Source organism: Clostridium sp. HGF2 (genome assembly GCF_964240115.1).
GTDB classification, from domain to species: Bacteria; Bacillota_I; Bacilli_A; order Erysipelotrichales; family Erysipelotrichaceae; genus Clostridium_AQ; species Clostridium_AQ innocuum.
Map to the genome: position 1 here is coordinate 1 of NZ_CAXSSO010000014.1, position 85,963 is coordinate 85,963.

General features: G+C 45.5%; 84 protein-coding genes, 1 tRNA gene, 1 pseudogene and 2 riboswitches. Of the genes and pseudogenes, 69 read left to right on the forward strand and 17 right to left on the reverse strand.

Going from position 1 to position 85,963, the window contains the following annotated elements:
* Positions 1-173: 173 nt before the first annotated feature.
* The 5 genes from ACESPQ_RS18425 to ACESPQ_RS18445 all read left to right on the forward strand — a co-directional run bounded on the left by ACESPQ_RS18425 (position 174) and on the right by ACESPQ_RS18445 (position 4,494).
* The gene (locus tag ACESPQ_RS18425; protein WP_008817664.1) at positions 174-1,019 is read left to right on the forward strand and encodes a putative manganese transporter; all 846 of its coding nucleotides are present in this window, start codon (positions 174-176) and stop codon (positions 1,017-1,019) included.
* Between the two features lie 70 nt (positions 1,020-1,089).
* Positions 1,090-2,595 (forward strand): tetratricopeptide repeat protein, encoded by a 1,506-nt coding sequence (locus ACESPQ_RS18430; RefSeq protein WP_257328348.1) that lies wholly within the window; start codon positions 1,090-1,092, stop codon positions 2,593-2,595.
* A gap of 17 nt (positions 2,596-2,612) precedes the next feature.
* A complete protein-coding gene (locus tag ACESPQ_RS18435) occupies positions 2,613-3,221 on the forward strand; it encodes an SOS response-associated peptidase family protein (protein WP_109771691.1) in 609 nt (202 codons plus the stop codon).
* Positions 3,218-3,943, forward strand: coding sequence for an ABC transporter permease (locus tag ACESPQ_RS18440; RefSeq protein WP_002610038.1), 726 nt, complete (start codon positions 3,218-3,220; stop codon positions 3,941-3,943). Before ACESPQ_RS18435 ends, ACESPQ_RS18440 begins: the two co-directional genes overlap by 4 nt.
* Before the next feature lie 71 nt (positions 3,944-4,014).
* A complete protein-coding gene (locus tag ACESPQ_RS18445; protein ID WP_002610040.1) occupies positions 4,015-4,494 on the forward strand; it encodes a GNAT family N-acetyltransferase in 480 nt (159 codons plus the stop codon).
* A 108-nt stretch (positions 4,495-4,602) separates the two neighbouring features.
* Here ACESPQ_RS18445 and ACESPQ_RS18450 read toward each other — a convergent pair whose 3' ends face one another.
* Complete coding sequence (locus ACESPQ_RS18450) at positions 4,603-5,217, reverse strand: ECF transporter S component (protein ID WP_009271074.1); 615 nt, start codon at positions 5,215-5,217, stop codon at positions 4,603-4,605.
* Positions 5,218-5,300: 83 nt separating this feature from the next.
* A riboswitch (FMN riboswitch) is annotated at positions 5,301-5,415 on the reverse strand.
* A 361-nt stretch (positions 5,416-5,776) separates the two neighbouring features.
* On the opposite strand from ACESPQ_RS18450, the gene ACESPQ_RS18455 reads away from it, so the two are divergent.
* Positions 5,777-6,169, forward strand: a complete 393-nt coding sequence (locus ACESPQ_RS18455) for a hypothetical protein (protein WP_002610044.1) — start codon at positions 5,777-5,779, stop codon at positions 6,167-6,169.
* 457 nt (positions 6,170-6,626) lie between these two features.
* Here ACESPQ_RS18455 and typA read toward each other — a convergent pair whose 3' ends face one another.
* Positions 6,627-8,462: a translational GTPase TypA gene (gene typA, locus ACESPQ_RS18460; RefSeq protein ID WP_002610046.1), complete on the reverse strand. Its 1,836-nt coding sequence runs from the start codon at positions 8,460-8,462 to the stop codon at positions 6,627-6,629.
* Between the two features lie 127 nt (positions 8,463-8,589).
* Between typA and ACESPQ_RS18465 the strand changes: the two genes are divergently transcribed.
* The 15 genes and pseudogenes from ACESPQ_RS18465 to ACESPQ_RS18535 all read left to right on the forward strand — a co-directional run bounded on the left by ACESPQ_RS18465 (position 8,590) and on the right by ACESPQ_RS18535 (position 23,363).
* Positions 8,590-9,903 carry a polysaccharide deacetylase family protein gene (locus ACESPQ_RS18465; protein ID WP_002610049.1) on the forward strand — a complete coding sequence of 438 codons (1,314 nt, stop codon included), beginning with the start codon at positions 8,590-8,592 and terminating at the stop codon, positions 9,901-9,903.
* A 15-nt stretch (positions 9,904-9,918) separates the two neighbouring features.
* Positions 9,919-10,089 carry a hypothetical protein gene (locus tag ACESPQ_RS18470; RefSeq protein WP_156346971.1) on the forward strand — a complete coding sequence of 57 codons (171 nt, stop codon included), beginning with the start codon at positions 9,919-9,921 and terminating at the stop codon, positions 10,087-10,089.
* Positions 10,090-10,615: 526 nt separating this feature from the next.
* A complete protein-coding gene (locus tag ACESPQ_RS18475) occupies positions 10,616-11,143 on the forward strand; it encodes a hypothetical protein (RefSeq protein WP_233108988.1) in 528 nt (175 codons plus the stop codon).
* Positions 11,144-11,178: 35 nt separating this feature from the next.
* Positions 11,179-11,934, forward strand: a complete 756-nt coding sequence (locus ACESPQ_RS18480; RefSeq protein WP_008728746.1) for an esterase family protein — start codon at positions 11,179-11,181, stop codon at positions 11,932-11,934.
* A 225-nt stretch (positions 11,935-12,159) separates the two neighbouring features.
* The gene (locus ACESPQ_RS18485; protein ID WP_002610055.1) at positions 12,160-13,392 is read left to right on the forward strand and encodes an MFS transporter; all 1,233 of its coding nucleotides are present in this window, start codon (positions 12,160-12,162) and stop codon (positions 13,390-13,392) included.
* A gap of 19 nt (positions 13,393-13,411) precedes the next feature.
* The gene (locus ACESPQ_RS18490; protein ID WP_109771686.1) at positions 13,412-14,503 is read left to right on the forward strand and encodes an ArsR/SmtB family transcription factor; all 1,092 of its coding nucleotides are present in this window, start codon (positions 13,412-13,414) and stop codon (positions 14,501-14,503) included.
* Positions 14,504-14,800: 297 nt separating this feature from the next.
* On the forward strand, positions 14,801-15,211 hold the full coding sequence (locus tag ACESPQ_RS18495; protein ID WP_002610057.1) for a winged helix-turn-helix transcriptional regulator: 411 nt from the start codon (positions 14,801-14,803) through the stop codon (positions 15,209-15,211).
* Between the two features lie 72 nt (positions 15,212-15,283).
* Positions 15,284-15,574, forward strand: a complete 291-nt coding sequence (locus ACESPQ_RS18500; protein WP_008817652.1) for a hypothetical protein — start codon at positions 15,284-15,286, stop codon at positions 15,572-15,574.
* A 769-nt stretch (positions 15,575-16,343) separates the two neighbouring features.
* Complete coding sequence (locus ACESPQ_RS18505) at positions 16,344-16,877, forward strand: helix-turn-helix domain-containing protein (protein WP_002610059.1); 534 nt, start codon at positions 16,344-16,346, stop codon at positions 16,875-16,877.
* A gap of 13 nt (positions 16,878-16,890) precedes the next feature.
* Positions 16,891-17,958, forward strand: a pseudogene (locus ACESPQ_RS18510) (ABC transporter ATP-binding protein); the annotation flags it as partial.
* A gap of 511 nt (positions 17,959-18,469) precedes the next feature.
* Positions 18,470-19,318 carry an ABC transporter permease gene (locus ACESPQ_RS18515; RefSeq protein ID WP_002610062.1) on the forward strand — a complete coding sequence of 283 codons (849 nt, stop codon included), beginning with the start codon at positions 18,470-18,472 and terminating at the stop codon, positions 19,316-19,318.
* Positions 19,315-21,210, forward strand: coding sequence for an extracellular solute-binding protein (locus ACESPQ_RS18520; RefSeq protein WP_373144711.1), 1,896 nt, complete (start codon positions 19,315-19,317; stop codon positions 21,208-21,210). Before ACESPQ_RS18515 ends, ACESPQ_RS18520 begins: the two co-directional genes overlap by 4 nt.
* A gap of 603 nt (positions 21,211-21,813) precedes the next feature.
* Entirely contained in the window at positions 21,814-22,185 is a 372-nt protein-coding gene (locus tag ACESPQ_RS18525) for an AAA family ATPase (RefSeq protein ID WP_002610066.1), read from the forward strand.
* A gap of 32 nt (positions 22,186-22,217) precedes the next feature.
* On the forward strand, positions 22,218-22,496 hold the full coding sequence (locus tag ACESPQ_RS18530) for an AAA family ATPase (protein ID WP_254887986.1): 279 nt from the start codon (positions 22,218-22,220) through the stop codon (positions 22,494-22,496).
* Positions 22,497-22,778: 282 nt separating this feature from the next.
* On the forward strand, positions 22,779-23,363 hold the full coding sequence (locus tag ACESPQ_RS18535; protein ID WP_002610070.1) for a PD-(D/E)XK nuclease domain-containing protein: 585 nt from the start codon (positions 22,779-22,781) through the stop codon (positions 23,361-23,363).
* 372 nt (positions 23,364-23,735) lie between these two features.
* Here ACESPQ_RS18535 and ACESPQ_RS18540 read toward each other — a convergent pair whose 3' ends face one another.
* Positions 23,736-23,960 carry a hypothetical protein gene (locus tag ACESPQ_RS18540; protein ID WP_148558594.1) on the reverse strand — a complete coding sequence of 75 codons (225 nt, stop codon included), beginning with the start codon at positions 23,958-23,960 and terminating at the stop codon, positions 23,736-23,738.
* On the opposite strand from ACESPQ_RS18540, the gene ACESPQ_RS18545 reads away from it, so the two are divergent.
* Positions 23,961-25,007 carry an RNA-guided endonuclease InsQ/TnpB family protein gene (locus ACESPQ_RS18545; RefSeq protein ID WP_157419523.1) on the forward strand — a complete coding sequence of 349 codons (1,047 nt, stop codon included), beginning with the start codon at positions 23,961-23,963 and terminating at the stop codon, positions 25,005-25,007.
* 143 nt (positions 25,008-25,150) lie between these two features.
* Here ACESPQ_RS18545 and ACESPQ_RS18550 read toward each other — a convergent pair whose 3' ends face one another.
* Complete coding sequence (locus ACESPQ_RS18550; RefSeq protein ID WP_118002011.1) at positions 25,151-26,032, reverse strand: LysR family transcriptional regulator; 882 nt, start codon at positions 26,030-26,032, stop codon at positions 25,151-25,153.
* Positions 26,033-26,125: 93 nt separating this feature from the next.
* Between ACESPQ_RS18550 and ACESPQ_RS18555 the strand changes: the two genes are divergently transcribed.
* From ACESPQ_RS18555 to pepD, 3 genes are all read left to right on the forward strand, one after another.
* Positions 26,126-26,689: a chromate transporter gene (locus ACESPQ_RS18555; RefSeq protein ID WP_233105425.1), complete on the forward strand. Its 564-nt coding sequence runs from the start codon at positions 26,126-26,128 to the stop codon at positions 26,687-26,689.
* Complete coding sequence (locus ACESPQ_RS18560) at positions 26,686-27,237, forward strand: chromate transporter (protein ID WP_118002010.1); 552 nt, start codon at positions 26,686-26,688, stop codon at positions 27,235-27,237. The genes ACESPQ_RS18555 and ACESPQ_RS18560 overlap by 4 nt, the downstream gene beginning before the upstream one ends.
* Positions 27,238-27,349: 112 nt before the next feature.
* Positions 27,350-28,783, forward strand: a complete 1,434-nt coding sequence (gene pepD, locus ACESPQ_RS18565; protein ID WP_373144714.1) for a beta-Ala-His dipeptidase — start codon at positions 27,350-27,352, stop codon at positions 28,781-28,783.
* Between the two features lie 46 nt (positions 28,784-28,829).
* Here the strand turns inward: pepD and ACESPQ_RS18570 are convergent, their stop codons facing one another.
* Positions 28,830-29,000, reverse strand: a complete 171-nt coding sequence (locus ACESPQ_RS18570; protein WP_156346939.1) for a hypothetical protein — start codon at positions 28,998-29,000, stop codon at positions 28,830-28,832.
* Positions 29,001-29,077: 77 nt separating this feature from the next.
* Between ACESPQ_RS18570 and ACESPQ_RS18575 the strand changes: the two genes are divergently transcribed.
* From ACESPQ_RS18575 to ACESPQ_RS18600, 6 genes are all read left to right on the forward strand, one after another.
* Positions 29,078-29,902, forward strand: a complete 825-nt coding sequence (locus ACESPQ_RS18575) for a MerR family transcriptional regulator (RefSeq protein ID WP_257270248.1) — start codon at positions 29,078-29,080, stop codon at positions 29,900-29,902.
* 297 nt (positions 29,903-30,199) lie between these two features.
* Positions 30,200-31,579 (forward strand): UDP-N-acetylmuramoyl-tripeptide--D-alanyl-D-alanine ligase, encoded by a 1,380-nt coding sequence (murF, locus tag ACESPQ_RS18580; RefSeq protein ID WP_118002017.1) that lies wholly within the window; start codon positions 30,200-30,202, stop codon positions 31,577-31,579.
* Between the two features lie 13 nt (positions 31,580-31,592).
* Positions 31,593-32,660 carry a D-alanine--D-alanine ligase family protein gene (locus ACESPQ_RS18585; protein ID WP_257328338.1) on the forward strand — a complete coding sequence of 356 codons (1,068 nt, stop codon included), beginning with the start codon at positions 31,593-31,595 and terminating at the stop codon, positions 32,658-32,660.
* A gap of 14 nt (positions 32,661-32,674) precedes the next feature.
* Positions 32,675-33,823, forward strand: a complete 1,149-nt coding sequence (alr, locus tag ACESPQ_RS18590; RefSeq protein ID WP_373144715.1) for an alanine racemase — start codon at positions 32,675-32,677, stop codon at positions 33,821-33,823.
* 38 nt (positions 33,824-33,861) lie between these two features.
* Entirely contained in the window at positions 33,862-34,908 is a 1,047-nt protein-coding gene (locus ACESPQ_RS18595; protein WP_002610090.1) for an acyltransferase family protein, read from the forward strand.
* A gap of 14 nt (positions 34,909-34,922) precedes the next feature.
* Positions 34,923-36,530 carry an NAD(P)/FAD-dependent oxidoreductase gene (locus ACESPQ_RS18600; protein WP_002610092.1) on the forward strand — a complete coding sequence of 536 codons (1,608 nt, stop codon included), beginning with the start codon at positions 34,923-34,925 and terminating at the stop codon, positions 36,528-36,530.
* 105 nt (positions 36,531-36,635) lie between these two features.
* Here the strand turns inward: ACESPQ_RS18600 and ACESPQ_RS18605 are convergent, their stop codons facing one another.
* The 4 genes from ACESPQ_RS18605 to ACESPQ_RS18620 form a co-directional block, all read right to left on the reverse strand.
* On the reverse strand, positions 36,636-37,148 hold the full coding sequence (locus ACESPQ_RS18605) for a PD-(D/E)XK nuclease domain-containing protein (protein ID WP_109770723.1): 513 nt from the start codon (positions 37,146-37,148) through the stop codon (positions 36,636-36,638).
* 53 nt (positions 37,149-37,201) lie between these two features.
* Entirely contained in the window at positions 37,202-37,357 is a 156-nt protein-coding gene (locus ACESPQ_RS18610) for a hypothetical protein (RefSeq protein WP_233108989.1), read from the reverse strand.
* 163 nt (positions 37,358-37,520) lie between these two features.
* Positions 37,521-37,919: an AAA family ATPase gene (locus ACESPQ_RS18615; protein ID WP_002610096.1), complete on the reverse strand. Its 399-nt coding sequence runs from the start codon at positions 37,917-37,919 to the stop codon at positions 37,521-37,523.
* Between the two features lie 20 nt (positions 37,920-37,939).
* Positions 37,940-38,128, reverse strand: coding sequence for an AAA family ATPase (locus ACESPQ_RS18620; protein WP_002610097.1), 189 nt, complete (start codon positions 38,126-38,128; stop codon positions 37,940-37,942).
* A gap of 240 nt (positions 38,129-38,368) precedes the next feature.
* Here ACESPQ_RS18620 and ACESPQ_RS18625 point away from each other — a divergent pair, with 240 nt between their 5' ends.
* The 19 genes from ACESPQ_RS18625 (at position 38,369) to ACESPQ_RS18715 (ending at position 58,188) form a co-directional block, all read left to right on the forward strand.
* Positions 38,369-39,685 (forward strand): immunoglobulin-like domain-containing protein, encoded by a 1,317-nt coding sequence (locus ACESPQ_RS18625; RefSeq protein WP_373144717.1) that lies wholly within the window; start codon positions 38,369-38,371, stop codon positions 39,683-39,685.
* Between the two features lie 90 nt (positions 39,686-39,775).
* Positions 39,776-40,243, forward strand: coding sequence for a VanZ family protein (locus ACESPQ_RS18630; RefSeq protein ID WP_002610101.1), 468 nt, complete (start codon positions 39,776-39,778; stop codon positions 40,241-40,243).
* Positions 40,244-40,300: 57 nt separating this feature from the next.
* A riboswitch (Lysine riboswitch) is annotated at positions 40,301-40,466 on the forward strand.
* A 119-nt stretch (positions 40,467-40,585) separates the two neighbouring features.
* A complete protein-coding gene (locus ACESPQ_RS18635; protein WP_002610103.1) occupies positions 40,586-41,422 on the forward strand; it encodes a transporter substrate-binding domain-containing protein in 837 nt (278 codons plus the stop codon).
* Positions 41,423-41,444: 22 nt separating this feature from the next.
* Positions 41,445-42,227 carry an amino acid ABC transporter permease gene (locus tag ACESPQ_RS18640; protein ID WP_373144720.1) on the forward strand — a complete coding sequence of 261 codons (783 nt, stop codon included), beginning with the start codon at positions 41,445-41,447 and terminating at the stop codon, positions 42,225-42,227.
* Positions 42,220-42,966 (forward strand): amino acid ABC transporter ATP-binding protein, encoded by a 747-nt coding sequence (locus ACESPQ_RS18645; protein WP_002610107.1) that lies wholly within the window; start codon positions 42,220-42,222, stop codon positions 42,964-42,966. Before ACESPQ_RS18640 ends, ACESPQ_RS18645 begins: the two co-directional genes overlap by 8 nt.
* Before the next feature lie 520 nt (positions 42,967-43,486).
* Entirely contained in the window at positions 43,487-43,684 is a 198-nt protein-coding gene (locus ACESPQ_RS18650; RefSeq protein WP_373144721.1) for a hypothetical protein, read from the forward strand.
* A gap of 262 nt (positions 43,685-43,946) precedes the next feature.
* Positions 43,947-44,783: an inositol monophosphatase family protein gene (locus ACESPQ_RS18655; RefSeq protein ID WP_257337267.1), complete on the forward strand. Its 837-nt coding sequence runs from the start codon at positions 43,947-43,949 to the stop codon at positions 44,781-44,783.
* 59 nt (positions 44,784-44,842) lie between these two features.
* On the forward strand, positions 44,843-45,349 hold the full coding sequence (locus ACESPQ_RS18660) for an elastin (RefSeq protein ID WP_109770720.1): 507 nt from the start codon (positions 44,843-44,845) through the stop codon (positions 45,347-45,349).
* A gap of 102 nt (positions 45,350-45,451) precedes the next feature.
* Positions 45,452-46,504, forward strand: a complete 1,053-nt coding sequence (locus tag ACESPQ_RS18665; protein WP_373144723.1) for a glycosyltransferase family 4 protein — start codon at positions 45,452-45,454, stop codon at positions 46,502-46,504.
* Between the two features lie 45 nt (positions 46,505-46,549).
* Entirely contained in the window at positions 46,550-47,623 is a 1,074-nt protein-coding gene (locus ACESPQ_RS18670) for a lysylphosphatidylglycerol synthase transmembrane domain-containing protein (RefSeq protein ID WP_109770719.1), read from the forward strand.
* Positions 47,620-49,599 carry a glycosyltransferase gene (locus ACESPQ_RS18675; RefSeq protein ID WP_002610117.1) on the forward strand — a complete coding sequence of 660 codons (1,980 nt, stop codon included), beginning with the start codon at positions 47,620-47,622 and terminating at the stop codon, positions 49,597-49,599. Before ACESPQ_RS18670 ends, ACESPQ_RS18675 begins: the two co-directional genes overlap by 4 nt.
* A complete protein-coding gene (locus tag ACESPQ_RS18680; RefSeq protein ID WP_002610119.1) occupies positions 49,589-50,542 on the forward strand; it encodes a 3'-5' exoribonuclease YhaM family protein in 954 nt (317 codons plus the stop codon). The genes ACESPQ_RS18675 and ACESPQ_RS18680 overlap by 11 nt, the downstream gene beginning before the upstream one ends.
* Before the next feature lie 187 nt (positions 50,543-50,729).
* Positions 50,730-52,607 carry a BglG family transcription antiterminator gene (locus ACESPQ_RS18685; protein WP_373144725.1) on the forward strand — a complete coding sequence of 626 codons (1,878 nt, stop codon included), beginning with the start codon at positions 50,730-50,732 and terminating at the stop codon, positions 52,605-52,607.
* 12 nt (positions 52,608-52,619) lie between these two features.
* A complete protein-coding gene (gene ypdE / locus ACESPQ_RS18690; RefSeq protein ID WP_373144727.1) occupies positions 52,620-53,666 on the forward strand; it encodes an aminopeptidase in 1,047 nt (348 codons plus the stop codon).
* Position 53,667: 1 nt separating this feature from the next.
* The gene (locus ACESPQ_RS18695) at positions 53,668-53,991 is read left to right on the forward strand and encodes a PTS lactose/cellobiose transporter subunit IIA (protein ID WP_002610126.1); all 324 of its coding nucleotides are present in this window, start codon (positions 53,668-53,670) and stop codon (positions 53,989-53,991) included.
* Between the two features lies 1 nt (position 53,992).
* Positions 53,993-54,325 (forward strand): PTS sugar transporter subunit IIB, encoded by a 333-nt coding sequence (locus ACESPQ_RS18700; RefSeq protein ID WP_002610128.1) that lies wholly within the window; start codon positions 53,993-53,995, stop codon positions 54,323-54,325.
* 174 nt (positions 54,326-54,499) lie between these two features.
* Positions 54,500-55,834 (forward strand): PTS sugar transporter subunit IIC, encoded by a 1,335-nt coding sequence (locus ACESPQ_RS18705; protein ID WP_002610130.1) that lies wholly within the window; start codon positions 54,500-54,502, stop codon positions 55,832-55,834.
* A 100-nt stretch (positions 55,835-55,934) separates the two neighbouring features.
* Entirely contained in the window at positions 55,935-57,014 is a 1,080-nt protein-coding gene (locus tag ACESPQ_RS18710; protein ID WP_373144729.1) for an aminopeptidase P family protein, read from the forward strand.
* Positions 57,004-58,188: a MalY/PatB family protein gene (locus ACESPQ_RS18715; protein WP_002610133.1), complete on the forward strand. Its 1,185-nt coding sequence runs from the start codon at positions 57,004-57,006 to the stop codon at positions 58,186-58,188. The genes ACESPQ_RS18710 and ACESPQ_RS18715 overlap by 11 nt, the downstream gene beginning before the upstream one ends.
* 345 nt (positions 58,189-58,533) lie before the next feature.
* Here the strand turns inward: ACESPQ_RS18715 and ACESPQ_RS18720 are convergent, their stop codons facing one another.
* From ACESPQ_RS18720 to ACESPQ_RS18740, 5 genes are all read right to left on the reverse strand, one after another.
* Positions 58,534-58,989, reverse strand: a complete 456-nt coding sequence (locus tag ACESPQ_RS18720) for a DUF1307 domain-containing protein (protein WP_002610135.1) — start codon at positions 58,987-58,989, stop codon at positions 58,534-58,536.
* 55 nt (positions 58,990-59,044) lie between these two features.
* Positions 59,045-60,076, reverse strand: a complete 1,032-nt coding sequence (locus ACESPQ_RS18725; protein ID WP_002610137.1) for a GGDEF domain-containing protein — start codon at positions 60,074-60,076, stop codon at positions 59,045-59,047.
* Positions 60,077-60,549: 473 nt separating this feature from the next.
* Positions 60,550-61,014 (reverse strand): YehR family protein, encoded by a 465-nt coding sequence (locus ACESPQ_RS18730; RefSeq protein ID WP_002610139.1) that lies wholly within the window; start codon positions 61,012-61,014, stop codon positions 60,550-60,552.
* Between the two features lie 63 nt (positions 61,015-61,077).
* Complete coding sequence (locus tag ACESPQ_RS18735) at positions 61,078-61,518, reverse strand: DUF1307 domain-containing protein (protein WP_002610141.1); 441 nt, start codon at positions 61,516-61,518, stop codon at positions 61,078-61,080.
* A gap of 159 nt (positions 61,519-61,677) precedes the next feature.
* The gene (locus ACESPQ_RS18740) at positions 61,678-62,925 is read right to left on the reverse strand and encodes a hypothetical protein (protein ID WP_373144731.1); all 1,248 of its coding nucleotides are present in this window, start codon (positions 62,923-62,925) and stop codon (positions 61,678-61,680) included.
* Positions 62,926-63,075: 150 nt separating this feature from the next.
* Here ACESPQ_RS18740 and rimO point away from each other — a divergent pair, with 150 nt between their 5' ends.
* The 7 genes from rimO to ACESPQ_RS18775 all read left to right on the forward strand — a co-directional run bounded on the left by rimO (position 63,076) and on the right by ACESPQ_RS18775 (position 70,288).
* Positions 63,076-64,377: a 30S ribosomal protein S12 methylthiotransferase RimO gene (rimO, locus tag ACESPQ_RS18745; RefSeq protein ID WP_373144732.1), complete on the forward strand. Its 1,302-nt coding sequence runs from the start codon at positions 63,076-63,078 to the stop codon at positions 64,375-64,377.
* Complete coding sequence (locus ACESPQ_RS18750) at positions 64,371-64,859, forward strand: DNA-deoxyinosine glycosylase (RefSeq protein WP_009271049.1); 489 nt, start codon at positions 64,371-64,373, stop codon at positions 64,857-64,859. The genes rimO and ACESPQ_RS18750 overlap by 7 nt, the downstream gene beginning before the upstream one ends.
* A gap of 659 nt (positions 64,860-65,518) precedes the next feature.
* A complete protein-coding gene (locus ACESPQ_RS18755) occupies positions 65,519-66,022 on the forward strand; it encodes a GNAT family N-acetyltransferase (RefSeq protein ID WP_002610149.1) in 504 nt (167 codons plus the stop codon).
* Positions 66,023-66,183: 161 nt separating this feature from the next.
* Positions 66,184-68,115, forward strand: a complete 1,932-nt coding sequence (locus ACESPQ_RS18760) for an EAL domain-containing protein (protein WP_373144734.1) — start codon at positions 66,184-66,186, stop codon at positions 68,113-68,115.
* Positions 68,116-68,189: 74 nt separating this feature from the next.
* Complete coding sequence (locus ACESPQ_RS18765) at positions 68,190-69,080, forward strand: glycoside hydrolase family 25 protein (RefSeq protein ID WP_002610153.1); 891 nt, start codon at positions 68,190-68,192, stop codon at positions 69,078-69,080.
* Between the two features lie 596 nt (positions 69,081-69,676).
* Entirely contained in the window at positions 69,677-70,033 is a 357-nt protein-coding gene (locus ACESPQ_RS18770; RefSeq protein WP_109770712.1) for a sporulation initiation factor Spo0A C-terminal domain-containing protein, read from the forward strand.
* Between the two features lie 179 nt (positions 70,034-70,212).
* Positions 70,213-70,288, forward strand: a tRNA-Lys gene (locus ACESPQ_RS18775).
* Between the two features lie 428 nt (positions 70,289-70,716).
* On the opposite strand, the gene ACESPQ_RS18780 is transcribed toward ACESPQ_RS18775, so the two are convergent.
* Positions 70,717-71,100, reverse strand: a complete 384-nt coding sequence (locus ACESPQ_RS18780; protein ID WP_002610156.1) for a hypothetical protein — start codon at positions 71,098-71,100, stop codon at positions 70,717-70,719.
* Between the two features lie 413 nt (positions 71,101-71,513).
* Between ACESPQ_RS18780 and ACESPQ_RS18785 the strand changes: the two genes are divergently transcribed.
* The 6 genes from ACESPQ_RS18785 to ACESPQ_RS18810 all read left to right on the forward strand — a co-directional run bounded on the left by ACESPQ_RS18785 (position 71,514) and on the right by ACESPQ_RS18810 (position 75,954).
* Positions 71,514-72,662 (forward strand): DUF6348 family protein, encoded by a 1,149-nt coding sequence (locus ACESPQ_RS18785; RefSeq protein ID WP_002610158.1) that lies wholly within the window; start codon positions 71,514-71,516, stop codon positions 72,660-72,662.
* Between the two features lie 178 nt (positions 72,663-72,840).
* Positions 72,841-73,401 (forward strand): translation initiation factor IF-3, encoded by a 561-nt coding sequence (gene infC / locus ACESPQ_RS18790; protein WP_002610161.1) that lies wholly within the window; start codon positions 72,841-72,843, stop codon positions 73,399-73,401.
* A gap of 25 nt (positions 73,402-73,426) precedes the next feature.
* The gene (gene rpmI / locus ACESPQ_RS18795) at positions 73,427-73,621 is read left to right on the forward strand and encodes a 50S ribosomal protein L35 (RefSeq protein ID WP_002610163.1); all 195 of its coding nucleotides are present in this window, start codon (positions 73,427-73,429) and stop codon (positions 73,619-73,621) included.
* A gap of 17 nt (positions 73,622-73,638) precedes the next feature.
* Positions 73,639-74,001 carry a 50S ribosomal protein L20 gene (rplT, locus tag ACESPQ_RS18800; protein WP_002610165.1) on the forward strand — a complete coding sequence of 121 codons (363 nt, stop codon included), beginning with the start codon at positions 73,639-73,641 and terminating at the stop codon, positions 73,999-74,001.
* 13 nt (positions 74,002-74,014) lie between these two features.
* Entirely contained in the window at positions 74,015-74,452 is a 438-nt protein-coding gene (locus tag ACESPQ_RS18805; RefSeq protein WP_002610167.1) for a MarR family winged helix-turn-helix transcriptional regulator, read from the forward strand.
* A 194-nt stretch (positions 74,453-74,646) separates the two neighbouring features.
* A complete protein-coding gene (locus tag ACESPQ_RS18810) occupies positions 74,647-75,954 on the forward strand; it encodes a patatin-like phospholipase family protein (protein WP_002610169.1) in 1,308 nt (435 codons plus the stop codon).
* A 368-nt stretch (positions 75,955-76,322) separates the two neighbouring features.
* Here the strand turns inward: ACESPQ_RS18810 and ACESPQ_RS18815 are convergent, their stop codons facing one another.
* Positions 76,323-77,645 (reverse strand): class II D-tagatose-bisphosphate aldolase, non-catalytic subunit, encoded by a 1,323-nt coding sequence (locus ACESPQ_RS18815; RefSeq protein WP_002610171.1) that lies wholly within the window; start codon positions 77,643-77,645, stop codon positions 76,323-76,325.
* Positions 77,646-77,949: 304 nt separating this feature from the next.
* On the opposite strand from ACESPQ_RS18815, the gene ACESPQ_RS18820 reads away from it, so the two are divergent.
* The gene (locus tag ACESPQ_RS18820) at positions 77,950-79,269 is read left to right on the forward strand and encodes a sensor domain-containing diguanylate cyclase (protein WP_373144737.1); all 1,320 of its coding nucleotides are present in this window, start codon (positions 77,950-77,952) and stop codon (positions 79,267-79,269) included.
* A gap of 7 nt (positions 79,270-79,276) precedes the next feature.
* Here ACESPQ_RS18820 and ACESPQ_RS18825 read toward each other — a convergent pair whose 3' ends face one another.
* Positions 79,277-80,158: an RluA family pseudouridine synthase gene (locus tag ACESPQ_RS18825; protein ID WP_002610175.1), complete on the reverse strand. Its 882-nt coding sequence runs from the start codon at positions 80,156-80,158 to the stop codon at positions 79,277-79,279.
* A gap of 152 nt (positions 80,159-80,310) precedes the next feature.
* On the opposite strand from ACESPQ_RS18825, the gene ACESPQ_RS18830 reads away from it, so the two are divergent.
* The 5 genes from ACESPQ_RS18830 (at position 80,311) to ACESPQ_RS18850 (ending at position 85,817) form a co-directional block, all read left to right on the forward strand.
* Positions 80,311-80,691: a desulfoferrodoxin family protein gene (locus tag ACESPQ_RS18830; RefSeq protein WP_002610177.1), complete on the forward strand. Its 381-nt coding sequence runs from the start codon at positions 80,311-80,313 to the stop codon at positions 80,689-80,691.
* Positions 80,692-80,966: 275 nt separating this feature from the next.
* A complete protein-coding gene (locus ACESPQ_RS18835; protein ID WP_002610179.1) occupies positions 80,967-81,734 on the forward strand; it encodes a DeoR/GlpR family DNA-binding transcription regulator in 768 nt (255 codons plus the stop codon).
* Positions 81,735-81,864: 130 nt separating this feature from the next.
* Positions 81,865-84,210, forward strand: coding sequence for a glycyl radical protein (locus ACESPQ_RS18840; RefSeq protein WP_257271379.1), 2,346 nt, complete (start codon positions 81,865-81,867; stop codon positions 84,208-84,210).
* Positions 84,173-85,117, forward strand: coding sequence for a glycyl-radical enzyme activating protein (locus tag ACESPQ_RS18845; protein WP_002610183.1), 945 nt, complete (start codon positions 84,173-84,175; stop codon positions 85,115-85,117). The genes ACESPQ_RS18840 and ACESPQ_RS18845 overlap by 38 nt, the downstream gene beginning before the upstream one ends.
* Positions 85,118-85,139: 22 nt before the next feature.
* The gene (locus ACESPQ_RS18850; RefSeq protein WP_002610185.1) at positions 85,140-85,817 is read left to right on the forward strand and encodes a transaldolase family protein; all 678 of its coding nucleotides are present in this window, start codon (positions 85,140-85,142) and stop codon (positions 85,815-85,817) included.
* Positions 85,818-85,963 lie beyond the last annotated feature (146 nt).

Below are 85,963 nucleotides of genomic sequence, written 5' to 3' on the forward strand. Positions count from 1 at the left end.
TTAAGCATATCAGCGGCGACAATATCTGGACTGGCTCCAGTGAAGATAGCACGCTGCCAGGTAATCTGACTCATCTTTGGATGGGTCTTTTTTAATCGTTGACGAATGATTGTTTTGCTGGTATAAAATTCGAAAGAATGGTAAAATTCTCTAGTATGTGAAGGAGGAGTTTTATGCAGGATGTACTACAGGATGTATTCCATGATGCGTTACCAATGATACCGTTTTTATTTCTGACGTATCTACTTATGGAGTACCTGGAACATAAAAGCAATGACCGTTTCCAGAAGCGGCTGGAATCCGCAAGAGCTCTGGGACCGCTGATTGGTGGTATCTTAGGCATTGTGCCGCAATGCGGGTTTTCTGTGCTGGCAAGCGGTTTGTATATGAACCGTTCCATTTCACTTGGAACCTTACTGGCTGTTTTTATTTCAACCAGTGATGAGGCTATTCCGATTCTGGTCGCACAGCCGAAGCAAATCAATGTCCTATTCTCTGTTATCGCAGTAAAGCTTGTTATCGCAGTACTGGTTGGATATATTGTAGATTTGCTTGTACGCGGACACCGGTTAAAGGAAAACCATCCGCTGCATGATATTCATGCGGAGTGTGAGAAAGAAAGTGTGGAGGAACATCATTCCATCGTCTATATTGCTATGATTCGTACCATTAAAATCTTTATTTTTGTCTTTGCTGTAAATTTTGCATTGTCTGTTTTCATTTACTACATTGGGGAGGATACACTGCGTACCATATTGGCACAGGGCTCTTATCTGCAGCCAATGCTTGCGGCTCTGGCAGGATTTATTCCCAATTGTGCAGCCAGTGTGATTCTGGCACAGCTGTTTATGGACGGCGTGCTGTCCTTTGGGGCACTAACCGCCGGACTGATTACCAGTGCAGGACTTGGACTGCTGGTGCTGCTTCGTATGTATGACAACAAAAAGGATATCCTGCGCATCTTTGCCATTCTCTTTGTGACAGCAATCACAAGTGGGATTGTATTGCAGCTGTTTTAGGCCATGGAAGCATGGTCTTCTTTTTTTCAGCCCGAAAGTATAGTATAATAGGTGCAAAGGGGTGCAGACTATGGATTATAAGGAAGAATTTACACAGCTGATCGAGGAAAACAGGCTGGACGATGCACGTATACTGCTGGAGAAGCACAAGCTGTACGCGAGTGAGGAGCCTTTTTATTATGGGAATATGGGATGGATTCTGAACCATATGGAGCGCTATCAGGAAGCGGAGGTATTTCTGCGAAAAGGGCTTGTTTATTTCCCGGAGGATGGTTGGATATATTCTCAGCTGGGCTTTTCACTGGATCGGCAGAGGAATATCAGGGATGGACTGGATGCTTTGCTGAAGGCTTTGCAGCTTGGCTTTGATGAGCCCTGGCTGCATGGTGAGATTGGCTGGTGTTATAAGGAGCTGGGCAATCTGAAAGACGCAATTACATATTTTGAAAACGGCTTGCTGGATGATGAACGAAATGTCTGGCTGCTTTCGCAGGCTGCCGAGGCATATTACGGGCTTGGTGACAAGGAAACAGCTGAGGAATACTATGTGAGGAGCTACCGTATCCTGCCGGATGAGGATGCACGCTTTGATCTGGCGAGGTTTTACAAGGCCTGTGGGGAATATGACAAGGAGATTCAAATCCTGCAGGAGATTCAACATGAGCATTACCAGGACTGGAGGGAATTTGAGCTTGGATTTGCTTATTTCCAGAAGAATGAACCGCAGGAGGCACTTTTGCATCTTTTAAAGGCTTTGGAGCTTGGAAGAGATGATACAAGTGAGCGAACGCTGCTGGGAGATGTGTATCGTTCCCTGCAACGTATCAGGGAATCGGATGAGCAGTATAACACGGCTCTGGAGTACTTTGAAAAGGCATTGCAGAAGGAAACGGATACCTATTGGATCTATCAGGAAATGATCTGGATTGCGCATAAGCAGCAGGACTGGACAAAAAAGCTTCAATATCTGGAGCGTGCCAGTGAAGAAAAAAAGGATGATCTTTGGCTGATGTTTCATTATGCCCGATGCTACAGTGATCTGCATGACCATGTTAAGGCTATTGCAGCCTGTGAGTTCTGTCTGCAGCATGGAGAGGAAGGCAGGGAAATGCAGGATCTGTATGCGTGGAATCTGGGAAGAAGCTCTCAGGGGGAGAAAGCCATTGCTGTTTTGAAGAAGCGGATTGAGCGCTTCGGAGGTGAAGCCTGGAATTTCAGCGAGCTGGGCTGGAATTATACACAGCTGGAAGACTATAAAGAAGCGATTCGCTGCTTTAAGAAGGCCTATGATCTGGAACCGAAGAATCCGTTAAACTGTTCCATGCTGGGTTGGTGTAATCTGCGGCTGAATCAACTGGATGCGGCCTTATCGTTTCTTCTGGAAGCTCGTCAGCTGGGAAGGGATGACGGCTGGCTGCATTCCGCGTTTGGGGAGCTGTATACGGAAAAACAGAAATATGCGCAGGCTCTGGAGCATTATCAGAAAGCCCTGGAACAGGGCTATAATGAAAATTGGATAAAAAAAGAGATTACACAGCTTGAAGGACTGCTGGAGGAACGAAACGAAAAAGCATAAGGACAGGAGGCTTGCATATGTGCGGAAGATATTTTTTTGAATTACGAGAGCTGCCTGCATTCGCAAGGCTGAAGCATAAAATCGAGCAGCAGGCGCTGTTTGAGTTTGCCAGAGAGGAAGTATTTCCCGGCAATCAGGCGCTGGTACTCGTCAACGGACAGGAGGATTTTTCGCTGGATGTGATGAAATGGGGAATCGAGGGACCGTATGGTAAGCTGATCAATGCAAGAAGTGAAGGTATTGAAAAGAAAAAGACCTTTCGCTCCATGCTTTCTAAGAAATGTCTGATTCCCTGCAACGGATTTTATGAATGGGTGAAGGTAGGAAAGCAGAAGCAGAAAATACTGATCCAGCGCGAGGATGCCCCTCTGTTTTATCTGGCAGGAATTTATAATGAGCATAAGGAATTCGTGATTGTGACAGGGGAATCCGTAAGACAAATGAAGGATATCCATGATCGTACTCCCATTCTGATGCTTGAGGATCAGATTCCGCTGTATCTGCAGGACGAACTGGAATTTCAGGTAGATAACGAACGACTGACATTTACGGCAGTGGATAACAGGAAAGCACCTGTACCGGCTAAAAACAGCCAGCTGTCACTGTTTGATGAGGATGAGCGATGAGGCAGGCCAGAATTTTGTCATCGGCGTTTCTGCTGTTTCTTCTCTGGTGGCTGCTGGCTGTCTGGATGGATAATGATTTTATCATTCCCTATCCCCTCGATGTTTTGAAGCTGATGGGAGCGCAGCTGCAGTCTGCGGCATTTTATCAGAGTACACTGGTGACGCTGCTTCGCTCATGGGGCGGACTATTGGCGGCATTTGTATTGGCCGGGTGGTGTGCATTCCTATCCTACCGCATGCCTGCCTTCCATGATTTGTTTTATCCAATCCTGCTGCTGACCCGCAGTGTTCCCAATATTTCCTACATCATCGTTATCCTATTATGGTTCGGCTCGGAGAGCAGTGCGGCAATCGTCAGCTTTCTCATCATTTTCCCAACGATATACAGCAGTCTGTACAGTGGTCTGCAGCATATGGATGAAAACCTGAAGCGAGTCGTTCAGCTATATCCGGAGAGTCGCTGGTATTTGCTGCGCCGTGTCTATCTGCCGCTGCTTTCTTCTTCTATACAGGCATCGTTATCCAACGGGATTTCGCTGACCTTTAAGGTGGGTGTCATGTCGGAAATCATGGGGCAGGTACCGATGGGGATCGGACGGCAGATGAATTTATGCAGGCTGACCTCGGATATGACCGGTGTCTTTGCATGGACCGGATGGATTATACTGATCTTACTGCTTATGGATGCTCTGCTTCATTTCGCAGGCGGACAAAAGGTCTGAAGAATTGCTTTGAGAATACTTTTTTTAGGAATTGAAGCTATGCAATAATAAAAACGGGAAGGAGAAATATCATGAAGGATCACATTCATCTGCGGACTGCACGGCAGGAGGATGCGGCTGCATTACAGTGTTTGAATGCTGATGTGCTTGGCTATGACTGTTCGCTGTCAGATACACAAAAGCAGCTGCATCGTCTGTTACACATGCCGCAGCATCTCCTTGTGGTGGCTGAAAGAAAGCAGGAGCTTATCGGCTATGTGCATGCACAGGATTATGATATTCTGTATGCAGCGCCAATGATAGATATTTTGGGAATTGCAGTACATACGGATTACCAGCAGCAGGGAATTGGAAGCAGGCTGCTTGCGGAGGTAGAGCAATGGGCAGAAAATCAGAATGTCTGTATGATTCGTCTTGTTTCCGGCGAGTACGTACAGGGGCACATGCCTTTTATGAAGCAAGGGGCTATGTGCGTGAGAAGCGCCAGCTCAACTTCAAAAAGATCATCAAAAAGCATGAGGAGTAGGCCTTTGGTATGTTGGAAAGGATGAAGTAATCCCTTAATACATGAATCGATAGCAGCTGCTTTCCATCAGGATATGGCTTGCATAATAAAAAAAGCTTCCGCTTTATCTGAATTCAGACCGAGTGGAAGCTTGTTACTGTTTCTTTATAACCGGGGATACCTTTTTATAAGATAAGAAGACAACAATGCTGCACAGGACACCCTTTAACACATTGAATGGGGTGGTTGCCATCAGCACCAGTGCAAGCAATCCGTTAATGTTTGGATTTACTGCATGGCCAAATTCGATAATGCGATCCAGTGGCAGGTTCATAAAATAGGAATAAGCCGGCAGCATTACGAAATAATTCAGAAGTCCTCCCAGTATCGTCATACAGATCGTTCCTGCAATCAGACCGAACAGGGCATGCTTTCTCGTTTTATCCCTTTGATAGATGATTGTGGCCGGAAGTACAAAGGAAAGACCAATCAGAAAGTTGGTAAGCTCTCCGACGCCCATCGTAATGGTTCCTCCGATGAGCAGATTCAATGCGATTTTCAGAGCTTCAATGCAGACGGCTGCCCAGGGGCCAAGAGCAAATCCTCCAATCAATACGATAACCTCATCAAAGCCAAGCTTATAAAAATCAGGCGCAAAGGGAAGGGGGATTTCAAACATCATGACCAGAAAGGCCAGTGCTCCCAGAATACTGATTTTGGCGATGGTTTGTACACTCATCCTGCTTTTTGTTGAAACATATGCTGACATATACGATTCCTCCTGTCTGTGTCAGCCTTTTTTCAAAAGAAAAAAGGTTTTCAACAAAAACCTTTAGGGACATATCGAAAAAAACTTAACTTCTTTCATCCAGACTATACTGTCGCCACCGGAGTTTCACACGGTTCTGCCTTATGGCTTGCGGGGTATACCGCCGATTGGGAATTTCACCCGACCCTGAAGTTTTTTGTCGGGTATATCATAGCAGTCTTTTCTCATTCCGTCAACACAAACGCTCCATAAACTATATGTCAGTAATTTCGGTCTTACTGTTGTCAGCTTTTCATGAACCCTCAGTAAAAAAAGCAATTGAGAGAAAGACGGTTACATCCTGTGTTTTCATACATCTGTTTGCTTTTCACACTACACAATGCTGTATATCATCTTCCACACAGTGGTCTATAGGCGCAATCCTCGATTGCTGTGCAATTCCTGCGGGAAGCTGGTAAAACATGGGCTTTTTGTGTGATATTGTCGTAAAATTCCGACAGGCTGGAAATCGGAAAGGGAACGTGATATAATATGTCACAATCGAAGGGAGTTTTGAAATATGAAATGGTTTCAGAATTTTATGCGCGGAAGATACGGTGTGGATCAGCTGTCTTTTGCGTTATTGATTCTGTATTTTGTAATCACGATTCTGGGCACTGCTTTCCGTATCCCATATATCGGATATGTGGCGCTGCTGCTGATCGTATGGTGCTGGTTTCGTATTTTGAGCAGAAATACATATAAGCGCTCACAGGAAAATGCGAAATTTATGGGGTGGATCTACCCGATTCAGAATAAATGGAGAACAAAGAAACGCGAATTTCAGGATCGCAAGACACATAAGTATTACAACTGTCCCAACTGTAAGCAGCGTTTGCGTGTTCCGAAGGGGAGGGGTACTATTACGATTACCTGCCCGAAATGTAAAACAAAGTTTGACAAGCGTACGTAACAGTTACTGCCGAAGGAACATACTCACGGCAGTTTTTTTCATACAGGCAGATTCCCGAGGGAAGCTTCTTGTTCATGGGAGAAACAGCCATTTCTCTGCTTATTCACACCTGCGTGAATAGTCTGAGCTCTCTTCCAGCCTACCCTCGCGTCCCTCAACCTATGATAAAGCCTTTTTAGGGACATCAACAGAGTTTCCATGGTGCTTCCAATTCTATTCTTATTAGTGAACGCACAGGAAAAGCCTAGTAAGCCGGGGTCCATACCTATGATTCAGGCTTTATTTCCCATGACCAAGGAAGAACCGTGCAGCATTCCTCTGGTGGTATTCGCGTTCAGCAGCGCTGTTTCTCTTTCAGACTGTTCGGATTTGTATAAGGCTGGATGCATCGTCCGGTATTCGCAAGCCGCAGAAAGCATCATAAAAAAAACGCCAGATGCTGGCGTTTTCTGTTTGTTTATTTTACTTCATCGGATACTCTTTCACGATAATACTGACGGCGCTCATGCGGCTTCAGCCCCTTCTTGCGAAGACGGATGCTGTCCGGTGTGATTTCCACCAGTTCATCATCATTGATCCATTCCAGAGCTTCCTCCAGCGTCATGTCTCTTGGCGGCGTCAGACGCATTGCCTCATCATTCCCACTGGAACGAATCGCTGTCAGCTTTTTGTTTTTCAACGGATTGACATCCATGTCAACATTTCTAGCGGATTCGCCGATGATCATTCCCTCATAGACCTCGGTCTGCGGAGAAATAAACAGGGAACCGCGCTCCTGCAGATTCCAGAGGGCATAGGTCATAGCACCACCTGTTTCTGTGGAAATCATGGCACCGTTTGCACGCTGTGTGATTTCTCCCTTATAAGGCGTATATCCCTTAATACGGCGAACCAGGGTACCCTCTCCGCGTGTATCATTGATGAACTCACTGCGATATCCCAGAAGTCCTCTTGTCGGTGCCTCATAGGTAATACGGCAATAGCCGTTTTCTTCCACCATGTCCACCATGACACCCTTTCGCAGGTTCAGCTTATTGATGATTGTTCCGCTGTATTCTTCCGGAGCCAGTGCAACAACTTCCTCCACAGGCTCTACCGTCTTTCCGTTTTCATCCTTATGCAGAATAACCTCTGGCTTGCTTACGGCTACCTCATAGCCTTCCCGGCGCATCTGCTCCAGCAAAACAGAGATATGTAATTCTCCGCGGCCGCTGACCTTGAAGCAGTCTCCGCTGTCTGTCGGCTCCACCTTCAGTCCGACATTGACCTCCAGCTCCTTTTCCAGACGCTCCTTCAGATTACGTGAGGTTACATACTTCCCGCTCTTTCCGGCGAACGGAGATTTGTTGACGATAAAGTTCATGCTCAGGGTAGGCTCTTCCACGTGAATGCTTTCCAGCGGCATGACATGATCCTTTTCACACAGGGTTTCTCCGATCATGATATCCGGAATACCGGCTACCACAACGATATCACCGCTTCTCGCTTCTTTTACAGAAACACGGCTCAATCCACGGTATACAAAGATCTGTGAGGTGGTATTGGTACGCTCATGTCCAAACGAATCACAGATGACAACGCTTTGCTGTGCATTCAGCACACCCTGATAAATACGTCCGATGCCCAGACGCCCGATATACTCATCGTATGCCAGCGCACTGATCTGCATCTGCAAAGGCTCCTCATCCAAATCCGGATAGGCTTCACAATGCTTCAGAATCGTCTTGAACAGCGGTTCAATGGAATCACTTGGTGTATCCATATCATACTGAACGATTCCCTGCTTGGCCACACCGTATAAAATCGGGAAGTCAAGCTGTGCATCCGTTGCATTCAAATCCAAAAACAACTCATACACCTCATCCACAACCTCCTGTGGACGGGCATCCTTTTTGTCAATCTTGTTGATTAACAGAATCGGGCGAAGCCCCATCTCCAGAGACTTGCTTAATACAAAGCGCGTCTGCGGCATCGGGCCCTCACTGGAATCCACCAGCAGAATAACGGCATCAACGGTCTTAATGATACGCTCTACTTCACTGGAGAAATCCGCATGGCCCGGAGTATCTACAATATTGATTTTAACACCATCATGGATAACACTGCAGTTTTTGGAATAGATGGTGATACCACGTTCCCGTTCCAGATCATTGCTGTCCATAACACAGTCGACAACTTCTTCATTGCTGCGAAATACATCACTCTGACGAAGGAAGGCATCTACCAGAGTAGACTTTCCTGCATCGACGTGGGCAATGACCGCGATATTTATAATCTTTTCTTTTTCATTCATATTTAATTCCACCTTTTAGACCAACTATAATGATAATACGAAATCGCCTGAATTACAATTTTTTTCGCAGAATAATGCATTATTTTCGCCTGTTTTTCCATATACTTGAAGGAGCAGGTGATAATTCATGAATGTTAGACGTATTGTATGCCCTTTCCTTTGTCTGCTGCTGCTTTGCGGCTGCAGAAGTGAGGAGCTGGATGAGAATAAGAATCCGAATCAGGAAATCGGAACGACCGTGCAGGATATCCAATATAAGGATACCTATTTGGAAAGCATCATGTATCCGAAAACAGACATTGCAAAGCTGGACAAGAAAATCAAGGATACGGTGGATACCTATCAGAAGCATTTTCTGGAGGCGGTGAAGCCGTATAAGGAAAAGCGCAAGGCGGAATTCAATATAACCTGGCAATCCTTTTATAAGGATGATCGATATGTTTCGGTAAAGCTTGCGATCTATCAATGCATTTATCAGAAGCAGGAGTATGTGGAAACGATCGTATACGATACAAAGAAACAGGATTTTCTTCATCTATACGATATTTTTGACGCGGATAGGATACAGCTCCTTTCCGCAAAAGCATCTGACTATTTTCAGAAACGCTTTCCCAAGGAATGCGATAATGACCGTTTTCGCACCCATATTTCCGCAGTAGAGGATAACTTCGACCGTTTTGTATTGAAAAAGGACCGTATGGTATTCTACTTTCCACAAAAAACCCTGTTTGATGAGGCGGCCACGTTTGAATGCGGCTATGACAGCCTCGGGGATGCCGTGGATTTAAAGAATGAGGCACAGCAGACAATCGTCCCCTATGAGGATATTCTCAATGAGCCCATTAAGAATATCGATCCGAATAAACCGATGATCGCCCTCACCTTTGACGACGGACCGAGCAAGCGCTATACACCTGCGATTTTGGATGCTTTAAAGGAGTATGGTGCAAATGCGACCTTCTTTGTCCTTGGCAGCAATGCGGATAATTTTCCGGATATTCTGCAGCGCATGGTGCTGGAGGGGAATGAAATCGGAAATCATACGTATTCACACAAGCAGCTGACGACGCTGTCAAAGGAAAACATCGAGGAGGAAATCATTGCGACGCAGGAATCCATTTATGATATCACACATCGCTATCCGGATGTCATACGGCCGCCTTACGGCAGTAAGAATAAAACGGTTATGGAATGTGCAAAGGGAAAACGTATCGTCACCTGGTCACTGGATACGAGGGATTGGCATGATCGTGATGCAAAGGTTGTGGTGGAACGGGTTCTCAAGCAGGTACAGGACGGAGACATTATCCTGATGCATGATTTATACGCCTCTACAGCCTCTGCTGTGCAGGAGCTGGTGCCAAGGCTGCAGGAGCAGGGGTATCAGCTGGTGACCGTGTCTGATCTGTATACGTACAGCAGGCATATCCGCCATTCCTGAGGGCTGCAGAGAAATATGCATGGGCAGTATGATGACGGCGGTTATTTACGTAGACAGCTGGGCTGTAAAGAGAGGCACCGGCTACAGGCCGGAGGGAAATCAGGAAACCAGTATCCATATGCCGTTATGATGACAGGACTGTTACAGAAGTTACCAATGAGTGCCTGCGACAGTCCCTGTGTATAGGCGGATGCGATTTCTGTATCACCTTATCAGCAGGAGGCAGGAAGAAGATCAGAAAAAAGCTGACCTTCTTTTCATTCTGTTTCAGAAAGAAAAAAATACATGTCTTTCAAAATCGCTTTTTATATGGTATAATAATCAAAAGAGAAAGCTGGGAATGTATGAATTTTCTTATCCTATCCCCGCTATTTCCTGCGACAAACTGGAACTTTTGTGATCGATTGAAGCTGAACGGTATCAATACCCTGGGAATCGGTTATGAACCGTATGAGGAATTGCGGATCGAGGTCAGGCATGCGTTGCAGGACTACATACAAATACAACAATATCAATCCTATGATGCAGCATTGCGGGCAGCGGCGTTTTTCACATATCGCTATGGGTGGATAAACGGTATGGAATCCTTTCAGGAAGGAAGACTGTTTTTCGATGCACGGCTGCGTACGGATTTTCATGTAGAGAGCGGATGTACGGTTTCCAATGTTCAGCGATTCCTGGACAGCGGGACACGGCGTGCGTGGATCCGGGCATGTGGTGTACAGTCACTCCGGCAAGACGGGCGTTATCTCTTCCGCAGGCACAGGAGCTGTTATCTGCACAGAAGCATGGCGCACTGTATAACGTACAGAAGGAACAGCTGTATGCATACGAGGATGGCAAGAAGCTTGCGGATGCATGGAATGGATGTCAACAGCTGCGGGTGCCAAAGCTGGAGGGAAGTCTTTATATATGGGAGGCTTTGCTGGATCATACAGGTGCTTCACGCGCAACAGCCGCAGGGCGTCTTTCCGGGGGAAAACAGTATCGGATTTCGAAAGAGGAGGAAAAAGAGCTGACTGTGTTTGCGCAAGAGGCATGCGCAAAATTGTGTGCTAATGAGTGGAGCTGCGGCTTCCTGCATATGCTGATATGGAAGCGGCAGGGGCATTGGGAGCTTTTGGACATACGTAGCGGGGCAGATCGATGTGTATTGCTGAAGGAATACCCGGATATCTACCAGCTGTGGGCGGATGGAATGTGCGAAGAAATGGAGCGTGCGAGTGCTCAAAAAAAATGAAGTGATGATGGCGCAAGAAGAAGGAGGGTATCTTTATGAACGTGGAGTATTATAAGGAATTGAGTCATGAGCTGAATCGGGATATGGAATTTAAGGTGTATGGACACACAGGCATTCCCTGTCTGGTATTTCCTGCCCAGAACGGACGGTTTTATGATTTTGAAAACTTTGGTATGATTGATGCTGCACATGAGTATGTGGATGCCGGCAGAATTCAGTTTTTCTGCTGTGACAGCATTGATAATGAAACATGGAGCAATGTCGACGGAAATCCAAGAGAACGTATGGAGCAGCATGAGCGCTATTATCATTACATCATCGATGAACTGATCCCCCGCATTCAGGAAATCAGCACCTATGCGAACAGCGGAAAAGAGCCGCACGATATGATGACCTGCGGCTGCAGTCTGGGAGCCTTTCATGCATTGAACTTCTTCCTGCGAAGACCGGATTTATTCAATCGGGTGCTGGCAATGAGCGGCTTGTATCATGCCGATTATTTCTTTCATGATTATCATGACGAGCTGACCTATCGCAATTCACCGAGTGATTATCTGCCGAATATGCAGCAGGATCATCCGTATATGGAGCTGTATCGCAATTCGGAAATCGTCTTATGCTGCGGACAGGGGGCCTGGGAACAGGAAATGGAAAACAGCATGCATCAGATGGAGGCGATATTTGCTGACAAGCATATTGATGTCTGGATCGATTTCTGGGGATATGATGTATCCCATGACTGGTACTGGTGGAAAAAACAAATTGATTATTTTTTGCAGTTTATGGTATAGGGACCTGTTCATCAGGTCTTTTTTTTCGGAAGACTGCCGCAAATAGGAAGCCTAGCGCATCTACATCCGGATACCGCATATGTATATGGTTTATCTGCAAGTCTGGTTGTTGCAGAGCTCTCCTTGTAAATATTTATATATATTAGATATATATCTAATGTGCTGATTGACAATCGTCTATCTATATTGTATTATATATTCATCAAATAAAGGAGATAGATATATATGGAACAAGGTTATCGACAGATTTTCAAACAGAGAGAGTTTATGAAAATGACGGGAGCGAATTTTATCAACCGGTTTGGTGACTCCATCGATATGATTGCATTCACCTGGCTGATATTTGAACTCACAGGCTCCGCAAGCTGGTCTGCGATTATGCTGGGTGTGAATATGATACCAAATGTGCTCGTTCAGCCCTTCGCAGGAGCGATCGTGGAGCGTATGGAGAAAAAGAACATCATGATTGCTTGTGACATTTTACGGGGAATCCTTACAGCAGGCATTGCCGTATTGTATATGCTGTCAGCTCTGCAGCCGTGGATGCTGCTGCTGATCACGTTTTTGAACAACACACTGGAATCCTTTCGCAACCCGGCATCCACAGCCTTTACGCCACTGATTCTTGAACGTGAATATTATGATTTCGGTCTATCCTTTTCTCAATCCTCATCCCGAATCTGTGAACTCATCGGTACAGGGATGGGTGGTATCCTGATTGCGGCAATCGGTCTGTCGGGTGCAATACTGTTTGATGTGGCCTCCTTCTTCCTCTCTGCTCTCATCATCTGCTGTATTCACAGCAAGGAAATAACAGAGAAAGCAGAAGTGGATATCCACAAAAGTATATACCTGTTGAAGGAAGGCTTTCGTTATGTAAAGGGCATGCCGCTGTTAATCGTCATCTGCGCCTGTGCAATGCTGATGAATATGCTTCTGGTACCGTATAATTCCTTTCAGGCTCCTTATATCAGCGGAATTCTGCATCAGGGGGCGGATTTATTATCCGTATCCTCTTTGGCTCTTTCCGTCGGTATGGGCATCGGATCCTTCGTATATCCGTATCTGCACAAGCATATGCGCAACCGGCCGCTGCTGTTAACTGGCGGTGTTTCCACCGGATTTTATTATCTGGCGCTGACGCAGATTGCACATCTGCAGGGTACCGTGGTGATTTATTGCACAATGGCAGTAGCTGCCTTCCTGTTCGGGTTCTGTATCGCTATTCTGATGAACATCGTTACAATATCTTTTATGAAGCATGTGGAGCAGTGCTATCTAGCCAGAGTCAGTGCCATCTTTAATGCTTCGGCAACCATTGCTACTCCGCTGACCTCCTTTGCAATGAGCGTTGTCTGTCTGTATGTGTCTCTCCCTGTAATTTTCGCATCCTTTGCTTTGTTTACTTTCGTGGTGTTTACTGGTATGATATTCCTGAAACAGTTGAAAAATCTGTAATGTAAAGGAGTTGGCGAGAGTGAAAATCCTGTTTAAAAACCATTTTCAGCCTATGCTGGAATGCTGTGAGCTGCTGGAGGACTGCCTCAGAAAGGAACGCTATGAGGAGACCTTGCGGGGAGAGCATCTGCCGATTGAGGAGGAGAAACGTATCCAGTCTCATATCGACGTTTTGATCGATATTCGTTCCGAGGTGGATGCTGTATTTCTGCAGGACTATAAAGATTTGTCACTTTTATTTGAAGATAAGAAAAACGGGAAAGTCACTCCTTTTCGCAGCTTTTTCATCAGTTATCTGGATATGGAGGAAACAGACTGGAAGCTACAGCTGCAGAGGCTGCGCAGGGTCTGCGAGAAAGACCGCCTCTGTCTGATTCGTGCGTATATCAGCAATTTCGATGAAGATAAGGACTATAAAAATGTGGAGGATGCGGTTCTTCTGCAGGATCTCAATGCCACCTCTCTATCAGCTGAGGATAAATGGGAGCTGTTAATGAAGGCACAGGATATGACGGCCGTACTGGATCGATGGGAGGAGCTTTTTATTAAGCTGCTTGCAGTGCTGGACCGGTATCAGAAGGAATATGCTGAGGCAGCAAGGCAGTTTGAGGATATGATAGAGAATCATGAGGAACTGCTGAAAGAACTGAGTGAGTTTACTGGTATGAAGCTGGACGAGGTTCTGTTCAAATCCGAGGAGCTGTTGATCCTGCCAGCCTTTTCGGGTTTTCGTTCCCTGTCCTTTCTGACACAGGATCTGAATGAGCATGGAAAGGCAACCCTCATCTGGGGGCTGGATATACTGTCTCTTCTGAAATATAAGAAGGCGGGCATGTCTGTGGATACCATCTGCACCAGTCTGAAGCTGCTCAGTGATAAAAGCAAGTTTGAAATTTTGTGCTATGTATCCCGGCAATGTGCCTATGGGGCGCAGATTGCCAAGGAGCTGCAGCTCACAACCCCAACCATCAGCTATCATATGCAGGCTTTGATGAATGCCGGATTCATTAAATTCCGTAAGGAAAACAACCGCCTGTACTATTCTCTGAACCGGGAATATCTGGAGGAATTTCTGGAGATGACAAAGCAGAAGCTGCTGTCTAATTCCTAGTAAAATGCTTCACATATTTTCACGTATTTTAAACATTTTTTATCCAAATAAATATCATATACTATTACACGAGCAGGGAAGTTAACCTTGCTTGTATGTACTCATCATTCTCCCTAATGATAATTCATACAATTTTCTATCCCCTTAAATAACATAATTTTTGGAAAAGCCGGAACCCCTTAACCGGCTTTTTCCATTTTTTGTCTGTAAAGCCGTTTTTTCCTAAAAAGTGTCAAGTTGCAGAGGCATTGTTGCACAAACTGCATGTTTCTGATAGGATGTACGCAAGAGGTGTTGATGATGAAGGTAACTGCATATAAAGACCCGCTGACCCTGAGTGTGGATATCGCGCAGGAGCGGGAAAAGGCCTTGGTGCTTTGGGAAATGGAAAAACGCAAAAAACGGCTGGAGGAGCTGTGTAAAGCCATCCCCTCCATGCTGAAAAAAGAAATCATGGAGCAACTGGATGAGCTGATTGCCCTGGGACTTGTTTCCCGGATTGTCCATGTTCATAAAAAGCCGACCATGATTGAATATGCGCTGACAAACCGCGGAGCAATGCTTTTGAAGTGTCTGCGAAAAATGATGGATGTCGGTATCGGTATCATGATGGATTATCATATGGAGGAGATTCTGATACAGGAGGGCTATATCGAACGGGTGGAGGTAGCATCAGAATCCGATGCTGAAACGCTGCAGAATGCATAAAGCTCTGCAGTTTTTTTTATTGTGACATATATTATGTAACAATATAGTCTATACTAGCATTGAGGTGATTGTATGGCTTATCTGTCATTTCCGGATTTCATGGAAAAAAAACGGTATCGGTTTCAAAGCAGATTGTGGGAGGGGGATCCCATGTATCGCTCAAAAATCTGGAAGGCACATCGACAGGAATATGCGAGGGTCTGCCGGTTTGGGAAATATGCCAATGACCAAAAGCTTCTGGATGAGGAGGTTATGCAGTATGAGCGCCGCATTCTGGAGGCTAGAAGAAACAGCGGTATGCTCACTGAAAAGGAATTCAGACAGCTTCAGGATGAATTGCTTATGCAGTTTCCCTTATGGTGAAGTATCCGTACAGTGCCTTTGCCCTGCATGCAAAGCAGGATGCTCAACTCTTCCTTCATGAGATAAAAAAAGCCACCCATTGGTGGCATGCCGCAAAAATACTGCCTAGGTATCTTTCTTTACAGGCGGCAACAGTAACATTATAGAGGGAAGGCACCGTGTTGTAAAGCTCATAACCGCAGAAAAATCCAAGTTAATGAAAAGTTTATATTTGCATAAGCATGATACATGTTTTTAGGATGTAAGCGATTAACATAGCAGGTGATTCCCCTTTGCATATGAATTATGTGTTTGTATGAGGGAGGATATGTCTGCTGTATCGAAATGCGGTCTTTTCGTATAGAGAATGCCGCATAGCTTGTGATGAATAGAATGGCAATATGCCTTTATGCAAAGGCTGAAACAAGAAAAAAGGCGCTAGGGATACGCCTTTTTTCTTAATACAATAAATTATTAAGGGGATAGAATGTATAGAAAATAATTAGGGGAGTTATTTTCTATCTAGGCGAAGAATATCTTTGCCCACAGTTACTATAATAAAAAGATATAGTTAAAAGATATGTAAATTATGTGAAAATATGTGATTAAACCGGAATTTTTCCTGTTTACCAATGGAAACTTTTTGGTTTTGTTATTCTATTAAACAAAAAGTTTAAAATATTAAACTTTTTTCATACAGGGTATTGCATATGTCCGGTTTTATGATATAATCATCCTGTTTCAAATATCATACGGAAAGTTTAGTATTACTAAACAAAGGGAGGTATGTATGGATATCGGGCAGAAGATAAGGCAGTTGCGAACACAGAACAATCTTACTTTGGAGGAACTCGCGTCGCGGAGTGAATTAACGAAGGGCTTTTTATCGCAGGTTGAACGTAACCTTACCTCCCCTTCCGTTTCCACTCTGGAGGATATTTTAGAGGCGCTGGGTACCGACCTGGCGTCTTTTTTTAAAGACAGCAAGGAGAACAAGGTCGTCTTTAAAAAGGAGGATTATTTCGTGGATGAGCATGAGGAGTATTGTATCCACTGGATCGTACCGAATGCGCAGAAAAATGAAATGGAGCCGATTTTGCTGGAGCTGTCCCCACAGGGCAGCAGCAAGGAATTTGACCCGCATGACGGGGAGGAATTCGGCTACGTGCTGGAGGGCAGGATCACGCTGGTGAACGGCGATAAGGAATATCCTGTAAAAAAGGGGGAAACCTTTTATATTAACGGGAAATACCGGCATTATTTGAAAAACAACGGAAAGAATGAGGCGCGGGTATTGTGGATCACCACACCGCCGCTGTTTTAAGGAGGCGTAAGCAATGGAAGAGAAAAAGCTGATACAGTTTCAGAATATCGTAAAGGACTTTGACGGTACACTGGTGCTGAAGGGAATCAATCTCGATATTTATGAGAATGAATTTGTGACACTGCTGGGACCCAGCGGATGCGGGAAAACAACACTTTTGCGAATTCTCGGGGGATTTCTGAATCAAAGCGAGGGGCATGTGATTTTCGACGGGGAGGATATCACGGATGTGCCTCCTTATAAACGGGAGCTGAATACGGTATTTCAGAAATACGCACTGTTTCCGCATATGAATGTATATGACAATATTGCGTTCGGCTTGAAAATCAAGAAGATGAGTAAGGATGTCATTGAGCAGAAGGTGCTGAAGATGCTGAAGCTGATCGGTCTTGAGGGCTATGAGAAAAAGGATGTCACCTTGTTATCCGGGGGACAGCAGCAGCGTATCGCAATTGCGCGTGCGCTGGTGAATGAACCGAAGGTGCTGCTTCTGGATGAGCCGCTTGGTGCACTGGATCTGAAGCTGCGTAAGGAAATGCAGTACGAGCTGAAGAAGATTCAGCAGGAGGTTGGCATCACCTTTATCTATGTAACCCATGATCAGGAAGAGGCCTTGACGATGTCGGATAAAATCGTGGTCATGAAGGATGGCGAAATACAGCAGGTAGGAACACCGACGGATATTTACAATGAGCCGGAGAACCGCTATGTTGCGAATTTTATCGGGGAAAGCAATATCATACCGGGCGTTATGCTGGATGATTACAAGGTGATGTTTGATGATATCAGCTTTGACTGCGTGGATTTCGGCTTTAAGAAAAACGAAAAGGTGGATGTCGTCATACGTCCGGAGGATCTGGATATCGTGAAGGAAGAGGACGGCAAAATGACAGGTATCGTGAAAAGTGTGCTGTTTAAGGGCGTGCATTATGAAATCATGGTGGAAACCGTTCCGGGAACCACCGTTAGTGTCATGATGAATGTAACGGAGGAGCACGACGTTTCCAGCAGTGATGCCAAAGAGCGTATTTCCGCCAATGACTTCTATGTGGATATCGAGGATGTGAAGGAGCTCAACGATGCGGAAATCATCGCCCGTGCGGATGCACAGGCATGGAGCCCGCAGGATGATGAGTATATTTCCATCAATAAAATTGAATATGATATACCGGAGGAGATCGGTACGTATCCGGTTACCTTCTCCACAAGCTCCGGAACGAGTGTATCCATCAAGGTGTTTGTGGTGCAGCAGAAATACGTGGAGAATCCAAAGGCGAACGAAGCGATTTCCGCCTTCAATTTCTTTAAAACCGTGGACGAGCTGAAGGAGAGTGCAGCCATTGATACCGATTTGAAAACCTGGGCAAATGCACAGAGCTGGAAGCTGAGTGATGAAAGCGATGTGGAAATTTCCGATGTGGATTATGATTTTGATCCGGATAACATTACTGCGGGAACCTATCAGGTAACCTTCTCCACACAGGGTAGGGAATTTAAGGTTCATACAACGGATATCGCCGAGGAAGGAGCCGAAGTGGGTCTGAGCTTCTATCCGGAGGATATCCATGTCATGAGCAAGATGGGATACTGATATGAAGACCTTTAAGCGATTAACATATCCGTATATCATATGGATTACTGCCATGATCGTTATTCCCATGCTTCTGATTATCGTATATGCCTTTACGAAGCAGGGAAATGATGTGGCAACGCTGCAGTTTACACTGGAGCATTTCAAAAAATTCTTTACAGACCCTGATTTCTTAAAAACGCTGTGGCTTTCCCTCAGGATTGCCTTAATGACAACGGTATTGTGTGTGCTGATCGGGTATCCGGTAGCATATGCAATATCCCAGTCCAGCAAGCGCAATCTTCTGATTCTGCTTGTTACATTGCCGATGTGGATCAACATGCTGGTGCGTACATACGCATGGATTGGTATTCTGGCAGATAACGGGCTGATCAATCACATTCTGACCTACTTCGGTATGGAGCCTGCGAAGCTGCTGTATACGGATGGTGCCGTGGTGCTTGGGATGGTGTACAACTTTATACCGTTTATGATTCTGCAGATTGAATCCTCGCTGGCGAAAATGGACCGCTCGCTGCTGGATGCGGCAAATGATCTTGGCGCAAACCGCGTGGAACGGTTTCGTAAGATCACGTTTCCCTTATCACTGCCCGGTGTGATATCCGGGATTACGCTTGTGTTTCTGCCATCAGTGTCCAGCTTTGTCATTCCCAAGCTGATGGGTGGCGGCGGCTACATGATGATTGGAAATGTCATTGAAAATCAGTTTATTACGGTAGGTGAGTGGAATTTCGGAAGTGCCATTTCCATGATCATGGCAGTGATTATCATGATCAGTATGTATGTAACACGGCGTCTGGATAAGGGAGATGACAGCGTCCGTGCAAAACGGGGAGGGAATGTGCAATGAAAAACAGCAAGCTTTCCAGAAGACTCATCCTCGGCTGTGTGATGGTGTTCTTCTACTTTCCAATATTATATATGTTGATTTTTTCCTTCAACGGCAGCCGCTCCCTGACAAGCTTTGACGGCTTCTCCCTGCAGTGGTATCACAAGATGTTCAATGACCGCAATATGATGGAGGCCATCTATTATACACTGGTTACCGCGGTGGTGGCGACGTTTGTATCCACGATTGTCGGAACGATTACCGCCATCGGGCTGAGCAAATCGCGCCGTATCGTGCGGGAGGTTGTACAGCAGATCAACGATCTTCCTATCATGAATCCGGAAATCGTTACTGCGGTGGGACTGATGCTGTTTTATGTGTCCCTGCATATGGAAAAGGGCTTTTTGACCATGCTGCTGGCACATATCGCATTTTGTACGCCGTATGTGATCTTAAGTGTCATGCCGAAGCTTCGCGGGCTGGATCCCAACCTGGCAGAGGCGGCTATGGATCTGGGCGCAAGACCGACGCAGGCAATGTGGAAGGTCATTGTTCCACAGATCATGCCGGGAGTGGTATCCGGTGCGCTCATTGCCTTTACGATGTCCTTTGATGATTTCATTATCTCATATTTTGTGACCGGCAACGGAGTGAAAAATATTTCCACACTGGTTTGGACGATGAGTAAGCGGATCAATCCGAGCATCAACTCCTTATCCACGCTGATTGTCATTATGATTACCATTACGCTGCTCATTGTGAACATTGTTCCTTTGGTGCGTGAGAAGGCAGCCCGCAACAATAAGCCGATTTCCTATAAGGTCAGCGGCATTGTCGGTATGTGCTTTGTACTGGTGATTGGAGGACTTTTATTCGCTTTAAAGGGCGGTGTCGGCAGCACCTCGACAGAGGATGCCATTGCGAAATATGGCAGCGATACGCTGAAGGTGTACAACTGGGGAGAATATATGGATCCGGATGTCAATGCGGCTTTTGAAAAGCAGTATGGGGTAAAGGTGATTTACGATACCTTTGATTCCAATGAGCTGATGTATACCAAGCTGCAGGGGGGCGAAAGCTATGATGTTCTCGTACCGAGTGATTATATGATTGAGCGTCTGATCAAGGAAGAAAAGCTGCAGCCGCTGGATAAAGGCGTTGTTACGAATCTGGCAGTGCTGGCAGACGGTATCAAGGGACTGTCCTATGACCCTGATAACACGTATTCTGCACCGTATTTCTGGGGTACGGTCGGTATTGTCTATAATAAAAACAACGTGGCAAAAGCCGATCTGGAAAAAGAGGGCTTCAATATTTTCCAGGATACAAAATACAAGGGAAAACTGTATCTGTATGATTCGGAACGCGACAGCTTCATGATGGCTCTTAAAGCACTGGGCTATTCCATGAATACCTCCAGCGAAAAGGAGCTGCATGCGGCCTATGAGTGGCTGGTGAAAGCCGTATCCACGATGGATCCGGAAATCGTGACAGATGAGGTCATCGATGCGATGATCAACGGCAATAAGGATTTGGCCCTGGTATACAGCGGAGATGCAGCCTTCATACTGTCAGAGAATGAGGATATGGAATATTTCATGCCGAAAGAAGGAACCAATCTGTGGAGTGATGCCATGGTAATTCCAAAGGATGCCAAAAATCCGAAGCTGGCAAATGAATATATCAACTTCGTTCTGGAATATGAGCAGAGTATGAAAAATTCATTGTTTGTCGGCTATGCTTCAAGCAATGGCGAGGTATTGGATGAGCTGAGCGGCAAGGATGGCGAATTTTATGGAAACAATGCGTATATGCCGCGTGTCGGGTATCCAAAGGACGAGATCTTTGAATATAATGAAAAGACGAAGAAGCTGATTTCTGATTACTGGACTAAAGTGAAAATAGCGAAATAGAGGTGGAATTCATGAAAAAAGCAATCTATCGCATTCTGATACTTATGGTCGTCGCCGTGATGGTTGTGTTATCTGTACTGCATTTTTAAGAATTGCAGTGGCGATTTTTAGATATGCTGGATAAAAAGAGATTCTATTTCCTACATGTTTTAAATGATAAATTGTTTGTCACAAAATAAGTTCTATACAAAAGATGATTATGAATAAAAATATCAATAGATGTAGAGGATACGCTATTGATATTTTTTATTTTGTAAGCTTGATGTCCTATCAATGGATGATTTCTGTGATTCCTTATGTTTTCATGCTGTGAAGGACTGGATTTGATATTTCTATGGTATAATAAAGAAAATGGCAGGTGATGTTATGAAGAGGATTCCAATCGGGCTGAAGGATTATAAAAAAGCTGAAGGATGAAAACTATTATGTTGTAGATAAAAGCCTTATGACAAAGGAATATATGGATCGGGGCAGTGAGGTTACGTTAATCACAAGACCTAGGCGCTTTCACCCGAAATATTGCCGATACCTTTGGTATCCGACAAAAGGCGCGCTAGTAGCGGGGAAAACAATCAATATGAGTAGGCGCTGCCCGCCCATGGCGTGCTTGCGGAGTTTTTTGATATTACGAAAGACTCCAGAGAGATATTCAAAGATACTGCTGTCATGCATACATCTACAGCGGATGATATAAATAGGTATCCTACGATTTTTCTAACATTTGCGGATGCGAAAGGTTCAAAGGAGAACATTATTTATCAGATCAAAAGCCAGCTAATGACGGCATATGACACGTATGCACATGTCTATGAGGAATTAAGGACATTTGAGAGGGTAAAGCTTGAGCGGATATCCACAGGACTGATGGAGGAGGAAAATGTCAGTTTAGATAAATTAACAAATGCCATTAGCTTTCTGATGTTAAAGTGCCATCAGTATTATGGAAAAAAGGTTATGCTGTTTATCGATGAGTAGGCGCTGCCCGCCCATGGCGTGATACACCGTTTATCGAAGCGCATGCTCTTGGTTTTTATGATGAATTACGTGGTGGACTTGCATCCATGCTGCACACTTCATTGAAAACAAGCAATGATTTGCAGTATGCCATGCTCATAGGTATTCAGCGGGTTGCAAAAGAAAACATCTTTTCTGATTTGAATAATCCGCTTGTATGTACCGTTAAGGATCGAGAATATGCTGAATATTTTGGTTTTACGAAACAAGAGGTTAAGGAACTGCTGGAAGCCTATGGTTTTGTATATGACGATGCAGTGCGACAGATGTAGGCGCTGCCCACCCATGGCGTGATGGCTACAATATGGGAGGAATTGATATTTACACTGCTAGTGGGCAGAGCCCAATCCCTGGTCGATTATCAACTATGTCAATCGTGGGGAGCTTATCCCTTACTGGGGGAATACCAGTTCAAACAAAATGATAAAATCAGCGATGCAGGACTGCGAGGCATCTTTCAAAGATGGATATGAAGAGCTGATAAGAACAGAAACTGTGAATACTCTCGTTAATTTTGAAACTTCCTTTTTTGAAATCAGAGAAACAAGCAGTCTGTGGGGATTATTTGCGCCTCAGGCGGGCAGTGCCTGAATGCCGGTTATTTAACAGTGGAAAAAGTTGTTGATCCATTATTGGGGAAATATATTCTAAGGATACCAAACAAAGAAATTGTAAGTGAATTTAGTTCGCTTACAGCACATTATCTTCATATAGACAAGAATAGTCTGGATATTTTACTAGATAAATTCCTTCAACAGAATTGGGATGCATTTTTAGACGGTTATCAGAAAATACTGATGAAAACATTGAGCTATTTTGATTTAATCAATGAAAATTCATATCAAACGCTGTTACTGGGAATGCTCATACGTTTAGATAACCGTTATGAGATTATCAGTAATCGGGAACAGGGTGAGGGAAGATTCGATATCTGTTTAAAAAACAGGAATGCAGAAGATCCATCCATCATCATTGAATTAAAATATACGAAGGATGTAAGCAAAGATTTACAGGATTTAGCACATCAGGCATGTATCCAGATTACAGAAAAGCAATATGGCTATCCTATGCAGAAGGTGATAAAAATAGGACTGGCGCATTGTGGGAAACAGGCAAGAATGTACGTACAAAGGGACTGATTATGCAGTCCTTTTGCTTTTGATATAGAGGCTTCTAAATAATCGAGCTTTTATTTTATCTAAAAAGCAGGCAGAATACCCCCACCTCAGTGGTCGATGAGCAGGTGGGTGATGAATGCAGCCATCTTTCTTTTCATCCTTGTTTTCTTTCTGTTTTTCACGAATCTTTCCTTAAATTTCTCTTGCGTTCGTGGTATAATGATGCCAACAAAAGGAGGGTTTCCAATATGAAATCATATCGTACATATTCTAGTATCCTATCTGCTAATCACCCGCAAAACCCCCGGCTTTTCTGCTCTTACACATCGTGCTAAAAATCTGTACAACATTGCTTCGTTCCATGTAAGAAATGCGTACAGTGCTTCCATCAAATCAAATGAGGATCGCTTTCCACATGAGATACAGGTTCTGGAAGAACTCAATGGTGTCGTTGATGAATTGAATGTCATACGTCAAAAGCATCATAGCACACCATTCCACATCATTGATCATGAACATCGCTTTGTTTCCATGCAGCATCTGGATGGTTTTTTTAAATTGCGTGACCAGATCGATTACCGTGCTCTTCCTGCGCAGGCAAATCAGAATGTTTTGCATATGCTGTATCGTGACTGGAAAAGCTTTTTTGCTGCTTTAGCTGATTACAAAGCACATCCAGACAAATATGAAGCAATCCCCCATATCCCTCGATATGCAGACAAAGACGGTTATAAACCCTTGATCTTTACCAATCAGATATGCAAACTGAGAAAAGACAAACATGGTTGGTATGTAAAGTTTCCTAAGGCAGTGCTGCAGGCAGGGTGTGTACGTGATCGATATGATCTAGGTAAGATGGACCTGCATGAACAGAAACTGAAGGAAGTACGTCTGATTCCCAATGGAGATACTATCAAGCTTGAAATTGTATGCGAGATAGAAATCAAGGAACCGACGATTACAATCCATGAGGCAACCAGAGTAGCCGGCATTGATATTGGTGTTGATAATCTGATGGCGATTGCATTTACGAGTGGACACCACCCTGTGCTGATAAAAGGAAATGAAATAAAAGCAGTCAATCAATTCTATAACAAACAGATCGCACATTATCGCTCACTGCTAAGAACTGGAAAGAAGGATAGCAAAGGGATCCATCAAACAAAACGAATGAAACGTATCAGCGAAAAGCGAAATCGACGTGTAAAGGATATCCTGCACAAAGCATCAAGAAAAATAATAGATCTATGTGTGGAGGAAGGAATCGAAGTTATCGTCGTAGGAAATCATGCGGGTTGGAAGAAGCGTATCCATATGGGGAAGAAGAACAATCAGACATTTGTTCAGATACCGTTTCGTACGCTGATCGAAATGATCAAATACAAAGGAGAAGCGGCAGGAATCAGAGTCGTGGTCTGTGAAGAAGCAATACAATCGAAGGCTAGTTCCATTGACGAGGATCAGATACCAGTCTATGGAAACGATGTAGCGCATACCTTCACAGGGAAAAGAATCAAGCGAGGATTATACAGAAGCAAAAACGGCATTCTCATGAATGCCGATATCAATGGAGCAAGTAATATCATACGAAAAGTATATCCATGTATGCCAAAGCGAGAGCGATGGAGTAGAGGTACTGTGAACGTACCAGTTACGTGTATCTGAACACGAACAAAACGTTTTGATGAATGTGCAAGCTTTCATTAGAAGCCGCTTGCTCTATAGCTGGCGGAAGTTCACGAAAATGAAAGTCAACATTGATGAAAGGAAGCACGACTAAATGACAATCAGGTATTATATTGTAAAATTTACATATAAGCTTCCTGTTTTTCTGCCAGCTTCAACAGCTCACGCATAGGGGCATTGAGATGCTTATGCTTCTTATAGACAATATGATTGACATTCATAAGCTTTAGCTGCGGCAATTGGATTTCACATAATTCGCCCTGCTTCAGTTTTTTTCTTACCATTCGCTCCGGCAATATGGCGATTCCAAAGCCCTCCTGCGCCCCCTTCATCAAAACCGTGGAATTGGTCGATGTCCAAGCGGCTTGCGGACATAGATCGTGCAAAAGCATAAAGCTGTCAAAGGTTTCACGGATTGCACTTCCTTTTTCCCGTAAGAGAAGAGGAAGCTCTGCCAGGGTATTCAGCTTGTCTACCATATGATGGACAAGAAAATCCGGACTGCAGACTGCCTTTAGCTGGTAGAAGGAAAGCGGATGGACAATTAGAGAATCCTGCTGTATGACACCCTCCAGAAACGCAATATCAATCGCATGCTGCTGCAGCTGTTCCAGAATCGCAGAGGTGCTTGCTACGGTGACACGGATTTGCAGCTTTGGGTAAGCCTGCTGCAACTGCTTCATCAGCGGACAAAGCAGCTCATTGGCAATCGTTATACTGGAGCCGATTTGTAATATGGAGGCTTCCTGTAACGAAGCAGCATCCTGTTTCATGCTGTCATATAGCTGCAGCAGCTGCTGTACCTGCTGGAGAAACTGTTCACCAACCGGCGTCATAATCGTCTTCTTTGGAAACCGTTCAAATAAAGGAAACTGCAGTTCTTCCTCCAGCTCATGAATTGCTTTGGATACGGCAGGCTGCGTCATATACAGCTTCTGTGCTGCTTTTGTGAAGCTTTTTTCCTGAGCCACTGCCTGAAAAATTCGAAATCTGCGTATATCCATGTTCACCTCCATAACCATTTGGTTATCTATCTTATAAAATAATATAATTTTATGTATCCGGTGTCAAATGCTATCATAAACATGGTGATAAAAATGAAAAGCTATAAAGATATTGTCTGGCTGTTTGGTATCAATGTATTTATCAGCACCTTTACCTTTGGCGGAGGCTATGTGGTGATACCGATGATACGAAAATATTATGTGGAGAAAAAAGCCTATTTTGACGAGGATGAGCTCATGAAGATTGCGGCGATTGCACAATCCTCACCAGGTGCGATTGCAATTAACATGAGTGCCCTGGCAGGCTATCGTGTCAAAGGAGTAAGTGGAATGATCATCAGCTGTATCGCTGCGATTTTACCGCCGTTAGTGATTCTGGCGGTAGTTTCAAGGCTATATGCCGTTATTCAAAACAATACGGTCGTACAGGCTGTTCTGCATGGAATGGAGGCTGGTGTGGCAGCGCTGATCGTGGATTTGATTGTGGATATGTACGCACTGATTTGTAAGGAAAAGGAATTCTTTTTTACACTCATGACACCGCTTGTCTGTATGCTGAATTATTTTTTTCAGATCAACGTGGCGATCCTTATCATCGCCAGTGCGCTGCTTTGTGTGGTGCGTGTTTACTGTAAGAGAAGGAGTGTGCGAATATGAAGCTGCTGCAGCTGTTCTTTGCATTTTTCCGTATCGGATTGTTCAGCATTGGTGGCGGTTATGCCATCATCCCGATGATTCGTGATCAGGTGGTGCTGTCCAATCACTGGCTGAGCATGCGGGAATTTACGGATATCATAACCATTTCGCAAATGACGCCGGGGCCTCTGGCTGTCAATACCTCGACCTTTGTCGGTATGCGGGTAGCCGGTGTCAGCGGAGCACTGGCAGCCACCATTGGCTGCATTTGTATGGGCGTGCTTATTTCCTATGTGCTCTATCATATCTTTCAGCGGTTTTCCTCCTCCGTCTTTTTCATGGAAATACTGAAGGGCCTGAAGGCAGCCTCGCTGGGGCTGGTCATGTCCGCTGCACTGATTCTGCTTGCAATTGCGTTTTTCAAAAACGGGGATTTGAAGCTGACCTCTTTGCAGCCTGCGGCAGTCGCTATTTTTGCCATCGTGCTTTGGATCAGCAGAAAATGGAAAATCAATCCGATTGCATTGATGCTGCTGTCCGGTCTGCTTGGCGTATGGATCTATAAGTAGCTCTAGTTTCAGCAGCTCCGTGCCGTTTTAAAAATCAGGGCTTTTTAGGGTGTGAAATAGAGTTTTCTTCATGAAATGTGGTACAATAGCAGGGAACATACGGAGGTAATCTATGGAACATATTTTGAATCATGAAAAGGCTCATCAGAAGTATTTTGAAGAAATGACGGCAATTCCGCACGGCTCTTATCATGAGCAGGCATACAGTGCGTATCTGGTGGCGTTTGCAAAGGAACACGGACTGAAATGGATACAGGATGAACTGTATAATGTCATCATCTATAAAGATGCTTCAGCCGGCTATGAGGATCATGCCCCTGTGCTGTTACAGGCACATACGGATATGGTATGCGAAAAGAACAAGGATACGGATTTTGATTTTGAAAAGGATGCACTGAAGCTGTATATTGAAGACGGCTTTCTAAAGGCAAGGGGAACAACACTTGGCGCAGATGACGGCGTCGGTGTTGCCTATATGCTGGCTCTGCTCAGCGATCCGGATGCGAAGCACCCGCCTCTGGAATGCGTGTTTACGGTACAGGAAGAGGTGGGACTCTTTGGTGCCATGGCACTGAAAAAGGAATATTTTCAGGCAAAGCGAATGATCAATCTGGATGATGGCGGAGAAAATGCCACCTGCACAACAAGTGCAGGGGGTGTGAATGTCATTATGCAAAAGGAACGCATTCTTGTGCCGCATGATGGAAATGGCTATCAGATTGATGTGTTCGGACTTCACGGCGGACATTCCGGCGGAGAAATCGACAAGGAGCATGGGAATGCGAATAAGCTGCTGGCACGGGTCTTGTTCACGCTGAACCGTCGGTATGGTGTACAGCTGAGCTGGATACAGGGTGGAATCAAGGACAATGCGATTCCTCGGGAAGCATCTGCGGCATTTGTGTGTCAGGCGGATTTGGAAACAGTTGCGGCCTGTGTACAGGAAATGAAAACCATCTTTGCTAAGGAGCTGGAGTTCAGTGATGCCGGTGTTGACGTCGCTGTAAAGGAAGTGGCGTGTGACGGTGTCTTATGCATTGAAGACAGTGAAGATGTGATCACGCTTTTGATGACACTGCCAAACGGTCTGCGTCATCATTCCATGAGCATTGAAGGACTGAGTACAGCGTCCAGCAACATCGGTGTTGTGACAACGCAAGAGGAGGCAATCATCATCAACGCTTCCTTACGCGGAGCTATGGAATCCTATGTGGATACACTGGCGATGGAGATGGATGCGCTTGCGGAGGTATTCGGCTTTCACAGCGAGCATGAGGCAAGATATCCGGCATGGAGCTATCGTGCGAATTCTCCTATGCGTGAATGTCTGAAAGCAGTATGTCAAAAGGTGCTGGGAAAAGAGCTGCAGCTGGTGGCTGTGCATGGTGGTCTGGAATGCGGTGTTTTCAAAGCCATGGATGAGGATATGGATATCGTTACCATGGGACCGAAGATGCAGGATATTCATACACCGCAGGAAGCGCTGGATCTGGCATCCTTCGATGCGACCTTTACACTTTTAAAGGCTTATCTGGAGGAGCTGTAAGATAAGATATGCGTTATTTTGACCTACCGGTTAGGTGAATCTGATATCAAGCATATAATTCTATTTTACCAGTAGAAAAGGAAAGCTGTCGCTGTCTATAGGATAACCGGCTTTCCTTTTTCATACAGCAGACGATAACGATGATTGCAGGCTTGGGGAACACAACGTAATCGCGTCTTATCTGTGCATCCGCATGGCAGATCTGCATCTCATCCATTCAGTGAGCACGTATTTTGCGGGTTGACTTATCCCCGGGGTAAGGGTTTAATATAAAGGTTAACAGGAGGAATAAATATGCTGACAATCGGTGAGTTTTCCAAAATATGCAAGGTTTCCACCAAAACGCTGCGATACTATGAAACGATTGATCTTTTGAATCCGATCTGTATCAAGGCAGAAAGCGGATACCGCTATTATGCCATCGAACAGCTGAAGAATATGCTGTTTATCAACCGTATGAAGACATACGGCTTTTCACTGGATGAAATCCGTACACTGCTGAAATGGGAGGAGCAGGGAGAATCAAAGCTATTGCAAAATGCCCTGCTTTCCCATCGCAAAATATTGCAGGAGCAGATACTCTGGATGCAGCAGACTCTTCATGAGCTGGAAGCGGATGTAGCGACAGTGCAGAAAGAAGAGATGATCATGTCATATCTGGATGATATAGATATACAGCTGGTCGAGGAACCGGAGATGTTTCTTTTATCGACACGGCGCATGGTAAATATGGAGGACTGTGCAAAGGGCTTTATTTCTTTTTATGAGCCGCTGTTTGAAAAAATTCGCAAAGGACGGCTGACCATCTGCAAGGCGCCGCTTTCCATATATCACAGCAAGGAGTATCAGGATGAAGGCTTCGATATGGAATTTGCAATTCCGGTAAAGGAGCGGGTTACGGGTACGCGTGATTTCTCACCGGGGCTGTGTATCCGCACCGTATGCAGAGGAAGCTATCACCAGATTCCTTCCGTCTATGCAAGGCATCAGGAATGGATGGAAACGGAAGGCTATACCTATCGGCTTCCGCCGTATGATGTCTACATCACGCATCCGGATGAGGTGGCAGATATGGAAGAGAATATCACTGAAATCTATTCTCCGATCATGAAGCGCTAGGCAGCTGTGCATCTTACAGGGTGGATGCCGGTATAAAAAAGCGTGCAGGGTGATTCCATTCTCACAATACCCTGTTTCATAAGCCACGGTGCTGCAGTGTTGACTCCGGTGGTTTTTTTGCCGTGTAGTTCGTTAAAGGCTTACATTCTTACGATTTACGTAAGCTGATGAATTTTACGAAATTCTTTGCTTCAACTTCTGATGCTTATGATATAATATTTAGCGTGTATATAGTCCTATTTCGTTTCATGAGAACAGAAGCGCTTAGAAAAATAGGAAACAGAAGGGATGAACCATATGATTATCCGATCGATAGACGCTATTATCCGCATGCTGGATGCGGATTACATAGAAAATGCAGATATTGAGGAAAAAATACAGGGTGTCTGCATTGACTCCAGAAAGGTGGTAGAGGGAAACCTGTATATACCGATTCATGGAGCGAACAACAACGGGCATGCCTATGTGCAGCAGGCCATTGATAACGGTGCGAGGGCTGTCTTGTGGGAACGAAGGGAAGCGAATCCTCCCAAGGAGATTGTCATCATTCTAGTAGATGATACAACAGCAGCTTTGCAGCAGCTGGCTAAGGCTTATCGTGATCAGCTGAATATGAAGGTTGTCGGAGTTACCGGCAGCAATGGAAAAACGAGTACGAAGGATATCCTTGCCTCCGTACTTGCAAAGCATTTTATTACGCAGAAAACACTTGGAAACTACAATAATGAAATCGGTGTACCGTTAACACTTCTTTCTTTGTCGGAAAACTGTGAGGCTGCGGTTGTGGAAATGGGAATGGAGAATCTGCAGGAGCTTTCCTTTCTGACACAGATCGTGCGTCCGGATATCGCTATTATTTCCAATGTCGGTACTGCACATCTGGAAAACCTTGGAAACATGGAGAATATAGCCAGAGCGAAGATGGAGATTACAGAGGGGCTTGGGGAGCATGGATTGCTGATTTATAATGGAGATCAGCAGCTTCTGCGCAATGCCGCCATTGAAAAGCAGATACCGGGCTGCATTAAAATCCGTACGTTTGGTAAGGATGAGCAAAATGATGTAGTCGTGCATCAGGTGCATCAGCTGCCAGACGGTCTGTGTTTTTCCATCAAAGATCAGGTGTACCACCTGGACATGATTGGAAAGCATCAGGCGATGAATGCCACAGCGGCATGGATCGCTGCAAGGGCACTTGGGCTGGATGAGGAAGAAATAGCGCAGGGCTTTGCAAGCGTGGAGAAGACCGGACTGCGCAATGAGCTTGTCAGGGTGAATCAGTGTCTGATTTTGAATGATTCCTATAAATCCAATCCGCAGAGTGCCTTGGCTGCGGTGGATACCATGGAGGAATTTGACATACCCTATAAACTGGCGGTGCTGGGCGATATGCTGGAGCTTGGAGAAACGAGTGATATGATTCATTACACACTGGGTAAGGATATCAGCAGCTATCATTTGCAGGAGGTTCTCACAATCGGAGACATGGCATGTTATATTGCACAGGGGGCAAGAGATAATATGGAGCATACACTGGTGCGTCATTTTACAGATAAGGAAGAGCTTTTGAACTACCTGAGACCCTATATGCATAAGGAATGCATGCTGCTGGTGAAGGGAAGCCGCGGAATGAAGCTGGATGAAGTGGTGGATGAGCTGGTAAAGGAACAACAGTAAGGAGTACATATATATGGAAAAGATAAAATTAGCGATTATATTCGGAGGAAAGTCAAGTGAATACCCGGTTTCCCTGCATTCTGCGGGAAGTCTGATTCACAAAATCAATAAAGAGCACTATGAGCTTATTTTCATCGGAATCAGCAAGGATGGGAAATGGTATGCATATGATGGTGATGTGGATGGTATCGAGCATGATACCTGGCTGTGTGAGGAGCACTGTACACCGTGTGTATTGTCCAGCAGTGAAGGCTGCAGGGGCTTTTTGAAGCTGCATGCGGATGGAACCTTTACACGCATTGAGGTGGATTGCATCTTCCCGATTCTGCATGGAAAAAACGGAGAGGACGGAACGATTCAGGGCTTGTTTGAGCTGAGTGGCATCCCATACGTCGGCTGCGGGCACATGAGCAGTGCGATCTGTATGGATAAGGAAATGGCACATATCGTCATGGAGCATGCCGGTATAACATGTGCGCCGTTTGTATGCGTATATGAGGCGGATGATTTGGATTATCGCAAAGTATACGAACATGCGAAGGAAACGCTGGGACTTCCGATTTTCATCAAGCCGGCCAATGCCGGAAGCAGCTTTGGAATTCACAGGATGGAGTCCTTTGACGGCTTTGAGGAAGCGATGAAGGATGCCTTCTATCATGACGGCAAGGGCAAGGTTATTTTGGAAACAACCATTGAGGGCTTTGAAATCGGAGTAGCTGTGATGGGAAACAAGGAGCTTTTTGCGGGCAGTGTGGATGAAATCGAAACAGCTGCGCCTTTCTTCGATTATGAGGGGAAATATGAGATGGTGGATTCCCATATCTACTGTCCGGCACGAATCAGTCCGAAGCTGTTTGAGGAAGCAAGAGAAATCGCAAAAAAGGCATATCGTGCCATGAACTGCAAGGGAATGACCCGTGTTGATATGTTTGTGACACCGGAGGATACCATCATATTGAATGAAGTCAATACCATTCCTGGCTTTACCGACACCTCCCGTTATCCGACTATGATGAAGGAGGCCGGTATTCCGTTTCCGGAACTGATTGACAAGCTTGTTGCACTGGCAATGGAAGAATGAAGAAGGTGGAAAATGTGCTGAAGAGCAATACGCGTTCCTGGCTGGAAATTGATCTGACCAGGATCTCACATAACATAAAGGAAGTACAGAAGCTGATTCCCTCTACAAGCAAGATTATGGCAATCGTCAAAGCGAACGGCTATGGGCACGGCGATGTGGAATGCTCCCGAATGATGGAACAGCAGGGGATTGACTTTTTTGGAGTAAGCAGTGTTGACGAAGGCGTTCGACTGCGTGAAAACGGCATCCAAAGTCCGATTCTGGTGCTGGGGTATACGCCGCCTGTTCATTTTCATTATTTGAACGAGGCTTCCCTGATCCAAACGCTGGTATCAAAGGAGTATGCAGAAAAGCTGAACGCATATGCTAAAGAGCAGAATGTTGTTGTCAAAGCACATGCCAAGGTGGATACCGGTATGTCCAGAATCGGTATTATCGCACAGGATCATGCATATCATATCGAGGATATCAAAGCGCTGTACCGTCTGGAGCATCTGGATGTCTGCGGTATTTTCTCCCACTTCAGTGTCAGTGACTGTCTGGATGAGGAAAATTGTGCCTTCACCAATCACCAGATTGCGTTGTTTGAACGTGTTCTGGCGGATTTGCGTGCAGAAGGGATTGACCCCGGTACAACGCATCTGCAGAACAGCTATGGAATTTTAAATTATCCGAACCTGCATTATGATTATGTACGTCCGGGTCTATTATGGATGGGAGTTACCAGCGATGATGCACTGGCAATTCGCACGGCACCGCAGTTTCAGCCCATCATGGAATGGAAGGCAAATGTTTCCCTGGTAAAGGATATTCAGCCCGGTGTTACGGTCAGCTACGGCCGTCATTTCAAGGCGGAAGTCTGTACGAGGGTGGCAACACTGGCTGTCGGATATGCGGATGGTTTTCCGCGCAGTGTATCCAATCAGGGAGCCTGTGTGCTGCTGCATGGCAGGCGTGTTCCCATTATCGGCAATATCTGTATGGATCAGATGATGGTGGATATCACCGGACTTGATGGTGTGAGTGAAGGCGATGTCGCTACTCTGATCGGGTGTGACGGTGATGAGGTTCTTTCCGTTGATGAACTCAGCAGACTTGCACATACCATAAACAATGAAACACTCTGCTGGATTTCACAGCGGGTACCGAGAATATACAAATAGCCACAGCAGGTGTGGCTATTTTTCAAGAGAAGGGATGGATGATTAACGTGGAACGAAAAACTTACTACGCGCTGGATGTTGCTAAATTCATCAGTGCATTTCTGGTGGTCTGCATTCACACCGGGCCGCTGCTGGATGTGGATGCCACCGGCAACTTTATCCTTGTACAGATTCTGGCCAGACTGGCGGTACCGTTCTTCTTTGTGGCGAGCGGCTTTCTGTTTTTCCGTAAGCTGGATTTCAAACGCGAATACAATGATTACGAAAACAAAGCAAAGCTGAAGCACTATCTGTGGAGGCTCTGTAAAATCTATATCATCTGGACCATTCTGTATCTGCCCTTTACCTATCTGCTGTTGAAGGGGCAGGATGGTATTACCGTAAACAGTGTGCTGCTGTACGTTCGTGATTTCTTTTTTACCGGAAGCTTTTACCACCTCTGGTTTCTGCCTGCGCTGCTGGTTGCAGTGCCTGTTGTTTACATCTGCCTTTTTAAGCTGGGTCTTGGCAAAACGATTCTTTTTGGATTTCTCCTGTATCTGATCGGCATGGCTGGTAATGTTTACGGTGGTTATCTGATGCAGATTCCGGGGATACAAAGCGTATATCAGGCATATCTGCAGGTATTTTCCACAACACGCAACGGCCTGTTCTTCGGCGTGATGTTTATCGCTATGGGGGCCCTGTTTGCACAGCGGACACTGTACCTGAAAAACTGGCAGGTACTGCTGGGATTCCTGCTCAGCGCCGGACTGCTGTTTGCGGAATGCTTCGCACTGAAAGATAACGGCTTCATGCATGATTTGACAAGTATGTATGCCATGCTGCTACCATGTATGTTCTTTCTGTTTCTGGGATTGCTTCGTATTCATCTGCCGAAAAGCAAGGTATACAAGACACTGCGTGTTTTATCACTGCTGATTTATGTCATGCATATTATGTTTGTTAATCTGCTGCTTCGGGTATGGCCGCTGATGAATTCTCTGGCTGTTTACGGACTGGTTATGCTGCTGACGCTCATTATGTCCTGCTTTATAATTATATGTTCCAGAAAAGTTAAGTTTTTAAAGCATCTTTATGCCTGAATAGGAGGAATATCATGCTGCGTATACACCAAATCAAGCTGACACTTTCAGAATCACTGGATCAGCTGCCGGTTAAAATTATAAACAAACTCCATATCTCCAGTGAAGACCTGCTGTCATGGAGAATCTATCGGGAGAGTCTGGATGCTCGCAGGGCGAAGGATGTGCATTTTACATATTGCATTGATTGCAGAGTAAAGCATGAGGAGCAGGTGCTTAGAAAGCACTTTAAGGATGTCAGTCGCGTGCAGGAGTACCGTTATGCATATCCGAAAAAGGGTGTCATCGGCTTAACGCATCGTCCCGTAGTTGTCGGCTTTGGTCCTGCCGGTATGTTTGCGGCACTGCTGCTGGCACAGATGGGCTACTGTCCGCTTGTTATTGAACGCGGACAGTGTGTGGAGGATCGAGTCAGGAGGGTAGAGGATTTCTGGCAAAACGGTAAGCTGGACCCGCAGAGCAATGTGCAGTTTGGTGAGGGGGGAGCCGGTACGTTTTCCGATGGAAAGCTGACTACCCGCTCCAAGGATCTGCGTGTACATAAGGTTCTGGAGGAGCTTGTCCGCTTTGGTGCGCCACAGGATATACTGTATACGGCACATCCGCATATCGGAACAGATCTGCTGCGTGACATTGTGAAGCGCCTGCGCGAGGAAATCATAGCGCTGGGTGGAGAGGTGCACTTTTCCAGCTGCCTGCAGGATTTGATAATTGAACAGGGGGAGCTGCGCGGGATTGTTGTCAACGATGAGGAAATACCGGTGGATCAGTTAATTTTATCCATTGGACACAGCGCCCGGGATACCTACCGGCTGCTGCATGCGCGCGGTGTGACCATGCATCCCAAGGCGTTTGCAATCGGTGCCAGAATTGAGCATCCACAGACGCTGATCAACGAAGCGCAGTATAAGACGCTTTGCGGACATCCGCGGCTTTCTGCGGCAGAATACAGATTAACACATACCGCATCCAACGGCCGTGGCGTCTATACCTTCTGCATGTGTCCGGGGGGAAGCGTCGTTCCATCCACTTCCATGGAAGGCGGTGTGGTCGTCAATGGAATGAGTGAACATGCCCGTGACCGGGAAAATGCCAACAGTGCGCTGCTTGTACAGATACGTCCGGAGGATTATGGGGAGCATGCACTGGATGGAATCGCCTATCAGGAGGCATTGGAAAAGAAAGCGTTTGTACTTGGCGGTGGAGCATATCGTGCACCTGCACAGCGGGTTGAAGATTTTCTGAAGCATCGTGCAAGCACAGCGATGGGCAGTGTTCAGCCAAGCTATGCACTGGGTGTAACTCCCTGTGATCTGCATGAGGTGCTTCCTGCTTATGTGACAAGCGCAATGGAAGAGGCAATCACTGCTATGGATCATAAACTGAAGGGCTTTGCGATGGGAGATGCTGTTTTGACCGGAGTGGAGACAAGAAGCAGCTCCCCCGTTCGCCTGGAACGAGGGAAAGAGGATTTGCAGAGTCTATCCGTTTCCGGACTGTATCCCTGCGGAGAAGGAGCGGGATATGCTGGTGGAATCGTTTCAGCGGCAATTGACGGTATCCGATGTGCAGAGCAGATTATTGCAATGTTTCATTATACAAAAGAAGCTGCTTGTGATTAAATTTGTAGACATAAGTATGAAAGAAGTATCCTCATGATAGAGATTCATGATATAAGTAAAAGACGCAGCCTGCTCTCAGACTGCGTTTTTACGTGTTATTACAGATTATTTCTCTGGGTATAATTCCACCTGTTTGCCGCGATGGGCAAGACCGATTCGTATCACATGATGCGAGCCATGATCATATTGCTTAGCAAAGATCTGTTCATATCCCTGCATGGCCAGTTTCTTAAGATTTACAGAATCATCCTTTGTATACTTCAATTCAAAAAGAAAGGATGGTTTGTCCTGCTTTCTGCTTTCTAAACAAATATCAAATCTGCCCTGCCCCTTTTCACGGTTGCTGATGATCTTATAGCTGTTTTCTAAAGGCATAAGCATACCTAAAAGTAACGTACGCACTGCGGGCCAATGGGCCTGATAGGAGTTTTCATTCACAAGGTCATAATAGCTGGCAGTATCCTCCAATATGGCTTGATAGCGTAAGGCGAACTTCTCCAGATTTCCTTGTAACAGATCCTCCAGCAGCATAGTTACACTGCTTTCGTCTGTATGAAAATAATAGGCTGTCAGTGATTGGAATTCTCTTTTTATTTCCTTGTTTGGTATTCTTAACACATATCTGCCTTCTAACGCATCCAGCGTAGTTTTTGTTGTCAGGTAACCGGCGTTCAGGCACTGCCCGCTTGAGGCGCAAACAATCCCAAAAGGCTGCTGGTATTTTTGATTTCGTAGAACGATGCTTCATAATTAACCAAAGCTGTGACCGTCCCACGTTCGATCAGCTCTTCATATCCTTCTTTGAAGGTTTTATCACACTCACGCATAGCAGCTTTTATCATTTTATTTGAACTGGTATTCACCCAGAAAGGAATTAACTGCTTTCTATCCAGATAATTTATAACTGACCATGGATTAGGCTCTGCCCACTAGCAGTGTAGATGTCGATGCCTCCCATATTGTACCCGTCACGCCATGGGAGGGCAGCGCCTATTCATCAATGAACAGCATTACCCGTTTTCCGTAATATTGATGGCATTTTGTCATCAGAAAGCTGATAGCATTTACAACTGCCTGTAAAGAGCCATCCTGTAAATGGGACATACCATCCATAACTAAATCAAATCCGGGCTTTTCAAACCGATCGATATGTTCAAGTACCTGCTCATTTTTTTTATATTCCTTTAACAGTTGGAGCTTCATTTGCATGACGATATTATCCTTATCACCCTTTGCATCTGCGAAGGATAGAAAAATAGTCGGATATGAATTGATATCCCTTGCATATTCTGTTTGCATAATGGCAGTGTCTTTGAAAATGTCCCGTGAATCCTTTGTGACATCAAAAAATTCTGCCAGCACGCCATGGGCGGGCAGGCGCCTACTCATATTGATTGTTTTTCCCGCTACTAGCGCGCCTCTTGTCGGATACCAAAGGTATCGGCAATATTTCGGTGAAAGCGCCTTGGCCGTGTGATTAAGGTGACTTCGCTGCCCCGATCCATAAATTCTTTAATCATCAGGCTCTTATCCACGACATAATAGTTTTCTTCCTTCAGCTTGCGGTAATCCTTCAACCCAATGGGGATTTTCTTCATGCTCATCACCTGCCATATGTTTTATTATTTCATGGTTATTTACAGAATACAGTATGCGGAGCGGATATTTTTCATCAGCTACAGGATGTAGTTTTAGATGCTTTCCTATATTGCATGTGTGTTTCCTTACAAATGTATGGGACTGGATTTGTCAAAGAAACAGCTGCTATAAGTATTGTTATCCAATACCTGTATACGGCATAAATCACGGCTGCATATCATATCGTTAGTGTAGAGGTGATGCATGTGAGCAGACGCTGCAAGAATATTATATATGGAATTATGGGATTGATTGGGGTCATGGTGGCGGCCCTGCTGATAAAGCTGCTGTTTTTCAGCGGACTGTTTACGCCGCTATTGGCATTAAACGGTGCAAAGACGATGGAGATGGAAGTGAATACCAGCTTTCAGGATCCAGGGGTCCGGGCAAGGTTTCGTTTCTCCGATTACAGTGATGAGGTAAAGGTAGAGGGAAATCTGAATACGAAGAAACTGGGGACCTATACGCTGACCTATACCTTTGATAAATATCAGAAAACAGTGGAGCGCAAGGTCAATGTCATTGATACGACACCGCCGAAGATCAATTTGAAGGGCGGCTCGTCTATCCGAGTGTTTGAAAATGGAAGCTTTCAGGAACCGGGCTATCAGGCGAGTGATAATTATGACGGGGATGTAAGCAAAAGCGTGGAACGAAAAGGCAGTGTAAATATGAAAAAACAGGGTACGTATACGCTGACCTATACGGCAAAGGATGCCAGCGGCAATACCACAAGTGTAAAGCGCAGTGTTCAGGTATGTGCTGATCCAACGAATACAAAGCTGTATTATGATCATGACAGCTATGACAACACCATGGAGGAATGGTGGTTTAATAAAAGCAAGGATCATCAGCGGACAACAGGTGCCAAGGATGAAAAGCTGTTAAAGAAATACGATTCCTATTATCAGGGACCAAAAGAAAAAGTAATTTATTTGACCTTTGATGAGGGCGGCAATGATATCACCTATATCAAGCAGATTGCGGAGGTCCTGAAAAAGAATGATGTGCAGGCAACCTATTTTTTGACCAGAAATTATATTAAAACAGAAGCAGATTTCATCCGGCAGCTTGTTCAGGATGGCAATGTAATCGGAAATCACAGCTGGCATCATTACGATATGACAACACTGGCGAATGCCTCCAGCATCGATAAATTTGTTGCAGAGATTACGGAGACAGAAAAAACGTATATGGAGGTTACCGGGCAGCCGATGAAAAAGGTTTTCCGTTTTCCGAAGGGCGGAAGCAGTGAGCGTGCGATGAAGCTGGTAAAGGACCTTGGTTACAGCAATTATTTCTGGAGTCATGCCTATTACGATTATGCAAGTGATGTTTCGGGCAGTGAGGCATTGAAGACGATGATGGAGCATTACCATGAGGGGGCGATTTATCTGCTGCATCCGAGCAATAAGGGGAATTATGAAGCGATGGATACCTTTATCAAAAATATGAAGGATCTTGGCTATGACTTTAAAACCGTGGATACCATACCATCGGATGCTCAGGAGAAATGATACGACTCTATCCATAAACATGATGCTGAGGTAAAAATTTACTGGTATTTTTACCGATCTTATTCTATAATGATGCACAGGGTGATATGCATGAAAAAGAAGCACTGCTATGCCATCCTGTGCATTATCTGGATGCTTGTAATTTTCTGGTTCTCCGCACAGGTTGCGGATGATTCTCAGGAAATGAGCGATTTCTTTGTGCACCTTCTGGATGCTGTATTCTCTCTGGATATCATGAGGAATGAAATCATTCGGGATATGACAAGCTTTCTGGTACGCAAGGCGGCACATATGAGTGAATATGCGGTACTGGCCATTTTATTTGGTCTTACGATACGGGAATACAAAAAGGAGCCGTGGCTGCTTCTGGCACTGGCGGCTACGGCTGCCTATGCGGCAACGGATGAATTTCATCAGCTGTTTGTCCCTGGCAGAAGCGGACAGCTCAAGGATGTTTTGATTGATACGGCAGGTGGTGCCCTCGGGCTGGGTCTGCTTGCTCTTATTCTATATCTGAAGCGCAGACGGAAAATGAAAGAAACTGAAAAACTTTCATGAAATATTCAGGGGCCATTGACAAATGTCGGGATTTAAGCTAAAGTATATAAGACAGAAAAATCGTATAGAGGCAGCGATGCGTCAGAGTAAAAGCTGGAGTCGGCAGACCGGGATAGCTTTGAAAGGTAATCATCGCCGAAGAGGCTGCATTGGCGGATGCACTTCTGGGGTCATGGGAAATACTCATGGCACTCCTTCGTTAAGAAGAGGAGCTATTAACAACTCTGCTTTATGTGTGAGAGTCGTGTAATAGCACGGCTTTTTTGTTATTCCATGGTATTTCACCGATGGTGTATACACAGGCGGTATATGTGAAAAGAAAAAAAGAAAGAGGGACTATTTATGAAGAAAAAATTAGTAACGGCAGCTTTTGCCATGACACTGCTTTTGACTGGATGCGGTAGCAGTGATGACGACAAGAATGTTTCAAAGAATACAGGAAAGGAAACCTTTACGGTTGGTATGGAGTGCAATTATGCGCCGTTTAACTGGCAGACGAAGGAACAGACGAAAACGAGTGTTTCCATTGGCGGTGCCGGCTTCTGTGACGGTTATGATGTACGTGTTGCACGTCAGATTGCAAAGGATCTCGATCGTGAGATTGTCATCAAAAAGGTATCCTGGGACGGCCTGCAGCCGGCTTTGGAATCCGGTGAAATCGATGCGATTATTGCCGGTATGACAAAGGATGAAACACGTGAAAACGGAATTGACTTCACATCCCCATACTATGAATCTGAAATGGTTATGATTGTACGCAAGGGGGACAAGGCTGCGAAATTCAATGATATCCAGCAGTTCAAGGGTAAGACCATCATCGGGCAGAAGAGCACGAACTATGATACGATTATCGATCAGATCAAGGGTGTAAAGCATGCGACACCAAAGGCAACGTATCCGGAAATGATCCTCTCCCTGCAGAACAAGGAAGTGGATGGCATTACAGCAGAGCTTCCGGTTGCCGAGGGTGCCGTGGAAGCGAATAAGGATTTAACGATCGTTCACTTTGCAAAGGGCAAGGGCTTTGATATTGACACGTCCGTATCTGTCGGTCTGAAAGAGGGAAGCCGTGATTCCGAGCTGTTCAATGCTGTACAGAAATCACTGGATGGAATTTCCAAGGAAACAAGAGATCAGTGGATGAAGGAAGCAAGAGAGAGTCAGCCGAAAACAGAATAACAAAACAGAATAGGAGATTACCATGATGATAGTAGCATCCGCAAAACCGGATGGGATGTTTGCCCAGGCCTGGTGGATTTTTCAGGACAACATTCCGCTGTTCTGGTATGGGATTAAGATAACACTGCTTCTGGCGGTGTGCGGTACACTGATCGGATTACTGATCGGTTTGCTGCTGGGAGGTATCCGTGCTGTGCGTATAGAAGAGCGCGATGCACTGCCCTCCCGCATAATTAAAAAGATACTGCACGGCTTTGTCGGTCTGTATGTATGGATTTTTCGTGGAACACCGATGATGGTACAGGCGCTGATCATCTATCACGGTCTTCGTCCGGTACTGAACTGGTCACCGGTAACTGCCGGTATTACGATTATTTCCATCAATACAGGGGCATATATGGCAGAAATCATCCGTGCCGGTATCCAGTCGATTGACAAGGGGCAGAATGAGGCAGCCCGCAGTCTGGGGATGACCTCCACACAGACGATGATGAGCATTATCTTACCTCAGGCGATTCGTAATTCCTTCCCTTCGATCGGAAATGAATTTATTGTCAATATCAAGGACAGCTCCATGCTGAATGTCATCGGTGTGATTGAACTGTATTTCCAGTCCAGCTCCGTTGCAGGAAGTCTGATGCTGTATGTACCGACCTTTATCGTAGCGGCTATTCTGTATCTGCTGCTGACGACACTGGCAACCCAGCTTCTCTCCTTTGTTGAGGGGCGCATGAATATGCCGAGATCATCCGGGCCGTCTTCTCAGAGCGTACCGGTAGAAAGGGTGAGTAAAGTATATGAATAGCATCATAGAAATCAAGCATCTGAAAAAGCATTTTGGTTCGCTGGAGGTTTTGAATGACATTGATTTTCATTGTGACAAGGGTGAGGTTATTACCATTATCGGCTCCAGTGGAAGCGGCAAGTCCACGCTGCTTCGCTGCATCAATCTGCTGGAAACTCCGGATGCCGGAGAAATCCTGTATCATGACAAGGATATTCTGAAGGGTGAAATCAATATCAATGAACATCGAACGCATGTCGGTATGGTGTTTCAGTCCTTCAATCTGTTTAATAATAAAAGTGTGCTGGAAAACTGTATGCTCGGACAGATCAAGGTATTGAAGCGAAGCAAGGCGGATGCGAAGGAAAAGGCGATGCTGTTCCTGAAAAAGGTCGGTATGGAGTCCTTTGCGAATGCGAGTGCTATGCAGCTGTCCGGCGGACAGAAGCAGCGTGTAGCCATTGCCCGTGCCCTGTGCATGGAGCCGGAGGTTCTGCTGTTTGATGAGCCGACGAGTGCACTGGACCCGGAAATGGTTGGCGATGTTCTGGATGTGATGAAGGATCTGGCCAGAGAAGGTCTGACGATGATCGTCGTGACTCATGAGATGCAGTTTGCTCATGATATCAGCTCCCGTGTCGTATTTATGGACAAGGGTGTGATTGCAGAGGAGGGTACTCCACAGCAGCTGTTTGAGCATCCAAGGCAGGAGCGTACCAAAGAATTCTTAAAGCGTTACCGTATCAGCAGTCAGTCCTAGCGGCTGGCTTTTTTTATCATATGATAAAGGACACTCTTTATCATATGTCTGCGGTTTTCAAAATCCTGTGCACCTAATGAAAAAGAATCGTCTGCTCTTTTCAAGTATGTATATTTTATTTTCTTATGTTTGGTAGGTTTTATGCTACACTGTAGATACAAAAAAGGAGAGGCTGGTATATGAGTAACTATATAAATACTACAACCCATTCACATGGTATCCATACGCAAAGGCTCCGGCCTTTCAGTAGATCAACCGCTTGTTAGAAGCGTTTTTTCTTATGCTTTCATTCATTCTTTACAATGATTAAGTAGCTTACAGCTGAACACCGCTTGTCGGCGGTAAGGACTGCCTTGTTTTTGTTGCATCCGTTCCTGCGTATGAAACGAAGCAGCAGGTACCTCTATATACTATTATAGATTTTGTTTATAAAAAATCTCGCAGTAGAGGATAAAAGGAACAATTACAAAGGACGTATGGTATACTGATGGAGAAGGAGATAGATCAGGAGGTTATGGATATGTGTAACTTTCGTGATTTCATAGAACAAAGAGGTATTGAACAGGGCTTATTACTAAAAGCTGAAGGCAAGGTAGAAGGGAACGTGGAGGCAACACTTCTACATGTTAAAAAACTGGTGCAGAGAATCAATGTCAGTGCAATGGACGCTATGAATATACTGGATGTTGAAGATGATATTCGACCTGCGATTCTGTAGTCCCTACATCTATCCTGAAAAGCTATAACAAGCATAATCAAAGGGGCTGTGCAGTCACAGCTCTTTTCTGTATGTAATTCATAACAGACAGAAGTCCACCACCTCTGCGATGATAAGCAGATGATGGGAATTGTAAATCAATCATTCGCGAGGACTTGTTTTTTACGATAAGCGATAGTATACTGAACTGCATACAGAATCATGAAAATATAGCTTTGAACGCTGAAGTATAAGATGATAAGTCATGGAGAAGGGAGAAAAAATGAACTATCAAAAATTGTATGAATGCCTGTTTTGTGCTGTACGAACTGCCGGCATTGTTGCGAACATGATGCAGGCAACCATTGTCAATGAGGGCAAACAGGTGGAAGTGGTGGAGGATGAGGATGAACGCCATCTGCGCATGCGGGAAGCCAAAACCAGAGCCGATGAAATTGTTCAGGAAATTCTGTTGCAGTCTGTATTACCGGAATATCAGGCTGTACTGAGTCTGGATGTGGAGGAGGATACGGCAAGCCGCACCTGCTTTTTGAAACAGGACTATGATTATACGCTTGTACTGGATCCGATCGATGGAACTCTGGACTATTTGCACCAGAAGGATACCTGGTCGATCTGCAGTGCCATTCTTCATGAGCATGATGTCCGTCTTGCTATTGTCTATTTTCCAAAGCGTGACATCATGTACACGTATGTGGAAGGGATTGGCTGTCGGGTATATCATCGGCTGAAGCAGTGTACGGCGGCTGATGGCGAAGTGCTGTCTGTACAATGCGACAATACACCCTCTGTCGTATACAAAAACAGCCGTCTGTCACAGGATATCGTACAGCAGCTATGGGAGCGCGGATTTCAGGTCGTCGATGACAGCGAACACGAGCTGGGCTGTCCCGATGCCATTCTTGCCTGTATGAGAGGGGAAGGACTTGCTTATTTCTCCGATACCCGCAATATTCGCGATATTCTGCTCGGGGCAATCCTATCCAAGCTGGAAAATGGACACGCCTATGACTATGCTGGCAATGCAGCACGCTGGGCTTCCCATGGACGACAAAAGGAAATCGTCTTCAGTATTTTTGAAAAAAATCAAATATTTTAATAAAATTTAGGAATTCGGTACTTTTCATTCGTATATAAGAGTATATAGGAGGTAAACGGATGAAGGAGACTGAATTTTTTTATGAGTCCTGTGTCGATGAAGCACAGACAATTCGCAATATGAAGCGCCAGCTTTTGTTTTTGAAGCAGTATACGGCCTCGCTGCGTCTGCACAGCGTGCTGTATGGAGAGGATTGTGTACAGCTGCAGGTGGAGGATGAACTCAGTGATTATCTGAACTATACCCGCAGCATTGTTCAGACATCAAGAAACGGCGGATATGTACATAGGGATCCCGTGCTGGACGCAATGGAGCGTCAGCGAAGAGCGAGGGAAAAGGTGATGGAGCAGGACCAGCGGGCCTATGTTCTCTTGCAGGGAATCCTGCAGCTGGAGGAGCAGGAAAAGGAGCTGTTGCTGGATTTGTACGTGCGAGGCTTGAAGCGGGAGCTGGTATTGCGCCATCAGGGAGACATTGTGGAAAGCACGCTGAATCGAAGGCTTCGCCGTGCCTGTCTGCACCTTGCTGCTCTGCTGCATCTGCAGGTTTTAAAGGAATGCTCTTAGTTACAAACTTGTAATACTTGCATTATGAGTTTCAACGTCTACAGGTTTATGGTATAATAATTTAAGGTGGTTATGAAAACCATGTGAACAGGAAGCGGAGGAATGGATTTGGATAAGAAAATCGTAATCAATATGCTGTCCAGTGCCGACAAGGTGGAAGGACAGGGTGTGGGGAGTGCCTATCTGGAGCAGGTAAATCTGGTTAAGGAAGGTGCGAGTGATCTGTTTACCGTTGAAATCAACAGCGGAAAGAAGGCTGATATCATTCATTCTCATACCATTGATCCGCAGAATTATCTGAAGATGAAGAATAATAAAAATGCCAATGTATGCTATGTGCATTTTTTACCGGATACGCTGAATGGGAGTATCCAGTTACCCAAGGCACTGTTTTCGGTGTTTAAAAAATATGTGATCAGCTTCTATAAAACAGCGGATTATCTGATTGTTGTAAATCCGATTTTTATGAAGGAGCTGGAGAAATATGGAATTGCCCGGGAGAAGATGATCTATATTCCGAATTATGTATCCAAGGAACAGTTTTATGTGAAGCCGGTGGAGCAGCGCAATGCCATTCGTGAGCAGTATGGGATCAAAGCGGATGATTTTGTTGTCATCGGTGTCGGACAGGTACAGACACGAAAGGGCGTTCTGGACTTTGTTGACGTTGCGAAAAAGCTGCCGGATGTGCGCTTTGTCTGGTGCGGAGGCTTTTCGTTTGGAAAAATTACAGACGGCTATGAGGAGCTGAAGAAGGTTGTGGAGAATCCGCCGGCAAACGTACAGTTTCCAGGCATTATCCCGAGAAGTGATATGAATGATATTTACAATATGGCGGATGTGCTGTTTATGCCATCCTATAATGAGCTGTTTCCAATGGCAATACTGGAGGCGGTCAATTTGCACAGACCAATGGTTCTGCGCTCTTTGGAGCTGTATGAGGATATCTTATTTAAGAAATATCAGATGGCCGATAATAATGACAGCTTTGCCGAATTGATTCGAAGGCTGCATGAGGATCCGGCCTATTATGCGCGCTGTGCAGCTGACAGTGCCTATATCAGCGAATATTATTCCAAGGAGAATGTGCTCAGTATCTGGAAGGAATTTTATACGCGTGTATATGAGGAGCTGCAGGAACGCAAACGGGGGTAGAGAAGCGCAGCGTTCGCGCTTTGGCAGGAAGGCAGTTGAGGGTTCATGAAAAGTTCATTACGGAGTTATATCTTAAATTTTGTAGTCATCATCGGACTGACCGCTGTTTCTCTGTGGTTTGCACTGAAGGATAACTATCACGAAATCATGCATCTCATCAGCAGTATCTCCTGGTACTCGCTGCTCATCATTTTCCTGTGGGGAATGATCTATGTCATGATTTTAGGGCAGATCATCATGATTTTTGCCCGGCGCTATAAAAAGGACTACACGTACCGGCAGGGATTGAGCAATGCGCTTGTCGGAACGTTTTTCAGCGGGATTACACCAAGTGCCACCGGCGGACAGTTCGGTCAGGCATACGTATTTAAAAAGCAGGGAATCAAATACAGTGACGGAGCGAGTATTCTGTGGGCGGATTTTATCGTTTATCAGACGACGATGATGGTCTATGTCACGATTCTGTTTCTTTTGCGCTATACGCATTACATGACGATTATCGGGCCGGCGTTTCTGGGGATTCTGATCGGCTATATCGTAAATGTATGTGTCATCAGTATCCTGTGGACGATGGCGCTGTTTCCACGTGTCTATGTAAAGCTGAGCGGGCATGCCGTGACGCTGCTGGCGAAGCTGCATATCGTGAAAAACAAGGAAAAGACACTTGCCGCCTGGACCATTCAGGTTGAAGGTTTTACCAAAGAAATCAAGGAAATGAAGCACGAAAAGAAAATCATATGCAAAACCGTGCTGTGGAATGTGATTCGTATGACGGTTCAGTTTTCCCTGCCGTTTTTCATCGCCTATGCGCTGAACCTGAATCTGGGGCTGGATAAGTTCGTGGATTGTCTGGCGCTGGCCAGCTTCGTGCTGATGACAAATGCATTTATTCCGATACCTGGGGCAAGTGGCGGTACCGAGCTGGTATTCGTACAACTGTTCAAATATCTGGTCGGCGGACTCAAGGCCAGCGGTATTATGATCCTGTGGAGATTTTCCACGTATCACATTGTAATTCTGGTAGGGGCATTTGTGTTTCTGCATTTGAAACGAACCTACGATGATGAAAAATATGGAAGACGGAAGAAACCGAAAGACATCAGGGAGGTGGATTCATGAGAATCGGGCTTTTTACCGATACGTATACACCGGATATCAACGGTGTGGTTTCCAGTATTGTAACCCTGCAAAGGGAGCTGGAGAAAAACGGACATGACGTTTATGTCATCACCAATCACAAGGCAATGACGATGAAAAAGGAAGGCAATGTACTGCGGCTTCCCGGACTCGAGCTGAAATGGCTGTACGGCTATAAGCTGTCTACACCCTATCATTTCAGTGCCCGTGATGAAATCAGGAAAATGCAGCTGGATGTGATTCATGTGCATACGGAGTTCGGTGTGGGCATGTTTGGCCGTATCGTTGCAAAATATCTGAATATCCCGGTTGTGACAACCTATCATACAATGTATGAGGATTATACGCATTATGTAAACCGTTTTGAAATCGACGAGGTGGATAAGGTGACGAAGAAGGTGGTCTCCACCTTTTCCCGTTCGATATCCGACAGTGCGCAGGCAGTGATTTCACCAAGTGAAAAAACGAAGGAAACGCTGTTGAAGTACGGGGTGAAGACACCGATCTATGTCATACCGACCGGACTGAATTTTGAGAAATTTCATCCGGATAATATTGATCCTGCCCAGGTGCAGGAAATCCGCAGACAATATGGTATTCAGGAGGATGAACGCCTGATTGTGTTTGTCGGTCGGATTGCACAGGAAAAAAGTATTGAAATACCCATTGAGGGCTTCCGTTATGTAAGCGATGCGAAAATCAAGCTGATGATTGTCGGGGGAGGACCGCAGCTGGAGGAGCTGCAGAAGCTGGTGCAGCGCTATCATCTGGAGCAGCAGGTGATTTTTACTGATAAAAAGCTGCCAGAGGAAATACCGGCCTATTATGCATGTGCGGACTGTTTCGTGTCTGCATCTCTGACAGAAACACAGGGGATGACCTATATTGAAGCACTGGCGTGCGGTTTACCGGTCTTTGCCCGCTATGATGATGTGTTGAAGGACCTTGTCATTGAGGAGGACAGCGGCTTTCTGTTTGAAACCCCGCAGGAATTTGCAGAGAAGCTGACGGACTTCATGCACCGGAGTGCTGATGAACGTAAGGCCTTTTCCCGGCGTGCGCTGAGTAAAATCGTCAAATACGATTCCAGAGTATTCTATTCGAAGGTGCTCAGTGTATATTATCAGGCAATCAATGACTTTGAAGACGCCTACGAGGTTATCAAAATCAAAACACTGGATGATTATGTGCGCATCTATGTGCAGAATGACAAAGAGGATCAACCGCAAAAGCTTCTGATTGATCTGGATGATTACTTCACCTATAAAATCCGTCTGCATACAATGCTTGACCGCTACACCGTTGCGCATTTTCAGCGGAAGGAGATAGTGCTGGAGGCCTATCGCGGAGCGATCCGCAAGCTTCGCATGCGCGACTATACCCGCAAGGAAATGGGCACCTGGCTGCATCGGCAGCCGGGCTTATCCGTTGAGGATGTGGAGGGCTTGTTAAGTGAGCTGGAGGAAAAGGGTTATATCAATGATAATCTGTATATGCAGCAGAAAATCGAAAAGATGCAGTTTTCTCTGAGTGGCAAGGGGAATATACGGCGGACCCTGATCAATAAAGGAATATCTGCGGAGGATGTCGATGAGGCATTGTCCGGTCTGGATGATGAGGAGGAGCGTCTGCGTGCCTTGAAAATGGCAGAAAAGCTGATGGCAACCATTAAGGATAAATCCAGAAAAATGAAGAAGCAGACCATCGTACAAAAGCTGATATCGCTTGGCTTTGACAGTGATATCGCCAGAAGTACCTCGGAACGCTTGAATTTTGAAGAAGAGGATGACAGTGATGCGCTGAATAAGACGATTGCTAAGGCAATTCGTACATACAGCCGCAAGCTGAGCGGACAGCCGCTGAAAAACAAGGTGCTGGTATATTGTATGCAGAAGGGCTTTCTGCGTGAGGATATCATGAACCATCTAAATGAAATGGAGTGGCGTGATGAGCAATAAAATTAAAGATTTATACGACGGATACAAGGGAGAGCTGACAGCGCTGATTATCAGTATGAACCGCGGTGTAACAGCAAAGGGAGCACCGTACCTGTCCTTTGTGTTTCAGGATAAAAGCGGCAGCATTGATGCGAAATACTGGAATGTAAGTGAGGAGCTGCTGCATAAATTTCAACCCGGTATGCTGGTGGAAATGAGCGGGGATGTGCTCTGTCATCAAAAGCAGCTGCAGTTTCGTGTACAGCAGATGAAGGAGCTGGAGAAAGAAGCGGATATCTCTGATTATGTAAAGGAAGGACCGTTTTCCCAGCAGGCACTGCATGAGAATATCCAGCTTTATATCGATGAAATTGAAAATACGGTTATGAAGCAGCTGGTATGCGGGATATTGAAGGATCATGAAAAGGATTTCTTTGAATATCCGGCTGCGACACGAAATCACCATGATTTCTATGCAGGACTGGCAACGCATGTACTGGGGATGCTGCAGCTGGCAGAGCAGCTGTGTCATTTGTACCCGATGCTGGACAGGGATCTGCTGTACAGCGGTGTCATCCTGCACGATGTGGGAAAGACTGTGGAGCTGAGCGGTGCCATTGTCAGTGAATACACCACACAGGGAAAGCTGCTGGGACATATTTCCATTATGCAGGCTGAGGTATTGGCAAAAGCAAAGCAGCTGGGTCTGGAGGATTGTGAGGAGGCCATGCTGCTTCGTCATATGATTTTATCCCATCACGGGGTGTATGAATACGGTTCACCTGTGCTGCCAATGATACCGGAAGCAGAAATGCTGCATATGATCGATAACATTGATGCACGGATGAATACTCTGCACAAGGCATTGGAGCCGGTACAGGCAGGAGAGTTCACACAACGTGTATTTGCATTGGAAAATCGTTCGTTTTATAAAAGCAGATACAAAAATTCAGACGGTAAATAGACGCAAAAGCGCTTATTTACCGCTTTTTTTCGGCACTTTTCCAGTTTGTGGATAAATTTTTCATATTTCTTGTGAAATAGTTAATCTTTTTATTTTTAGAAACTTTCGATATACTAACCATGCAAGCTGATAACGCTTTCACCTAAGCGTCAGCAACCCCATCCATAGGAAAGGAGGAAACAGCCAAATGAGAGAAAAACGAATACTGGAAGAGCTTATGAATGCAGATCAGTATTGCAGTCTGGAATACTTCTCCAGACAGCTGCAGGTATCGACCAGAACCATCAGCAATGATATCAAATACCTGATGCAGGATGGCGAGCGTAACGGCTTTCGCATCCATCTGAAGCGGCGCTTTGGCTACTATCTGGAAATCACGGCATCCCAGAAATTCAAACAGTATATGCAAAGTGATGAAGACAGTATGACCATCAGCAGTAAGGAGCGTGTTGACACTATCATCGCCCTGCTGCTTCTGCAAAGTGATTACATTACGCAGGAAACAATCGCCGATACACTGGCCGTCAGCAAATCCATCATAAAGGTTGATATGGTCAAGGTGGAAAAGGCATTGTTTGAGCACAGCATATCCCTGATTAAAAAAGCTCATTACGGCATCAGCTTATCGTGTGAGGGCATGATGCGCAAGCTGTATCTGCTGGAGCTGCAGGAAAAAGACAATCCCTATATGAAGAAAATCATGGATCACTATCTATCCCAGCAGCATATACAGCATTTGGAAAAGCGGCTGATTACCCTGCTGAAGCAATATCGGCTGAACACCAATTATATTGAGCTGAAAAAAATCGACCTGTTCCTGAAGGTCACGGTGCTTTTGGCGGAAAAGGGGATTGTATCCGCTGCAGGCGCGATAGACAGCAGTGTCCATAAGCAGATGGCAGGCGAGCTGGCAAATGTGATTCAGGAAATCTATCAGGTGAAGCTGAGCAGTGGAGATATCTGTGATATCGGCAATTATCTGAAACAAAAGACAAAGCCGAGCGATGTCTATCTGTACGATGAGGGTCTGATTCAGGATATCGAGGTCTTTCTGCAGGATGCCGATGAACAGTATCATACCCAGTTCAATGCCGACGCAGAGTTTAAAAAGAGTCTTCTGGCACATGTATCCCTGCTGCTGGACCGGCTGCATCAAAGCATATCCTTCTCCAATCCGCTGGTTCACGAAATCAGTGTGAAGTATCCGGTGATTTTCAATATCTGTATCCGCTTTGCCGGTATGCTGGAGGAGAAATATCATGTGAAAACCACGCAGGATGAGATCGGATTCATCGCAACACACTTTGCCGCACATATGGAAAAGGAGCTGCATCACAAGCTGAATCTGTATCACCGCATCGCCATCATCTGTTCCAGCGGTGGCGGAAGTGCCTTTCTGATCAAGCTGAAGCTGGAAACGATTTTCTCCTCCAGTAATATTGAAACCTTCTCTTTACTGGAGCTGGACGAGGTACGCTCCTATGAGCCGGATATCATCTTCACCATTAAGCAGCTGGATGAAGCCTTCGATGTACCCATCGTTCTCATCAAGGAGCTGCTGGATGATGCGGATATTCAGAAAATCAAGAATATGCTGGAAACAGATGCATCTCTTGTTCTGCAGGAGCGCTCCTTCGCCTCACTGTTTCGAAAAAACGCATTTCATATCTTTCAGGAAGGAAGCTATGCCGATATGGTTTCCTGTATGGCTGCAAAGCTGGAACAGGAAGGCTATTGTGAAGCAGGCTATGCAGCTTCCGTGAAACAGCGCGAGGAAGTGTTATCTACCGTGTATAACAACGGTATAGCAATTCCCCATCCCCTTGAAATGTGCGGCAGAGGAAATATTCTGTCGGTGGGGATTGTAAAGCAGGAGGCAGCGGTTCGCGAGCTGCCGGTGCAGGTCATCTTTCTGGTCGATCTTGAGAAGGGGGATTTGAAGCTGCATCAGAATATAACCAGAGTATTGTTTGAGGTTATGAGTGATACGGCACTGATTGAAAAGCTGCGACGTGCAGAATCCTATGAGGATTTCATGAAATGCATATCGCATCTGAAATTTTAAAGGAGGGACTTTATGAATATACAATTCTTAGAAAAGCTGTCCAATGCGGACGGCATCGCATCCAATGAACAGGAGGTACGGGATGTTCTGGTGGATGAGCTGAAGGAGTATGCCGATGAAGTTTCCACGGATCATCTTGGCAGTATTATCTTCAAAAAGGGAAACAGGGGGCCGAAAATCATGCTGTGCGCTCATATCGATGAGGTCGGCTTCATTGTTCGCAGTGTATCCGATATGGGACAGGTCATGCTGATGAGTGTGGGCGGTGTGAAGCCGCTGGCACAGTTTATGCAGAAGGTTCGTATCACGACGGAGGATGGTAAGAAGATTCACGGTATCATCCAGGCAACCTATGAGAACAACGCCGCCACCAAAGTCTATGTGGATCTGGGGGCACAGACTGCACAGGAGGTCTATGATCTGGGCATTCAGGTCGGGGATATGGTGACCTATACGACAGAATTTGAACACTTTGCCTTACCGAATGTCATGGCAGGAAAGGCGTTTGATGACCGCCTTGGCTGCTTCATCATGGGAGAGGTATTGAAACGACTGCAGAGCATCGATCATCCCAATACCGTTTACATGGTGGGAACCTCCAGTGAGGAGGTCGGAATACGCGGGGCAAAAACCGCAGTTTACAGAGTGAATCCGGATGTGGTATTCCCGCTTGATGTTGCCTGCTTTAACGATGAATTTGTTCGCAATCATACCAATCAGCGCCAAATCGGCAAGGGGATGATGCTGACAAACTTCGATCGCACACTTGCTCCCAATCGTGCCCTGATACGTCGTATCAAGGACACGGCAAATACATTGCATAAGCCATTGCAGCTGGATATGTTTAATGGAGGAGGAACCGATGGCGGGGAGGCTCACAAAAGCCGGGATGGAAAACCAACCGCTGTCAGCTGCCTGCCTGTGCGCTATGGACACTGTGCCTATTCAGTTGCACATCTGCAGGATATTGCGGACGCCATCGATATCTTTACAGAGCTGATTGCCAATTTTGACGAAGCAGCGTATCGTACATCAACAAATTTTTTGAAAGGAGTCTAGCATGACAGAATTAGAACAGCAGATCATCGGCATTATTTCCGCTGCCGGTGACAGTAAGGGGAAGGCATTTGAAGCCCTTCGCAAGGTAAAGGAAAGCGATTATGAGGGAGCTCGCGCACTGCTTGAGGAAAGCAGAAAAATCGATCTGGAGGCACACAAAATCCAGACCAAGCTGATTCAGTCGGAAATGGATCCGGAGGCTGAAAAGCCGGAGCTGTCACTGCTCATGGTTCATGCGCAGGATCATTATATGACCAGCCAGCTGGCAAGAGACGTCATTGAAGCACTGGTAGATGTATTTGAAGCAAAAGAAGGAGGAAACTAACATGAGAATTTTATTATGCTGTGCAGGTGGCTTCTCCACCAATATGCTGATGCAGAACATGAAAAAGGTAGTAAAGGAAAGCGCAAAGCTGAATGAAGAGGATTTTAAGTTTACGGCGATTCCCGCTGACTCTCTGGAGGAGGAAATCGACAACTGGGACGTGGTTCTGGTCGGGCCGCAGGTATCGCATAAGATTGACTTCATCGAGGCTGTATGCAAGCCGAAAAACGTTCCGTTTGCGGTAATTGACAAGGATGTATACGGACAGATGGACGGAGCAACCGTATTAAAGCTCGCTCTGGTTACACGCAAGAAACACGAAATGGGAAAGTAATCCCTGATTTAGAATCATAAAATGCTATGCGTCTTCATTTGCAGACCCGTCTCATAATACTTCATCAGGCTATGCGATGGATGAGCAGGCGTATTTCCTTTAAGAGTGCCCGCTTCTTGCTTCATGTGAAGACAGCATATATTAAGAGCGTATATAAATAGAAAGGAATCTAGTATGTTTAATAAATTTGAGGCATTTATGAACAAATGGCTGATGCCAATTGCTCAAAAAGTAGATAAACAGCGTCATCTGAGTGCCATTAAGGCATCCATGGTGGCCATGACACCATTCACGATTCTGGGAAGCTTCTTCGCCATTATCCCTGCATTACCAAACATGATTGGAGAAAATAACGCATTCAGTCAGTTCATTCTGAACAATGCGGAGCTGCTTGACCTGCCGGTTACCTTATCCATCGGTATGATGAGTGTATACGTAACCATGTGTATTGCATATAATCTGGGAAATCACTATAAGCTGTATATTCCGGGCTGTATCACTCTATCCACCTTTGCTTTCCTGTTTGTAGCTGCTGAAAACGTAGAGGGCGGTATCAGCATTGCCAATTTCGGGGCAAAGGGTCTGTTCTGCGCCATGCTGGTCGGTATGGCTGCTACGGAACTGTATCGCTTCTGTAAGGAAAAAAATCTGACGGTCCGCATGCCGGAGGGGGTACCGGACTTTGTATCCAAATCCTTTGAGCTGATTCCTACAACCATCATCGTTGCCGGAACCTTCATTGCTGTACGCTTCTTCTCTCAGCAGATTTTCGGAGCACTGCCTCCGCAGATTCTGACACAGTTTCTGGCACCGCTGGTTGGTTCCATGGACAACCCGTGGGCAGTGTTGTTCCTGCATTTCATGATCTGTCTGATCTTCTTCTTCGGTATCCATTCATCTGTCTTCGGACCGATTACACGTCCGATCATGGCTACCTTTATTGCGGAGAATATCATCGCAAGACAGGCCGGAGAGCCTCTGCCACACTTTTATACGGCTGGTACCTCTAGTGCGTTCTTTGGATTCACCGGTGCCGGTATCACCATCGGATGCGTCGTGGCGTGTATGCTGTCCAAATCCAAGCGTTATCGTAAGATCGGACAGGTCGCATTGTTCCCGTCACTGTTCGGTATCAATGAACCGATTCTCTTCGGTGCTCCGATCATTCTGAATCCGATCATGTTTATTCCATTTGTATTCGGTGGTGCCATCATCGGTACCATGCCAATGTTCTTGATGCACTACGGTCTGCTGGACAAGCCGTTCTTCGATCCGCCTTATGTCGGCGTCTTCCTGGAGGGATTCCTGACAAACGGGGACTGGAGAGTTATTCTGGCCTGCGGTGCACAGCTGATTCTGGCGATTCTGCTCTATCTGCCGTTCTTTAAAATCATGGAGCGTCAGGAGCTGCGTGAGGAGGAAGCAAGAGCAAAGAAGGCTGAGGAAGCAAAAAACATCTTCTCGGATGATGAAGAGGCTTTACTGAACGATCTTGATCTTGATTTCTAGCAATAGCCAGCGGCATCCGTTTGCGGGTGCCGCTTTCCATACAGCTGCGCAAAAAGAGAAATGCAAGTGCAGAGGTATTTCATAAAAAGGAGGAAGCAGTATGCAGAGAATCCAAAAAATCCGCTCCATTCTGGAGGAAAAGCAAATCGACGCCATATTGATAAAAAGCCGCAGTAACAAGCGCTATCTCGGTGCATTAACGGGAAGCGGCGTCAAGGTGCTGGTAACAAGAGATGAGCTGTATCAGATTATGGACGGACGTTACAGCAATGAAGCCAAGGAAACAACAAGCGGCTTTACCCAGGTGGTGCATGAACAGGGAAGCAGCTATCTGGATGAGGTGGTCCGACTTCTGGGAAGCCATGCCCGCATTGGAATTGAAGCGGGACAGGTTCTCGTGAAGGAATATCTGACCATGCAGGAATACGGGTTGGAAACCGTGCTTTTGGAGCATGAGCTGGAGGAAGCACGCCGCTGCAAGGATGCGCAGGAAATCGCGCTGGTACGCAAGGCCTGTGAAATCACGGATGCGATCTTTCAGGAAACGATTTCTACAATTCGCATCGGCATGAAGGAAACCGAGGTCAGTGCGCTGCTGCAGTATCTGGCAATTAAAAACGGTGCCAGCGCTATGGCATTCGATACGATTGTCGCAAGTGGTGTACGCGGATGTATGCCGCATGGCCGACCGAGTGAGAAAACCTTGGAAGCCCATGAATTCATCACGATTGATTTTGGTATCACCTATCAGGGCTACCAGTCCGACATGACCAGAACGGTATGTATCAGGGAGCCACAGCCAAAGCTGAAAAAAATTTACGATATCGTCCTGCAGGCGCAGTGTGCCGGTGTTGATTTTATCAAAGCCGGTGTAAAGGGGAAGGACGTGGATGCCTATGTGCGCGGCATCATACAGGAGCAGGGCTATGGACAGTATTTTACACACGGTCTTGGTCATGGTATGGGCATGGGGGATGGAGAGCTTCCCATGCTGAATGCCGGCAGTGACACCGTGCTGGAGGAAGGCATGATCATGTCCTGTGAGCCGGGTATCTATGTTCCGGGACTTGGCGGTGTGCGAATTGAGGATGATGTCCTTATCGAAAACGGCCGTGGTGTCCCATTGAATGCCACAACAAAGGAACTCATTATTTTGGAGGGTAACGGATATGAAGTATGATTTTGATCATGTAATCAATCGAAAGCTTGGAAAATGCAGAAAATGGGACAATACCATTTTGAAGGAAAAATTCGGCTTGAATGAGGATGCGATTCCTATGGATCTTGCTGATCTGGATTTTGAATGTGCGCCGGCAATCAAGCAGGCGATGATAGAGCGTGCCGCTTTGGGAGATTATGGCTATACGTATACGTATGATGCATATTATGATGCGCTGATCGACTGGAACAAGCGCCGTTTTCATGTGGATATTAAAAAGGAATGGATCAAGCTGACCTTTGGAACCTGCGGCACTCTGCATTATATCGTACAGTGCTTCTGTAACGAGGGAGATGCTGTTATGATCAATACTCCTGCCTATGATCCCTTCGCTGAAGCGGTGGAGCGCGGCGGCTGTCGTTTGATCTGCAATTCCCTAAAGCTGGAAAATATGCGCTATTATCTTGATTTTGAAGAGATGGAGCGTCAGATGGTCGAAGAGAATGTCAAGCTGTTTATCTTCTGTTCACCGCAAAATCCAAGCGGACGCGTCTGGACGAAGGAGGAACTGCATCAGCTCAGTGCGCTGTGTCTGAAGCATGATGTTCTGCTGGTCTGTGATGAAATACACCGTGATGTGATTTTTGATCGGGAAAGCTTTACCACGCTGTGGAATGCGCATGAGGATATTGCGGATGCATCGATTATGTGTGTGTCCCCAAACAAGGGCTTTAATCTGGGTGGTTTAAAATCCTCCTACATCATCGTTAAGAATAAGCAGATTCGGGAACGCCTGCTGGCATATTTACAAAAGGTCTATGTGACCAGTCCGCATGTATTTGCCGTTCCTGCCATCATTGCGGCTTATAATGATTCAGAGGAATGGCTGGATCAGCTGACTGCATATATCGGGGAGAATTTCACCATGGTGTATGACTGGTTTGCACAGCACATGCCGCAGGCTAAGGTCATGAAAAGCGATTCCAGCTTTCTGGCATGGATCGATATGCGTTCCGTGTTTGCGGATGAGGATGAAATGCGTGCCTTCTTTATCAGGGCAAATGTATCCATGGTTGTCGGCAGCTATTTTGTGCAGGACGGCTATGGCTGGGTGCGCCTGAATATCGGAACACAGAAGTCGATTCTGCAGGAGGCGCTGCGCCGTATCGCTGTAACATGGGAAGCATGGGAATAAAAGGAAATTCCAACATAAAAAAGCTGCCGGAATAGGCAGCAGAAAGGGTCAGATACATCGTCTGATCTTTTTCATATCGATGATTTTGGCAGAAAGGAACTGCTGTATAATATGAGCATAAAACAGGGGCAGGAAAGGAATCAGCGGGAATAGAAAAAAGCAGTCTTGTTTGAAACGGTCTGTTTCATCACCGTATCCTTATAAGGGGAAACAAAGGATTTTATTGCTGATTTACTTTCTTTATCACGTATTGCCGAAAGCAATGCCGGTGCCTTATGAAGGCTGTATGCTTCGTACAGGAAATCTCTGACTGTGCGTTAGCAGTATCCATCGGATACCCTGACGTTATGCCGCCGGCTTCGTACTGCAGGTAAGTCCCTGCTGTTCATAAACGATTACCGCGGTATGTACATCGAATACAGCGTCTTCTAAGGTCTGGATGAAATCCAGCTTTTTCAGCTGTGCGGTGTCAATGTCCGTCAGCTTTAGAACGAGCAGCTGCTTCATTTCTTTATCTGTCACGGATGCCTGATAGGTCAAGCCCCTGATATTTGCATAATCCTTCTGGTACTGTTTAACACAGGCCTGTGCCTGCTGCTTGTTATAGCCAAGTGTACGATAGTCTGTATGCAGCTGTATGCTCTGTGTTGAAATTCGTTGATTTTCTGAATCCATGGTTGTTTCAATAAAGGTATCCATCAGGGTTCCCCGGCATGTCGTTTTACTTATGCCTGCTTCTGCTTTTTTCGAACAGCCACTTAACAGAAGCAATAGACTTATCAACAGGATCTGTTTTCTCATAGCATCCACTCCTATTGGTATTATGGTACAGGGATCATTGCTTCATGCAGCAGCTTTACCCGCTTACGACTGTGTGCTTCCCTTTTTGTTTCCCCTGGTACAGGAGCTGATCGGCTTTATTGATTAACTCATCCAGAGAAAGCCGCTGATGACAGCAGATGCCGAATGTCATGGTGACTGGGATCTTTTGTTCTCCGTATTGAAATTCTGTGTGATTCATCCAGTGACAGAAATCCTGCAGCTGCTGCAGTGCATCCTGCTCCCTGATATCATGAAAAAGGAAGACAAATTCCTCACCACCCCAGCGGCAGATAAAGATCGCGGGATCCAGTCTGGTTCGCATATGCTCAGCGAGCTGCTTTAATATGGCGTCCCCGCACAAATGACCATAGGTGTCATTGATCCGCTTGAAATCATCAATATCACCAATTGCAAGACAGCAATTCTCAAGACACAGCTGGGATGCTGTTTTTTTCAAATAAGTACGGTTGTACAGCCCTGTGAGGGAATCGTAATTAGCAATCTGCAAAAGACTTTCATTCTGCTTTTTTAAAACCTCTTTTCCAATATCGGCACTGGCATTGGAAACATAGGCAACATAAAGGATTGTGAGAAATGAACCAAAGCTGTTGCAGAGAAATAGCAGCTGTAAGGAAGCAGCCGGCAGAGAAGAGAACGTCGTTCCCTGTGTTTGTTCATGCAATAGAAAAAAGGTGAGCATATGCAGGATGGAAAACAGATAGGGGATGTAGGGACTGCGGTAGGGACAGAAATACACAAGAGAAGCCATTGCAATCAGAAAGAGAAAGAAGGAAGCGTTCCAGCCAAACAGCACAGTGTGTAACACAACAAAGCAGATGGTTTCCAAATGAATCAGGGAAACGGCCAGCGCATATCGCTTTTTTTTCATAACCAGCAATAGCATACCGATGTAAAACAGCACACTGCAGATATTATAGAGAAGAGGAACGCCATAATGCAGAATTCCCATAAGCAATGTATAGCCGAAATGCAGAAGGATTGCCAGACATATCAGATTGCGGTAAATATAATAGCTGTAATTATTTTCATTAAGTTTCATTGGCATACTGTAAACCTCCTGTCTTTTCATTCCTGCCGTGAAGCAAGCTTCTATACTGCATCACACCGCTTTGTGAATAGCCGAAAAAACAGTGCTGTGTATGGGATTCTGCTGCGGCAGACTCCCTTATGGAGCCTGTTTGCCTGATAGCCGTCGATTTAGGCAGTGCTGCATTGCGCGATACATCTGAGATAGCCAAAGGACACGCTGTCTGTTCGTATATCTTATGATTTTTGATATTGTAATTATATCACTTTATGATAGGGAAAAGCAGATATATTCTATAAGTTCGACTAAAAATGTTGCCTTTTCAGAATTATTCAGGCGGGATAAAAAATAAAAGGGCTGATCAATGTGCAGTTAGATTGAAAATCCCCTTTCTGATACAGCCATTTCTATTTTTCATGGATTTGGATGTAGAAAGATAAAAAAAGCTCTCCAACAGAGAGCTCTTCAGCGCTTATCATGTAATGGCCTGTTTATTTTTTACAGGTTAATCCGCTTTTTTCGATGTTTTCTTTTGTCTTTTCCAGATCCATTACCATTTTTTTACCGCTCAGCTTCTGGTTGGTAAAGGTACCGTAGTCCTTCGGATCGATTTCTTTGATATCAAAAACAATGGATTCCGTAATTGAGAATTTGTCTTTATCCTCTGTCAGACTATAGCTCATGCCTTCAACACCCTTTGCCTTGCTTTCCAGAGAAGCGCTTTTCAGTGTCGGCAGCATTGCTTCATAGGTTTTTTTATCCGGTGCAGTAATCACTGTTTTCTGATCCTGCTTGGTGATGTTGTCACCCTGATAGTCAAATTTGATCGTCTGTGAAATGGTGGAACCATTGGATTTCTGTTCTGCCGTACAGGTCATTGTTTTTGTTTCTTCTTTACCGCCGGAGCAGCCTGCCAGCATGGCAACCACAAAAGCAGCACATAATAATTTTTTCATTGTATTTTCCCTTCCTTCAGATTATAATGGCAAAACTCAGAGCTTAGCCCTGAGTTTCAAAGATTATTTACAAGTAGCTCCGCCGTCTTTTGCTTCTTCCAGCGTCTTGGACAGACTTGCTTCTCCACCGAATCCCAGCTTCTTCAATGTAGCTGAATCTCCGTCTTTCATATCAACGTCAACGGTTGCGATGATATTCTTGTCCTTGAATTCAGCACTGACATTGACACCTTTTCCTTCTTCAACACCCAACTGGCTTAATACAGCAGTTTCCAGCTGTTTTTTCTGATCATCTGTCAGCTCTGTGTCTCCAAGACCGGCAGCGGAAAGATCCATGGTAACCTTTACTGAGGTTTTAGTGATTTTATCATCCTCAGCGGTGAAAGTGGCATCCATTTTCATACCGCTCTGTTCCATTGAACAGGTCTTTGTTTCTGTTTTTGCTCCGCCGGAGCATCCTGCTAATACCAGTACGGCAAATGTAGCGCAAAGTAATTTTTTCATATTGTCCTCCCTATCAAATGATTGATTGCACAGGATAAACGTATCCTGTATGTAGAAATTATATCATGAAATAAAGAAGAAAAGATTACAAATTTGAAATTTAGAAAAAATATGTGATTTTTGTCAGATATTCGGTATAAAATTGTATAATTTCTGAATTCAACTGCTTTGTATGCGTTTTTTCAGGTGATAATGGCGTGTGGATCGGATCAGCTGTTCCAGCTCTCTGCAGGCAGGCTCCCAAATCAGTTGATCCTCATTGGATATTTGGGGCAGCAAATACTTCAAAAAATACTCCTCCCGCTGAAAGGGATCTCGTTCCTTCTGCTTGAACCGGCAGTATTGATGGTAAGCGGTCACATGCTTCGGAAAACGCTCGGGATAGCGCGGCTCCTGTAATATTTCAGGAGGGATTACACGCTCTAGCTGCTCGCAGAGAATACAGGCAAGCAGTGCTGCCGGCAGAAAATGGTAGTCGTCCTGCTTTGCCAGCTCACAGAAATAGTCGCATGCTTTTTCATATTGTCCTATTTCATAATACAGCATCCCGCATTGATACAGGCTTTGCAGATATTTATTGCGGTGCAGCTGTTCGGGATGCTCTTTAACAATGGCAAAGAGCTTTTCGACATATTCATGATTGGCCGCATCCTTTTGTACATCTGCATACAGAAGGACAATGGCATCGTATACATCCAGCAGACGGTTGTAATTACCCTGCTTCAAAAATGTCTGCTCCAGATACAGGGAATCCCGAAAGCAGTCCAGAAAGCGTTCCTCATAATAGGCCTGATAGCTGCGGTTCAGTATATTGAGCAGCGAGGTGCTTTCCGCCATGTGCAGGCGGGTGAAGACAGCACCGTTTTTTCTGGCATCACGGTGTCTGTGTACGGTATATGTATAAAGCATATCCTTTAAAATCTCCTGTATGCTCACATCAAAGATAGGAAGCAGCTCCATATATTTATGAAACTGCTCCTCACTCATTTCGCTGCAGTGTTCATAATAGGAAGCCATCAGCATCAGCAGTTCTCGATACTCAACCGCAAAGATATCGGTTTTTTCCCGGAGCTGTGCAAAAAGGACGGCACACCGCTCTGCCAGTCCTGCAAGGTCATAGCGCGTCACCAGCTCCAGCAGCTCCTGAAAACAGGTGCTCCAGGGCTCCCACCAGCTGGAAGGAAGATTGAGTTCAGCATGAATCTGTACCAGCAGATAATGATAGATGGAATTGCTTTTAATGATTTTACAATTTTCTATTTTACTGTAGGTATCGGCAGAACAGATCGTTGCCCCGTTGTAAGTGATGAAGTCACGCTGGTTCAGATTTGCTTTTTTGCGATAATATTTTAATAGAAGCGACAGCTTCTTTTTCGTTTCATCATCGATTTTCACTCGTCCGTACATACGTTACCTCCCTGTGATAGTCTGTATATAATTATACCAGAGAACGGAAAGAATTTATATGATTCCAGCATGACAATAACAAAATTTTACATAATTTGCGGCTTTCATGAAGCCGGTCTTCATGGTATAGTAATAATCGAGGTGTTTTATATGAAAATTGGGTTTATATCACTGGGCTGCAGTAAAAATCTGGTAGACAGTGAAAAAATGATGGGTATGATCAATAGCGGCGGCCATGAGCTCGTTCACAATGCGGATGAGGCAGAGGCAATCATTATCAATACGTGCGGATTTATCAATTCCGCAAAGGAAGAGGCCATTCAGACGATTTTTCAGATGGCGGAGTATAAAAAGCACAGGTGCAGAAAGCTGATTGTTGTCGGCTGTCTGGCACAGCGTTATAAGGAACAGCTGGAGCAGGATATCCCGGAAATTGATGCAGTGATCAGTATTCGCGAATATCCGCACCTGCATGAACTCTTACCAAAGCTGCTGGACGGGCATGATCTGGTAAGCTATGACAAATGTGAGCGGAAGGTGTCCAGCAAGCCGTGGACGGCATATCTGAAAATTGCCGAGGGCTGCAGCAATCACTGTACCTATTGTGCGATTCCGCTGATTCGCGGGGATAATGTGTCCTTTCCCATCGAGCAGCTGGTGGAAGAGGCGAAACAGCTGGCGCAGCGCGGTGTCAGGGAGCTGGTGGTGATTACACAGGATACGACAAAATACGGCGTCGATCTGTATGGCAGAAGAGCACTGCTTGATCTCTTGCAGCAGCTGCATGAAATCGAAGGCTTCCACTGGATCCGTATTCTGTATATGTATCCGGATGAAATCGATGCCCGGCTGATTGAGGGAATGGCAAAGCTGCCAAAGGTGCTGCCATATTTTGATATTCCAATGCAGCACGCTTCCAATCGCATGCTGCAGCTGATGAATCGAAGAGGAAGCAGAGAAGATGTTGCCACTCTGGTGAAGAAGATTCGGGAAACCTTTTCTTATCCAACCCTGCGTACAACCTTTATTGTCGGATTCCCGACAGAGGAGGAAGCAGATTTCAGCGAGCTTATGCAGTTTGTAGAGGATATCCACTGGGACCGTATGGGAGCCTTTCCCTATTCCCCGGAGGAGGACACCCCTGCCTATTCTATGGATGGGGCCGTGGACGAGGATGTAAAGGAAGCGCGTCTGGCGCAGCTGATGAAGCGTCAGGAGGTAATATCACTGGAGAATCAGAGACGTATGGTAGGTGAGATCATTGAGGTTCTTGTTGAGGATCAGGAAGGTCTTACCGGCGTGTATCGCGGACGCGGGGCCAGCTCTGCACCGGATGAGGTGGACGGCATTGTGATGTTTAAAAGTGAGCGCTTTATCGAATTCGGCAGCTTTGTAAAGGTGCGGATCACTGAGGCACTGCCCCATGACTTCAAGGGTGTGGAAGTGTGCTGAAGGGCTTTGATCCCATCATCCCGGAAAAGCCAAGACTCATGATTCTGGGTTCTATGCCCAGTGTGACTTCTCTGGATAAGCAGGAATATTACGGGTTTGCCCACAACCGTTTCTGGAAGATTCTGCATGCGGTATTTGAAATGCCGATTGATACCTATGCTCAGAAAAAGGAAATTCTGTTTCAGCAGCACATTCTGCTTTGGGATGTGATTGGAGAATGTGAGCGAGAGGGCAGTTTGGACAGTGCAATCCGCAAGGAAAGGGTAAATGATATCGCACACCTGACAGCGGTGTACCCAACCCTGCACAGGGTGATCTGCAACGGCAGAAAAGCCTATGAACTGTATCAGAAGCATTTTCCGGATATCGCTTTGCCCTGCAGCTATCTGCCGAGTACGAGCAATGCAAATCGCAGTATCCGTGAGGAGGTTCTGTTTGCGCAGTGGAAGCAGGCTCTGATGGAACATGAGGGTGATATGTGAGGAGACAGGCAAGCATCAAAGAGCTCGTGCATATGGAAGATTCTGTACATCAACCACGCATGCAGGAGAAGTATGCTGCAAAACAACGCAAATGATATCTCAGGTTTTTTCTCGATTGTGGGTTAATTTAACATAGGGGGACTTCCATACGATTGTAGTTATCAATTGTATGGAAGTCTCCCTTTTGCAAACACCCTAAAGTAAGAAAGAACCATACCTCACCGCTGTGTTGTTTCTTTGCATAATGCATTCCAAGAATGTAAAGGGCGTTTTTTATCCATGCAGTTTCCAGGTACGGTAAAATAAAGTGAAACGTCTGTTACAGAGAGGCTTTGACTGACAGTTAGCGTAAGCTGCAGGAAAAAAAGTACAGCAGACGCTTCAGGTGCTGTCTATGCATAAAAGCATCCTATCTATTTACTGATATATCCTAAAGAAATCATAAAGCCGTGATACCGTAAGGAAAACCAGAACGCTTTGTATAATGCACAACTCTTTGTATATGGATGATGATCAGGGCAAAGGGTTCTGCTTTCCCTTGGAAAAAGCGCATTGAAAAGGGAACGACGGCTGCCTGAGTGTCGTATTGGCATATCGAAAATACATTTACAAACCGTAAGCCTTGCTCTATAATGGTAAAAAACAAGGGAGGAATGTATATGGAACTGCGTATCTGCAGCTGCGATGCGGATATCCGTGCATTGGCAGCACTTGCCACAGAAATCTGGCATGAGTATTTTACAGCCATCATTTCAAAGGAACAGATTGATTATATGGTTGAGAAATTCCAGAGCTATCCGGCATTGAAAAAAGCAATCGAGGAGGAGAACTACACCTATTTTCTGGCTTATGAGGAGGGTGCTATGATCGGATTCTGCGGTGTGAAGCCGGAAAAGGATCGTCTGTTTCTGAGCAAGCTGTATCTGCATAAGAAGGCCAGAGGAAAGGGGCTGTCCAGTATCCTGCTGAAGCGGGCAATTTCCTTTGCGAGGGAGCAGGATAAAAAAGCCATTTATCTGACCTGCAACAAATTCAATCAGCACAGTCTGGATGTATACCGTGCGAAGGGCTTCAAGGATATCGATTCTGTGCAGACGGATATCGGGCAAGGCTTTATTATGGATGACTACATCCTGCAGCTGGAGCTTGACGACGGAAAATAGAAAACCACGCTCTTTACAGTGATGATGTTAAGAAAAGAATGAGGAACGACATCTATAGCTGCCGATCAATGCCTTTTTTTCATCTTTTTCACATTTGATGTCCATCCTGCATAGCCCTTTGTGATGGTTATGTGATACAATATCTACATAGGTGATAATTTATGGAATGGGATATCTCGGCAGAGTGTGTATCTGTCATCATGCTCAACATCATTATGGTATATTCATGGAAGGGGAATCTGCTTCCCTCGCGAAAAAACCAGGCCTTTCGCGCCTGTCTTTTGATAACCTATCTCTCCATTCTGACAAATATCCTGTCAACGCTGCTGCTGACACAGCTTTCCGCTTCAACGTATCTCCTCAATCAGGTGCTGCTGCATCTGAATTATATGTCCACTCCGCTTATGGGGGTTGTATATTTTATTTATACACTGACTACTGTGTTTGAACAGGACGCGGATAAGCTCAAAAAGCATATTCTGTTTGCAGGGATACCGGCTCTGTTCTATCTGCTGTGTCTGCTGAGCAAGCCGCTGACGCATCTGCTGTTTACGCTGGATCCGATAGCTGGCTATGTGCGGGGATCCTGGGTATCTCTGACCTACATCGTCTTTTATATCTATGTATTATTTTCTGTATTCTTTACGATTTCCAAGCGCCGCAATCTGGACACCGCTGTTTATATCATTCTGAATTTCTTCCCAGTGCTTTCTGCAGCCGTCATCCTGTTTCAGCTTCTGTATCCAAATTATATCCTTACCGGAACGGCCGCAACAAGTGCGCTGCTGATTATATATCTGTATTTGCAGAACAAGCAGCTGTTTACAGATCCGCTGACCGGTATTTTAAACCGTCAGGAATTCAACCGTCTTTTGGAAATCCGCATGAAGGATACAGACCCATATTCCATGATGGTGCTGTCGCTGAAGGGCTTTCGCTTTATCAATGATCACTTTTCTCAGAAGGCCGGGGATGTTTTGTTGACGAGAATCTGTGCCTTCCTTGAAAAGGAGCTGCCGGCGGTACGCATTTTTCGCTTCAGCGGTGATGAATTCGCGATTGTCTGTAAGGATGCAGAAACATGCAGGCAGTGCCATACGCAGCTGATTGCGCGTATGCAGCAGTCATGGTCTGTTGAGAATTTTGATTTTCGGATACAGTATGGTATAGGCATTCTGCATGTCGAGGCGCATAACCGCGATAAGGATGAAATCATTAAGGGTCTGGAATATGCCGTCATGCTGGCCAAGCGTTCAGAAGAAAACAGAACCTGCGTCTGCACTGCAGATATGATCGAACGACTCCATCGGAATGAGCGGGTGCTTGAGCTTTTACGACAATGTATCCGGGAGGACAGCTTTATCGTGGTTTACCAGCCGATTTACGATGTAAAGGAACAGGCATATACAAAGGCGGAGGCACTGCTTCGTCTGCCGCCGCATAATTTGGGGCAGCTTGGTCCGGATGAGTTTATACCACTTGCTGAGGAAAACGGATTGATTACAGAAATCACATATCAGGTGCTGCGAAAGACCTGTTTATTTCTGCAGCAGCTGCAGCATACCGCTACAACCCTGAAAAGCATCAGTGTTAATTTCTCTGCCGTCATGTTTTTACAGCAGGATCTCGGAAATAACATTCTGAAGATTATAGAGGAATATAAAATACCCGCACATATGCTGCAGATTGAGATCACGGAGAGTATGCTAAGCAGGGATTACCATATGATCATTGCTTTTATTCAGCGTATGCGTAAGCAGGGAATTGAATTTCTTTTGGATGATTTTGGAACAGGGTATTCCAATATATCCAATGTACTCAGCCTGCCGATACAAACGATCAAAATTGATAAGAGTTTGCTTTGGAAAGCGATGGTGTCTACTGAAGGTGCTGTCGTTCTGCGCAAAATGTGTGAGGCTTTTCATGAGGTGCATCAGCTTTTGCTGGTGGAGGGTGTTGAGAATGAGGAACAGGCTGCCTTTGTGAGAGACTGTGCCTGCCGCTATATTCAGGGATATTACTACGCAGCGCCACTTCCGCAGGAGCAGGTTTACAAATTGCTGATACAGAAACAGAAGGAGATGTCCGGGTGACATCTTTTCTTTTGGCGAACGCCTGTACAGGTGCTTTTAAAATGCGTAGTATGAAAGAGAAAGGAGGTGTGTGTATGCGAAGACTTGGAATTGACGTATCCGAGCATAATGGCATACTGGATTGGGATGCGATAAAAAAGGGCGGGATAGAATTTGCCATCATCCGTTCCAGCTGGGGACATTTTGAAGAAGATAAGCAGTTTCGAAGGAATGTACGGGAATGTGAGCGTGTCAAAATGCCCTATGGACTCTATCATTATTCCTATGTTGCCAATGATGCACAGATGAGGGAGGAGGCTTCCGGCTTCATCAGATTGTGTAAAACCTGCAAACCGAGCTATCCATGCTATATAGATATGGAGGATGCGGACGGTTGGAAACGGCGTAACGGAGTCAGTGATGCCATGAATGTGGAAACCTGCTATTATACCTGTCGGGAATTGGAAAAAGCCGGCTTTTATGCCGGTATCTATGCCAACCTGGACTGGCTTACAAACCATATCAATTCATCCCGCCTGGATCGCTTTGATAAATGGGTGGCACAATGGGCCAGTGTAAATACCTACCGTAAGCCGTACGGAATGTGGCAGTTTACCAGTGACGGCTCCATTCACGGCTATAATGGCAGAATGGATCTGGACTATGCATATAAGGATTATCCGGCCATTATGAAGGAAAAAGGACTGAACGGCTATGGCAAGGCACCCGATCAGCCGAAACCGGATCCAAAACCAAACCCGTCAAAGAATCCGAAGTATAAGGTTGGAACTCCGGTAACCTATACCGGCTTATGGACACAGGCAAATGGTGGAAACTGGTATCCCAGAAGACTTCTGGCTGTAAAAGAGGGTATCATCACACGTATTATAAAAGGAGCTGAGCATCCGTATTTGATCAATGATGGTACCGGATGGACAAATGATCGTGCAATTGATGATGAACCGACACGACCAAGTGGATATTAGTTCGATGTATTAGGCAGGGGATGTTGATTGCAGCATCCCTTTTCCTGCGATACCTCCGGATGATAGCAGATTGTCAGTAATCCGTGTATTGATAAATGGAGGCGCTGCAAGGTATCGGTATATGGATGAAAGACTGCCCTGAATGCTGGCTGTGGCAGGATGTGAACTGCTTTGAAAGAGGCATCTGTCCATGCCTGCGTACGGTGCTGGTCGTAAGGGAAGTCTGTTCAGATGGCAGCGCTTTTTTATAGCTGTATGAATGTATACAAAGGGGCATGGATAAGATATCGTGATGGTATAACGTATACATAATAAAAAAAGTCACCGCAGGGTGACCATGCCGCAAAATACTGCCTAGGTATCTTTCTATATCAGGGCGGCAACGGTATCATTATAATCACACAGACATCACACACAGTGTCGTTGTCTGTCGAATAATGGAATAAGAGGCAGAGATTTCCATACCCTCATCAGAAAGGTAGGATATGCGGCAACACAGGAAGGGCGGCATGCAGATATTTTATGAAATTCGACATATATAGACTCTGCCAAAGCTGGACCGTATGTACACTATAGATTTTGGGAGGGATGTAAACATGAATGGGATAGTGAATCTGAATACAAGAGTATCCGAATTGCTGAATCGTATGGGAGTTCCCGATTACACTGCAGGCTACAGCTTTTTACATACGGCAATTATGAGCGTCTATGAACAACCGGATCTGCTTGGCAGTATCATAGAATGCTTATATGTGGTGGTTGCGAACAAGCATAAAACGACTGTGGCGCATGTGGAGGAAGAACTGGAGCATGTACTTCTGGCAACCCTATTATCCGGAGATCGTGTCATGCTGCAGAAGGTACTGCATACCCTGCATTACAGACAGCCGACATTGCGGGAATTCATAGAAATGTCATTAAAATATATTAGATCTGCGGAGCAGGTGGGATGATAAAAGTTCTTAATTGCAATGCTGTAAAGGAATTTACAGGATAAAATGAGGAATTTTGATATATTTTTCTATGAATTTCGCTCTTTTCTAAAAAAAGAATGAAAAAAATGAATTTTTCTGCAATTTAGGTATTGCAATTATTCAAATCATTTGGTATTATAATTGAGCAAGTTACAAATGACTCCTTAGCTCAGCTGGCAGAGCAACTGACTCTTAATCAGTGGGTCCAGGGTTCGATTCCCTGAGGGGTCACCATTGTAAATTTGAAAGGCTTTCTTCAATTTCGAGGAAAGCCTTTATTGTATATTATTTAATAATTTATGAAATCAGTTTTGTTGTTTTCCGGATTCAGCACATCCCTCTTACATTTTGGATGAAACAATGCCCAAAACGTTACGGGCTAGGATGCTCGAATGCTGAAAGCACGGATAACAGGATGCCCTGAATCAAGGAACCCTGCATATATCCGAGGTTATGGGAAGACTGAAAATCTAGCTTTCCTGTAACCATTTTCCTTCGCTTACACGCTATAGCTTTGAGCTTCGCTTTCATTCCCTGGATTGCGAAGCCCTCACAGCTACCGGCGTGTTATCCATTATGGCTGTATCTCAGTGCTACAGAAATCCTATCGTATGATAACCTACGCCATTCCTCGGGGGATAGGGTATCTTTTTACCTTTTGTTTATTCATAATCGTATAATTTATGGTGTTCGATATCAATCGTGTTTGTCTTTGGCGGTCTGCCATTACAGCATTGCATAATTACACGCAAGGATGAAGTCGTGTCAGGAAATATCTGTACACCGTTAATTACTTCTTTATCGTAATCATCCTTCGTAACATATACATCATACGCTGCGTAGGGACATACCTGCGGATTGCTTTGCATGGAATGTATGCTGTTTGGGGCAGGAAGAAAAATCGGTTCACTTAAACCATTTTCATCGGTATAACAGCACATTATAAATGTGGAAGTATCCTCTGTTCTTCCATACACTCGTACAGCTGCCGCATTGACGGGAGAGCCATTTGCTTCCATGGCCTCAACTGTTAACGCACCTGTCATTTCACTCACCTCCGATATAAACTATGCAAAGGTTATACTGCTGTTTATGTAAATAGCTGATACACCTGTTCATGAAAATAATTTATTGGATGTGCAGATCATGTTATGCTTCAGGTGAAAGTCCCATGCAGGTGATCTGTGTTTGCCTGCCCTTATATAGTAAAGCTTTTTCAAGCGAGACTCTTTATAATACTGCAGGTTTCCGGATAGGCAGCAGTTGTGTAAGTGGTTCCTACAGATACAGATGAATCTAACGATACGATTATTTCCTTTAGGTGATAGAACAGAAAGGTAAACATAGAAAAAACAATTATGTGAAACTGACGGTATCCGATAAGGGAAGGTGGAAAGAAACTGAAATTTGTTATATAATGTTTACAATCTACAATGACAATAAAAGGAAGATGGTGTCTATGGTATTTCGAAGAAAAAAACATAAAAACACAGCAGAGGAATCGATTGATTTTCATGCACTAGTGCTGGAACAGCTGGAGCATATGTGTGAGGAAGGACAGATTCTTGATGATGCCTTTGTGCTGGAAGCACAGGATATCTATATATATGCAGACGTGATATCGGTTGAGCATAATGTGGCACAGATCGTTTTTCAGCTCCACCATGAATGGCTGGATGATGCCATTCTGGAATCTGTAGCAGCAAGCGGTTCAAATGCGCAGGAGGCGGTTACATTGGCATGTGAGGATTTTTACCGGCATACCCTGCAGCTGTATCTGCGGGCTCTGCAGGGAAAGGCGGAGGAAACTGTTTTCGGCTTTACCCAGCTTCGTCATTACTTTCAGGTGTACAGGAATGAGATACACGGCATCGGAAAGCGGGAAGGTCTGATAGAGCAGGACTTCTGGGAAATGCTGAAGCAGAAGCTGCAGCTGCGTCTTGGCAATAAAAAGGCATACTGGATCAAGGTGTTTGCATCCAAAACCCGTAGCAAAGTATTGTGCGAGGTACGAATCAACGGCAGGGAAGACAGTGAGCTGAGTGAACTGCTTCTGCCCTATGCACAAAACTGGGACTGTATCGGAAGCTATCATACGGAAAAGCAGAACTTTCTGCTTATTCAGGAGGAACGCAGCTATGAACCCTCGGATTTCACAGGGGACAACATCCGTCAGTATACGCGTAAGGCTATCAAATGGTATGAGAAATGCGGAAGCAAGGAGGAGCACAGAAAGCTGCGTGAACAGCTGATTCGTTTATGCAAGGATGATTCTCTGGCATATGAAATCTTTTCCTTCGTTCCGGAAATCTATTGTAAATATGCATATCCGAAGGTGGAATACGGATCACGTCTGTTTCTGATTCAGAAGGATCAGAAAACGCGGGAGCTGTATCAGAGTCAGCTGCAATCCTTCTCCTATATTGAAGAAACGGTTATGGAGCATTTGAAAAAGGATCATGTAAATCGCAGCATTGTCGAAAACGTGATCAGCTTCAGTGCAAATGCCCGGGCTATCCAAAAAGCGATGGACAACGGGGATGCTCTGGATGAGCTCATGATACCGGGAATCGGCTATTATGCCAGAAATGATTATATCATGCGTTAATATCCTTGACGCAGGTCTTTAACTGTGATATGATAACCAAGCAGAAAAGTTAGTGGAAAGTTAGAAGCACCCCTTCTCACCTGATGTCCGAAGGCATAGGTAAAAGCTACAACATATCGAAAAGACGAAATTGTTGATGAGATATTTGAGCGGGTGCATATGAGTACCCGCTTTTCTTATGGCAACATTGGAGGTGTCTATTATAAACAAGAAAGTTATTCCTAACAACGTAAACGACGATCTGGTAAATGAAAAAATCCGCTTCAAGGAAGTCATGGTGATTGATGCCAATGGAGACAAGCTTGGAATCAAGATGCGTCGTGAGGCTCTGGAAATTGCATACAGACAGGAATTGGATCTGCTGTGTGTGGCTCCGAAAGGGCAACCGCCGGTATGTAAGGTGCTGGATTACGGCCGTTATCGTTTTGAACAGCAGAAAAAAGCGAAGGAAGCCAAAAAGAAACAGCATGTTACAGAAATCAAGCCGATTCGTCTGTCCCCGGTTATCGACAAGCATGACTTTGATACAAAAATGCGTCATGCACGCAAATGGATTGAGGACGGCATGAAGGTCAAGGTGGACATGCGCTTCAGAGGAAGACTGATTACGAGACTGGAAGTTGGAAAAAAGATTATGAATAGCTTCACAGAGGAAATCTCAGATATCGCGATTATCGAAAAGAGACCAATTCTGGAAGGTAACACGATGTCATGCGTTTTGGCACCGAAGAAAAAATAGATATAAATTATAGGAGGTACTACTTATGCCAAAGATGAAATCACATAGAGGATTAGCGAAACGAGTTAAACAGACTGGATCTGGAAAGCTGAAAAGAAGTCATGCATATACTTCTCACCGTTTCCATGGTAAAACACAGAAACAGAAACGTCATTTAAGAAAATCCGGTACGGTACACAGTACAGACTACAAGCGTATCAAAGAGATGTTAGTGAAATAATATAGGAGGAATATGAGATGGCAAGAGTAAAAGGTGGATATACAACACGTCAGAGAAGAAAAAAAGTATTAAAGTTAGCGAAAGGGTACTATGGTGCAAAGCACATTCTGTATAAGACTGCTCATGAGCAGGTTATGCACTCTTTCAAATATGCATATAATGACCGTAAGGATCTGAAGCGCAACATGCGTAAGCTGTGGATCGCACGTATCAATGCAGCTGCCAGAATGAATGAGATTTCTTATTCCAAGCTGATGCACGGCCTGAAGCTGGCTAACGTTACGATCAATCGTAAAATGCTGAGTGAGATCGCTATTCACGATCCTAAGGGCTTTACAAAAATCGTAGAAACTGCTAAGTCAGCATTAGAAAAAGCTTAATTGAGGAAGCTTTATGGATGACACACGTCATACTTTGAATGAACTTCTGGTAGATCTGTTCAACTACATTCTCTTGATTGAGGAGAAAAATCTCCGCGATCAGGGAGTAAAGCTGTCCATGACCGAGGTACATATTCTGGAAGCAATCGAAAAGAGTGAATCCAATATGATGTCCGCGATTGCCAAGCGTTTGATGGTAACACAGGGGACACTGACCGTTTCAACTTCCAAGCTTGTGAAAAAAGGATATGTAGAGCGTGTTAAGGATGAGCGGGACAAGAGAATCGTGCGTCTGAAGCTTACCGAAAAGGCAGTGAGTATCCTGGACATTCATAATCGTTTCCATGAGGAAATGATTGAGCGTCTGTTGAATGAGCTTGAGCTTGATAAAGAGGTGGAGCTGATTCAGTCACTGCGTAATCTAATGGAATTTTTTAAAGGAAAATACTAAAGCCTGTTCTTGTTAGCAGGCTTTTTCTGTATGCAGGCAGGGGAATGGTGCTATAATAGGGACAAAAGGTACAGGAAAGAACGGATGCTGTAGGCGCGGAAAAGCAGCGGCATTATGTGGTATCAAAGCGAAAGCATGAAAAGCTATGAAGGTTAAAGGTGAAGATAACGGTATGCGATGAGAGGAGGATGCAGATGAAACGTGCACTTGTGCTAGGTGGAGGAGGCAGTAAGGGTGCCTATGAGCTGGGGGTCTGGAGGGCTCTGGATGAGCTGGGAATTTCCTTTGATATTGTAACGGGAACCAGTATCGGTGCGATGATTGGTGCCATGTATGTGCAGAAGCAGTATGAGCGATGCTTAGAGCTGTGGGAGCAGCTGTCTGTTGATGACATAATTGCCAATGGTGTGAATCTGGATATGGATATCGAGCTGTTGATGTCACAAAAGGGAAAGTATAAGACACTGTTGAAAAGCTATGTGAAAAACAGGGGAGCGGATATCACCCCCTTTGTGAACAAGCTGCAGCATTACTTTGATGCGGAGCGCTTTTTCTCTTCGGATATCGAGTATGCCTGCATGTGTGTGAATGTCACGAAAAAGCAGCCACAGCCGGTCTATCGCCGAGATATGAGCAGGGATACGGCGCTGAATTACATCATTGCCTCTGCCTCCTGCTTTCCTGCATTTCCCATGAAGGAAATCGAGGGGGAGCATTTCGTCGACGGCGGCTATTATGATAACGTTCCCATTGAGCTGGCACGCAGCATGGGAGCTCAGCAAATCGTGGCGGTTGATTTGAAGTCTGTGGGAAAAAGGAAAATACACCGGCCGCAGAAGGATGTGATTTACATTGAGCCGCAGGTATCCCTTGGCAGCTTTCTGCTGTTTGATCAGGTGCGGATTCACCACAATATGGAGCGTGGATATCAGGACACCCTAAAGAAATTCGATTGCTGTCTGGGAAGTATTTATACCTTTTCTCTACAGGACAAGGCGCACATCATCGCGTTTGAGGAGCGAATCCACATGCAGCTGGAACAGATAGATGATCTGGTGGACCGTCGCTATATGAGCAGGCTCGTAAAAAAGGCATTCCACCATCAAATGATTGCCAGCTTTTCTCATTTTCAGGAGTATGACTGGCCGTTCTTACGTATGCTGGAAATGACTGCCCTGGCATTTCAAATAGATGATATCGGCATCTGGAGCTTTCCGAAATTCGCAGAGCAGGTGCTTGCCTGTGCACAGAAGCATGTGAGTATCGCAGAACGAGCTGACCGTGACTCCTTGCATCTGCTGGATGCCGCAGCGTCTTTAAAGGAGCAGAGCACAAAGGAAATCATCTGCTCCATCTATTATTATATGCGGACTGCGGGAGCTGCAAGCCGCAAGGAGCTGGAGGCGGTCGCACTTCTTATGAATGATTCCTTTGTCATGGCATATCTTCTGTTCGCACTGGAACAGCTGGTTGATAAGGGGAAGGGATACAGGCTTTCTTGATGTGGACAGTTTGCGTTTTTCGTAAAGCCTATGGTGCAAATCAAAGTCCGATTGTATATTTCAAGCTACTGCGGATATACGCTGCTAACTCAGCTATGCAATGCGATCTACTTCTTATTCACAAAAGCTGCCTCTCATTTGTGAAAAAACGCCTGCAGGCTTTCCTTACGCAATCGCATATATAAGGAAACCGTTATACTTACGTCCTTACGGAAACTGCCTGCCCTTTCATGAAAGCTGTGCAAACAGGAAGAAGGTCAGGGAGAAAACAAAAAGAGACAGGTGTGGATATGAATGATATCCAGCGCCTGTCTTTTTGACCTGCAATTGCTTCTTTTATCCTTAATATTGTAAGTCCACTTCCGTTTTTAGAATAATGTTTCCTGGTGCGTTGCGTACAGGTATTCGTCAATCGTATTTACGATACGGTCTTTGATCAGCGCTTCCGGATCATTCTCCAAATGTCCCTCGCGAACCTTTGTGTACTGAATCGGCATAAACTGGGACAATACGCTCAAAGGAATACCGCTCTTACGCAGATTGGCAATCAGCTTATCCTTGGCTGCGGTCACCTTAGGATTTGGCATATAATAGCGGCTGCGGTCAGAGAAGCTGTATTTACGCTTGAACCACAGGGCATTGTCATCTCCGTGATAGTGCTTTTTCCAGTTCTTCGGATCCTCCATCATCGCTTCTTCCAGAACATCGATAAAGTTGCTGAGCGCTTCTTCTTTTCCATGATATACGGCCGTTTCGATGTTTGCGAGTGCGAACAGTGCTTCCCGCATGGCATAGGTCAGTCCCGGGCCAACCTTCAGGATACCGACGCCATCCTCGATCAGCTCGCGCAGCTTGAATTTTGTCTGATAATCTGTGGAGTGTCCTTCAAAAATAAGGTTTGGATACTCCTTGATGGACGCCATCAGATCACTGGCCTTGCTGCGGTCATACTCGGTACATCCGTCATCCTTTTCCTCGACACCTGGTTGTACAACAACACCCATAACATCCTTCCAGGTTTCCTTAAGCCCTTCAGCCGCAAAGGCCTTTTCAAAGGTTTTGACAGTAGCCTTGAAATCTTCAACACGGGTAACCTGCATACCGGCACCCTCTTCCTGTGCACCTCCTGGAATCGGTACCTCACTTCCCACGATGTATACCGGACGTACGGCATTTGGATTCTGCTTCAGCAACTCCTGATAGGTTTCCTCGCAGATGCGTGCCAGATGCGCACCGCGCTTTGCGATAACCGCGTCACTCAGACGAATGTTTGGATCATCATCCGCAACCTTCATGCTTGTATCTATATGAATTTTTGTAAATCCGGCAGCTACATAGCAGCGTACCAGCTCTTCTGCCTTTTCCATCGCTTCCTTTTCCGGTAAAGCGGCAAAGGTCAGAGGACCCAGATGATCTCCTCCCAGGAATATACGGCTTTCGTCCACCCCGATCGCCTTTGCTTTCTTTAATACGAATTCGCGGAAGTCTTTTGGTGTCATTCCGGTGTAACCGCCGTTCTGGTCAACCTGATTGGCTGTTGCCTCGATCAGTACGCAGGAATCATCGCGTTTTACACATTCCAGTGCAGCCTCGATAACGTAGTCATTCGCACTGCAGCAGGAATAAATTCCAACCGGTTTTCCTTCCTTCTGTTTAACAACAATCTGTTTTAATGGATTAGCTTGTGGCATTTCAAAACCCTCCTTATATATTAAAATTATAGCACGAAACGAGGGAAAGTAAACGGAAGTGAAACGGAATGCTAGTTTGTATAAAAGTTTTGTACAAAAATACAAACAGAGATATTTTAAACGCGCAAAAACGACAGAAAAGAATACAGAAATCAGCTATGATAAATCAGGAAAAATGAAAATAGAAAAGTAAGTGGAAATTTAGAAATACTTTATCTGAAAAGGTGTTCTTTTGTGATTCCGGTGTGATATACTATAGTGAGATGAGCGAAAAAATCGTATACAAGAAAGGTCGGTGGGGATGATGCTTGACGAACAGGAACAATTTCTCCTCCATCAGATTCGCATTCTGTTGAAGCAGCTGGATGAACGGCAGACAAAACAGAAAGATGAAGAAAAACCGGAGAATAAGGATGACAGATACCGTACACTGTTACAGCTGTCCTGCAAAAATATATGGGAGTTTGATCCATTGACACAGATGATAAGTATAACCTGTCAGGACGGACGCGTAATCATCAATTCCTTTCGCATGCTTATGCAGGGAGTTAATGCGCAGGACCATAAGCGTATCAAGGAAGCTGTGCATCGCATCATGCTGGGAGAAAGCGAAAAGGAGTATTTTTCCTATCAGCGCGAATGCAGGAGCGGTGAAATCCGGTTTTATGAGGTTGGAGCTCATGCATACTGGGTCAACGGCAATCTGCATATCATCGGTGTTACGAGGTCTGTACGGGCGATGGAGGAGCGAATCGAGCGTGTTCTGCATGAACAGGAGAAATTCGATTTACTGCTGAGCATGGCCAATATGTATATATGGGAATACGATGTCGGAAAAAGAGAGTTTTCCGCGAATCAGTCTCTGTGCGACAAGCTGGGACTTCCCATGCGCTCGTATACGGTGGAGCAGCTGAATGAGCTGCTGCAGATACACCAGATGCCGGTCCTGCTGGAACGTATCGAGCGAAAGGCGTTATCGGAGCATGCGGTCATTCATCTGAAGAATATTCAAACCAGTTTCGATTTGATTTTTGAGACGAATTTCAAGGGATTACCGGATAAAAACGGCAATATCAAGGTCGTACTCGGCACTATGAATGATATAACGGAAAAGGAGCTTTTGAAAACAAGCGCCAGCAGGGATCCGCTCATCGGCTGTTTTAACCGGCGAAGCGGCGATATGACGCTGGTCTCCACGTTTCAGAAATTTCAGAATGGGGAGGATTTTTATACCATCATATTTTTCGATGTGGATGATTTTAAGAAGGTCAATGACCGCTATGGACATGATATGGGAGACTATGTTCTGCGCCATGTCTGTGAACAGATCGAGAAGGAAATTCGAAGCAGTGACATGCTGTTTCGCTGGGGCGGTGATGAATTTTTGCTCATCTGCAGTGGAATCAGCAAGGAAAATATCTATGCCTATATCGAGCGTCTGCGCCGTCTGATTGAAAGCTCGGATTTTGTTTTCGACGGCAACCGTGTGCAGGTGACCCTGTCTATCGGTGCAGCGTATTATTATAAGAGTGACCATGATTATCAGGATGCATTAAAAAGAGCCGACCGCAGTGTCTATAAGGCAAAGCTGGCCGGGCGCAATAAGGTATGTGTTTTAAAGTAAGTCAGGCCTAATCCAGCAGCTGGCGAAGATCCTGTGGAAGCGGGCATTCCACGCGCAGCATATCGTTGGAAAGGGGGTGAGGGATGCTTACACGACAGGCGTGCAGTGCGAGGCGGGGACATCTGCTGTCACGGATTCCATATAGCGGATCACTGAGCAGGGGGTGCTGTATTGCGGCCAGATGGACACGGATCTGATGCGTTCGCCCGGTATACAGCCGGCAGCGAATCCATGTGAAATCCATGAAGTTCTGCTTTACAAACACATCGGTTCTGGCACTCTTGCCATGCTCGGATATGCGCATCTTTCGCGCATCGTGTCGATCTCTGGCGATTCCCCGGGTGATGGTGCAGTGCTTCTGTGCAATGTATCCCCTAGCAAATGCCTCATACTCACGATAGATCTGCTTATTTTTCAGCATGGCATCAAGCAGTGGCTGCAGAAAGGGAACTTTGCAGAATATCAGGGCTCCGCTTGTTTCGTAATCCAGGCGGTGAAGCGGGCGAACACAGGTATTGTGTCCCTCCAGAAGATAATGTGCCTTGACCAGATTACAGACGGTGTGTGCATGTTCGATACCGTCACTGTGTACCAGAAGATTCGCAGGCTTATTCACAATGCAAAAGAGTTCATCCTCAAACAGTATCTCCAAATCCTCGTACCAGGGCTCTATCGTATCTTCCTCCATCGCAAGAAAGATGCGTACGGTATCCTGCTCCTGCAGCATATGATTGCCGTGGATGATGCGGTTATTTATGGAAACACGATTTGTTTGATAATATTCATAGCGTTTCTTTTTCGCGGTATGGAAATATGCGAAAACAGCATCGGTATCCGCAAAGGAAATGCCGCGTAACTGCAGTATATTGTTTTTCAATTCGATTTTCATAAAATCACCTCATAATTTTTCGGTCAAATGAATAGAATTTCCTATATGGGTCATGCTATACTGGCATCGAGCCAGGAGGAACTGGTTGTAAAGGATGATCCATAGCAGCAAACGCTACTATGAAGATAACATAAAACAAGGAGGAAATAAACATGAAATTATTAAAATGCTCAGTATGCGGCAACATCGTTGAAATGATCGAGGACAAAGGAGTTCCGGTAATGTGCTGCGGAAAGCCAATGGATGAATTAAAGGCAAATACGACAGACGGCGCACTGGAAAAACATGTTCCGGTTGCTGAAATCGCAGATGGAAATCTGCATGTAAAGGTTGGTTCCATGGAGCATCCGATGCTTGCAGAGCACTATATCACAATGATTCTGGTTGAGGCCGGAGACAACATTATGCGTAAAAACCTGAAGCCCGGTGAAAAACCGGAGGGTGTCTTCCCGCTTGGTGATTACAAGGGGAAAGTGCATGTATATGAATACTGCAACCTGCACGGTTTATGGAAGACTGACATCGAGGCATAACCTATGAAGAATAAGGAGCACCGGATCGTGCTTCTTTTTTTATCACTTTGTATAAATAAGGAAAGCATTACATAAGCACCTGGAGGATTTCCGTGGAGAATGAATCCACAGTTGACTCTTGTGCGTGAGAATTCAGGCAGCAGCCAGTTCAGGGTGCAGCCTACCGGTATATGCCAGAAAGCGCTGCATGCTTTCTTTGTGCGTACAATTTCTTATGAAAAACGAAGAATTCATGAAAACTATGGTATACTATTGAAAAACAGGAGGTCGATCACATGTTTGTAGAGGAGCGGCAGAGTGCCATTATGGAGGAGCTGCATGCCAATGGAAAGGTAAAGGTCAAGGAGCTGAGTGAGCGGTTTTGCGTTAGTGAGGACTTGATTCGTAAAGACCTCAGCGCATTGGAAGCAAAGGGACTGCTGAAAAAGGCATACGGAGGTGCTGTGCTGATTCGTGAGAATATTCATCGCAAGATTGCGGCGCAGCGCAAGGACGTGAATCAGGAAGAAAAGCGTGGTATCGCAAAAGCCGCGGTGGATCTGATTCAGGAAGGAGATGTGGTCTTTCTGGACATATCCACCGTCAATATACGGGTGGCCAGGGAGCTGGTGGAACGGGAGAAGCAGGCAACGATCGTTACCAATATGCTGGAGGTTGTATCCATACTGGCAGACAGCAGTCTTCCTGTGATTTTCATCGGTGGAGAATTCGATTATGGCAGGGACGGCTTTGTGGGGAGTCTGGCAATGGAACAAATAATGAAATTCCGATTCGACATATCCTTTCTGGGTGTTGTCGGTATTGATGTACACGATAACAGCGTATATACCTATATGGCCAATGACGGGGCGACAAAGCGTGCGATCCTGTCCAGCAGTAAGCAGGCGTTTATGGTATGTGAATCGGATAAATTCATGCAGATCGGCAATTACCGCTATGCTGGGGCGGATGAATTTACCGGAATCATAACGGATCATAAGCTGGACAGGGAAAATGAAAAGCTGATGAAAAACATGCAGCTATGTATACAGCTGGCAGAATAGGTCGGGAAATGGAATCCCGGCTTTTTTATTTATTTCTATTGTTTGATAAAAAGTAATAAGAAATAATAACAAAAGTGTTGACAACCGGTAAAAGCATATTATAATGAAGATGTAAACGGAGGTATCTGCCATGGAACTGAAAAAAACTGCTCGAATCGATCTTCTAAAGGAACGTATGCTGTCCCAGCCGCGTTATGTGAGTATGGAACAGGCGATGATCATTACCAGAGCCTATCAGAGGCATGAACAGGAGCCGGTCATTTTAAAACGTGCATATGCACTCCATGATGCTCTGTGCGAGCTTGAAATCGGAATCGAGCCGCAGGAGCTGATTGTAGGAAACCGGACAAAGGGGGTACGCTATGGGGTGGTATTTCCTGAAAGCGGTATTTCCTGGGTGGATCAGGAGCTGGAGACGCTGCCGACGCGTCCACAGGATAAGTTTCTTGTACGTCCTGAGGATGTGCAGACATTTCGCGAGGTCATCAAGCCGTACTGGAAGGGGAAATCATTGGAGGATGTGCTGAAAAAGCGTTATGGAAAAGAAATCAGTGCCCTGTCAACGGTTGTAAAAATTAATCAGAAGGATCATGCACAGGGACATATCTGCCCCAATGTCCGTGAGTGGCTGGAAAAGGGGCCGGCCGGCTTGAAAGAGGAGGCACAGCAGCACCTGCTGGACTGTAAGGAGGAGCAAAGACCCTTCTATGAAAGCATTCTTCTTGTGATGGATGGTGTATGCCGCTTTCTGATGCGGTATCATGATGAATTGCAAAAGGAAGCAAAGCAGCATCCGGACTGGAAGCAGGATATGATAGAGACGGCAGAAATCTGTAAGGCGCTGTCCAAACGGCCGGCTGAAACGTTTCATGAGGCGGTACAGTCCATGTGGATTCTGTTTGTCGTCCTGCATATGGAAAGCAATGCCTCCAGCTTCTCTCCCGGACGTCTGGATGAAATACTGTATCCGTATTATCGCAAGGACAGGGAGCTTGGACGTCTGGATGCGCAAAGAGCGCTGGATATCATTGAATGCCTGTGGCTGAAATTCAATCAGATTGTCTATCTGCGCAATAAAAACAGCGCAAAGTACTTTGCCGGCTTTCCAATCGGCTTCAATATCGCTGTCGGCGGACAGGATGTCCATGGTGAGGATGTATGCAATGAGCTGAGCTTTCTGTTTTTGCTGGCACAGGAGCACATCGGCTTGCCGCAGCCCAATCTGTCTGTGCGCCTGCACAGGGGAACAGGGGATGCTCTTTTAAAGAAGGCTGTTCGCGTCGTGGCAAAGGGAAGCGGTATGCCGCAGTTTTTCAATGATGAAGCAATTATAGCTGAGCTGGAGAAGCTGGGGATTTCCCATCAGGATGCAATGGATTATGCCATTGTCGGCTGTGTTGAGCTGACGACGCAGGGGAATAATCTGGGCTGGAGCGATGCTGCAATGTTTAATCTGAACAAGGTGCTGGAGCTGACGCTGCATCATGGCAGATGTCTGCTTACCAATCAGCAGCTGGGGCCGGATCTGGGCGGTCTGGATACGTATGAAAGCTATGAGGAGCTGGAAAGTGCATTTGATGCCATGATCGATCATTTTCTGCAGCGCATGATTCCGGCCTGTGAAGAGGTGGAAAAGGCGCATATTGACATCCTTCCCTCACCGTTTTTATCCAGCGTTATCGATGACTGCATGGAACAGGGAATGGATGTGACACGTGGAGGCGCTCATTATAATCTGAGCGGTATACAGATGATCCAGGTTGCCAATCTGGCCGATTCTCTGGCGGCGATCAAGGCTCTGGTCTATGATAGGAAAAGCGTAACAGGAGAAGCTCTGCAGTATGCACTGGAGCATAATTTTGCACAGGATGAAATGCTGCGGCAGCGTCTTTTGAACAAGGTGGACAAGTATGGCAACGATGTGGAATGGGTGGATATGCTGGGGGCGAAGTGGGCATCGGCATTCCGTGATAAGCTGCGCTCCTTTACCAATTACCGCAAGGGACCGTATCATACCGGTATGTATACCGTAAGCGCCCATGTGCCGATGGGAGAGCATGTCGGTGCAAGTGCGGATGGCAGACTGGCCGGTACACCGCTTGCGGATGGCGGTATGTCTGCAGTATATGGAAGAGATTTGCATGGGCCTACTGCCGTTTTGAAATCGGTATCCCGTCTGTCCTGTGACTGCACGACCAACGGCGGTCTTCTGAATATGAAATTTCTGCCGGAATTTTTTCAGAATGAGCAGGGCATTGATAAATTTGCCGGATTCTTACGAACCTTCGTCGATTTGAGAATACCGCATATCCAGTTTAATGTTGTGCGTAAAGAGGATCTGCTGGCTGCTCAGAAGCATCCCGAGCAGTATGCATCCTTAACCGTGCGCGTTGCCGGCTATACGGCATATTTTGTGGAGCTGGCACAGGAGCTGCAAAATGAAATCATTGCCAGAACGAGCTATGAAGGCATCTAGCGGCTATGTGTTTGACATCAAGCGCTTCGCTACGCATGATGGAGAGGGAATCCGGACAACGATTTTTCTCAAGGGCTGCCCGCTGCGTTGCGCATGGTGCCAGAATCCGGAGGGACTGCATCCGGTTTTGCAGCTTCTCTATATGGAAACGAAATGTATGCATTGTGGAAGCTGTGCGGCAGCAGCCATCCATGGCGGTGTTTCTATGCAGGATGGGCGAATAAAGCTTGTGCGGGATGCAGTTGAGGACTGGGAAGGTCTGATTGATATCTGCCCGACAGGTGCGCTGCGCTATGATGCGTCCTGCTATGATGTTTCGGATATCCTGCGGGAAGTAAAAAAAGACCGTGCGTTTTTCCGCTATGGCGGAGGGGTTACCCTATCCGGAGGTGAGCCGCTGCTGCAGGCGGACTTCGCACTGGAAATTCTAAAGGCATGTAAGGCAGAGGGGATACATACAACGATAGAAACATCCCTGTATGCACCGCAGGATACGCTGCGGCAGCTGCTGCCCTATCTGGATCATATTTATGCGGATTTGAAAATATTTGACAGTGCGGTGCATAAAGCCTATACTGGAGTGGAGAATGCACAGATTCTGGATAATATCCGCTATCTGCTGTGCAGTGAGGAGCTTCGTGATCGTGTGATCATCCGCACACCGCTGATTCCGGAAATGACGGCACGCAGTGAAAATATTACGGCCATAGCACAGTTTCTGCAGCAATGCTATAAAGGTGTGCGTTATGAACTGCTGAATTATAATCCGCTGGCAAAGGCGAAGTATGATTATCTGGATATGGAATATTGTTTTGACGAGAATCCGAAGCTATATACAAAGGAAGCAATGGAGTCATTCTATCGGATTGCAAGAGATCAGGGTATCCGCAATCTGATTATAGAATAAAAAAATCAGGGAGGACATAGAGATGAAAATTTTAATTGACAACGCAGACATTCAGGAAATCAAAAAGGCTTACGAGTATTTTCCGATTACGGGAGTTACATGCAATCCGACAATCCTGAAAAGAACAGGAAGAAATCCATACGATGTATTGAAGGAAATTCGTGAATTTATCGGTGCGGACGGCGATCTGCATGTACAGGTCGTAAGTGCGAAAGCTGAGGATATGGTTGTGGAAGCCCATAAAATTCAGGAGGTGCTGGGAAAGAACACCTATATCAAGATTCCGGTAGTCAGGGAAGGTCTGAAGGCGATGAAGCTGCTGCATGCAGAGGGTGCAAACATCACCGGAACGGCAATCTATAACCAGATGCAGGGCTATCTTGCCGGTATGGCAGGGGCTGCCTATGTGGCACCGTATGTAAACCGTATTGATAATCTGGGCTATAACGGCGTACAGGTTGCCAAGGATATTCACGATATGCTGAAGCATGCCGGTTTAAAGACCGAGGTGATTGCGGCCAGCTTCAAAAATTCACAGCAGGTACTGGAGCTTGCCAAGTATGGTCTTGGTGCAAGTACGATTGCTCCGGATGTGATCGAAGGTCTGATTAAGGTCGATGCCGCCGTTCTGGCAGTGGATGCGTTCACCAGAGATTTCGAGGAGCTGTGTGGTGAGGGCAACACCATGCTGAACATCTAAAAGGCGCCCATCTGAAGGGTGCTGCACAACTGATTAGCATAGATAATAAAAAAACATGCACTCAAATAGAGCAATGTCATCAACTTAAGGTATCTTGACAAATGTGTGGTTTATTGTATAGAAAACGAAAAAAGGTGAAATGATTA

What these genes read in the sequence shown, in the direction of transcription:
- ACESPQ_RS18425 (WP_008817664.1), top strand. Translation starts at nt 174, where the DNA reads ATGCAGGATGTACTACAGGATGTATTCCATGATGCGTTACCAATGATA.
- ACESPQ_RS18430 (WP_257328348.1), top strand. Translation starts at nt 1,090, where the DNA reads ATGGATTATAAGGAAGAATTTACACAGCTGATCGAGGAAAACAGGCTG.
- ACESPQ_RS18435 (WP_109771691.1), top strand. Translation starts at nt 2,613, where the DNA reads ATGTGCGGAAGATATTTTTTTGAATTACGAGAGCTGCCTGCATTCGCA.
- ACESPQ_RS18440 (WP_002610038.1), top strand. Translation starts at nt 3,218, where the DNA reads ATGAGGCAGGCCAGAATTTTGTCATCGGCGTTTCTGCTGTTTCTTCTC.
- ACESPQ_RS18445 (WP_002610040.1), top strand. Translation starts at nt 4,015, where the DNA reads ATGAAGGATCACATTCATCTGCGGACTGCACGGCAGGAGGATGCGGCT.
- ACESPQ_RS18450 (WP_009271074.1), bottom strand. Translation starts at nt 5,217, where the DNA reads ATGTCAGCATATGTTTCAACAAAAAGCAGGATGAGTGTACAAACCATC.
- ACESPQ_RS18455 (WP_002610044.1), top strand. Translation starts at nt 5,777, where the DNA reads ATGAAATGGTTTCAGAATTTTATGCGCGGAAGATACGGTGTGGATCAG.
- typA (WP_002610046.1), bottom strand. Translation starts at nt 8,462, where the DNA reads ATGAATGAAAAAGAAAAGATTATAAATATCGCGGTCATTGCCCACGTC.
- ACESPQ_RS18465 (WP_002610049.1), top strand. Translation starts at nt 8,590, where the DNA reads ATGAATGTTAGACGTATTGTATGCCCTTTCCTTTGTCTGCTGCTGCTT.
- ACESPQ_RS18470 (WP_156346971.1), top strand. Translation starts at nt 9,919, where the DNA reads ATGCATGGGCAGTATGATGACGGCGGTTATTTACGTAGACAGCTGGGC.
- ACESPQ_RS18475 (WP_233108988.1), top strand. Translation starts at nt 10,616, where the DNA reads ATGTGGTGTACAGTCACTCCGGCAAGACGGGCGTTATCTCTTCCGCAG.
- ACESPQ_RS18480 (WP_008728746.1), top strand. Translation starts at nt 11,179, where the DNA reads ATGAACGTGGAGTATTATAAGGAATTGAGTCATGAGCTGAATCGGGAT.
- ACESPQ_RS18485 (WP_002610055.1), top strand. Translation starts at nt 12,160, where the DNA reads ATGGAACAAGGTTATCGACAGATTTTCAAACAGAGAGAGTTTATGAAA.
- ACESPQ_RS18495 (WP_002610057.1), top strand. Translation starts at nt 14,801, where the DNA reads ATGATGAAGGTAACTGCATATAAAGACCCGCTGACCCTGAGTGTGGAT.
- ACESPQ_RS18500 (WP_008817652.1), top strand. Translation starts at nt 15,284, where the DNA reads ATGGCTTATCTGTCATTTCCGGATTTCATGGAAAAAAAACGGTATCGG.
- ACESPQ_RS18505 (WP_002610059.1), top strand. Translation starts at nt 16,344, where the DNA reads ATGGATATCGGGCAGAAGATAAGGCAGTTGCGAACACAGAACAATCTT.
- ACESPQ_RS18515 (WP_002610062.1), top strand. Translation starts at nt 18,470, where the DNA reads ATGAAGACCTTTAAGCGATTAACATATCCGTATATCATATGGATTACT.
- ACESPQ_RS18520 (WP_373144711.1), top strand. Translation starts at nt 19,315, where the DNA reads ATGAAAAACAGCAAGCTTTCCAGAAGACTCATCCTCGGCTGTGTGATG.
- ACESPQ_RS18540 (WP_148558594.1), bottom strand. Translation starts at nt 23,960, where the DNA reads ATGCAAAACATTCTGATTTGCCTGCGCAGGAAGAGCACGGTAATCGAT.
- ACESPQ_RS18545 (WP_157419523.1), top strand. Translation starts at nt 23,961, where the DNA reads ATGCTGTATCGTGACTGGAAAAGCTTTTTTGCTGCTTTAGCTGATTAC.
- ACESPQ_RS18550 (WP_118002011.1), bottom strand. Translation starts at nt 26,032, where the DNA reads ATGGATATACGCAGATTTCGAATTTTTCAGGCAGTGGCTCAGGAAAAA.
- ACESPQ_RS18555 (WP_233105425.1), top strand. Translation starts at nt 26,126, where the DNA reads ATGAAAAGCTATAAAGATATTGTCTGGCTGTTTGGTATCAATGTATTT.
- ACESPQ_RS18560 (WP_118002010.1), top strand. Translation starts at nt 26,686, where the DNA reads ATGAAGCTGCTGCAGCTGTTCTTTGCATTTTTCCGTATCGGATTGTTC.
- pepD (WP_373144714.1), top strand. Translation starts at nt 27,350, where the DNA reads ATGGAACATATTTTGAATCATGAAAAGGCTCATCAGAAGTATTTTGAA.
- ACESPQ_RS18570 (WP_156346939.1), bottom strand. Translation starts at nt 29,000, where the DNA reads ATGGATGAGATGCAGATCTGCCATGCGGATGCACAGATAAGACGCGAT.
- ACESPQ_RS18575 (WP_257270248.1), top strand. Translation starts at nt 29,078, where the DNA reads ATGCTGACAATCGGTGAGTTTTCCAAAATATGCAAGGTTTCCACCAAA.
- murF (WP_118002017.1), top strand. Translation starts at nt 30,200, where the DNA reads ATGATTATCCGATCGATAGACGCTATTATCCGCATGCTGGATGCGGAT.
- ACESPQ_RS18585 (WP_257328338.1), top strand. Translation starts at nt 31,593, where the DNA reads ATGGAAAAGATAAAATTAGCGATTATATTCGGAGGAAAGTCAAGTGAA.
- ACESPQ_RS18595 (WP_002610090.1), top strand. Translation starts at nt 33,862, where the DNA reads ATGATTAACGTGGAACGAAAAACTTACTACGCGCTGGATGTTGCTAAA.
- ACESPQ_RS18600 (WP_002610092.1), top strand. Translation starts at nt 34,923, where the DNA reads ATGCTGCGTATACACCAAATCAAGCTGACACTTTCAGAATCACTGGAT.
- ACESPQ_RS18610 (WP_233108989.1), bottom strand. Translation starts at nt 37,357, where the DNA reads ATGCGTGAGTGTGATAAAACCTTCAAAGAAGGATATGAAGAGCTGATC.
- ACESPQ_RS18615 (WP_002610096.1), bottom strand. Translation starts at nt 37,919, where the DNA reads ATGAGTAGGCGCCTGCCCGCCCATGGCGTGCTGGCAGAATTTTTTGAT.
- ACESPQ_RS18620 (WP_002610097.1), bottom strand. Translation starts at nt 38,128, where the DNA reads ATGAAGAAAATCCCCATTGGGTTGAAGGATTACCGCAAGCTGAAGGAA.
- ACESPQ_RS18625 (WP_373144717.1), top strand. Translation starts at nt 38,369, where the DNA reads ATGCATGTGAGCAGACGCTGCAAGAATATTATATATGGAATTATGGGA.
- ACESPQ_RS18630 (WP_002610101.1), top strand. Translation starts at nt 39,776, where the DNA reads ATGAAAAAGAAGCACTGCTATGCCATCCTGTGCATTATCTGGATGCTT.
- ACESPQ_RS18635 (WP_002610103.1), top strand. Translation starts at nt 40,586, where the DNA reads ATGAAGAAAAAATTAGTAACGGCAGCTTTTGCCATGACACTGCTTTTG.
- ACESPQ_RS18640 (WP_373144720.1), top strand. Translation starts at nt 41,445, where the DNA reads ATGATGATAGTAGCATCCGCAAAACCGGATGGGATGTTTGCCCAGGCC.
- ACESPQ_RS18645 (WP_002610107.1), top strand. Translation starts at nt 42,220, where the DNA reads ATGAATAGCATCATAGAAATCAAGCATCTGAAAAAGCATTTTGGTTCG.
- ACESPQ_RS18650 (WP_373144721.1), top strand. Translation starts at nt 43,487, where the DNA reads ATGTGTAACTTTCGTGATTTCATAGAACAAAGAGGTATTGAACAGGGC.
- ACESPQ_RS18655 (WP_257337267.1), top strand. Translation starts at nt 43,947, where the DNA reads ATGAACTATCAAAAATTGTATGAATGCCTGTTTTGTGCTGTACGAACT.
- ACESPQ_RS18660 (WP_109770720.1), top strand. Translation starts at nt 44,843, where the DNA reads ATGAAGGAGACTGAATTTTTTTATGAGTCCTGTGTCGATGAAGCACAG.
- ACESPQ_RS18665 (WP_373144723.1), top strand. Translation starts at nt 45,452, where the DNA reads ATGGATTTGGATAAGAAAATCGTAATCAATATGCTGTCCAGTGCCGAC.
- ACESPQ_RS18670 (WP_109770719.1), top strand. Translation starts at nt 46,550, where the DNA reads ATGAAAAGTTCATTACGGAGTTATATCTTAAATTTTGTAGTCATCATC.
- ACESPQ_RS18675 (WP_002610117.1), top strand. Translation starts at nt 47,620, where the DNA reads ATGAGAATCGGGCTTTTTACCGATACGTATACACCGGATATCAACGGT.
- ACESPQ_RS18680 (WP_002610119.1), top strand. Translation starts at nt 49,589, where the DNA reads ATGAGCAATAAAATTAAAGATTTATACGACGGATACAAGGGAGAGCTG.
- ACESPQ_RS18685 (WP_373144725.1), top strand. Translation starts at nt 50,730, where the DNA reads ATGAGAGAAAAACGAATACTGGAAGAGCTTATGAATGCAGATCAGTAT.
- ypdE (WP_373144727.1), top strand. Translation starts at nt 52,620, where the DNA reads ATGAATATACAATTCTTAGAAAAGCTGTCCAATGCGGACGGCATCGCA.
- ACESPQ_RS18695 (WP_002610126.1), top strand. Translation starts at nt 53,668, where the DNA reads ATGACAGAATTAGAACAGCAGATCATCGGCATTATTTCCGCTGCCGGT.
- ACESPQ_RS18700 (WP_002610128.1), top strand. Translation starts at nt 53,993, where the DNA reads ATGAGAATTTTATTATGCTGTGCAGGTGGCTTCTCCACCAATATGCTG.
- ACESPQ_RS18705 (WP_002610130.1), top strand. Translation starts at nt 54,500, where the DNA reads ATGTTTAATAAATTTGAGGCATTTATGAACAAATGGCTGATGCCAATT.
- ACESPQ_RS18710 (WP_373144729.1), top strand. Translation starts at nt 55,935, where the DNA reads ATGCAGAGAATCCAAAAAATCCGCTCCATTCTGGAGGAAAAGCAAATC.
- ACESPQ_RS18715 (WP_002610133.1), top strand. Translation starts at nt 57,004, where the DNA reads ATGAAGTATGATTTTGATCATGTAATCAATCGAAAGCTTGGAAAATGC.
- ACESPQ_RS18720 (WP_002610135.1), bottom strand. Translation starts at nt 58,989, where the DNA reads ATGAGAAAACAGATCCTGTTGATAAGTCTATTGCTTCTGTTAAGTGGC.
- ACESPQ_RS18725 (WP_002610137.1), bottom strand. Translation starts at nt 60,076, where the DNA reads ATGCCAATGAAACTTAATGAAAATAATTACAGCTATTATATTTACCGC.
- ACESPQ_RS18730 (WP_002610139.1), bottom strand. Translation starts at nt 61,014, where the DNA reads ATGAAAAAATTATTATGTGCTGCTTTTGTGGTTGCCATGCTGGCAGGC.
- ACESPQ_RS18735 (WP_002610141.1), bottom strand. Translation starts at nt 61,518, where the DNA reads ATGAAAAAATTACTTTGCGCTACATTTGCCGTACTGGTATTAGCAGGA.
- ACESPQ_RS18740 (WP_373144731.1), bottom strand. Translation starts at nt 62,925, where the DNA reads ATGTACGGACGAGTGAAAATCGATGATGAAACGAAAAAGAAGCTGTCG.
- rimO (WP_373144732.1), top strand. Translation starts at nt 63,076, where the DNA reads ATGAAAATTGGGTTTATATCACTGGGCTGCAGTAAAAATCTGGTAGAC.
- ACESPQ_RS18755 (WP_002610149.1), top strand. Translation starts at nt 65,519, where the DNA reads ATGGAACTGCGTATCTGCAGCTGCGATGCGGATATCCGTGCATTGGCA.
- ACESPQ_RS18760 (WP_373144734.1), top strand. Translation starts at nt 66,184, where the DNA reads ATGGAATGGGATATCTCGGCAGAGTGTGTATCTGTCATCATGCTCAAC.
- ACESPQ_RS18765 (WP_002610153.1), top strand. Translation starts at nt 68,190, where the DNA reads ATGCGAAGACTTGGAATTGACGTATCCGAGCATAATGGCATACTGGAT.
- ACESPQ_RS18770 (WP_109770712.1), top strand. Translation starts at nt 69,677, where the DNA reads ATGAATGGGATAGTGAATCTGAATACAAGAGTATCCGAATTGCTGAAT.
- ACESPQ_RS18780 (WP_002610156.1), bottom strand. Translation starts at nt 71,100, where the DNA reads ATGACAGGTGCGTTAACAGTTGAGGCCATGGAAGCAAATGGCTCTCCC.
- ACESPQ_RS18785 (WP_002610158.1), top strand. Translation starts at nt 71,514, where the DNA reads ATGGTATTTCGAAGAAAAAAACATAAAAACACAGCAGAGGAATCGATT.
- infC (WP_002610161.1), top strand. Translation starts at nt 72,841, where the DNA reads ATGGCAACATTGGAGGTGTCTATTATAAACAAGAAAGTTATTCCTAAC.
- rpmI (WP_002610163.1), top strand. Translation starts at nt 73,427, where the DNA reads ATGCCAAAGATGAAATCACATAGAGGATTAGCGAAACGAGTTAAACAG.
- rplT (WP_002610165.1), top strand. Translation starts at nt 73,639, where the DNA reads ATGGCAAGAGTAAAAGGTGGATATACAACACGTCAGAGAAGAAAAAAA.
- ACESPQ_RS18805 (WP_002610167.1), top strand. Translation starts at nt 74,015, where the DNA reads ATGGATGACACACGTCATACTTTGAATGAACTTCTGGTAGATCTGTTC.
- ACESPQ_RS18810 (WP_002610169.1), top strand. Translation starts at nt 74,647, where the DNA reads ATGAAACGTGCACTTGTGCTAGGTGGAGGAGGCAGTAAGGGTGCCTAT.
- ACESPQ_RS18815 (WP_002610171.1), bottom strand. Translation starts at nt 77,645, where the DNA reads ATGCCACAAGCTAATCCATTAAAACAGATTGTTGTTAAACAGAAGGAA.
- ACESPQ_RS18820 (WP_373144737.1), top strand. Translation starts at nt 77,950, where the DNA reads ATGCTTGACGAACAGGAACAATTTCTCCTCCATCAGATTCGCATTCTG.
- ACESPQ_RS18825 (WP_002610175.1), bottom strand. Translation starts at nt 80,158, where the DNA reads ATGAAAATCGAATTGAAAAACAATATACTGCAGTTACGCGGCATTTCC.
- ACESPQ_RS18830 (WP_002610177.1), top strand. Translation starts at nt 80,311, where the DNA reads ATGAAATTATTAAAATGCTCAGTATGCGGCAACATCGTTGAAATGATC.
- ACESPQ_RS18835 (WP_002610179.1), top strand. Translation starts at nt 80,967, where the DNA reads ATGTTTGTAGAGGAGCGGCAGAGTGCCATTATGGAGGAGCTGCATGCC.
- ACESPQ_RS18840 (WP_257271379.1), top strand. Translation starts at nt 81,865, where the DNA reads ATGGAACTGAAAAAAACTGCTCGAATCGATCTTCTAAAGGAACGTATG.
- ACESPQ_RS18845 (WP_002610183.1), top strand. Translation starts at nt 84,173, where the DNA reads ATGAAATCATTGCCAGAACGAGCTATGAAGGCATCTAGCGGCTATGTG.
- ACESPQ_RS18850 (WP_002610185.1), top strand. Translation starts at nt 85,140, where the DNA reads ATGAAAATTTTAATTGACAACGCAGACATTCAGGAAATCAAAAAGGCT.